The sequence below is a fragment of the Halodurantibacterium flavum genome (genome assembly GCF_042681825.1).
Lineage (GTDB): Bacteria > Pseudomonadota > Alphaproteobacteria > Rhodobacterales > Rhodobacteraceae > Halodurantibacterium > Halodurantibacterium flavum.
Map to the genome: position 1 here is coordinate 384,812 of NZ_JBHUGH010000003.1, position 105,606 is coordinate 490,417.

Below are 105,606 nucleotides of genomic sequence, written 5' to 3' on the forward strand. Positions count from 1 at the left end.
CGATCAAGCTGGCCCGGGCCGGACTGCGCGAGCCGGAAAAACCCATCGGCAACTACCTTTTCGCCGGCCCGACCGGTGTGGGCAAGACCGAGGTCGCCAAGCAGCTCGCCAATACGCTGGGCGTGGAACTCCTGCGTTTCGACATGTCGGAATATATGGAGAAACACGCGGTCAGCCGTCTGATCGGTGCGCCCCCGGGCTATGTCGGCTTTGACCAGGGCGGGATGCTGACAGACGGGATCGACCAGCACCCGCATTGCGTCCTGCTGCTGGATGAGATCGAGAAGGCACACCCGGATGTCTACAACATCCTGTTGCAGGTGATGGACCACGGCAAGCTGACCGACCATAACGGCCGGCAGGTGGATTTCCGCAACGTGATCCTGATCATGACCTCGAATGCGGGCGCGTCCGAACTTGCCAAGGCGGCGATTGGCTTTGGCCGTGATCGCCGTACGGGTGAGGACACGGCGGCGATCGAACGGACCTTCACGCCGGAGTTCCGCAACAGGCTGGATGCCGTCATCAGCTTCGGCGCCTTGCCGAAAGAGGTGATCCTGCAGGTCGTCGAAAAGTTCGTGCTGCAGCTTGAGGCGCAGTTGCTGGATCGCGGCGTGCATATCGAACTGACGCCTGAAGCCGCCGAGTGGCTGGGTGACAAGGGCTATGATGACAAGATGGGCGCCCGCCCGCTTGGCCGCGTCATTCAGGAACACATCAAGAAGCCGCTGGCCGAAGAACTTCTGTTCGGGCGCCTCGCCAAGGGCGGATTGGTGCGCGTGGGCGTCAAGGACGGTGCCATCGACCTTCAGATTGATGAGCATCGGCCCCGATTGTCAGGCAACAAGCCGCCCCTGCTGACGGCGGAATGACCAAAAAAGCCCGCGCCCCGGCGCGGGCTTTTTCTTATGGGGTGTTTTGCCGTACGCCGCCCCCGCCGGATGTGTCGGACCTCCCTGTGAGAGCCAAGCACCGCCGGCGGGCGCGGGCACGCATCCTTTGCATAGGCTGGCCGGATTTTCACGACCGCCGCCGGAAGGCCACGCCGGTCGATAGCGCCCAGCACCAACGGAGGGTCGAGGTTCTGTCTTCGCGCGGCGATGAACGGGCACCGCGAATTCGCCCTCAGACCGCGATCAAACACACGCCTGCGAGCGCGGACTCGATGCTACCGAGCAACCATTTCGGCTTTCCCGCGTGTTGGTGATGCGGGCCAGGATCGCTCCTGTCCGGGACGCCAAGGTCGCGCCCCTCCCAGCAATCACCGTTCCGTAAGCTTCAGCTCGATCCGCCGGTTCTGGGCGCGCGCCTGTGCGTTGGTGTTCGGGACCACAGGTCGGTATTCCCCAAAGCCCGTCGCGGCAAGCCGTTGCGGCGGGAAGCCGAGCGCATCCGTCATGTAGCGCACGACCGACAGTGCCCGCCCCTGACTCAGTTCCCAGTTGTCTCGGAACTCCCCGGCGCCGGAAAGCGGCAGATCATCGGTATGGCCATCGACACGGATGATCCAGTCGATCTCGGACGGGATGTCATCCGCGATCTCGGACAGGATATCGACCACCCGCGCGATCTGGTCGCGCCCCTCGGGGGCCAGATTGGCCGAGCCGAGCTCGAAAAGAACCTCGGACGAAAAGACGAACCTGTCGCCCACCACCCGGACGCCTTCGCGACCATCCAGCACGTCCCGCAGCTTGCCGAAGAAGTCGGAACGGAACCGCTCCAGTTGCCGCGCCTCTTCCTCCAGACGCAACCGCTCGGCCTCTTCCAGCTCCAGCCGGCGTCGTTGCTCTTGCGCGACCTGCGCCAAGGCGGTGTTGAGCTGCCCGCCCAAGGCCTCGATCTGCACCTGCGAGGCCTCATCCCGCGCCACCGCGTCATCCAGCACCCCCTGAAGCGAGGCGAGCTGGGCGCGTAGCGCCGTGACCTGCTGGTTCAGCGCCGCCATACGACGCTGGTTTTCCGCCGATTGCGCCTGTTCCTGCGCGAGCGTTTCGTTTGCGATCCGCAACAGCGCCGCCTGCCGCTGCGCCTCGGTCAGTTCCTGCTCCGCGCTCTCCTCGGCCTCTTGACGGGCCGCCTCGGCCGCAGCGAGCAGGGTCAGCGTCTCTTCGGCTTCGCGGCGCTGTTCTTCCAGTGCGAGCGTCATGGCGGTCAGCTCGGCCTCGGATGCAGCCAGCCTTTCGCGCAATGCCTGGGCTGCGGCAGATTCCGCCAGACGCGCCGCCTCTTCGTCGGAAAGCTGTTCCGCCAGACCATCCGCCCGCGCCTGCATCTCGGCCAGCATCGCCTCGATAGCCGCGCGCTGTGCCGCGGCCAGCCGGGCGGCCTCGGTCTCGGCGTCGAGTTCTTCCTGCGTCCGGGCCAGAAGCGCCTGCAGCGCCTCCTGCTCGCTCAGCGCGGTGTCGCGCTGGGACAGCAGCGTCGCGACCTGCGCCTCGAACGCGGTGATCTGCGCCGCACGTTCGTCCAGCGCACCGCGCAGGCGCTGCGCCTCTTGCCGTTCAAGGCCGAGCGCATTCGCCAGATCGGAGAGTTGCAGCGACAGGCTGTCAAGCTCGCTTCCCTGGGTGGCGATGGTTTCGCGCAGGACGAACTGGACGATCATGAAGATCGACAGCACGAACATCAGCACCATGAGAAGCGCGGTCATCGCATCGACAAAGCCGGGCCAGATCGCGCCCGAAAACCGCTGTCCGCCGCGTCGGACCAGCGCCATGGTCAGTTCCCTTCGGCGTCGGGCGCGAAGCGCGCCGTGGTGCGGGACAACTGGCGGACGGATTTCGTGAGGACCGAGATATCGCTGCGCAGGTCGGCAACGGTTTCCTGCCGCCCCGCCGCCATTTCCTCATAGATCCGCAGCAGTTGCACGTCGATCGACCGCAGGCGCATCCGGGCTTCGGCGTCCATGCCATCTGCGCCGCCGCCCTCGGCGATCGCGCGGATCAGGCGGTCCTGCCCCTCGGCCACCCGTTCCAGCGCCGCGACCCCGCCGCCGCCGGCCTCCATCTGACGGCTCAGCCCCTCGATGGCCGACGCGAGCATGGTGAGCTTGCCCTCCAGCTCGCTGCGGCTGGCATGGGATTCCGCATGGATGGTCTGCAGGATGTCGATCTGTTCCGCCATGTTGTCGATCACCCCGGCGAGTGCGGCCTGATCGACGCCCTCGCCCTCGGTCCCGGCAAGGCTGAGCCGGGTGATGGTGGACAGCCATTCCTCCAGTTCCCGATAGAAACGGTTCTGGCCATGCCCGGCAAAGAGTTCGAGCAGCCCGACCACAAGCGATCCCGCAAGACCCAGCAGGGACGAGGAAAAGGCCGTCCCCATCCCGCCCAACTGCGATTCAAGCCCGGTCATCAGCCGGTCGAAGACGGCGATCCCGCTATCCTCCGGCCCCGGCGAAAGCGAGCGGATCGTCTCGACCACCGCGGGCACGGTGGTCGCAAGGCCATAGAACGTGCCCAGGAGCCCGAGGAAGATAAGGAGGTTGACGATGTAGCGCGTGATGTCGCGCAATTCCTCGATGCGGGTCGCGACGCTGTCGAGGATTGACCGCGCCGAGGTCGCCGAGATCTGCCGCCTTGCCCCGCGCGAGCGCAAAAGCGCCGCCAGCGGCGCCAGCAGCGTCGGCGCCCGGGTCAGTTGATGCCCCGGACGTTCCGCCGCAAACCCCTCGATCCAGTTTACCGAGGAAATCAGCGTCAGGACCTGCCAGAAACAGGTCGCGACGCCCAGCAGGAATACGAAAAAGATGAAGCCGTTCAGCCAGACATTGGCCAGGAATACGGACGACACCTGCGGATAGGCCAGATAGGCGCCGGTGCAGGTCAGCGCCACCACGATCAGCATCATGACGATCTGTCGGACCGGCTGCGAGAAATACGGCTCGGCCTGCTTCATCATGAGTTTGTCCATCTGGACGTTCCTGCCCCTTCACTTTGCCCCGACAATAGGCGGGACGGTTCCCCCTGCCAACCGACAATCGCGACAGTCAGGTGCTGCGCTGCGGCGTCGGGGGCGAAATCTGGTCCACCCGCCGCGAAAGCAGGCGCAGTTCATCGTCCGCGATGCCAAGTTCCTCCAGATGCTCAACCGTGTTCTTCAGGTATTCGCGGTTCGGCCCCCTGCCCCCATGGGCGCGGGCGATGATGTCGGCCTGAACGCCCAGGTCGAGCCCGCCGCAATATTGCGGATGCGCCGTGTCGACGACATAGGCGACCGCATCGACGCGGCGCCCGTCACGCAAGGTGACAGGCAGAACCTCTTCCAGATAGGCCGAGGAGATCAGTTCGCGTTCGCGCAGATAGTCCATCGTCGCCTCTGCCTGCTGGGGCGCGACGCCAAAAACGACCCCGTCGCAACCGGCGCCGTGCATGGGTTCCAGCGCAAGTACAAGCCCCGGTTCATCGGGCGTGCCCCGGTGATGGATCGAGCGCATGCAAAAGCTGCGCCTGTATCCCGACAGCCGCGCCAGATGACGCTCGGCCCACAGAAAGCCGGGATTCCAGATAAGCGAGCCATAGCCGAAGACCCAGAGCATGTCCGCATACCTCGCTCATGTGACTGGTCCTTGTCCTGCTGTGGCTATAAATACAGGCCGCGCAAACAGAAAGGTCCCCGATGCGGATTCTCCCTGCCATTCTCGTGATGCTCGCCCTTCTTTGGGGGGGATACTGGTTCTTCGGCGCCTCGCGCGCGGAACGTCTGGCCGAGGACTGGTTCGCGACGGCGCCCGCGCGAGGGCTCGATGCGCAGAACGGGGGGATTGCGGTCCAGGGGTTCCCGAACCGTTTCGACCTGACGATCGACACGCCGGATATCATGGACCGTGCCACGGGCATCGGTTGGCGCGCGCCGTTCCTGCAGGTCTTTGCGCTCAGCTACCGGCCGCATCACGTCATCGTCACCTGGCCCGACCGTCAGGACCTGACGCTTGGCGCCGAAACCTATGCGATCACGAGCGACCGGATGCAGGCAAGCGCGGTGTTCGAGCCGCTGAACCAGCGCCTGAACCGCGCGACCTGGGTCGCAGAAGGGCTGCGGGCCGAAAGCGATATGCGCCTGATCGAGGTGGGTTCGGCGCAGCTTTCGACGCGGATCATGGCGGCAGAGGCGAACACGCACGAAGTCTCGCTGCAGGCGCGCGGATTGCGGCTCGCGCCGCTTCCGCCGGCGCTCTCGGGGGATGAGGGGACGCTTGTCTTCGACGGGCTGGTGCAGATGGCGGGGCCGCGCCCGGGCGAGATTTCGGTGCGCAACCTCAGCCTCCGCTGGGGCGAGGTCGAGGTGCGGGGGCAGGGCGCGATCACTGTCGGGCAGACCGGGCTGCTTTCGGGGCGGCTCGAGTTGCGCACCGACAACTGGCGCGAAATGCTCGCGCTCGCGGTCGAGGCGGGGCTGATCGACCCGGAGGTCGCGCCGACCTGGGAAAACGCGATGGGAATGCTCGCCCGCATGTCGGGTGAACCGCAGACCCTTCAGGCCCCACTTTCGTTCAACAATGGCATGATGAGCCTTGGTCCGCTGCCGCTCGGCCCCGCGCCGCGGTTCTGAGCCACGCCTCTGAGGCGAGGTCCCGACCGTCAGCGGCAATAGGGCCCGTTGCGATGGGCAGCGGTGTCGTAATGCAGATGATCCTCATGCATCCCGTCCGAACCGGGGCCGAGCGTCGTGCCGAAGATACCGCAGCCCGACCGGTGGATCTGTCGCAACATCGCGCTGTGCTGGCGGCTGCGCCAGCCTTGCAGGATGTTCACCGTATCACCGTTCGCCAGCCGGAAGCCGGAAATGTCGATCGCCTTGCCGCGCCCGTGTTCCGAGATCGCAGCGCCGCGGCGGTTATTGCGCGGCCGGCAGACATAGTGGCCCGCGACCTGCAACTGCACGACCCCGCCCCCCGTACGCCCGACGGCCGGCTTGACCCCGCGCTGAACCCAGGTGTTGAGCGCCCGCGCCGTCGTGCAATCGACGATCGCGGGCTGTGACAGACGAACGCCATCCACAGCCGTCACGCGGACGGGTTCCGGCACGCCGCAGCCGCGCACGTTGGAGGTGATGGGCGCGATCGTCTGCCCCTCGATCCCGGGGACGCCGCAAAGACCAGTGCCCTGCCGTCCGATGATCGCCTCGGGCAGGGGCTGGCTGCGCACGGCGGCGGAAACGACCTGATAGACCTCGGGCGACACCGATTGACGGGCAGCAGCGGCGGGCCTGCGCGGCGGGCGCGGGGATGCGGCAAGACCGGCAATTGCAATTGCCGCAGTCTCGGCGGCAGTCGCGCCACCCGGCGCAGCAGGCGTGGTGATCGCACCCGGGCGCGCCATGGGACGCAGCGCAATCGGCCCGGCAATGGCCACCGTCGCAGCGGCGGCCGACATGAAGGGCATGGGGCGGATGTCAGGGGCGGCTGCGGTTTCCGGCACCTCCCGCAATTGGGGGCGCGGCGATGTCTCTGGCGCCTCTGCCCCTGCTACCTGCGCAAAAGCGCCTAGCAGGATCGCCGGAACCAGAAGAAATCGCCTCATGAACCTACCTTTATCCTGCCGAAGTCTGGCGCGGCCGTATCCTGACCGGCCTCGATGATACCCCGACGTATTGCCCTTGTCCTGGTAAAATATTCATGAAGATGCGCGCCGTCCCCCGTCCGGATGGCCCTTTGCAGCGCAAAAAGTTCTTCCGTGAACCGGCCCAGGATCTCCAGCGTCGCCTCCTTGTTGGTCAGGAACACGTCGCGCCACATCGTCGGATCGGAGGCCGCGATACGGGTGAAGTCCCTGAAACCAGCGGCAGAATACTTGATGACCTCGCTGTCCGTCACGCGCCGCAGATCGTCGGCCACACCGACCATCGTATAGGCGATCAGGTGCGGCGTGTGGCTTGTGACCGCCAACACGAGATCGTGATGGGCCGCGTCCATTTCCTCGACATTGGACCCCATTTCCTCCCACAGGCGGCGCAGACGCGCGACCGCCTCGGGGGCGGTGCCCTCGACCGGAACCAGCAGGCACCAGCGGTTCTCGAAGAGGGTTGCGAAACCGGACCGGGGGCCGGAATGCTCGGTTCCGGCGAGCGGGTGGCCGGGGATGAAATGCACGCCTTCGGGGACGTGCGGGCCGACCGCCTCGATTACCGCCTGCTTGACCGAGCCCACATCGGTAAGCGTCGCGCCGGGCCGCAGATGAGGGGCGATTTCGGCGGCAACCTCGCCCATCGCGCCCACGGGCACGCATAGAACCACCAGGTCGGCACCCTGAACGGCCTCGGCCGCTGTCTCATACACCCGGTCGCAAAGGCCGATTTCAGCCGCGATGCGGCGTGTCTCGGCGCTGCGGGCGTGGCCGGTGATCTCGGCCGCGAGCCCCTTGGCCCGCATCGCATGGGACATAGAGGACGCGATCAGCCCCAGGCCGATCAGCGCCACCCGTTCATAGATCGCCGCCATCAGCGCCGCCCCTTGAACTGGCCGATGCAATGGGCGACCCGGCGGCAGGACGCCTCATCCCCCACGGTGATGCGCAGGCAATGCGGCAGCTTGTAGCTGCCGACGCGCCGGACGATGATACCGTTCGACCGCAGGAAGGCGTCGCAGGCCTCGGCCTCACCGGCATCGTGGAACCGCGCCAGCACGAAATTCGCCATCGAGATATCGCAGGGCACGCCATGTTCGGCCAGCGCCTCGGCCAGCCAGATCCGCAGACGGGCGTTCTCGGCGCGGCATTTGGCGACATAATCCTGGTCGCGCACGGCGGCCTCGGCGACTTCCAGCTGCGTGGTCGAGAGGTTGAACGGCCCCCGGATGCGGTTCAGCACGTCGATCACATGGCGCGGACCATAGCCCCAGCCAATCCGCAGCCCCCCCAGCCCGTAGATCTTGGAAAACGTCCGCGTCATGAAGACATTGGACCGGCTTCCCACGACCGAGGCCCCGCCGTCATATCCCTCCACATATTCAGCATAGGCGCCGTCCAGCACCAGAAGCGCCTGCGGCGGCAGCGCGTCGGCAAGGCGCGCAATCTCGTTCCCGCCGATCATCGTGCCGGTAGGGTTGTTCGGGTTGGCGATGAAGACGAGCCTCGTGCGTTCGCTGCAACCCGCCAGGATCGCATCGACATCGGTGACGCGTTCGGACTCGGAAACCTCGACCGGCGTGGCACCGGCCGCAAGGGCCGAGATGCGGTACATCAGGAAACCATGCTCGGTGAAGAGCACCTCATCCCCCGGCCCGGCATAGGCCTGACAGAGAAAGGTGATGATCTCGTCCGAACCTACGCCACAGATGATGCGGTCGGGGTCGAGCCCGTGAACCTCGCCGATGGCGCGGCGCAGGCTGCCGTGATCGGTGTTCGGATAGCGGTGGAGGGTATGCGCGGTCCGGCGGAACGCCTCGATCGCGCGGTCGCCGGGGCCAAAGGGGTTTTCGTTCGAAGACAGCTTTACCACATCCGCCACGCCGTCCACATGGCTCTGACCGCCTTCGTAAAGGGCAATGTCGAGGATGCCGGGCTGCGGTCGGATCATGTCGCTCATGGTGCTACTCCGATTATTCCGCGCCGGTTCTAGCCGGGAGGGGCGGTCTTTGCCAGCGACATCTTGCCGGTCCGGAACAGCAAAAGGCCCGCCTTGGGGGGCGGGCCTTTGAAAACGCGGTGACGCCGGTCAGCGCGAATAGAATTCGACGACCAGGTTCGGTTCCATCTGCACCGGATAGGGCACATCCGACAGGCCCGGGGTGCGCACGAAGGTCGCGGTCATCTTGGAATGATCGGCCTCAATGTAGTCGGGCACGTCACGCTCGGCCAGGGCCACGGCCTCAAGCACGATGGCAAGCTGGCGGGACCGGTCGCGCACGGCGATCACGTCGCCTTCCTTGACGCGATAGGACCCGATGTTCACGCGCTTGCCGTTCACCGTGACATGGCCATGGTTCACGAACTGACGCGCGGCCCAGATGGTCGGCACGAACTTGGCGCGGTAGACGACCGCATCCAGACGACGCTCCAGCAGACCGATGAGGTTCTCGCTGGTGTCGCCCTTGATCCGGCCAGCTTCGGCATAGATGCGGCGGAACTGCTTTTCGGTCAGGTCGCCATAGTAGCCCTTGAGCTTCTGCTTGGCGCGCAGCTGGGTACCGAAGTCCGACAGCTTGTTCTTGCGGCGCTGGCCGTGCTGGCCGGGGCCGTATTCACGCTTGTTCACCGGCGACTTGGGACGGCCCCAGATGTTTTCGCCCATGCGGCGGTCGATCTTGTACTTGGCAGACGTGCGTTTCGTCACGGCTGATCTCCTTCGTTCATGTGAAGGGCGTTGTCCTCTGCATCGGGCCCGGGGCCTTCTGCCGACAGGCATCCCCTTGCGGGGGCCACCAACACCAAAACCGGGAACGATTCCCCGGAACGGGCGGCTTATATACCGCCCGGCCCCGGAGTCAACGTCAGACGTCCAGTTCCTCGACGAAACGAGCGTTTTCCTGGATGTACTGGAACCGCATCTCGGGCCGCTTGCCCATCAGACGCTCGACCAGATCGCCGGTCTCGCCGGGTTCGTCGTCGTCTATGCTGACGCGGATCAGCTTGCGCGTCGACGGGTTCATGGTCGTCTCGCGCAGGTCCTTGGCGTCCATCTCGCCCAGCCCCTTGAAGCGGCTGACGTCGATCTTGCCGCGCCCGCCAAGCCCCTTGGCCAGATGGATGTTCTTTTCGACCTCATCGAGCGCATAGACCCGGTGCGCGCCCTGCGTCAGCCGGAACAGCGGCGGGCAGGCGAGATACAGGTGCCCCTTGTCGATCATCGGGCGCATGTAGGTGTAGAAGAACGTCATCAGCAGCGCCGCGATATGGGCCCCGTCGACATCGGCGTCGGTCATGATGATGACCTTTTCATAGCGCAGGTCGTCGATGTTGAACTTGGTGCCCAGCCCGACGCCCAATGCCTGGCAGAGATCGTTGATCTCGCTGTTCTGGCCCAGCTTGGAACTGGCGGCGCCCAGCACGTTCAGGATCTTGCCCCGCAACGGCAGCAGGGCCTGCGTCTTGCGTTCGCGCGCCATCTTGGCGCTGCCGCCGGCGCTGTCCCCTTCGACGATGAAAAGCTCGGTCCCCTCGCGACCCGTTGCGGAACAATCCACCAGCTTGCCGGGCAGGCGCAGCTTCTTCGTCGCTGTCTTGCGCTGCGTTTCCTTTTCGGCCCGGCGCCGCAGCCGCTCCTCGGCCCGCAGGACAAGGTAATCGAGGATCGCCCCGGCCGCCTTGGTGTTTCCCGCCAGCCAGTTGTCGAAATGGTCGCGCACCGCGCCCTCGACCAGCCGCGCGGCCTCGGTCGTGGCAAGGCGGTCCTTGGTCTGACCGACAAATTCCGGCTCGGCGATAAAGCAGGAGACGAGCGCGCATCCCCCGGCCAGCATGTCGTCCCGGGTGATCTGCGCCGCCTTGCGGTTGTTCACCAACTCGCCATAGGCCCGGATGCCCTTGAGGATCGCGGCCCAGAACCCCTGTTCATGGGTGCCGCCCTCGGGCGTAGGCACGGTGTTGCAGTAGGACTGGATGAAGCCGTCGCGGGCGGGCGTCCAGTTGATCGCCCATTCGACATAGCCGGTGACGCCGAACTTTTCCATGAAGCCGACCCGGCCGGCGAAAGGAATGTCGGCATAGGCCGCGTTGCCCTGCAACTGTTCGTTCAGATAATCCGCAAGCCCGCCGGGGAAATGGAACGTCGCCTCGCGCGGGGTTTCGCCGTCGTCGATGGCGGATTTCCAGCGGATTTCCACCCCCGAGAACAGATAGGCCTTGGACCGCACCATCTTGATCAGCCGCGCGGGCTTGAACCGGTGATGACCAAAGATCTGTTCGTCGGCGTGGAAGGTGACGCTCGTGCCGCGCCGGTTGGGGGCAGGTCCGACCTTTTGCACCGGCCCTTGCGGGATGCCGCGCGAAAACTCCTGCACGAAAAGTTCGCGGTTGCGTGCGACCTCGACCCGCAGATGATCCGACAGCGCGTTCACGACCGAGGCACCGACCCCATGCAGACCGCCCGAGGTCTGATAGGCCTTGCCCGAAAACTTGCCCCCCGCGTGAAGGATGCAGAAAATCACTTCGAGCGCGGATTTCCCCGGGAATTTCGGATGCGGGTCGATCGGCATCCCGCGGCCGTTGTCCCGGACAGTGATCGAGTAGTCGGCGTGCAGTTCCACCTCGATCCGGTTCGCATGGCCCGCGACGGCCTCATCCATCGAGTTGTCGAGGATCTCGGCCACCAGATGGTGAAGCGCGCGTTCATCGGTTCCGCCAATATACATGCCGGGACGTTTGCGGACGGGCTCCAGCCCCTCCAGCACCTCGATGGAAGAGGCGTCATAGCTCTGGTCGGCCTGCGGGCCAAGAAGGTCGTCAGCGGGCATCGGCTCTCGATTCAGGGTTCTGCTCTGCGTTCTGGTTGAGGGGGCAATAGACCACCCCCGGCGGCGCGGTTCAAGCGATGCCTGACGCCACGACGACAGAGCCTGCCTCAAGCCGCACCACCCTGTCCATACGCGCGGCAAGATCAAGGTTATGGGTCGCGATCAGCGCAGACAGCCCCGTCTCGCGCACAAGGTCCATCAGTGCGCCGAAAACCTGATCCGATGTCGCGGGGTCCAGGTTGCCCGTCGGTTCGTCCGCCAGCAAAAGACGGGGGCCATTGGCGAGCGCACGGCAAAAGGCAACGCGCTGCTGTTCGCCCCCCGAAAGCGCCGCCGGGCGATGACCGCCCCGGTGCCCGACGCCCACCCGCGCCAGAAGCGTCTGCGCACGCTCTGCCGCATCCCGGCGGGGGACGCCGTTCGCCAGTTGGGGCAGGACGATGTTTTCGAGCGCCGAGAATTCGGGCAGCAGGTGATGGAACTGATAGATGAAGCCGATATCCTGACGACGCAGCTCGGTGCGGCGCGCATCCGAAAGGCCGGCCGTTTCCTGTCCGGCGATTGCAACCTGGCCCCGATCCGCGGTGTCGAGCAACCCGGCGATATGCAAAAGCGTCGACTTGCCCGCCCCCGAAGGCGCGACAAGGGCCACAACCTCTCCGCGCGAGACAGACAGGTCGATCCCGCGCAGGACCTGCACCTCACCGGGCTGGCCCTTGTTATAGGTCTTTTCGATCCCCCGGAGGTTCAGCACCGCATCATTCATAGCGCAGGGCCTCGACCGGGTTCATGCGTGCCGCGCGCCGCGCCGGAAAGATGGTGATGACAAACGAGAGGCCAAGCGACAGGGCCACCGCCCGGAAGACGTCCCATCCGCGCAGTTCGGCCGGCAGCGCATAGATCCCCCGGATCGCCGGGTCCCAGACACCGCCGCCCATGACATAGTTCACAAAGGCGAAGATCGGGTCGATATAGATCGCGAACAGGCAGCCGAGGATCACCCCGGCCAGCGTCCCGATCATGCCCACCGACGCGCCGCAGATGAAGAAGACCCGCAGGACGGAACCCTCGGACAGGCCCATCGTGCGCAGGATGCCGATGTCGCGGCCCTTGTTCTTGACCAGCATGATGAGGCCCGAGACGATGTTCATCGCCGCGATCAGCACAAGGATCGAGAGGATGACGAACATCACGTTGTCCTCGACCTCCAATGCTCGCAGGAAGCCCCCCGCGCTGTCGCGCCACGTCCAGAAATAGGCACCCTCGCCACCGGCCCGCATCAGGTCCGGGATCATCTGGTCGACGGCCTCGGGGGTCTCGACCATGATCTCCAGCTCATCGACATAGCCTTCGCGGTTGAAATATTCCTGCGCGGGCTCAAGCGGCATGTAGATGCGGGTGCGGTCGATGTCATAGCGCCCGGCGCTGAAGATATAGACGACCTCATAGGCATTGACCCGCGGACTGGGGCCGAAGGCGGTGCGCACCCCGTCGGGCGAGATCAGCCTGACCCGGTCGCCAAGCGCGATGCCAAGCTCGCGCGCGATGCCTGCGCCGATGGCGATCCCTTCATCGAACCGCGCCAGGTCGCCCTGCGCCGTTTCAGAATTGGCGATCGCCGGGATGGTCGCAAGGTCCGCCGCCGCGATGCCCAGCACCTCGGCCCCGCCATTGCGGCCCTGCTGGGCCACCATGACCTGTCCGCGCACGATCGGCGCCACGCGCGTCACGCCCGGCACCTGCGCGACCGAGGCCGCGCGTTCCTCGTAATCCGCGATCAGGCGCGTCGTCTGATCCGTCCCGGGGATCTGCGTCGTGGCGTAAAGCGTCACATGGGCATTGGCGCCAAGGATCGTGCCGACGAATTCGGTCCGGAACCCGGACCGCACCGCAAGTGTCGCGATCAGCGCAAACACCGCGAGCGCAATGCCGATCAGGCTGATCCAGGTCATCACGCTGACGCCACCCTCGGCCCGCCGGGCGCGCAGGTAGCGCCAGGCGATCATCCATTCGAAGCCGGCAAATGGGGCAGTGCGACGGGCCATGCGCGATCAGTGCTTTTCGTAGATCTGGACCAGACGCGCGACGGCGGCCTCGGGCGTCATTTCCTGACTTTCGCCGGTGCGCCGGCAGGTCAGTTCCACCATCCCGTTCGCAAGGCCGCGCGGCCCGACCGTGATGCGCCAGGGCAGGCCGATCAGGTCCATCGTCGCGAACTTGGCGCCGGCCCGGTCGTCACGGTCGTCATAAAGCGGCTCCAACCCCTTGGAGATCAGCGTGTTGTAAAGCGCCTCGCAGGCGCCGTCGGTCGCGATATCGCCCTGTTTCAGGTTGACGATCCCCACCGGGAAGGGCGTCACGCCTTCAGGCCAGATGATGCCGCGGTCGTCGTGGCTCGCCTCGATGATGGCGCCCAGCAGGCGCGACACCCCGATCCCGTGGCTTCCCATATGAACGGGCACGCGCTCGCCCTTGTCGTTGACGACGACGGCGCCCATCGGTTCGGAATACTTGGTGCCGAAATAAAAGATCTGGCCCACCTCGATCCCGCGAGAACTTTTGCGCCGTTCCTCGGGGATCTGGTCGAAAAGCGCCGCGTCATGGGTTTCGTCGGTGCGGGCGTAAGGCGCAGTCCATTCCTGAACGATCCCTTCGCATTCCTCACGGCTGTCGTAATCCACGACACGTTCGCCCAGCTTCAGGTCGAGGATCGCGCTGTCATAGAACACCTCGGATTCGCCGGTCTCCGCCAGCACCAGGAATTCATGTGTGTTGTCCCCGCCGATCGGCCCGGAGGCCGCGCGCATCGGGATTGCCGTCAGGCCCATGCGTTCATAGGTGCGCAGATAGCTGACCATGTGCCGGTTATAGGCATGGATGGCCGCGTCCTTGTCGATGTCGAAGTTGTAGCCGTCCTTCATCAGGAACTCGCGCCCGCGCATCACGCCGAAACGGGGGCGGATTTCGTCGCGGAACTTCCACTGGATCTGATAAAGCGTCAGCGGAAGGTCCTTGTAGCTGTTCACATGGCCCCGGAAGATGTCGGTGATCATCTCTTCGTTGGTGGGTCCATAAAGCAGGTCTCGCTTGTGGCGATCCTTGATGCGCAGCATCTCTTCGCCGTAATCCTCATACCGGCCGGATTCGCGCCACAGGTCCGCCGATTGCAGCGTCGGCATCAGGACGGGGATATGGCCGGCGCGCGCCTGTTCCTCATGCACGATCTGTTCGATCCGGCGCAGCACCCGCAGGCCCAGCGGCAGCCAGGAATAGATACCCGCCGCCTGCTGGCGGATCATCCCGGCGCGCAGCATCAGGCGATGGCTGACGATCTGCGCCTCGGCGGGGTTTTCTTTCAGGACGGGCAGGAAATAGCGAGTAAGGCGCATGGCAGAGCTTTCCGCAGGGCGTTTTCGCCTTTCCACCTATTAGAAAGCATCCCTTCAGACAAGCCATGCCGGCGACACATGCGCGCGGGCTTGCGCGACGCGGGGGCATCGGCGACAACCGGGGCAGGAACAGGGGGAACCCGGATGGGGCTGCCGATCAGGACGCAACTGAAATACTGGGGCATCGCCGCGGCGGTGTTTCTGGCGCTGCTCTGGCTGATGGGCAACACGCTTTTGCCCTTCATCGTGGCAGCCGCCATCGCCTATCTCCTCGACCCGATCGCCGACCGTCTGGAACGGCTGGGTCTGTCGCGGCTGCTTGCGGTTATCGTCATCACGCTGATGGCGGTGGTGGCCCTTGTGGCTCTGCTGATCCTGCTGGTTCCGGTGCTGATCGACCAGGGCACGCAACTGATCAACACCGCGCCGGACATCTTCCGGCAGTTGCTGGAATTCCTTTCAGCGCGCTTCCCCGAATACGTGAATGAGGACAGCGTGCTGCGCGACACGCTCGCCAATGTCGGCGAGATGATCCGCGCCCGTGGCGGCGAGTTGCTGAACACGCTGATGAGCTCCGTGCGCAATGTCGTGAGCGCGCTGGTCTTCATCGTCATCGTGCCGGTCGTCAGCTTTTACCTGCTGCTCGACTGGGACAATCTGGTCGCGCGCATCGACAGCCTGCTGCCGCGCGATCATGCGCCCACGATCCGCAGGCTCGCCCTTGAGGTGGATGAGGCGCTTTCGGGTTTCGTGCGCGGGCAGTCGGCGGTGATCGGCATCCTGGCCATCTATTACTCGGTCACACTGATGTCCGTGGGCCTGCCTTTCGGGCTGGTCGTGGGCGTCGTGACAGGGGGTGTGTCGTTCATCCCCTATATCGGCGCGATCCTCGGGGGCACGATCTCGATCGGGCTCGCGCTTTTCACCTTCTGGGGGGAACCTGTCTGGATCGCGGCGGTCGTCGTGATCTTCATCATCGGCCAGATCCTCGAGGGCAACATCCTCGTCCCGAAACTGGTTGGGGGGTATGTCGGGCTGCACCCCGTCTGGCTCTTGCTTGCGCTGTCGGTCTTTGGCTCTCTCTTCGGCTTTGCGGGGATGCTGGTTGCGGTGCCGGTGGCTGCCGCGCTCGGCGTTCTGGTGCGTTTCGCCGCGCATCGCTATCGCGAAAGCGCGCTTTATCGCGGCGACAGCCCGCCGGTCATCACGCCCGACGGGCAGGTCATTGCGCCCATGGCTCATACCGGCACAACGGCCCCTCCGCCCCCTCCGCCCCCCGGGGACTGACCCATGGCGCAACTTCCCCTGAGCCTGCCAGTGCATGAGGCGCTGGGGCGCGCCGATTTTCACGTCTCGCCAGCCAACGCGCTTGCGGTCGCAACGGTGGCGGACTGGCAGAACTGGCCCCTGGGCAAGCTGATCCTTGTCGGGCCACCGGGATCGGGCAAGACGCATATGGCGAATATCTGGGCGTCGGAAACCGGGGCGATGATCTTTCAGGCCAGCGATCTGGCCAGTTCCTCGGCGGACGCGCTGGCCTTCTGGGGGCGGGTGGTGATCGAGGATGCCGACGACATCGCCACCGACCGCGAGGCCGAGGTGACGCTTTTTCACCTGCACAACATGATCGTGGCCCAGGGCGGCCGCATCCTGCTGACCGCGAAGGCCCCGCCGAACCGCTGGCCCCTGATCCTGCCCGATCTTGCAAGCCGGATGCAGGCCACCGCGACCGCGACGCTGGTGGCGCCCGACGATCAGCTTTTGTCCGCGGTGCTGCTCAAGCTCTTTTCCGACCGGCAGATCACGGTCTCGCCCGCGCTTATCGCCTATCTCGTGACGCGGATGGAACGGTCGTTCGGCGCCGCCCGCGATCTGGTGGAACGGCTGGACCGCGCGGCCCTTGCGCAGGGACGCGCCGTGACGCGCAACCTTGCCGCCGAGGTGCTGGACAGTGCGGAACCCCCCGGGGCATAACTTTCATTCAGGCTTCACAAAAAACGCCGATAAGGCCCGCATGACCCAGTCCGATTTCCTCAAGTCGCCCTTTCCCCGCGCAACCGCGCTGCCCGCGGCCGAGTTTTCCGGGCCGGGCAGGTTCTTCAACCGGGAACTTTCCTGGCTCGCCTTCAACTGGCGCGTTCTGGATGAGGCGCGCAATCCCCGCGTGCCGCTGCTGGAACGGGTGCGCTTCCTGTCGATCTCGGCGGCGAACCTTGATGAATTCTATACGGTGCGGGTGGCCGGGCTGCGCGAACTGGCACGGGCCGGCAATGCCAGCATCAGCGAGGACGGGCGGTCACCCCTCGCACAGCTCGAACTGATCAATGCCGAGGCGCGGCGGCTGATGGCGGCCCAGCAAACCGTCTGGAACAAGCTGAAGAAACTGCTGGAGGCGGAGCGCATCACGCTTGTGACCCGGTCCAAGCTGACGCGCCGCGACGAGAAATTCCTTGAGGGGCATTTCCTGAACAAGGTCTTTCCGGTGCTGTCGCCCCTGGCCATCGACCCGGCGCATCCCTTTCCCTTCATCCCGAACACCGGCTTCTGCCTTGCACTGCAACTCGAACGGCGGACCGACCAGCGGCCCCTGCAGGCGCTTTTGCCGATCCCGCAGCAGATCGACCGCTTCATCGCGCTGCCCGCCAAGCCCGGCGAGGCGCGTTTCGTTCCGCTGGAAGAACTGCTGCTGATGCATCTCGGCGTGCTCTTTCCCGGCTATATCGACAAGGGGCATTGCACCTTCCGCGTGCTGCGCGACAGCGATATCGAGGTGGAGGAAGAGGCCGAGGATCTTGTCCGCGAGTTCGAGGTCGCACTCAAGCGCCGCCGCCGGGGCGAAGTGATCCGGATGAAGATCTCGGCGGGCGCCCCCGACGCGCTGCGCGCCGTCATCATGGATGAACTGGACGTGACGCCGGATGAGGTGGTCGAACTGCGCGGCCTGATCGGTATGGCGGATGTCAAGGAACTGGTTCTCGACAGCCGGCGCGACCTGCAATGGCCGCCCTTTACCCCGCGCGTGCCCGAACGGGTGCAGGACCATGACGGGGACATGTTCGCCGCGATCCGGCAAAAGGACATGCTGCTGCATCATCCCTATGAAACCTTCGACATGGTGGTGCGCTTTCTGGAACAGGCCGCGCGCGATCCGAACGTTCTGGCGATCAAGCAGACGCTTTATCGCACCAGCCGCGACAGCCCGATCGTCGCCGCCCTGTGCGAGGCCGCCGAGGCGGGGAAATCCGTGACCGCGCTCGTCGAACTCAAAGCCCGGTTCGACGAGGCCGCGAATATCCGGCAATCGCGTCGGCTCGAACGGTCGGGCGCGCATGTTGTCTATGGGTTCATCCACCTCAAGACCCACGCCAAGATCAGCACCGTAGTGCGGCGCGAGGGCGACAACCTGGTCACCTATACCCATTATGGCACGGGCAACTATCACCCGATCACTGCCCGCATCTATACCGATCTGTCGCTTTTCACCTGCGATCCGGCACTTGGCCGCGACGCGACCAAGGTCTTCAACTTCCTTTCGGGATACGCGCAGCCGGACGGGCTGGAAAACCTCGCGATCTCGCCGATCACGCTCAAGCCCCGGCTGCTCGAACTCATCGCTGCCGAGGCCGCCTATGCCCGTGCGGGGCGTCCCGCCGCGATCTGGGCCAAGATGAACAGCCTGATCGACCCCGAGGTGATCGACGCGCTTTACGCCGCCAGCCAGGCGGGGGTGAAGATCAGCCTCGTGATCCGCGGCATCTGCGGCATCCGCCCCGGCATCGAGGGGCTGAGCGAGAATATCCGCGTCAAATCCATCGTCGGGCGGTTTCTGGAGCACAGCCGCATCGTCTGTTTCGGCAACGGCCACGGACTGCCTTCGCGCAAGGGGCGGGTGTTCATTTCATCCGCCGACTGGATGGGCCGGAACCTCAACCGGCGCGTCGAAACACTGGTCGAGATTCACAACGACACCGTCAAGGCGCAGATCGTCAGCCAGATCATGGCGGCGAACCTCGCGGATGAGGCGCAGAGCTGGATTCTGCAGCCCGACGGCCAGTTCACCCGCACGCTTCCCACCGAGGGGCAGGAACTTTTCAACTGCCACCGCTTTTTCATGGAGAACCCGTCACTTTCGGGGCGTGGAACCGCCGGGGCCAAGGACGTGCCGCGCCTGGCGCATTCCGAAGATTGACGCCCCCGCCCATGTGACGCAGGTTGCCGCCGACGAAGCAGCAGCGAAGGGAACTGGATGGACACGCTGACGCCCGCAACCGCAGCCGGTTCGACCGAGGAATGGGGACCCTTCGGCCGCCCCTTGTTCGAAGACCCTTCGGCCCGCGCGCTCAGCCGGGTGGGCGTGGTCGATGTCGGGTCGAACTCGGTCCGGATGGTGGTCTTTGACGGCGCGGCGCGCAGCCCGGCCTATTTCTACAACGAAAAGGTGATGTGCGGCCTTGGCGCGGGGCTTGCAACCAGCGGCCGGTTGAACCCGCGCGGGCGGGAACGTGCGCTTGCCGCCCTGAAACGCTTTGCCCTTCTGGCCGAGGGGATGAAGATCGCGCCCCTGACCGTCGTCGCCACCGCTGCGGTGCGTGAGGCCGAGGACGGCGCCGAGTTCCGCGAAGAGGTGCTGAAGGAAACGGGCCTCTCGCTCTGGGTGATCGACGGGGCTGAAGAGGCGCGCCTTTCCGCGCAAGGGGTCCTGCTGGGCTGGCCCGAGGCGTCAGGCCTTGTCTGCGATATCGGCGGATCGTCGATGGAGCTTGCGGTCATCGGCGACGGCAAGGTCCATGCGCGCGTGACCTCGCCGCTCGGGCCGTTCCGCCTGCAGCAGGTGGGCGGTGGCAAAAAGGGGTTGCGGCGGCATATCTCGGAGATCCTCGTCGGCCTGCGCGATCAGGTGGGCAAGGACCATGACCGCATCTATCTGGTGGGGGGGTCATGGCGGGCCATCGCGCGGCTCGACATGGTGCGGCAGAACTATCCGCTGACGGTGCTGCACGAATACCGCATGTCCCCCAAGGCGGTGCGCGACACCTGCGACTGGATCGGCGACCGCGATGTCGCGACGCTGCGCGGCGAAGGCGGCCTGTCGAGCGAGCGGGTAGAGCTTGTGCCGCTCGCCTCGGAGGTGCTGCGCGAACTGGTCAAGACCTTCCGCCCGCAGGAAATCGACATTTCCTCTTATGGTATCCGCGAGGGGCTGCTTTACGAGCAGATGCCGGAACGCCTGCGCCAACGCGACCCGCTGATCGAGGCCTGCCGCTTTGCCGAGGCGCAAAGCGCGCGGCTGCCGGGGTTCGGCAAGAAGCTTTACGCCTTCCTCCAGCCGCTGTTCAAATCGGCGTCGAAAGAGCGCAAGCGGCTGATCAAGGCGGCCTGTCTGCTGCACGATACTGCCTGGCGGGCGCATCCCGATTATCGGGCCGAGGCCTGTTTTGACAACGCGACCCGCGCGAACCTGGGCGGACTGGACCACAAGGGCCGTGTCTTTCTGGGACTGGCGCTGATGCATCGCTACAAGAACAGCCGCAACGGCAAGATGGGCGGCATGTTTCGTCTCTTGTCCGAAAAGGAAATGCAAGAGGCCGAGGTACTGGGCAAGGCATTGCGGTTCGGCGCGATGTTCGCCGTCGAGCATCCTGAAAGCGCCGGCGCACTGAAATTCTACCCCAAGAAAAAGATGCTGGAACTGATCCTGCAACCGGAAATGCAGGCCCTGTTCGGTGAGGTCGCCCAATCGCGGTTCGCGGCACTCGCGCAGGCGCTGAAGGTGGAAACGCGGGTTCGGGTCAAGAACGCGCGTCAGGATCTCGGCGAGTAGATCTGTCGCTTAGATCTCTATGCCGTCGTCCCGGTCGAGGCCCGGCGGCAGACGATCTTGCGGGGCCCGGTCCGGGGTGGGCGGGGCATCCCGCGGAGCACGGCGCCGGATCAGGATATCGCCGTTCGGCAGCACCTCGGGCCGGTGGTAAAGCGTCAGGTCGTCGATCTGACGCGCCAGATCCCGGGTCAGGTCCCGCAGCCCCGGCTCGACCTCGCGCAGGAATTCCTGCAAGAGCCGCTGCGCGCCTTCCTGAAACCGGTCGAGCCCCTCCGACCAGTCATCCTGCGCCGCCGCCGGCGCGGCGGTCGCAAGCATGAGGGAAAGGGCGATCGCATGTCTCATGCCCCTGATATGGGGCATGTGGCACGCAAGTGAAGGCATCCGCGCACGAGCCGGCGGCCCTTCGGCGGCGCGCCGCCGGCAGTATCCGCGTCAGGCGGCGCGGTTGTGGCTGATCTCTTCCCAGGCGCGGTTCACCGCCTGCAAGCGCCGTTCGGCAAGCTTCACGGCCTCGGGCGGCAGGCCACGGGCGATCATGCGGTCCGGGTGGCTTTCCTTGACCGCCTCACGCCAGGCGCGGCGGATCGAGTCCATCGGCGTGTCGAGCGAGACGCCCAGAACCTCATACGGATCGGGCAGCGCATCGGTGACATAGCGGCTGCGGATCGCGCGGAAGCACTTGTCGCTCAGCCCGAAGATCGTGGCGACATTGCGCAGGAATTCCTCTTCGTCGGGATGATAGCCGCCATCGGCCACCGCGATGTGGAACAGCCCCTCCATCAGGTCGATCAGCACCTGATTGTCATCGCGGAACATTCCGGAAATCCGTTGGGCGTAGGCTTCATAGCCCTGCGCACATTGCCGCGCGAGGTTATAGACCCGGGCGGCGTGGGCCTCATCCTCGGGGGCGATGTGAAACACCTCGCGAAAGGCGGCGACCTCGGATCTCGTGACCGTTCCGTCGGCCTTGGCCATCTTCGCGCCCAGCGCGATTACGGCGATGGTAAAGGCAACCGACCGCTCCGGTGGCTGGCGCAGGCGGTCAAAGACCTGTGCAAGGCCTTCGCCATTGGCGAGCGCCGCAAGAGCGGCGGATATGCGGGTCCAGATCGACATGAGGGTATGTTAGCGCCAAAAGCCGGCACTGTCATTGCGACATTCAGAGCTTTTTCTGCATCAGCACAAGATCGAGCCACTGTCCCCATTTATAGCCCACTTCGGGCAGGACGGCGACCTCCAAATACCCCAGGGCTGCATGAAAGGCGCGCCCCGCCGGGTTTGCCGCGCTGATACCGCCGATGAGACTGTGAACGCCGCCCGTCCGGGCGTGATCCTCCAGCCGCTGCATGATCGCGCGCCCGATTCCCCTGCCGCGCCCCTCGGGCGCCAGGATGACGGTATGTTCCATCGTGTAGCGATAACCGGGGCCGTTGCGAAATGGACCATAGCTCGCAAACCCCAGCACCGCATCGCCCGCCTGCGCGACCAGAAAGGGCAGCCCCGCCTCCTGCTTGCCCGCGATCATGCGTTCGACATCGCCGGCGGCATGGAGCTGTGTCGTAAACGTCACCAGCGTATCGCGGATCACCGGATTCCAAAGCTCTGCCACCGCTGCGCCATCGGCGGGCGTTGCCGGCCGGATCAGCATCGCTCAGCGCGCCGCCCGGATCAGCGTCAGGATCTCGCGCGCCGCCGACGGGATGTTCGTCCCCGGCCCGAAGATCGCGCTGACCCCACGGTCGTAAAGGAACTGGTAATCCTGCTGCGGAATCACCCCGCCGCAGATGACGAGGATGTCCCCGGCGCCCGCTGCCTTCAGCGCCTCGACCAGCCTGGGCGCCAGCGTCTTGTGCCCGGCCGCCTGGCTGCTGATGCCGATCACATGCACATCATTGTCGATGGCGTCCTGCGCGGCCTCTTCCGGTGTCTGGAACAGGGGGCCGACATCCACATCGAACCCGATATCGGCAAAGGCGGTCGCGATGACCTTGGCGCCCCGGTCATGCCCGTCCTGCCCCATCTTGACCACCAGCATCCGGGGGCGGCGCCCTTCCTCCTCGGCAAAGGCCTCCACATCCTGCTGGATCGCGGCAAAGCCCTCATCGCCCTGATAGGCCGCACCGTAGACACCCGCCAGCGTCCGCACCTCGGCCCGGTGACGGCCAAAGACCTTTTCCATCGCCATGCTGATTTCCCCCACGCTCGCCCGGGCCCGGGCCGCCGCGACCGCGGCCTCCAGCAGGTTGCCGCCATGGGCCGCGCGCCGTTCCAGTTCGGCCAGCGCGGCATCGCAGGCGGACTGATCGCGGCTGGCCCGGATATGCTCAAGCCGCGCGATCTGCGCCTCGCGCACCCGGGCATTGTCGATATCGAGAATCTCGATCGGCTCCTCCTTCTCCAGCCGGTACTTGTTGACGCCGACGATCACATCCTCGCCCCGGTCGATGGCCGCCTGACGCCGGGCGGCGCTTTCCTCGATCCGCAGCTTGGGCATCCCGGATGCGACAGCCTTGGTCATGCCGCCCATCGCCTCTACCTCCTGGATCAGGGCCCAGGCCTTGTCGGCCAGTTCCGCCGTCAGGCTTTCGACGTAATAGCTGCCCGCCAGCGGATCGACGACCTTGGTCACGCCCGTTTCCTCTTGCAGGATCAGCTGCGTGTTGCGGGCGATCCGGGCGGAAAACTCGGTGGGCAGGGCCATCGCCTCATCCAGCGCATTGGTGTGCAGCGATTGCGTGCCGCCCAGCACCGCCGCCAGCGCCTCATAGGCCGTGCGGACCACGTTGTTATAGGGGTCCTGCTCCTGCAACGAGACGCCCGAGGTCTGGCAATGGGTGCGCAGCATCAGGCTGCCGGGCTTTTTCGGGGCGAACTCGGACATGATCCGGTGCCAGAGCAGCCGCGCCGCCCGCAGCTTGGCCGCCTCCATGAAGATGTTCATGCCGATGGCAAAGAAGAACGACAGCCGCCCGGCAAAGGCGTCCACATCCATGCCCCGCGCAATCGCCGCCCGCACATATTCCCGCCCGTCGGCGAGCGTAAAGGCCAGTTCCTGCACCAGGTTCGCCCCGGCTTCCTGCATGTGGTAGCCCGAGATGGAGATGGAGTTGAACCTGGGCATCTCGGCGCTGGTGTATTCGATGATGTCCGCGACGATCCGCATCGAGGGTTCGGGCGGATAGACATAGGTGTTGCGGACCATGAACTCCTTCAGGATGTCGTTCTGGATCGTGCCGGACAGCAGGCTGCGGTCCACACCCTGTTCCTCGCCGGTCACGATGAAGTTCGCGAGGATCGGGATCACCGCGCCGTTCATCGTCATCGAGACGCTGACCTGATCCAGCGGGATGCCGTCAAACAGGATCTTCATGTCCTCGACACTGTCGATGGCGACGCCGGCCTTTCCCACGTCCCCCACCACGCGGGGATGATCGCTGTCATACCCCCGGTGGGTCGCAAGGTCGAAGGCCACCGAGACCCCCTGCTGCCCGGCAGCCAGCGCGCGGCGGTAAAAGGCGTTCGATTCCTCGGCGGTGGAAAAACCGGCATATTGCCGGATGGTCCAGGGGCGGCCCGCATACATCGTCGCCCGTACGCCACGGGTGAATGGCGGTTGCCCCGGAACACTGTCCAGATGGCCGAGGCCCCTTATGTCATCCGCTGTGTAAAGCGGCTTGACTGCAATACCCTCCAAGGTGTTCCAGACCAGATCCTCGGGGCTGCGGCCCCGAAGCTCGCGTGCCGCCAGGTCGCGCCAGTCGTCGTTCATGCTTGCCCTCCCGCAGTTTTGCCGCTGGCGTCGATGTGATCGCCCCGCCGGACCCCCTGCCCCTGTGCTTTCTGCGGAAAATCGCCTATATCCCCAGCCAGAGGAGAGCCCATGAAACCGGTCCTGACGCTGCTTTCGTTCCTGATCCTGTTCAGCCCGATGCCGGGCCGCACCGCGCTGGCGCAGACGCCGGACGCACCCGCGTTGCCATCGACGGATACCGGCGCGCCCGTGGCGGAAACCGGGCTCATCACGGCAGACGCCGCAGAGATCACGCTGGCCGATCTGCAATGGACACATCGCATCATCGCGGTCTTTGCGGACACGCCGAACGATCCGCAGTTCCAGCAGCAGATGCGCATGTTGCAATCGGCCGCCGCAGGGCTCGACGATCGGGACGTCCTTGTGGTGACAGATACCGACCCCGAGGGGCGCAGCGACCCGCGCCAGCGCCTCCGGCCCCGCGGGTTCTCGCTCGTGCTCGTGGACAAGGACGGGATGGTGAAGCAGCGAAAGCCCAGCCCCTGGACCGCGCGGGAAATCTTCCACGCCATCGACCGGCTGCCCCTGCGCCGCGAGGAAATGCTGCAACAGCGTCCGGGCCGGATCACCAACTGAGTCATGCAAACTCCATGATGACGTCGTCTACCTTGAGGCTGGCGCCCGGCGCGGCGTTGATCCGGGCGACAACGCCCTTGCGCGTGGCGCGCAGGATGTTTTCCATCTTCATCGCCTCGACGGTCGCAAGCGCCTGACCTTCCTGAACCTCGTCGCCCTCGGCCACGTTGATCTTCACCACCAGCCCCGGCATGGGGCAGAGCAGGAATTTCGACGTATCCGGCGGCAGCTTTTCCGGCATGAGCTGCGCCAGTTCCGCGGCCCGGGGGGTGCGGACATGGACCTTGAGCTCCGCGCCCCGCAGGCGCAGCAGAAAGCCCGACGGGATCTTGCCCACCTTCATCACCACGGCCTGACCATCGACCGACAGCCGCGCCAGTGGCTGACCCGGCGTCCAGTCGGATTCCACCCGCAGCGCGGCATCCGCGAACCGGACGGTCGCGCCATCCCGGTCGGCGGCGATCGTCACCGGAAACGCCTGCCCCTGAAGGCTGACCACCCAGTCCGTGCCCACGTGGCGTTCGTGATTGTCCATCCGTCCGGATATCCGCGCGCGCCGGATTTCCGCAACCCGGTGCATCGCGACCGCCGCCGCCGCAACCCGGCGCAAGAGGTCGTCGGGCAGGGTTACGCCCTGAAACCCCTCCGGATATTCCTCGGCGATGAAGGCGGTGGTGATGTCACCCGCCGCAAAGCGCGGATGATCCATGACCGCCGACAGGAAGGGCAGGTTATGGCCGATGCCCTCGACCTCGAACCCGTCCAGCGCCTCTCGCATCGCGGTGATCGCGGCCTTGCGGTCCGGCGCCCAGGTGCAAAGCTTGGCGATCATCGGGTCGTAATACATGCTGATCTCACCGCCTTCATAGACGCCGGTGTCGTTGCGCACGACGCGGGCTTCGGTCGCCTCCTCGATCGGCGGGCGATAGCGGGTCAGCCGCCCGATGGAGGGCAGGAAGTTGCGATAGGGGTCCTCGGCGTAGAGGCGGCTTTCAATGGCCCAGCCGTTGATCTTCAGATCCTGCTGCGCAAAGGGCAGCGGCTGCCCGGCGGCGACGCGGATCATCTGTTCCACAAGGTCGATGCCGGTGATCAGCTCGGTCACCGGATGTTCCACCTGAAGGCGGGTGTTCATCTCAAGGAAGTAAAAGTTCCGGTTGCCATCGACGATGAATTCGACCGTTCCGGCGCTGGTATAGCCCACCGCCCGGGCCAGCGCACAGGCCTGTTCGCCCATGGCGCGCCGCGTCGCCGGATCGAGAAAGGGGCTTGGCGCCTCTTCGATGACCTTCTGGTTCCGCCGCTGGATCGAACATTCGCGTTCATGCAGGTAGACGGTGTTGCCATGCTGATCGGCAAGCACCTGAATTTCGATATGCCGGGGCTGCGTCACGAACTTCTCGATGAAGATCCGGTCGTCGCCGAAACTGCTCGCCGCCTCATTGCGGGAACTGTCAAAGCCCTCGCGCGCCTCATCGTCGTTCCAGGCGATACGCATCCCCTTGCCGCCGCCGCCGGCGCTCGCCTTGATCATCACCGGATAGCCGATCTGGCCGCTGATCCGCACGGCCTCATCCGCATCCGGGATCAGGCCCATATAGCCCGGCACGGTAGAAACGCCCGCCTCGGCCGCCAGCTTCTTGGAGGTGATCTTGTCGCCCATCGCCTCGATCGCGGTAGCGGGGGGGCCGATGAAGGCCACCCCTTCCGCCTCCAGCGCCTGCGCGAACTTCATGTTCTCGGACAGGAAGCCATAGCCGGGGTGCACGGCCTCCGCCCCGGTCTGCCGGATCGCCTCCATGATCCGGTCGATCACGATATAGGACTGGTTCGCGGGCGCCGGCCCGATATGCACGGCCTCATCCGCCATCCGGACATGCAGCGCGTTCCGGTCTGCATCGGAATAAACGGCAACCGTCGCGATCCCCATCCTGCGGGCGGTCTTGATGACACGGCACGCGATCTCCCCCCGGTTCGCGATCAGGATCTTCTTGAACATGCTATCCCCCCTGGCACACGGACGCAGATGCGAAAAGGGGCGCCGTGCCTGCGCACGACGCCCCCTTGATCAGATATTCTGTCAGCCGCGGCTTAGCGGCGGCAGAGATGCGGGTTGAGCTGGCAGAACGCCACGTTGCCGCCTGCGCCGATGACCGCACCGGCCGCGACGTCACCGCCGGTCGCAGCGCCTGCGATTGCGCCTGCACCGCCACCGATAAGGGCCTGTTCGCCGACCGTGTTGCCGCAAGCCGCGACACCCATGAGAAGGGCAAAGCCCAGCGCGATAGTTTTCTTCTGCATTTCCATATGCCTCCGATAGAATATGCTTTCTGCGTGCAAACTAGATTATCACACGTCAGAGAAAACCGAAAAGTTCCTGATGCCCCGTGTTCGGCAGTTAGCTGCCGAACCGCGGAAAAAAGCGGCCTGACCTTGCCAAGGCCAGGCCCGCAGGAAGGGGAAGGGTAACAGTTCTGACGAAATGCGGCAAAGGAACCCCCTGCCGACGGTTCAAGCATGACTCCGCCCCCCCGCCGGTCAAAGCAAAATGTCGGACGCCGGCGCGATTGCGCAGAAGTCCGCCGTTTCGCGGCGGGGTTGCGCGCCATCACGCTCAATCCTCGTCCTCGTCGTCCCAGTCGTCCGACCAGTCGTCATCGCCAACCTCTTCGGTTGGCTGCTCGAAAACCTCGGGAAAGGACGCGCGTGCCCGTTTGACGTCGATGCGCAGCAGGGCGTCATAGCTTTGCGGGTCAAAGGTCGGCTCGGCGCTGATGACCTCACGCCCCAGAAGCCACGACAGGCGCCCGGCATCGAGATTGCCCCGCTCGAACGGTTCTTCGCCGAAATGATCCCAGAGGGCCGCCATGAAGGCACTGTCGGCGCGCCGGTCTACAAGCTTGCGGTCGGCATAGCGTTCGCGGGCGACAAGCCTGGTCGCGCCATCCTTGTTCGCGCGGCGGATGGTAAACTGAAAGTCCGTGCCGGGAAGGCGCCCCGGAAAGCCGCGATGTTTCAGCATGGCCGCACCTCAGGCAGGGGGCGGACATGAATGACCCGGGCAGGCACAGGCCCCCCGGGTCCCGCAGGCATGGCCTGCAAGGCTGACGCCGGGACGGGACAGGCCCGCCCCTGGGCCTGATCAGCGGTATTTGCCGGTGAAGGTCGGCTCAGCCGCGATCGGAGCCGGAGCAACCGGAGCGGGCTCGGGCTGACGGTTGCAGGCCGAAACGAAGGCAGCGACGCAAAGCGCCAGAACAACTTTGGTGGTAGCGGACATGTCAGTCTCCTGTTCCGTCCCTTTACGCGGATCGGGCTGTTGTGCCCGTTCAGCCCGCGCAGGGATATTCCTGTCACACCAGCGTGACAGCCCCGAAGTTTACCGGATGCGCGAATCCTTGGACATGGGGCGCAAGCCGCCATGTGCAGGAAGTTCGCGGGCTGTGTCAGCCTTGCATCATCTTTGCCGTCAAACGCGCCGGCACCCTTTGCAAATTGCATCGACGTCAGAATCCTTCCACTGTGCAGTGGCCTTCGTCCGGACGAAACGCCTCTATGAACTGGACCAGATCGGGGTCGATCTGACCGAATTCAGAGGGCCGGTCCGCAAGCGAAATCATGATCAGATCCGCATGGCGCCCCGTTTCGGCCAGAAGGCCCAAGGCGACCGTATCACACAGAAACTCCAGATCGGGAAGCGAGCCTTCCCATCCCTCCGCCACAAGCCCCGGCGTGACGAAACGCAACCTCAGCCAGTCGCCATCGACCTCTTCGGGGCCTTGCCAGAACGCCTCTTGCAGGGTGGCGTCGCGGCCCGAGGGCAGCGCGAGCCCGTCGGCGATGGCCGGGGCAGGCAAGAGCGACAGGAAAAGCACCGGCAGGCGCATATGCAGACCCTCAGAGCGGGATGTTGTCGTGTTTCTTCCAGGGATTCGTCAGTTTCTTTGTGCGAAGACTCGCAAAGGCCCGGCAGACGCGGCGGCGCGTCGACTGGGGCATGATGACCTCGTCGATGAACCCGCGCTCGGCGGCGACGAAGGGGTTGGCAAAGCGGTCCTCATAGTCCCGGGTACGCGCGGCGATCCGGTCGGGGTCGCCGAGTTCCGAGCGATAGAGGATTTCCACTGCGCCCTTGGCCCCCATCACCGCGATCTCGGCCGTGGGCCAGGCATAGTTGAAATCGCCGCGCAGATGTTTCGACGACATGACGTCATAGGCCCCGCCATAGGCCTTGCGCGTGATGACCGTTACCTTGGGCACGGTCGCCTCGCCATAGGCAAAGAGCAGTTTCGCCCCGTGCTTGATCACGCCGCCATATTCCTGCCCGGTACCCGGCAGAAAGCCCGGCACATCGACGAAGGTCAGGATCGGGATCTCGAACGCATCGCAGAACCGGACAAAGCGCGCGGCCTTGCGGCTGCTGTCGATGTCGAGGCATCCGGCCAGCACCATCGGCTGGTTCGCGACCACCCCCACTGTCGACCCTTCCAGCCGGATGAAGCCGGTGATGATGTTGGCCGCAAAGTCGCGCTGGATCTCAAAGAAATCCCCTTCATCCGCGACCTTCAGGATCAGTTCCTTCATGTCATAGGGCTGGTTCGGGTTTTCGGGGATCAGCGTGTCGAGGCTCGGCTCCACCCGCGTGGGGCTGTCGAAGAACGGGCGCCGGGGCGGCTTTTCCCGGTTCGAGAGCGGCAGGAAATCGATCAGGCGGCGCGTCTCGGCCAGTGCCTCCACATCGTTCTCATAGGCGCCGTCGGCGACCGATGATCTGGTTGTATGCGTCCGGGCGCCGCCCAGATCCTCGGCGCTCACGACCTCGTTCGTGACCGTCTTGACCACATCGGGGCCGGTGACGAACATGTAGGACGTGTCGCGCACCATGAAGATGAAGTCGGTCATCGCGGGGGAATAGACCGCTCCGCCCGCGCAGGGCCCCATCACAAGGCTGATCTGCGGAACGACACCGGATGCGAGCACGTTGCGCTGGAACACCTCTGCATAGCCTGCGAGGCTTGCCACGCCTTCCTGAATGCGCGCGCCGCCGGAATCGTTGATACCGATCACCGGCGCGCCGTTCTGCACCGCCATATCCATGATCTTGCAGATCTTCTCGGCATGGGTTTCCGAAAGCGAGCCGCCGAAGACCGTGAAATCCTGGCTGAACACATAGACCATGCGGCCGTTGACCGTGCCCCAGCCCGTCACCACCCCGTCGCCGGCGGGGCGTTCATCCTCCATCCCGAAATCGGTGCAGCGATGGGCGACGAACATGTCGAATTCCTCGAACGAGCCTTCGTCGAGCAAAAGTTCGATCCGCTCGCGCGCGGTCAGCTTGCCCCGGGCGTGCTGCGCGTCGATCCGGCGCTGTCCTCCGCCCTGACGTGCGCTGTCGCGGCGATGCTCCAGCTGATGCAGAATATCCTTCACGCGCGCCTCCGGTCCTTTTGGCCAAGGCTAGCGCGACAGCGCCATCGCGCAAAGCGGGAATTGGAAGATTTGCAAATTCTTTGCAGGGCGCCCCCAGCAAACTGTATAGTTGCAAAATACCCGGTGGGCCTCTGGTAGTTCGGGCGCGGCTGCCACATGTTTGGCCCGCAGCCCTTCGGCAGGTCCAAGATGTCGCACATCCCCGTCCCGATCCTCACGATCGGCCTTCTTCTGCTTTCCAACGTGTTCATGACCTTTGCGTGGTACGGACATCTGAAGTTCAAGACCGCGCCGCTTGTCACTGTCATTCTGGTCAGCTGGGGCATCGCGTTTTTCGAGTATGTGCTGCAGGTTCCCGCCAACCGGATCGGCCACGGCCATTTCAGCGCGGCGCAGCTCAAGACCATACAGGAGGTCCTGACGCTGTCGGTCTTCGCGGTGTTCTCGGTGCTCTACCTGAAAGAGCCGCTGGGCTGGAACCATGCGCTCGGCTTCGGCTTCATTGCCTTGGGCGCCTTTTTCATCTTTCACAAGTGGAGCTGAGGCCGGACGCCCCGACACCCGCCACAGCCCAAGCGAGCCCGCATGACCTCCAGACCCGTCGTCCGCTTTCTCGACCGCAGCACGCCGCCGCATATCTTCACGCTGGTTCTGTTGACCAGCCTCTCGGCATTGGCGATGAACGTCTTTCTGCCGTCGCTGAACAACATGACGCTGCATTTCGGCACCGAATACTGGGTGATGCAGCTTTCGGTCTCGCTCTATCTTGCGGTGAATGCGGTGCTGCAGATCTTCATCGGCCCCGTATCGGACAGGTTCGGGCGCAGGCCGGTTCTGATCTGGTCGATCGTGGCATTCATCCTGGCCACCATCGGGACGCTGCTTGCCACGACGGCCGTGACCTTCCTCTTTTTCCGCATGGCGCAGGCTATCGTGGTTGCGACCATGGTGCTGTCGCGCGCGGTCGTCCGCGACATGGTCCCGCAGGATGAGGCCGCCTCGATGATCGGTTACATCACGATGGGGATGGCCATCGTTCCGATGTTCGCGCCGGTCTTCGGCGGCTTGCTGGATCAGGCCTTCGGCTGGCAGGCGAGCTTTGTTCTGATGCTGGCCTTCGGGCTCCTGACGCTTTTTCTGACCTGGCGCGACCTGGGCGAGACGGCCGTTATCCGCCCGATCACGCTCGCCGACCAGTTCCGGCAATATCCGGAGCTTCTCGTGTCCCAGCGGTTCTGGGGGTACTGCCTTGCCGCCGCGCTCGCCGTCGGGGGGTTCTTTGCCTATCTGGGCGGCGCGCCCTTTGTCGGGTCTGAACTGTTCGGGCTGGGGCCCGCCGAACTCGGGCTCTACTTTGGCGCGCCGGCAGTCGGTTATGCCTTGGGCAACTTCGTCTCGGGGCGCTATTCGGTGCGGATCGGCATAAACCGCATGATCCTGACCGGAAGCGTCTCGACGGTGATCGGGATTGCCGTGCTCATGATGCTTTATTCGGCCGGGCTGGCCGGCGCGGCGGTGTTCTTCGCGCTCTTTTCCACCGTCGGTTTCGGAAACGGACTGGTCCTGCCCAATGCGACCGCCGGGATGCTGTCGGTGCGCCCGCATCTTGCAGGATCGGCAAGCGGGCTGGGGGGCGCCATGATGATCGGCGGCGGGGCGGCATTGTCCGCGCTGGCAGGCGTCGTGCTTGCAGGCGGAACATCGGCGATGCCGCTGCTCATCGTGATGCTCGTGCCATCCATTGGTGCGGTGGCGTCGATCCTTTTCGTGATGCGCCGGGCGGCGCGGCTCGGCCTCAAGTGACGCTTGACCGCTGCGCCTGCGATTTGCAAACCTCTGCCACCGGGGTTGCAAAGGGCGTATCATGGCGCAGCAGAAACTCTACGCGGGCGCCAAGCTGCGCGACATCCGCACCGGCGCGGGGCTGACGCAGCGCAGCTTTGCGGCGCGGCTGGGCGTCTCGCTCCCCTATCTCAACCAGATGGAAAACAACCACCGCCCCGTCAGCACCGGCGTCGTGCTGGCCCTTGCACGGGAATTCGGCTTCAACGTCACCGAATTCTCGACCGGTGAGCCCGAACGCATCGTGAGCGACATGCGCGAGGCGCTGGCCGATCCGCTTTTTGCCGATCACGCCCCTGCCCTTGCCGATCTGCGGCTTGTCGCCTCGAATGCGCCGGGGCTTGCGCGGGCCTTTCTGGAACTGCACAGCGCCTATCGGCAGGGTCACGAACGCCTCGCCGCCATGGATGAGGCCCAAGGCCGCGACGGCCTGCGGCCCTCTCCCTGGGAAGAGGTGCGCGACTTTTTCCACTATTGCGACAATTACATCGACGCGGTGGACCGCGCGGCCGAACGGTTTGCGGCCGATGGGGCGGACACTGTCGCCACGCTCGCCGCCTGCGGGATCAGGGTCGAACTCAGCGAAGAGCCGGGGCAGGATCTTTACCTGCGCGATGGATCGCGTCTGCTGCTCTCGGCCCGCGCCGCGCCGGCAACGCGCCGGTTCCAGCTTTTGCATCAGGTCGCGCTTGCAACACGCAATGACCTGCTTGAGGCGACGCTCGACCTTGCGCGGTTCCAGTCGGCGACCGCGCGCGCCATCGCCAAGATCGGCCTTGCCAACTATTTCGCGGGCGCCGCGCTCATGCCCTATCGTGCTTTCCTTGCCGCAGCGAGAGAGACCCGCCACGATCTGGAGCTTCTGGCGGACCGCTTCGACGCGTCGGTCGAACAGGTGGCGCACCGGCTTTCGACGCTGCAGCGGGCTGGCGAAAAGGGCGTGCCGTTCTTCTTTGTCCGCGTCGATCAGGCAGGGACGATCACCAAGCGCCATTCCGCCACACGGCTGCAATTCGCGCGCTTTGGCGGCGCCTGCCCCCTGTGGAACGTGCATCGCGCCTTTGAAACCCCGGGGCAGTTCCTGCGCCAGTTCGCCGAAACCCCGGACGGTGTGCGCTATTTCTGTCTGGCGCGAGAGGTGTCAAAGCCCGGCGGGTCCTTCAACGCCCCCGTCCGGCGCTATGCCATCGGGCTGGGCTGCGAGGTTCAGCACGCGGACGCGCTCGTCTATGCCGATGACATGAACATGCGCCGGTTCGAGCCCATCGGCATATCCTGCCGCATCTGCGAACGGCGCGACTGCCATCAGCGGTCCGTGCCGCCGCTGGAACGGCGCCTGCGGGTCAATCCCGACCGGCGGGGCCTTCTGCCCTATGAAATCGACGGCTGACCCGCCGATCAGAACCACGGTTCACAGTCGGGGCGCATAATGCAGGATCGTGGGGATCACGAGGTCTTCCTCATCCAGCAGATGCCGGTCGATAAAGCCCGCGAACGTTGTGATCCGGGCTTCCAGCCGCCCGGCCTCATCCCGGCCGCGCCCGTCGGCGATGGCCTGCAACATGCGGTTCGTGCCATCGGCAAGGTCGTGCAGATGGTGATCGAGCGCGTGATGATCGGCATCGAGCAGCTCGAACCCCTGTTCCAGTCGCCCGTCGAGGCCGGAGAGGATGGGGAAATAGTGATGATCCTCGATCTGATGATGGCCGTGCAGATCGTTCAGCAGAAAGCCCGTCGTGCGGGCGGTATCGGCCGCAAAGGCCCGCGCGTCGCGATCCCGGTCCACAAAGGCGCGGGTTTCACCGCCGATCCGGTCCAGGAGCGTGCGGAACATCATGTGCCGTTCCAGCCAGAAACGCGTCAGCCCGTCGAAATTCCTGTGGCTGGTCCAGAGATCGCGCGGATATTGTTCTGCCAGAACCCGAAGCCCGTCCGGCAGTCCCTGCCGTGTCTCGAGGTCCATCGCTGCGTCTCCTTGCTACCGCCGCGCCCTGCGCCACCCCGCGGCCTCCGCCTCGGCGGGGGAGCAGAACCAGCGTTCCCCCTGGCGGGTGTCGATCACCGTCCGGTCATAATATTCCTGCCCGGGCATGTGGTAAATGCGCCCTGAACCAGAGATGTTCCCCTTGATGTTGCAGCCGCCGCCCGACCCGGCGCCCGCAGCCGACCCCGCGCCGGCGGACTGGCGGGAAGCGGCCCGCAGGGTCTCCGGCTCCTCGAACGTGCCGCGCCAGATGCCGGCCCCCGCGATGGCGGCGCTCTTTTCATGTTCCTCATAGTCGAAGCCATAGCGGGTATAGGCGAGCGCCGCGCCCTGCAGGACCATGGCCGCCCCCAGGTCCTGCCCGCCGGCCTCGCATCGGGCGACCAGCCGGTCATAGCGGTCCCGCTCGATCCCCTGACAGGTGACGCTGCGCCCGCCGACCAGCCCGGCCATCACATCGCGCGACCAGCGGCCACAGGCCCAGCTGCCAGCAGGTGTGTCGCATTGCTGCCCGATCTCGGGCGCGTCGATGGCGAAGAGGCGGATGCGTTCCTGCCCGATGGCAAGCGTGTCGCCATCCACGACCCGCGCCGTGCCCTGAACCGTCTGCGCCGCGGCAAGGCACGGCATCAGCATGAGGATGAAGAGGGAACAAAATCTTAACATTCTCCCGATCTCGGCGCTTTTGGCGCCGCGATCAAGGAGAAATGTTAACGAAGATTAATGAAACCTTAACTGCGTCTTCAGCGCTGCGAGACCTGCCAGTTCGGGTTGATCCACGGCTCCAGATTCTCGCGCGGCAGGGGGTTCCGGCCCAGCAGGTGGTCCGAGACCTTTTCGCCCACCATGATCGAGGGCGCGTTCAGGTTCCCGTTCGTCACCTGCGGAAAGATCGAGCTGTCGGCCACGCGCAGACGGTCCACCCCGATCACGCGTGCCTCTGCGTCGACCACCGCCATCGGGTCGTCCCGCCGCCCCATCCGCACCGTGCCGCAGGGGTGATAGGCGCTTTCGACATGCTCGCGCAGATAGGCGTCGATCTCGTCATCCGTGACGACGCCCGGCCCCGGCATGATCTCATGCCTCAGGAACGGTGCAAAGGCCGGCTGGTCAAAGATCTCGCGTGTCAGACGGACACAGGCCCGGAAATCCGCCCAGTCGTCGGGATGCGACATGTAGTTGAACTGGATCCGCGGCGCATCCTCGGGGCGGCCGGACCGCAGCGTGACCGCGCCCCGGCTTTTCGACCGCATGGGGCCTACATGAGCCTGGAACCCATGTCCTTCGGCCACCGCCTTGCCGTCATAGCGGACCGCGATGGGCAGGAAATGATACTGGATGTCCGGGTATTCGACCCCGGCCCGCGACCGGATGAAGGCGCAGCTTTCGAACTGGTTCGAGGCGCCCGGCCCCCGGCCCCGCAACAGCCACTGCGCCCCCACCCAGGCCTTGCCCCAGAGGTTCCAGTAGCGGAACAGCGTGACGGGCTGGCTGGCCGCGAACTGCATGTAGATTTCCAGATGGTCCTGAAGGTTCTGCCCCACCCCCGGGCGGTCCGCGATCACCGGCACGCCATGTTCGGCCAGATGCGCCGCAGGCCCGATCCCCGACAGCATCAGCAGCTTCGGCGAGTTGATGGATGAGGCCGCCAGCACCACCTCGCGCCGCGCGCGGATCACCTCGACCCGGCCCTTGCGCATCACCTCGACCCCGACGGCCCGGCCGCCTTCGATCACCACGCGGCGGGCAAGCGCGCGGACCAGATCGCAGTTCGGGCGCCGAAGCGCGGGCCGCAGATAGGCATTGGCCGCCGACCAGCGCCGCCCGTCCCGGATCGTCGCCTCCATCGGGCCGAACCCTTCCTGCTGCTGGCCGTTATAGTCACGCGTCACCGGATAGCCGGCCTGCCGCCCTGCCGCGATGAAGGCGTCGAACAGCGGGTTGGACCGCCCGCCCCGGGTCACGTGCAGCGGCCCGTCATGGCCGCGCCAGTCAGCGTCGCCATCCTCGTGCCAGTTTTCCATCCGCTTGAAATAGGGCAGGACATCGGCATAGGCCCAGCCCTGCGCGCCCATCCCGGCCCAGGTGTCGAAGTCGCGCGCATGACCCCGCACATAGACCATTCCGTTGATCGAGGATGAGCCGCCGATCACCTTGCCGCGCGGCGTGGCGAGCACCCTTCCGCCCAGATGCGGTTCGGGTTCCGTCCGGAAACCCCAATCGTAGATCCCCATGTTCATCGGGTAGGACAGCGCCCCGGGCATCTGGATGAAGGGGCCCGCATCGCTGCCGCCATGTTCGATCACCAGAACCGAGGCCCCCGCCTCTGACAGCCGATACGCCATCGCGCAGCCGGCCGAGCCTGCGCCAACGATCACGAAATCCGCTTCCATCCCACGCTCCATCGCATCGGGCGTGCGCGGTCGGGCCCGGCGCTCGCCATTATCCAGTGAGTTGTCGCCCTGGGGTCCGCGCCCAAGGCCCCTCAGGCCAAGTCCGTCAGCCGTGGTCAGTAGGGCGCATCGACCGGCCCCATGCCGACATAGACGCTCTTGACCTGGGTGTAGCTTTCCAGCGCCGCGCGCGAGTTTTCGCGCCCCACGCCCGACAGCTTGACCCCGCCGAACGGCGCCTCGACCGGGGCGAGGTTGTAGCTGTTGATCCAGCAGCTTCCGGCCTGCAGCTGTGCTACGACGCGATGCGCCCGTGTCAGGTCACGGGTAAAGACCCCGGCCGAAAGCCCGTATTCGGTCGCATTCGCGCGGGCGATGACCTCTTCCTCATCATCAAAGGCAAGCACCGCCATGACGGGGCCAAAGATTTCCTCGCGCGCGATGGTCATGTCGTCCGTCACATCGGCGAAAACGGTGGGCGTGACGTAAAAGCCGGGGCGGTCCGGCCGCGTCCCGCCGGTCACAAGGCGCGCCCCTTCGGCCTTTCCGGCCTCGATATAGCCCATGACCTTGTCAAGCTGCGCCGCGCTGGTCAGGGGCCCCATCTGCACCGCCTCGTCCATCGGATCGCCGAGGGCGATCGCCTCGGTCCGCACCTTCAGCCGGGTCAGAAACCGGTCGAGCAGCGGGCGCTGCACGAAGACGCGCGTGCCGTTGGAACAGACCTGCCCCGAGGAATAGAAGTTCCCCAGCATCGCGCCCCCGATCGCGTCCTCGATATCTGCGTCGTCAAAGACGATCAGCGGCGACTTGCCGCCCAGTTCCATCGTGACATGGCGCATCCCCTCGGCAGCGGCGGCATAGACCTTGCGGCCCGTGGCGACCGATCCGGTCAGCGACACCTTGGCCACCCGCGCATCCGTCACAAGCCGCCCCCCGACAGCCCCCCGGCCCTGCACGACATTGAAAAGCCCCGCCGGCAGACCTGCCTCGATCAGGATTTCCGCGACCTTCAGCGCGCAAAGCGGCGTCGTCTCGGACGGTTTGAAGATCATCGCATTGCCGAAGGCCAGCGCAGGCGCGCCCTTCCAGCAGGCGATCTGGGTCGGATAGTTCCAGGCGCCAATGCCGACGCAGACGCCCAGCGGCTCTCGAATTGTATATACAAAATCCTGGCCGAGCGGGATCGTCTCGCCTGTGACGGTCGCGGCCATGCCCGCGAAATATTCCAGTGCATCGGCCCCGCTCGTGGCATCCGCCACCAGCGTTTCCTGCAAGGGCTTGCCGGTATCGAGCGTTTCCAGTTCGCTCAGCTCTCGGTTCCGGTCGCGGATGATGGCCGCGGCGCGCATCAGGACGCGGCCCCGCTCGACCGGCTTCATCCGCGCCCAGTCCGCCTGCGCCCGCGCAGCCGAGGAAAGCGCGGCCTCGATCACCGCATCCGTCGCCTCATGCAGGCGGGCGATGACCTCGCCGGTTGCCGGGTAGATCACGTCGAGCGTTTCGCCCGCCGCATCCTCCAGATAGCGGCCATCCACGAAATGGCTTGCGGTAGGTTGTGCACGCATCAGTTCGCCTTTCCTGTTTCCGCCGCCAGATAGGCCAGCACCATTTCGGCTGCCGCAGCGCCATCCGGCGTGTCCTCTGACAGGGCCTCGCGCAGATAGACCCCGTCGATCATCGCCCCGAGCCCCACCGCCACATCCGGCGCCCGCCGCCCGACCAGTGGCCGCAGGTCATGGACAAGGTTCGTGTGCAGCCGCCGCTGATAAACCCGCAGCAGGCGCTTGGCCTCGGGCACGGTCTGCGCCAGAACGTAGAAGTTGAGCCAGGCGCCAACGACCTCTCGCCGGAACTCGGCGGGGGCAAAGCTGGTGCGGATCACCGCCTCCAGCCTGGCGCGGGGGGTGTTCGCGCCCTGCAGCGCCGCCCTGACCGCCGCCCCGTAAAGCGTGAGGACATGACGCATCGCCGCGAGGAACATCTGTTCCTTGCCGCCGAAATAGTGATGCGCGAGCGCGCTCGACATGCCGGCCCGGCGCGCGATCTGCCCCACCGTCACGTCAAGCGAGCCGGCGGAACCGATCTCGGCAATGGTCGCTTTTACCAGTGCGGCCTTTCGGATAGGCTCCATCCCGAGCTTCGGCATAGGTTTTTCCAATTCTGACTTGCAATCCGGGGCTACATTGAAGTTTATTGACTCGTCAATCAAGAAAAACGAAGGGGAGATGCGATGACGATACGTTCGGCTCTGCTTGGGGCAACTGCCACGGCGGTTCTGGCCCTGCCCGCCCATGCGGCCTGTGACAGCGTGACCTTTTCCGACGTGGGCTGGACCGACATCACCGCAACGACCGCGGTGGCAAGCGTGGTTCTCGACGCGCTCGGCTATCAGACGGAAACGGTGCTGCTGTCGCTGCCCGTGACCTTCACCTCGCTGGCCAGCGGCGATGTCGACGTCTTTCTTGGCAACTGGATGCCCACGATGGAGGCCGATATCGCCCCCTACCGCGAAGCCGGGACCATTGACACGGTGCGCACCAACCTGACGGGCGCGAAATACACGCTGGCGACCAATGCGGCAGGGGCCGAGCTTGGCATCGTCAGCTTCGACACCATCGCCGAACATGCCGACGCCTTGGGCGGCCGTATCTACGGGATCGAGCCGGGCAATGACGGCAACCGGCTGATCCTCGACATGATCGAGGCGGACGCCTTTGGCCTTGGCGCCATCGACGTCGCCGAAAGTTCAGAGCAGGGGATGCTGGCGCAGGTCGATCGTGCGACGCGGCGCGGGGAACCCATCGTCTTTCTGGGCTGGGAACCGCACCCGATGAACGCCAATTTCGAGATGACCTATCTGGAAGGCGGCGATGACTGGTTCGGCCCCGATCTGGGTGGCGCCGAGGTGCGGACGCTCACGCGCGCCGGCTATGTCGAGGAATGCGCCAACACGGGCCTCTTCCTGCAGAACCTCGAATTCACGCTGGAGCTTGAGAACGAGGTCATGGCCCTTATCCTCGATGAGGGGATGGAGCCCGAGGCCGCCGCACGCCAGTGGCTTTCGGAAAATACCGACGTTCTGGCCCCCTGGCTGGACGGCGTGACCACGCTTGACGGCGGCGAAGGTCTGCCCGCTGTCGAAACGGCGCTTGCCGGCTGACGCTCCGGGCGCCTTATAAGCGCGCCATCGCCGGCCCGCGCGCCGGTAGGCGCGCCATCGCCGGCCCGTGTGCGTTGCGCGCGGGCCGAAGCGGAAGTTCGGAACGACCTTCTTCTGCCTGACACGCCCAACCTGCGAGAGGCGCATGAACTGGATCACCGAAACCAAGATACCTGTGGGCCGGACGGCGGCGGACCTGTTCGACTGGCTTCAGATCAATGGCGCATGGTTCTTCGACAACCTCGCCGCCGCGATGGAATGGCTGATCGCGACGGTCCTCTGGGTGCTGCAAACCCCGCCCCCGCTGGCCATCGTGGCGGTGTTTGTCGTGCTCACCTGGATCATCCAGCGGTCGTGGAAGCCCTGCCTGCTGGTGCTGGTCGGGTTTCTCTTCATCCTCAATCAGGGCTACTGGCGCGCCACCACCGAAAGCCTCACGCTCGTGCTGTCGGCCTGCGTGGTCTGCATGGGGCTGGGCGTGCCGATCGGCATCGCCGCCGCCCACCGGCCCCGGCTTTATGCCTGGATGCGGCCGGTGCTGGACCTGATGCAGACGCTGCCGACCTTTGTCTACCTGATCCCCGCCATCGTCTTCTTTGGCATCGGGATGGTTCCGGGCCTGATCGCCACGGTCATCTTCGTGCTGCCCGCCCCGATCAGGCTGACGCATCTTGGCATTTCCTCGACCCCCGCCGCCCTGATGGAGGCCGCGACCGCCTTTGGCGCCACGGCGCGCCAGCGGCTCTGGAAGGTGGAGCTTCCTTATGCCCTGCCGCAGATCATGGCCGGGTTGAACCAGACGATCATGCTGTCGCTGTCGATGGTCGTCATCGCGGCGCTGGTCGGCGCGAACGGGTTGGGGGTGCCGGTGGTGCGGGCGCTCAACACCGTCAACACGGCGCTTGGTTTTGAATCGGGGTTTGTGATCGTGGTGGTCGCGGTTCTTCTGGACCGGATGCTGCGGCGGGAGCGGGCGAAATGACCAACGGGACAACTGCCGTCGAGTTCGACAACGTCTCCATCGTCTTTGGCGAGCATCCGAAAAAGGCGCTGCCGCTGATGGATGAAGGGCAAAGCCGGTCGGACATCCAGAAGGCGACCGGGCAGGTTCTGGGGGTGCATGCCTGTTCGCTGCGCGTCGAAAGCGGCGAGATCCTTGTGCTGATGGGGCTGTCCGGTTCCGGCAAATCGACGCTGCTGCGGGCGGTCAATGCGCTCAACCCCGTCGTGCGCGGCGAGGTGCGGGTGAATGACGGCAACGGCATGGTCAGCGTCACAAACGCGGACAAGGCGACGCTGCGCCGGCTGCGGCTGCGCCATGTCGCCATGGTCTTTCAGCAATTCGGCCTTTTGCCCTGGCGGACGGTGCGTGAAAACGTGGGGCTGGGGCTGGAACTCGCCGGTCAGGGCGAAAAGGAACGCCGCCGCGCGGTCGAGGAACAACTTGAACTGGTGGGGCTCGCGCAATGGGCGGACCGCAAGGTCGGCGAGCTTTCGGGCGGGATGCAGCAGCGCGTGGGCCTTGCCCGGGCGTTTGCGACGCAGGCACCGATCCTCTTGATGGATGAACCCTTTTCCGCACTCGACCCCCTGATCCGCGCCCGGCTGCAGGATGAGCTTCTGGAACTGCAGGCGCGGCTGAAGCGTACGATCATCTTCGTAAGCCACGATCTGGACGAGGCGTTCAAGCTCGGCAACCGGATCGCGCTGATGGAGGGCGGGCGCATCGTCCAGTGCGGCACCGCCCGGGAAATCTATTCGGCGCCGGCGTCGGATTATGTGGCGGATTTCGTGAACCACATGAACCCGCTCGGCGTGCTGACCGCGCGCGATGCGCTGGAACCCGGCGTGGCGAATGGTGCGGCCGTCGAGGCAGAGATTCCCATACGCGAGGCCATGGCCCGGCTGGGCGACCTGCCCGCGCTGACCGTGACCGAGCGTGGCACACCGATCGGGCGCATCACGCGCGAGGGCGTGCTGGCCCGTCTGCTCCACCCCCGCAGCTAGGTTTCAACGGTCGCCGGAACGATACGACGCCGCAGCACGGCTTCACGCCAGGTGATGAAGAGAACGGCCGCCATGATGATCCCCCCACCCAGGATCACCCACCCGTCGATCGGTTCGTGAAAGACGAAGGCGCCGAGCAACGTCGCCCAGAGCAATTGCAGGAAGGTCACCGGCTGGGTCACGGTGACAGGGGCCGCGGCGAAGGCGCGTGTCATCGTGTAATGCGCCGCGGTCGCGGCCCCCGCGACAAGGAACAGCACGACCATCTGATGCGCCGTCACGGGCACCCAGACCCACCAGGCAAGCGGTGCGAGCAGCACCGTAACGCTCAGCGACAAAAGCGCGACGACCATCGCCGCGCCCATCTCCCCTGAAAGCCGTTTCGCAATGAGATAGGACGCGGCAAGCCCCGCGGCCGTCCCGAGCATGGCGATATGGCCCGGCGAGATTTCCCGGAAGCCCGGCCGCAGGATGAGGATCGCCCCGAAAAGCGCCGCCGCGACCGCGAGAAGCCTGCGCGCCGCGAGCCGTTCCCCCAGAAAGAGCGCCGCCCCCAAAGTCACATAGATCGGATTGAGGTAGTTCATCGCCGTGACCTCGGCCAGCGGGATCTGCGTCATCGCATAGAACCACAGGATCACGCCGACCGTGTGGACCGCCCCACGCACCCCTGTCAGCCATATCGCGCTGCGCGACAGGCGCATCCGCAAAAGCGCGGGCAACATCGGCAGCAGAAAGACCAGCCCAAGCGCAAAGCGCAGAAAGGCCGACTGCGCCGGAGGAACATCGGGGCCCACATATTTGACGCCCGCCGTCATCGCCACGAACAGGAAACCCGTCGCCAGCATCCAGAGGATGCCGATGACAGGATGTTCGGGCGGTTTGGCTGACGTCATGATGGGGGCGACCAGATACTATCGGCGGATCAACGGCAAGCCCGCGCCGGCAAAAAAGCCGCCCCTATGGGGACGGCCTCTCTCACACCCTTGGGCGCATGCGGGCAGGGCTGCCTGACGCCTTATGTCAAAGCTGCGCCATGACCTCTTCCGGCACCTCGAAATTGGCGGTGACGTTCTGCACGTCATCGTCGTCTTCCAGGGCGTCGATCAGCTTCATCAGCTTTTGCGCGCCTTCGAGGTCAAGCTCGGTCGTCGTCTGCGGCTTCCAGACGAGCTTGGAGGATTCGGATTCCCCGAGGCTTCCCTCCAGCGCCGAGGACACATCGGCAAGGTCGGTGTCGCCGCACCAGATCACATGCCCCTCATCCGAGCTTTCGACATCCTCGGCGCCGGCCTCGATGGCCGCCATCATCACGCTGTCGGCGTCACCCACGGATGCGGGATAGATGATCTGCCCCTTGCGGTCGAACATGAACGAGACGGACCCGGTTTCCCCAAGGTTCCCGCCATGCTTGCCAAAGGTCGAACGCACATTCGAGGCGGTCCGGTTGCGGTTGTCGGTCATCGCCTCGACGATCACCGCGACGCCGCCCGGCCCATAGCCCTCATAGCGGATTTCCTCGTAATTCTCGGCGTCGCCACCCTGCGATTTCTTGATCGCCCGCTCGATCACGTCCTTGGGGACCGAGTTCGACTTGGCTTCCTTGACGGCAAGACGCAGACGCGGGTTCTTTTCCGGGTCAGGATCGCCCATCTTTGCGGCGACGGTGATCTCTTTCGACAATTTCGAAAACAGCTTGGAGCGGATCGAATCCTGCCGCCCCTTGCGGTGCTGGATGTTCGCCCATTTGGAATGGCCCGCCATGATCTTCTCCGATCGGATACACTGGAATTGCGGGCCTCTATAATCCAAAGGCCGGTGATGCCGCAAGTCGCGGACCCTTTCCGGCCCGGCGCGCGTTAATGCGGGCAATACCCGTCAGAGAAGATTATTCTGGTGCCGGACGGGCCTTTCAGCGGGACAGGAATGACAACCGACCAGATCGTGCTTTTCAGCATATTCGCCGTGCTCCTCATCCTGTTTCTGTGGGGGCGCTACCGTTACGACATCGTGGCCTTTGGCGGGCTGCTGGTGGGGGTGGTCGCGGGCGTCATCCCCGCCGAAGACGCCTTTTCCGGCTTTGGGCATCCGGCGACGGTCATCGTCGCGCTGGTCCTGATCGCATCGGCCGGGATCACCCGGTCCGGCGGCGTCCAGCTTATCACCCGGCGGCTGGTGTCGAGCAGCCGGGGCACGGCGCGGCATATCGCGGTGCTGGGCGGCGTGGGCGCGATCATGTCGGGCTTCATGAACAACATCGCGGCGCTTGCGCTTTTGATGCCGGTCGACATGCAGACGGCGCGAAAGGCCAAGCGCGCCGTGGGCCGCACGCTGATGCCGCTGTCATTTGCGACAATCCTCGGCGGGATGCTGACGCTGATCGGCACGCCGCCCAATATCCTTGTCGCGAGTTTCCGGCAGGAATCGCTGGGCGAGCCGTTCCGGATGTTCGACTTTGCGCCGGTGGGCCTTGTGATCACGGTGGCCGGGATCGTGTTCATCGCGACGATCGGCTGGCGGCTGATCCCGATCCGGTCGTCCGACGGCCAGATGGCGAATGCGCTGATCGACGACTACGTGGCCGAACTTGTCGTGCCCGAGGAATCCGAGTTGATCGGCCGGCAGATCTACGATCTGGAACCCGACGCGGAACGCAGCGATCTCGCGATCCTGACCTTGCGGCGTGAGGACGGGTCAACCCGCTATGGCCCCGTCCGCAACGCGACGCTGGAGGCGGGGGACGTGTTGGTGGTCGAGGCGAGCCCCGAGGCCCTGAACGAATTCCGCTCGATCACCAAGCTCGACTATCCCAAGAACCGCAGCCAGACCGAGGCGAAGATCACCGGCGACGGCATGAACCTGGTCGAGGTCGTGATCCCCGCCGACAGCCGCATCGTCGGCAAGACGGCGCAGGCGCTCGGGCTGGGATGGCGGCATCACACGATCCTCATGGGCATCTCGCGCGAGGGCAGGACGATCCGCGACCGGGTGCGCCGCACGGTGATCTTTCCGGGCGATATCCTTCTGCTGCTCGTGCCCGAGGAAACGCAAGGCGATGTGGTCCAGTGGCTGGGCGGGCTGCCGCTGGCTGGCGGTACGAGCGTCACGAACGAGCGTCACGTCTGGTGGGGACTCGGGCTTTTCGCGGCGGCAATCGTCGCGGTTTCATTCTCGCTGATGACGATGCCGGTCGCGCTTGGATTTGTCATCATCGGCTATGTGTTGCAACGCATCCTGACGCTGCAGAACCTTTACAACCATGTGGACTGGCCGGTGATCGTGCTCCTGGGCTCGATGATCCCGCTTGGTCTGGCGCTTGACCAGACGGGCGGGTCGGCGCTGATCGCCTCGGGGCTCCTGGTCCTGACCCAGGGCTGGCCCGCCTGGGTGAGCCTCCTGTTGCTGATGGTGGTCACCATGTTCCTGTCGGACGTGCTGAACAACAACGCCACAACGATCCTTGCCGCGCCGGTAGGCATCCGGGTCGCCGAACAGCTGGGCGTCAGTCCGGACCCCTTTCTGATGGCGGTGGCGGTCTCGGCATCCTGCGCGTTCCTCACCCCCATCGGGCATCAGAACAACACGGTGATCCTTGGGCCGGGCCGCTATCGCTTTTCCGACTACTGGCGGATGGGCCTGCCGTTGGAGGCGATCGTCCTTGCGGTGGGCCTGCCGGCGATCCTGATCTTCTGGCCTCTCTGATCAGCGGGACGGAAGCGGCGGCGGCACGTCAAAGCGCCACGCCCTGCCGGTATTGTCGCTGACCGTCACGACGCCCATGCCCGGGAAAAAGCCGAAGAGCCGGCCGAGGGCCGAGCGTATCGCGTTCGGCTCCAGTGCCACGTCATAGCGATAGGCGGGGCTGCAGCCTTCCAGCGTCCCGCTCCAGCCATCGGCGCGACGGATGGCAAGCTCGCGCGTGCCGGTGCATCGCTGCCAGTCGGACAGACGGACCGTCAGATCGCCGTTCGGGGCAAAATCCACCTCGGTCGGGCGCGGCGTGAGAGAGGCCGCGCAGCCCGCAAGCATCAGAATGGCGGCAAGGGCAAGACGCATCGACAGTCTCCGTGGCAATCTCTGCGGCGGGCTCCGGGCCCGGTCAGTAGAACAGCGATATCACGATTGTCGCCGCAACCGCCATCACGACATTGAGCGGCAGCCCGATCCGGAGGAAATCCGAAAAGCGATAGCCGCCCGGGCCGTAGACAAGCGTGTTGGTCTGATAGCCGATGGGCGTCGCGAAACTGGCCGAGGCCCCCATCATCACGGCGATGACAAGCGGGCGCGGGTCGATCCCCAGCGAATGTGCGAGCCCGATGGCCAGCGGCGTGACCACGACGGCCACGGCATTGTTGGTCACAAGTTCCGTCAGGACCGAGGTCAGCGCATAGATCGAGAGGATCAGCACGAAGGGCGGCAACCCCCCGAGCCATGGCGCGACCGTGGTGACGATCAGCTGCACCGCCCCCGAATGATCGAGACCGGCGCCCACCCCCAGCATGCCGAAGATCAGCGCCAGAAGCCGGCCATCGATGCCGGCCAGCGCCTCATCCGCGTCAATGCAGCGGGTGACAAGCACGATGGCCACCCCGATGAAGGCGAGGATGTGGATCGGCGCGATATTCAGCGCCGACAGGACCACGATCCCCACCAGAACCGCAATCACGATGGGCGCATGGGACCGGCGGAACGCCCGCTCGGACGGCTGGCCGACCTGCACAAGGTCCATGTCGGTTGCAAGGCGCTGGATATCCCCCGGCGCCCCTTCAAGCAAAAGCGTATCGCCGACACGCACGACCAGATCGTCCAGCTGCCGGCCGATATTCTGGTTCCGACGATGCACGGCCAGCGGATAGACTCCGTAGCGACGGCGCAACCGCATGGAGCCGAGCGTCCGCCCCTCCATCCGGCAACCGGGGGTGATCAGCACCTCGACCGTCGTCGTTTCGACCGACGAAAGCTTGTCCACCAGCCGCAATTCGCGGTTCTGCTGCAGGCCCAGCACCTCGGACATGGGCGTCCGCAACACGACCCGGTCGCCCGCCGCCAGCACGACCTCGGCCAGTTCCCGCCTGAGCGAGGCATCGCCGCGCAGGACGTCCACCACCCGGGCCCCGCCACGCTTGAATATCTCCACCTCATCGAGCGAGCGTCCGATCAGGCCGCTTTCTTCGGGGATGGCGACCTCGGTAAAGAACTTCATCCGCGACCGGTCGGTCAGCATCCCGGTGAGTGAATCGCGATCCGGCAGCAGCCGCGGCCCCAGAAGCGCCAGATAGCCGACCCCAACGGCCGCCAGCGTCAGCCCCACCCAGGTGATTTCAAAGACGTGGAACGGCTCCAGCCCCTGGGCGCGCGCAACGCCGTCGACCAGCAGGTTGGTCGAGGTGCCCAGCAGCGTGATCGTTCCGCCGAAGATCGAAAGATAGGACAGCGGGATCATCAGCTTGGAAGGCGATTTCCCCAGCTGCTTTGCCAGTTGCATGAAGATCGGGATCATCACGACCACGACCGGCGTGTTGTTGACGAAGGCCGAGAGGGCCAGCACGCCAAGCGACAGCACGACCAGCGTCAGCAACGGCCGCTTTTCCACATGCACGGCCGCCAGATGCGTGACCCAGTCCAGCGTCCCTGTGCGCACCAAGCCCCCCACGATGATGAAGAGCGCGGCAATGGTCCAGGGCGCGTTGTTGGAAAAGACCTGCATCGTCGCCTCGACCGGCAGGATGCCCAGCAGCAGCATCAGCACGGCGCCGCTGATCGCCACCACCTCGACAGGATAAACCTCGCGCAGGAACATCACGAACATGCCGATGACGATCGCGATCGCCAGCAATGCCTCGGTCGTCGCGGAAAACTCGAACCCCAACATGATCTCTCCTGCCTCTCGCCGGAAACCTATGCTTCACGCCCGTTTCCGGGCAACCTTTTAACCACTTCAATCACATCGGCTTTGTGACGGCCTGCCTTGGGCTGCACAAGAAAGAGGCCGCCAAAGAGCAGGATGAGCGCGAACCAGAAGCTGTTTCCATACCGCTCGCCCAGCAGGAGCATCGACCAGACCACACCGCAGCCTGTCACCAGATAGGCAACCTGCGCGGCGTATACTGATCCTGCCCGGCACAGAAGCCAGACATAGCCCGTGTAGGCCATCAGGCTCGCCACCGCGCCGGCAAGGATCGCCACCTCGGCCAGGGTGGGGGCGGCAGGTGGCAGGATGACCTGCCCGGTCAGGATCGCCACAGGTGTGACCGCGCCAAGCGCCACGACCGAAGCCCCGAGCAGCGTCTGCATCGCATCGATGTCGCGCACGGCGAAGCCTGCGACGAACGCCCCCTCCATCGCATAGCAGAGCGGCGCCAGTGCTGCCACGACCAGAAAGATCAGCGCCCCGGCCTGGGGCAGCGCAAGCTGCGGCAGCGCCAGAACGACGATCCCTGCCGCGCCCAGCGCAAGGCCGAGGCCGCGGAGGGGGTGGAACCTCTCCAACCCCAGCACCAGTGCCACGGGCAGTGCAAAAAGCGGGACGAGCGACAGGACGACCGACAGCACCCCCGCCGGCAGATGCGCCGCCGCCGTGTAAGAGGCGCTGTGCGGCAGAACCATGCCCATAAGCCCGACCGCAAGGTAAAGCCGCAGATGCGCGGGCCCCATGGGCAGGGTCCTGCGCCGCAAAAGGCAGATGCTGCCAAGCACCAGGATGTTGACCGCGACCTGCCACTGAATGATGCCGAAGGCCGCATGACCCCCGCCCACCGCGATCTTGGTCAAAGGCGTGGTGAGCCCCCAAAGCGCCCCGATGCCCAGCAATGCGACCAGCGGGGCGAGGTGCGCCATCAGGGGCGACTCTCCTGCAGGCGGCCACCGAGACGGACCATCACGGCGCGGGTTGCGAGGCCGGTCCGGTCGTCCGTCTCGACATAGAAACCCGAAAGCGTTGCAGGGCCCGCCGCAGGCTCGAACCGTCCCTTGGACATGCCTGTGACAAAGCGGCGGATCGGTTCGAGCTTTTCCATCCCGATCACGCTGTTGTAATCCCCACACATGCCCGCGTCGCTGAGATATGCGGTGCCGCCGGGCAGGATCTGCGCGTCGCCGGTGGGCACATGGGTATGGGTCCCGACCACCACGCTGGCACGGCCATCGCACCAGTGGCCGGTGGCCATCTTTTCCGACGTCGCCTCGCAATGAATGTCGATCAGCGCCGCCTGCACCGCACCGCCCAGCGGATGCGCCTTGAGCACCGTTTCAAGCGCCGAGAACGGATCGTCGAACGGGCGCTTCATGAAGACCTGTCCAAGCGCCTGCGCAACCAGAATGCGGCGCCCGCCGGTGGCCTCGAACACCCGGGCGCCGCGACCGGGCGCGCCCTTGGCGTAGTTGAGGGGGCGGATGATGCGCGGCTCTTGCTCGGCATAGCCCAGCATGTCGCGCTGATCGAAGGCGTGATCGCCCAGCGTGATGCAATCGGCGCCTGCGTCGAGCATTTCCTTGGCATGGGCAGGGGAAAGGCCGGCGCCGGCCGTCGCGTTTTCACCGTTCACCACCACGAAATCGAGCGCCCATTCCCGGCGCAGCGCCGGAAGCTGTTCTGCCACGGCGGCACGCCCCGCCCGACCCATGACATCGCCAAGAAAGAGAATCTTCATGAGGCAAAGCCTTATCGCATCGCCCTTCAGTGGCCAACGGGTTTCAGCACGCCGGGGCTGCGGCCGTCAGCGGAACCATGTCACGCCCCGCTCGGTCACGATGCCATCGAGCGGCTGATCGACCGGCTCGACCGGAATTTCGGGCAACTCTTGCGCGCCAAAGGCGAAACCGATGGCGACGACGGGCTTTCTGGCGCGCAGGATTTCCAGCGTGCGGTCGTAAAAACCGCCGCCATAGCCAAGCCGGAAGCCGCGCGCATCAAAGGCGACCAGCGGCACGATCAGAAGATCGGGTTCAAGCCACGCGCCCTCTGCCGGCACAAGGGCACCGAAGGTGCCGCGCACCATCCGCGCGTCGGGCGTCCATTCGCGAAAACGCAGCGGCTGCCCCCGACCCACGATCACCGGAACACAGACCGGCCCTTGATGGGCGGCCATCGCAGGCAGCGGGTCGATCTCGTTCCGCATCGGCATGTAGCCGGCAAGGATCTTTCCCGTCTCTGACCCGATGGCGGCCCGCAGATGGTCGGCCGCCGCCCCCTGCCCCGCCGCATGGGCCAGATCGCGCGCCAGAAGCGCCGCCTGACGCGCGCGGCTCTTGGCCTCGGTCGGATCGGGCGCGGTGCCGGTCATAGCAGAAGAATCGTCGCAAGGCCGAGGAAGGCAAAAAAGCCCATCACATCGGTCAGGGTCGTGACAAAGGTGCCCGATGCCAGCGCCGGGTCGAACCCGAGCCGGTTGAGCGTCAGCGGCACCAGCGCCCCGCCCAGCGCCGCAACCATCTGGTTCGCGACCATGGCGAGCCCCAGCACGATGCCCAGCATCGGATCGCCAAAGATCAGCGTGCCGGCAAGACCGAGGATGATCGCAAGGCCCGTCCCGTTGAGTATCCCGGTCAACAGCTCCCGCCGCACGACCCGCCCGGCGTTGGAGCTTGTGAGGCTGCGCGTCGCGAGCGCCCGCACCGCCACGGCAAGCGACTGGGTTCCGCCGATGCCGCCGGTCGAGGCCACGATAGGCATCAGCGCGGCAAGCGCCACAAGTGCCGAGATCGTATCCTCGAACATCGAGATGACGACCGCCGAAAGCGACGCGGTAAAGAGGTTCACCACCAGCCAGGGCAGACGTTGGCGGACGGTTTCCAGAACGCCGTCGGCAAGGCTGCTTTCCTCGGACACACCCGCAAGACGCAGAATGTCCTCCTCATGTTCCTCATCCAGAACGTTCATTGCGTCGTCGATCGTGATCACACCGACAAGACGGTCGTTTTCATCCACGACCGGCGCCGAGATGAGGTGATACTGGTTGAAGAGATAGGCGACCTCGGATTCCTCTTCGGTCGCGCGGATGGTGCGGAACCCGTCTTCGGTGATGTCGTTCAACCGGACATCGCGCCGCGCCGCAAGCATCCGACCGAGCGAGACATGGCCCACGGGCCGCATCCTGGGGTCCACCAGGATGACGTGATAGAACTGGGCCGGCAGCCATTCTTCCTGCCGCAGGAAGTCGATCGTCTGCCCCACGGTCCAGTCCTGCGGCGCGACCACGGTTTCCCGCTGCATCAGCCGCCCGGCCGAATATTCCGGATAGGCCAGCGCCTGTTCGACCGCCACGCGGTCGGCATCCTCCAGCGCGTCGAGGATGATTTCCTGCTGCGGCTCCTCCAGATCCTCGAGGATGTCGACCACATCATCGGAATCGAGTTCCCGCACGGCCTCGGCCAGAACCTCACGCGGGAGAAACTCGATCACCTCCTCGCGGATGCTTTCGTCGATCTCGGACAGCGTCTCGCCGTCCATATGCCCGGACCAGAGCGTCAGCAGCCCCCGCCGCTCGGCCGGGCTGATCTGTTCCAGAAGGTCGGCGATGTCGGCGCCATGCAGCGGTTCCAGCAGTTCGGCAAGCCGATGCTGATCCTCCCGCTCGACCGCATCGAGGATGGCCTCGAGCCTCACCTGATCGAGGGTGACGTGATCGTCTTCCCGCATGGAACGGACCAAGGTTTCGTCGGACATGGCGGGCCTCCGGTCATTGGCTTGGCGTCGGCGCGACCTTACCCGACCGGGGGGACGAGCAACAGGCCGATTTACGCCAGCGGCGCGGCCCCCTAGACTGGCCCCGAGACAAAGGAGCCCGCCTTGCCCGACCTTCTTCTGGGACAGACCCTCACCTTTACCGCCGATCCTTTCGAGACCGGAGAGGCCGCCGCCCGGCATGACCCCCATGGCGCGATCCTTGTCGAGGACGGGCGCATCGCAGAGATGGGCACCGCCACGGACCTGCGTGCCCGGAACCCTGCGGCGCGTGTGCATGACTATGGGCGCGCAGTGCTTTCGGCCGGCTTCGTGGATGCGCATATCCATTTCCCCCAGACCGCGATCATCGCAAGCTGGGGCAAGCGGCTGATCGACTGGCTGAACACCTACACCTTCCCTGAAGAAATGCGCTTTGCCGATGCGGACTATGCGCGGCGCATCGCGGCCCGGACCTTTGATCTGACGCTGGCAAACGGGACGACGACGCTCTGCTCCTACGCGACGATCCATCCCGAAAGCGTGGATGCCTTTTTCACCGAGGCGCAGGCGCGGGGGCTGCGGGCGCTGGCCGGAAAGACCTGCATGGACCGCAACGCCCCCGAAGGCCTGCGCGACACGGCGCAATCCGCCTATGACGACAGCAAGCGCCTGCTGGAGCGCTGGCACGGCACGGATCGCCTGTCCTATGTGATCACACCGCGGTTTTCGCCGACCTCGACGCCGGAACAGCTGGCGGCGCTGGGTGCGCTTTGGGCGGAATATCCCGACTGCCTGATGCAGACCCATCTGAGCGAGCAACTGGACGAGATCGCCTGGGTCAGGGACCTTTTTCCGCAGGCGCGGGACTATCTCGATACCTACGAAGCCTTTGGCCTGCTGGGCGCGGGGGCGGTATTCGGCCACGCGATCCATCTTGAACCGCGCGAAAAGGACCGGCTGGCCGAGATGGGCGCGGCGGTGGTGCATTGCCCGACCTCCAACAGCTTCATCGGCTCGGGCCTTTTCGATCTGGCGGGGCTGAAGGGGCGGATGCGCGTGGGTCTTGCGACCGACACCGGGGGCGGATCCAGCTTTTCGATGCTGCGGACGATGGCGGCGGCCTATGAAATCGCCCAACTGCGCGGGCAGGCGATCCACCCGGCGCAGCTCTGGTGGCTGGCGACCGCCGGGTCTGCGCAGGCACTGCGGCTGGGGGACCGGATCGGGACGCTCGCCCCGGGGATGGAGGCGGATGTGATCGCGGTCGATCTGGCCTCGACCCCCGCCATCGCGCAGCGCGCGGAACGCGCCGAAACCCTGTGGGAGGCGCTCTTCCCGACGATCATGATGGGCGACGACCGGGCCATCCGCGCGGTCTGGGCCGGCGGGCGTGACGTTACGCCTGCGAAAGCACCGCCAGCGCCTGTTCGTGAATGATCCGGTTCGCGGCCGCGACGATGCGACCGCCGCCATGGGCGGGGCCGCCGGTCCAGTCGGTGACGATGCCGCCCGCCGCCTGAATAACCGCAATCGGCGCGTGAACGTCATAGGGCTGCAAACCCGCCTCGACCACCAGGTCGATCTGCCCCGCCGCGACAAGGGCGTAGGCATAGCAATCCATGCCATAGCGCGTCAGGCGCACCTGGCGGGACAGCGCGCGGAACGCGCGTTCCTCGGCCTCGGTCCCGACCTCGGGGAAGGTTGAGAAAAGAACCGCCTCTTGCAGCGGCCGGGGCCCACGACAGCCAAGAGGCGCCTTGCCCAGCGGCCCCGTCGCCTCGGCCCGGCCGAAACCTCCGGAGAACCGTTCCCCGATATAGGGCTGGTCGATGATGCCCATCAGCGGTCCCGTGTCATCGGCGACCGAGATCAGGACCCCCCATGTGGGCGTGCCCGACATGTATCCGCGCGTTCCGTCAATGGGGTCGAGCACCCAGGTGAGCCCGCTTGTGCCCGGCTTGTGCCCGAATTCCTCACCCAGGATCGCATCGTCGGGACGACGTTCGTCGAGGATCGCGCGCATGGCGGCCTCGGCCGCGCGGTCCGCCTGCGTGACCGGGTCAAAACGATCGCTTTCCTTGGTTTCGGCCTGCAGGGCCGGGCTGCGAAAATGGCGCAGCGTTTCCTGCCGCGCCACATCCGCAAGATCCTGCGCGATGGCCCAAAGCTCTGCGTGACTTGCGGTCATGTGCCCCCCCTGCGACGATGATCCCCGCGGTATCGCCGCGGGGCGGGTTCGTCAATCGTCGCCTTGGCTGTCGCCCGGGGGGCGGCTTAGTCAGGCGGCCTCGCTCAGGACGCGGGCAAGGTCGAACAGTCTGCGGCGCTGCGCCTCAGGGATGGCGTAATAGGACCGGACGAGTTCCAGCGCCTCTTTGTCGGCCATGATATCCGTGGTCTGCACGCCTGCGCCGTTTTCCTTTTCGAGCCCCTCGAAGAAGAACGCGATCGGAACGTTCAGCGTATTCGCGATGTCCCAGAGACGAGAGGCGCTGACCCGGTTCATGCCGGTTTCGTATTTCTGGATCTGCTGAAACTTGATGCCCACAGCGTCGGCCAGCTGCTGCTGCGTCATCCCCACCATCCAGCGCCGGTGACGAATGCGCTTGCCCACATGGGCATCTACCGGATGTTTCATTACTGTCTCCACTGTTCAACCTTGAATGGCCGGTTTCTCCTGCAAGGATACATGCAATTTCCGTGCCAAACATGCTCTGGGATGTTAATTTTTTCCTAAAATTTTCTACGGGCTGAACCGTTCATCTTGCCGTAACTTTCCAGCGGTTCCCGGGTTCCGTCGCGCTGACGACCTGAGGTTCAGTTTTCGCAATTTGCCACCCGCTATGCGTGTTTTGCATTTTGCGACACATATTGCAAAAGGAGGTGCCTTTGTCCAACCCCAGCGCCACCATGAACGCGATCCTGGTGTCGGGTCACAAGACGGTACCCGAAATCCGGACCGTCGCCCTTCCCTCGCCGGGCGCGGGGCAGGTGAGGATCCGCATCGAGGCCTGCGGCCTGAACTTTGCCGACCTCCTGATGATCGAGGGCACCTATCAGGACACGCCGGCCCCGCCCTTCATCCTGGGGATGGAGCTGTCCGGCACTGTTGAGGCGCTGGGACCGGGCGTAACCGGCCCCACGCCCGGCAGCCGCGTCGCCGTCATGGCCGGGCAAGGCGGGCTGGCGGAATATGGCTGCTTTGACGCATCCTCCTGCCTGCCGCTGCCCGATGCCATGAGCTTTGAAGAGGCTGCGGGATTCCAGATCGCCTATGGCACAAGCCACCTCGCACTCAGCCGCCGCGCGGCGCTGCAAGCGGGGGAAACGCTGCTGGTGCTCGGTGCGGCCGGGGGCGTCGGCCTCACGGCGGTCGAGATCGGCGCGATCATGGGCGCGCGGGTGATCGCGGTCGCGCGCGGGGCGGAAAAGCTGGGCGCGGCCGAACGGGCGGGGGCGCATCATCTTCTTGACAGCGACGACCCGGACCTGGTGCAGAAACTTCGCGACCTCGGTGGGGCGGATGTCGTTTATGACCCCGTAGGCGGCGAGGGCTTTGCCACCGCCCTGCGCGCGACCCGGCCCGAGGGGCGCATCCTTGTCATCGGCTTTGCCAGCGGCAGCCTGCCAAAGATCCCGGCCAATCACCTTCTGGTCAAGAACGTCTCGGTGCTGGGCTTTTACTGGGGCGGTTACATGCGGTTCAGACCGGACGCCCTGCGCGACAGCCTTGCCGAACTGCTGGACTGGTACGCCCGGGGACGCTTGCGCCCGCATCTGAGCCATGTCCTGCCGCTCGACCGGACGGTCGAGGGGCTGACCCTGCTGCGCGAGCGGAAGTCCACCGGCAAGGTCGTCATCAGGACGCGAGCTGCGCCGGTTTCGTAGCCGCGATCTGCGTCAACGGGGCCGAGAGGCGGGAGCCATAGGCCGTGCGCAAGAGCCCGGCCAGCGCGGCGACCACCTGCCCATGCGCCTCGGACACATACATGTTGATGCGCGTCGTCATCAGGTCAGGCAAGGCGCCACCATGGGGGATCGGTTCCAGATAACGGGGTTCGGCCCCCTCGACCAGCGCGTGAACGGCGAAATCCGCGCTCACGCTCGCCTCGACCGAACGGGTTGAATCGGATTCGACGGCCATGACCCAAGGGATACCGGCACGGTCGAGCGCCTGCTGAACGCTGGTCCGGAAGATGCAGTTATGCTCGAACGCCAGGGGAAGCGGGCGCTGGCGCCACGCGCTGCCGCCCGGGGCGCCGATCCAGTTGAGGCGCAACTCGGTCAAGGTCTCACCCCCCGCATCGACCGAATCCTCGGTCGTCAGGATCGCGTCGCATTCCCCCCGCGCAAAGAGCGCCTTGAGGCGCCGCGTATAGGAGGAAACGAGGTGGATGCGCATCCGGGGATATTCGGCGGCGAACCGCTGCAGCACCTGCGGGATCGACGGATAGACGATATCCGCGGGCACGCCGAGGATGATTTCACCCTCATAGGCCTGATGGGTGAGGCGCGAAAACACCTCGTCATTCAGGGACAGCATCCGCCGCGCATAGCCCAATAGCTGTTCGCCCGCCGCGGTGAGCCCTACCCCGCGGCCCGTCCGGTCCAGAAGCTGGAGGCCGAGCGAATCCTCAAGCCTCTTTATCTGCATCGACACGGCCGACTGCGTCAGATTGAGAAAACCCGCCGCGCGCGTCACGCCACCAGAATCCGCCACCGCGACGAATGAGCGCAGGGCTGTCATGTCGAGGTTACGCGCCATATCAAGCTCCGTGATGTGAAAGTCAAAAATCATTCATTTTTAGTATGAGCATGATTCTGGCATACAGATCAACGGAAATGATGCCCCACGCAACTCGGATCACCAAAAGAAAGGTTTCAACATGCAGAGCATCGCCATTCCCGCCCCTCCATCGGCCCGGAGGCGGGACTCTCTTTTCACTAAACTCTCCATCTGGCTGGAACTTCGCCGCCAGCGGGCGCAGCTTGCCGCGCTGGACGATCGCGCGCTGGCCGATATCGGTCTGACGCGCCGCGAGGTGGAGCGTGAGCTGAAGCGCCCCGCGTGGAACGTGCCTGCCCATTGGGTCCGCAAATAGCGGCGATCCTGCAGGGAGGGGGTGGGCAGGTCCGGAAGCGACCGTCATCGCGTCGATTTCAGACCGGTTTTCCTTGAAAACGAGCCGGTTATTGCCGATATTCCTGCCAAAGGGCGCCCCCGTGCTGGGGTCGCCATTTTGGGAACGAAATGGAGGCTTTGATGGCACAATTCGATACGGCCCGCGTTGGCGGCGTCCGGACGGCGCAGATCGATGAGGGTCTTCGCGCCCATATGAACAAGGTCTACGGCCTCATGTCGCTGGGGATGCTCGTCACCGGCGGCGTGGCCTATACCGTTGGCACGAACGAGGCGCTGCTGGCGCAGATCTTCGGGTCGCCGCTGCGTTGGGTGGTGATGTTCGCGCCGCTGATCGTGGTCTTTGCGTTCGGCGCCATGATCAACCGGCTGTCGGTCGCGGCGGCTCAGGCGGTCTTTTACGGCTTTGCCGCCCTGATGGGGCTGTCGATCAGCTACATCTTTGCGGTCTACACCGGCATCTCGATCGCGCAGACCTTCCTGATCACCGCGATCTCCTTCGCGGGGCTGAGCCTCTACGGCTACACGACCAAGCGCGACCTGTCGGGCATGGGCACCTTCCTGATGATGGGCCTGATCGGCCTGATCGTCGCGATGATCGTCAACATCTTCCTCGGCTCGCCCGCGCTGATGTTCGCGATCTCGGTCATCGGCGTGCTGATCTTTGCGGGTCTCACCGCCTATGACACGCAGGCGATCAAGACGGAATATATCCAGCACGCCGCCCACGCGGACCAGGACTGGCTGGGCAAGTCGGCGATCATGGGCGCGCTGCGTCTCTACCTCGACTTCCTCAACCTCTTCATGTTCCTGCTGCAATTCCTCGGCAACCGCGAGTAACCGCGTAGCCACGCAAAGACAGCTACCAAGGGCCGGCAACCGCCGGCCCTTTTTCTTTGGACCGCATTCCCGCACGCTCTCTGCCGAACCGGGGACACTCCCGCCCGTCTTCGCGGCTCACGCCGCTCATCCCGTTGGGCCGGGCGCCGCCTGCGGCGGCGAGGTCACGCAAACGAAAACGCCCCGGACTTTTCCGGGGCGTTTCATCATTCTTCAAGGTGAGGACGGTCAGAGAACCCGCTCAACCATCATCTTCTTGATTTCCGCGATCGCCTTGGCCGGGTTCAGCCCCTTGGGGCAGGTCTTGGCGCAGTTCATGATCGTGTGGCAGCGATAGAGCTTGAACGGGTCATGAAGCTGGTCCAGTCGCTCGCCCGTATATTCGTCCCGGCTGTCGATGATCCAGCGATAGGCGTGCAGCAGCGCCGCCGGGCCGAGATAGCGGTCGCCATTCCACCAGTAGCTCGGGCAAGAAGTCGAGCAGCAGGCGCACATGACGCATTCATAAAGACCGTCGAGCTTGCTCCGGTCCTCGATCGACTGCTTCCATTCCTTGGCAGGGCTGTTCGTCTTGGTCTCCAGCCAGGGCATGATGCTGGCGTGCTGGGCGTAGAAATGCGTCAGATCAGGGATCAGGTCCTTGATCACCGGCATATGCGGCAAGGGATAGATACGCACATCGCCCTTCACCTCATCCATGCCGTAGATGCAGGCGAGCGTGTTGATCCCGTCGATATTCATTGCGCAGGACCCGCAGATCCCCTCGCGGCAGGAGCGGCGGAAGGTCAGGGTCGGGTCGATCTCGTTCTTGATCTTGATCAGCGCGTCCAGAATCATCGGACCGCAGGTGTCCATGTCCACGAAATAGGTATCGACGCGCGGGTTCTCGCCGTCATCGGGGTTCCAGCGATAGATCCGGAAGGTGCGCAGGTTCGTGGCGCCTTCGGGTTTGGGCCAGGTCTTGCCCGTCCGGATCCTGGAGTTCTTGGGCAGGGTCAGTTGGACCATCGTCGCCTCCTCAGTAGACCCGCGCCTTGGGCGCTATCTTTTTCAGGTCGATGCCACCCTCGGCCTCGGTGGTCAGAGGGTCGAGCTTGACCGGACGATAGTCGAGCGTGACCTTTGGCCCCTCGACCCAGGCAAGACTGTGCTTGCGCCAGTTCACGTCATCGCGGTCGGGATAATCCTCATGCGCATGGGCGCCACGGCTTTCCTTGCGCGCCTCGGCGGCGACGATGGTCGCCAGCGCATTCGGCATCAGGTTGTCGAGTTCCAGCGTCTCCATCAGGTCGCTGTTCCAGATCAGGCTGCGGTCGGTGACGTGAATGTCGTCGATCTTGCGCGCCACCGCATCCATCTTGACGCAACCCTCGGCAAGGGTCTTGTCGGTGCGGAAGACGGCCGCGTCGGATTGCATGGTGCGCTGCATTTCGAGACGCAGTTCCGCCGTGGGAACCGTACCCTTTGCATGGCGGAACCCGTCGAACCGCGCCAGCGCCTTGTCCACACTCGCCTTGTTCGGGGTCGGGTTCGGCGCATCGGCATCGACGACCTGGCCCGCCCGGATCGCGGCCGCGCGCCCAAAGACAACAAGGTCGATCAGGCTGTTGGAGCCGAGACGGTTGGCGCCATGCACGCTTGCGCAGGCAGCCTCCCCCACGGCCATCAGGCCAGGCGCGACGGCGTCGGGGTTGTCCGCGGTGGGGTTCAGAACCTCACCCCAATAGTTGGTCGGAATACCGCCCATGTTGTAGTGAACCGTCGGCAGAACCGGGATCGGCTCTTTCGTCACGTCGACGCCGGCAAAGATGCGGGCGGATTCCGAGATGCCCGGCAGCCGCAGGTGCAGCGCCTCGGGCGGCAGGTGGTTCAGGTGCAGATGGATGTGATCCTTGTTGGGGCCGACGCCGCGCCCTTCGCGGATCTCCATCGTCATGCAGCGACTGACCACATCACGGCTCGCAAGGTCCTTGTAGGTGGGGGCGTAACGTTCCATGAACCGCTCGCCCTCGGAGTTGGTGAGGTATCCACCCTCGCCCCGCGCGCCCTCGGTGATCAGGCAGCCAGCGCCATAGATGCCGGTCGGGTGGAACTGCACGAACTCCATATCCTGAAGCGGAAGGCCAGCCCGGGCGATCATCCCGTTGCCATCGCCGGTGCAGGTATGGGCCGAGGTCGCGCTGAAATAGGCCCGGCCATAGCCGCCCGTCGCCAGAACCACCATCTTGGCGCTGAAAAGATGCAGCGTGCCATCGGCGAGGTTCCAGGCCATCACGCCCTGACAGACGCCGTCCTCGGACATGATGAGGTCGGTCGCGAAATACTCGATATAGAATTCAGCGTTGTTCTTGACGCTCTGGCCATAAAGCGTGTGCAGGATCGCATGGCCGGTGCGGTCTGCCACGGCGCAGGTGCGCTGCACGGGCGGGCCTTCGCCGAATTCGGTCGTATGCCCGCCGAACGGGCGCTGATAGATCTTGCCCTCTTCGGTGCGGCTGAACGGCACGCCGTAATGTTCAAGCTCATAGACGGCCTTGGGGGCTTCGCGCGCCAAGTATTCCATGGCGTCGGTGTCGCCCAGCCAGTCAGAGCCCTTGACGGTATCGTACATGTGCCACTGCCAGTGGTCGGGGCCCATGTTGGACAGGCTGGCGGCGATCCCGCCCTGCGCTGCGACCGTGTGGCTGCGGGTCGGGAAAACCTTGGTGACGCAGGCGGTGCGCAGGCCCTGCTCTGCCATCCCCAGTGTCGCCCGGAGGCCCGAGCCCCCTGCGCCCACCACTACGACGTCATATTGATGCGTCTCGTATTCGTAAGCTGCCATAGTCATTTCCTTCAGGCGCTGAATGCGATCTTTGCGACGGCGAACACGCCCGCCGCGCCAAGCGCCCAATTCGTCAGGGTGTTGAGAACCAGAAGCGTCGTGCGCAGCGGCTTGGACGGAACGTAATCCTCGATCACGACCTGCAGGCCCGACATCAGATGATGAAAGCCCACGATCAGGAAGGCCACCGCCACCAGCGCGTGCCACCAGTTGCCGTAAAGTGCCAGAACCGCCTCATGTCCCTGCCCCAGCGCGCGGGCGAACGGAAAGAGAAAGAGCAGCGTCAGCGGGATCAGCGCCACCGAGGTCAGGCGCTGCACCCACCAATGGCCGACGCCTTCATGTGCGGAACCGAGGCCATGAACCCGTGCGTAATCGGTCTTGTATGCCATGATCCTGCCTCAGACGATGATAAGGGTGATGATGGTGAACACGACCGAGAGCGCGACGACCGCCCAGCCGGAATTCGTGACCGCCTTCATCTCGATCCCGCGGCCAGTGTCCCAGACGAGGTGGCGGACACCGTTCAGCGCGTGAAACCACAGCGCCCAGAGCGAGCCTGTCAGCACCAGCGTCCCGATCCAGGAGGTCAGCACCCAGTCCGCCCGCGCAAAGGCCGCAGGCGAGATCGCTGCCGCCGCCAGCCACCAGACCAGCAGCACGGCCGCAAGCACAAGCCCCGCGCCGGTGATGCGGTGCATGATAGAGAGGACCGAAGTGATCTGAGGGCGGTAATAAGGCCCGATCATGAAGGGAGAGAGCGGGCGATTGCCCCGATTGACATCTGCCATTGGCATGTTCCCCTTTCGTCTGGCACGCCCGCCGGGTGGCACGGGCTCGCTTGTTCGGGGCTATCAATAGCGGTTTTCGCAGCCGAGTCACGCCCGCACATTCGCTTGCGAAACTGAAAAACGAGAAAATTTCGCTTTGCGACCACAAAAACCGCAGGATGTGATCACGGATTTTCGGCCCGTGATCACAAATTTTCGCCTCAGCGCAGAAGGTCGAACGTTACCGTACCCGAAAGATTCACGATCCCGGCCGTGGTGTTCGTGTCGTGATAGCGCAGATCGACGCCGAGATAGTCCGTGATGTCGTAGCCGACGCCGACGTTCCAGAAGTTGTTGCTGTTGGGCTGGCTGCGACCGACCTCGCCAGAGACGCTGATCCCCTGGAACGAGGTGAAGCCAAGGCCGATGCTGGCGGTCAGATCCTGTTCATCCGGATCATAGGCCAGATCGGTGCCGAGGCTGAAGCCATCCGCCATGTCGGCGCCGAGCGAGACGAGGAACTCACCCCCCGCGTCGCCGCTGCGATTGTAGAAGTAGCGCGCATAGCCAAGATCATAGCTGAGCCCGCCCATCGTTTCGCCGCGATAACCGAAGTAAAGGTCGGTTTCGAGACGATCGCGGCTATCGGCGAAATCCACGTTCGAGAACCAGAGGCCGCCATAAAAGCCGTTCGATTCAACCTCGATCCACGGCTGGAACGCCGGATCACCCTGCGTCTGGGTGATGCCGTCGGAAATGTAGTTCGAGGTCAGGGTGGCCCCGCCCGAAAAGCTGAGTTGCTGTGCCTGTGCCGAACTGCCAAAAGCACCCGCCGCAAGGGCGAGCGCGAGCATGGAGTGTTTCATTTGTCCCTCCGGGGTTTATTATGCCGTCATTAAAACACGTTGGGCGAATCAGCGGAAGGCCGTGTCGCGTAAAATTGATTCGCGCCAGGCAAAGTCGGCCTGTTTCAGCCGCGCCGCGGCAGGAGTGCCCAGTAATCAAGCTCCAGCAGCACCTCGGGCAGGTATTTCCCTGCCGCATCGCGCAGCAGGAAGGGCTCGCCCCGCGTCGCCACCAGCCGCAGGCGCAACGCCCCCACCGACGGAACCGCGGTTTCGGCCTTGTCCAGAACCTCTGACCAGGCGCGGACGGTATCGCCGGCAAAGCAGGGGTTTGCATGGCTGCCGCCGTTCAGCCCCACCACCATCTGCGCATTCGCCAGCCCATTGAAGGACAGGGTGCGCGCCAGCGACAGCACATGCCCGCCATAGATGAGCCGCCGTCCATCCTGCCGCTGGGTCACATCGAAGTGCACCCGCGCCGTGTTCTGCCACAGCCGGGTGGCGAGCATATGTTCGGCCTCTTCGACCGTGACGGCATCCCGGTGGTCGATCCTCTCGCCGGGAACATAGTCCTCCCATGCGTGGGGCTCACCCGCGCGGGCAAAGTCGTACCCTGTGAAATCGAGGCCATCGGGGACCACCAGCGCCTCGGATGGCACGACTGCGGCAAGGTCCGGCACGGTCGCCGCGGCGGCGGTTGCATCCGCATCCCGCTTGCGCACCATGACCCAGCGCACATAGCTCAGCACGGGTTCGTCGCGCTGGTTTCGCCCCTCGGTCCGGACCCAGACCACGCCGGCGGTCCGGTTGGAGGTTTCGCGCAGGCCGATGACCTGCGAGGTGGCGGTCAGCGTATCGCCGGGCCAGACCGGCCGCAGCCAGCGCCCCTCGGCATAGCCAAGGTTCGCCACCGCGTTCAGCGAGATGTCGGGGACGGTCTTGCCGAAAACCGTGTGAAAGACGATCAGGTCATCCAGCGGGGACGAGGACATTCCGCAGGCGCGGGCGAATTCATCCGAGGAAAAGACCGCGTGACGCGCCGGGTAAAGCGCGTGGTAGAGCGCCCTTTCCCCGTCCGTCAGGGTGCGCGGCACCGCATGGACGAGGGTTTCGCCCAGGCGGTAATCCTCGAAGAACCGGCCCGCGCCCGTCTTCATCAAAGCGACCCGAGCTTTACGTCCGGATGATAGTCGCCGGGCGCCTCCTTCACCACGGCCTGCGCGCAGCGCATCCGGCCGGTCGTCTGGTCAAAGGCATAGGCGGGGCTGCCGTAAAGCTCCCACCCCTTGTTCAGTGCGTCCGTCACCTTGTGGCAGAAGGCAGAGGTGTCATCCTCGGTCAACAGTCGATAGGCTTTCATTTCATCTTCCCGGAAAAGGCCAGACGCCAAGCGCGATGTGGATGCCGGCGATGGCAGCAAAGACGGCCAGCGTGATGAGGCCAAGGCGGATATCGCCGGCGACGGTTCCGCCGGCATAGGAGGCGGGGGCAGGTTCGCTGCGGTTGACGATCACGATCGACGCCACCGCCCAGAGCCCGAGGCTTCCGAACAGGATGATCGAGGCGAGATCGCCATTGACCAGCAGATGCGCGACCGACCAGACCGAAACCGCGCTGAGCATCGGATGGCGCAGCCTTGCGCGCAGCCGGCTTTTGGAATGGCCCGCGCCAAGCAGCAGAACCGCGATCAGCATCAGAAGGTTGTTGAGATGGACGGTCCATGTCGGGGGAAACCACACGTTCACATGCGCCGCCCGCAGATAGCCCACGATCATCAGGATCAGGCCGGCGAGGATGGCGAGGGCGACCGCGCCCTTGCCCGCGTTGCCCCATGCGGCCCGTTGGTCCGGAGCGATCCGTTTGAAAAAATGCGCTCCGACGAAAAGTGCAATGCCCAGGATGAGCCAGATCATGTTCGGTCACTCTCCGAATATCGCGGCGGCGCGCGAAAGGGTCTGCCGCGCCGTCACGATATGCAGATTTTCGACGATCCTGCCATCCACAACAGCGACCCCGCGACCTTCTGCCTGCGCAGCCTCCCAGGCAGCGATCTGGCGGCGCGCAAGCTCGACCTCCTCTGGCGACGGGGCAAAGACTTCGTTCGCCACGGCGATCTGGGCCGGATGGATCAGCGTCTTGCCGTCAAAGCCGAGATCGCGGCCCTGCATCGTCTCGTGGCGCAGCCCGTCTTCATCCCGGAAGGCATTGTAGACGCCGTCGATACAGAGGATGCCCGCCTCGCGCGCCGCAAGCAGGCAAAGCTGAAGGCTGGTCATCAGTGGCAGACGATCGGCGCCCGGGTGGCAGCGCAGGTCCTTGGCCAGATCGTTGGTGCCCAGCACGAATCCCGCCATCCGGCGATGCCCCGCGATGGCCCCGGCATTGCGGATGCCGGCAGGCGTCTCCATCATCGCCCAAAGGGGGATATCGGGCAGGATGTCGGCCGCCTGATCCAGAACAGCGGTATCGCCCACCTTTGGCAAAAGGACGCCATCCACGGGCACACCGGCAAGGGCGGTAAGGTCATCGCGCCCCCATTCGGTGTCGAGCCCGTTCACCCGCGCGATGCAGACCCGCCCGCCATAGCCGCCAAGCGTCAGCGCAGCGACAAGGTTCTGCCGTGCCTCGACCTTGGCCTCGGCGGCAACGGCGTCCTCAAGATCGAAGATGATGGCATCCGCAGGCAGATCCCGCGCCTTTTCCATGGCCCGTGGATTGGATGCCGGAATGTAGAGCACCGAGCGAAACGGGCGCGCATCCTCAGCCATGATTCCTCCGCGTAACTTTATTGCGCAACGATTTGCGGTTGAGAGGGATTTGGCAAGCGATCTTTTTCCGCATCGCAGCGAAGATCGTCCTGAAGGGCGTCCTGTCGTTAACCATTTATTTCCATTTACCAACGCTATTGGGCGACATGCGTGTCCTCATCCTGATGTTTCTCATGGTTCTCCCTGCGTCCGCCAGCGCCGGCTGCGGCCTGCGCGACCGGGTGCTGGCGCTGCTCGCCGGGCATTACAGCGAATATCCGGTTGCCGCGCGCGAAGTCGATGACGGGCTGTGGGAGCTTCACGGGGGCGCGCATGGCGGCTGGACGATTACCGTGACGCGTGAGGGCCGGACCTGTCTTGTCAGCAGCGGCCGGGGCTGGCGCCCTTATGTCAACGCGTCCCATATCAGCTTGGCGCCTGTCATCGACAAAAGCACATAGGTCAGCCCGAAAAAGACCCGTTCCGGCACCAGATGATGGGCGCGCACCCCCAGAACCGCGCCCAGAATGGCGAAGGGCGCCAGCATCGCGACCCCGACCGCCGTATCGCGCGTAAAGATGCCCAGAAACAGAAAGGGGATGAATTTCAGCAGATTGATTGCCCAGAACACGATCACCGTGGTTGCCTGAAAGGCGGTTTTGCCGAGTCCCTGCGCCAGCAGATAGATCGCGGCCGGTGGGCCGCCCGCATGGCTCACGAAACTGGTAAAGCCAGCCACGGCGCCCGCGGCCAGCCCGACGCCGGGGCCAAGCGGGCGTGGTCGGATCGCGATCCAGCCCGCGCGCCGCGCGACCTGCCACAGCACGAACGAGATCGCGACGACCCCGATGAGCAGCCGGAAAAAGTCGGGGTCGGCCAGATGGTAGATGAGCGCCCCCAGCGCCAGCCCGGGAAGCGAGCCGAGGATCAGGGCCCGCGCGCTCGGCCAGTGCCACTTGCCCCAGTAGGGTCGCAGCGCCGTCACATCCATCACCATGAGCAAGGGGAGCATCAGCCCCAGCGCCTCGCCGGGCGAGAGCACCAGCGCCAGAAGCGGCGTCGCCGCAAAGGCCGCGCCCGAGGCAAAGCCCGCCTTGGACACGCCCGCGAAGATCACGGCGGGAATGGCCAGCGCAAAGAAGGTCCAGTCGAACATCATCCCCTGATCGTCATCCCCCGATCATCATCCTCTGGCGCTTAACGCATGTTTGCGCCAACAGAAAGGCCCGGCCTTGCGCGATGGTCCCTTAGGGCTTACGCATCACGCGTCATCAACGAACCGGAGACCACTTCCATGGCCAGACCCAAGATCGCGCTGATCGGCGCGGGTCAGATCGGCGGGACGCTCGCCCATCTGGCCGCGATCAAGGAACTTGGCGACGTCGTGCTGTTCGACATCGCCGAAGGCACGCCGCAGGGCAAGGCGCTCGACATCGCGGAAAGCGGCCCGTCCGAGGGCTTTGACGCGGTGATGAAGGGCACGAACGACTATGCCGATATCGCGGGCGCCGATGTCTGCATCGTCACCGCAGGCGTTCCGCGCAAGCCGGGCATGAGCCGCGACGACCTTCTGGGCATCAACCTCAAGGTCATGAAGTCGGTCGGCGAAGGCATCAAGCAACACGCCCCAGATGCGTTCGTGATCTGCATCACCAACCCGCTGGATGCGATGGTCTGGGCGCTGCGCGAATTTTCGGGCCTGCCGCATGAAAAGGTCGTGGGCATGGCCGGCGTTCTGGACAGCGCGCGGTTCTGCCACTTCCTGTCGGTTGAATTCAACGTCTCGATGCGCGACGTAACGGGCTTTGTGCTCGGCGGTCATGGCGACACGATGGTGCCGCTGGTCCGCTATTCGACCGTTGGCGGCATCCCGCTGCCGGATCTCGTGTCGATGGGCTGGACCACGCAGGACAAGCTCGACGCAATCGTGCAGCGTACCCGCGACGGCGGAGCGGAAATCGTTGGCCTGCTGAAGACCGGCTCGGCCTTCTATGCGCCGGCGACGAGCGCGATCGAGATGGCCGAAAGCTATCTGAAGGATCAGAAGCGCCTTCTGCCCTGCGCGGCCTATGTGGACGGTGCTTTCGGGCTGAACGGTCTTTATGTGGGCGTTCCGACCATCATCGGCGCCAACGGGATCGAGCGGGTCGTGGACATCAAGCTCAACAAGGAAGAGCAGGCGATGTTCGACAAATCCGTCGACGCGGTGAAGGGCCTTGTCGAGGCCTGCAAGGGAATCGATCCGTCGCTTGCGTGATGCCCCAAATCCTTTGTGATCACACGCCGAAATAGTGTGATCACAAAGCCGGCTATTTTCTGCCGAAAACCCCGTCTTGCTGCGAATTCCGTTTGAAAACCTTGGCGTCTGTGTAATGAGCAACGCCAAATCGCAGCAAGATGGGACATTTTCATGAACATTCATGAATACCAGGCGAAAGCTCTGCTTCGCAGCTATGGCGTACCCGTGTCCGATGGGCGCGTCGTACTTCGGGCAGAGGAGGCGAAGACCGCCGCAGGCGAGCTCGACGGGCCGCTTTGGGTCGTCAAGTCGCAGATCCACGCCGGTGGCCGCGGCAAGGGTCATTTCAAGGAACCCGAGGCCGGTGAAAAAGGCGGTGTCCGCCTTGCCAAATCGGTCGAGGAAGCCGCCGAACTGACCCATCAGATGCTTGGCCGCACCCTGGTGACCCATCAGACCGGCCCGGTCGGCAAGCAGGTCAACCGGATCTATATCGAGGACGGCTCGGACATCGCGCGCGAACTTTACCTCGCGCTGCTCGTCGACCGTTCGACCAGCCGCATTTCGTTCGTCGTCTCGACCGAAGGCGGCATGGACATCGAGGAAGTCGCGGCCCACACGCCGGACAAGATCGTGTCGTTCAGCGTCGATCCCGCCGCGGGCATCCAGGGCTATCATGGCCGCCGCGTCGCCTTTTCGCTGGGACTTGAGGGCAAGCAGGTCAAGCAATGCGTTGATCTGATCAACCGGCTCTACAAGCTCTTCGTCGAAAAAGACGCCGAGATGCTGGAGATCAACCCGCTGATCGTCACGACCGACGGCGACCTCAAATGCCTCGATGCGAAAATGGGATTCGATTCCAACGCGCTCTACCGCCAGCCGGACATCCTGAGCCTGCGCGACGAGACCGAGGAAGACCCCAAGGAACTCGCCGCCTCCAAGTTCGACCTGAACTACATCGCGCTGGACGGTGAAATCGGCTGCATGGTGAACGGCGCGGGCCTTGCCATGGCGACGATGGACATCATCAAGCTTTACGGTGCTGAACCGGCGAACTTTCTCGACGTCGGCGGCGGCGCCACCAAGGAGAAGGTGACCGAGGCGTTCAAGATCATCACCTCGGACCCGAACGTCAAAGGCATCCTGGTCAACATCTTCGGCGGCATCATGCGCTGCGACATCATCGCCGAGGGCGTGCTGGCCGCAGTCAAGGAAGTCGGCCTGAAGGTCCCGCTGGTCGTGCGGCTTGAAGGCACGAACGTGGAACTGGGCAAGGAGATCATCCAGAATTCTGGTCTGAACGTGATCGCCGCAGACAACCTGTCGGATGCGGCCGAGAAAATCGTGAAGGCCGTCAAGGGATGAAACGGGCCCCGGTCCTTTTCGCAGCGATTGCCGGTCTTTTCCTGCCCTGGCAGGCACGGGCCGCGGACCCTGCCCTTGTGGCGCGGGCCATGGAGGTGGTGCAGATCTGCGCCACCCATATCCCGGACTTCCGCGCGGCCCGCGCGGCGGTCGAGGAAGCAGGCTTTCGCGGTGAGGGGACCGATGGGCGTTTTCACTGGTTCACTGAACGCAATCGGATTTTTGTCGGAATCACTGCGACCCAAGGGTCCCATCATGGGTGCGCCGTGTCGCTGAACCGCCTCACGGTTCAGGAAGCAAAGGCGGCCGTGCAGGCATTCCTGCCATCCGATACTACGCTCGAGATCCCTCTGGAAGGGCGCAGAGGCGAGCCTGAGGCGCTCTGGGCGGCGGTGATCGACGGCAAGCCGATGTGGATCGCAATTGAAGGCAGTGCATACACCGGGATCACACGAGGCGCGTTCATCGTCGTGTTGCCGGTCAGAGAAAGGGGCTGACATGGCCGTACTCGTAAACGAAAATACCAAGGTTATCTGCCAGGGCTTCACCGGAAGCCAGGGGACCTTCCATTCCGAACAGGCCATCGCCTATGGCACCAAAATGGTCGGGGGCGTGACGCCGGGCAAGGGCGGCTCGACCCACCTGAACCTGCCGGTCTTCAACTCGGTCCATGAGGCCAAGGCAAAGACCGACGCGGACGCAACTGTGATCTACGTGCCGCCCCCGTTCGCGGCGGACTCGATCCTGGAGGCGATCGACGCCGAGATGGAGCTGATCGTCTGCATCACCGAGGGCATTCCGGTGCTCGACATGATGAAGGTCAAGCGCGCGCTCGTGAACTCCAAATCCACGCTGATCGGCCCGAACTGCCCCGGCGTGATCACCCCGGATGCCTGCAAGATCGGCATCATGCCGGGCCATATTCACCGCCGCGGCAGCGTCGGTGTTGTCTCGCGCTCGGGCACGCTTACGTATGAGGCTGTGAAACAGACGTCTGACGTTGGCCTTGGGCAATCCACCTGCGTGGGGATTGGCGGCGACCCGATCAAGGGTACCGAACATCTTGACGTGCTCGAGTGGTTCCTTGGCGACGACGAGACGCAGGCGATCATCATGATCGGCGAAATCGGCGGCGCGGCCGAGGAAGAAGCGGCGCAGTTCCTCAAGGACGAAGCCAAGCGCGGCCGCAAGAAACCGGTTGCGGGCTTCATCGCCGGGCGCACCGCTCCTCCGGGCCGCCGGATGGGCCATGCCGGGGCGATCGTCGCCGGCGGCAAGGGCGGCGCCGAAGACAAGATCGAAGCCATGAAATCCGCAGGCATCATCGTGGCCGACAGCCCCGCCGGGCTGGGCGAGGCCGTGCTGAAAGCCATCGGCAAGTAAATCTTCACTCCGCGCCGTCACGATGGCGGCGCCGAGACCCACATTCAGGTGCGACAATGACCGACCAGTCCTCCAACGACGCCTTCCGTGCCTCCAGCTTCCTGCAGGGGCACAACGCGGATTACATCGACCAGCTCCATGCCCGCTACGCGAGCGATCCGACCTCGGTCGACGAAAGCTGGGCGGAGTTCTTCCGTGCGCTTGGCGACAGCGACGGGGACGCAAGAACGAACGCGGCAGGCCCGTCCTGGGGGCGGAACGACTGGCCGCCGCAACCCGCCGACGACCTGACCGCCGCGCTGACCGGCGAATGGCCGGCCGCCCCGGCCAAAGAGGCCAAGGGCGCCGGCGACAAGATCCGGGCAAAAGCGCAGGAAAAGGGCGTGGAGATCACCGACGCCCAGGTGCAGCGCGCCGTGCTCGATTCCATTCGCGCGCTGATGATCATCCGCGCCTACCGCATCCGCGGGCATCTGGTGGCCGATCTCGATCCGCTCGGGATGCGCGACCAGACCCCCCATCCGGAGCTTGACCCGAAATCCTACGGCTTCACCGATGCCGACATGGACCGGCCGATCTTCATCGACAATGTGCTGGGCCTTCAGGTCGCCTCGATGCGGCAGATCGTCGATGTGCTCAAGCGGACCTATTGCGGCACCTTCGCGCTGCAGTACATGCATATCTCCGACCCGGAACAATCCGCCTGGCTGAAAGAGCGGATCGAGGGCTATGGCAAGGAAATCACCTTCACCAAGCAGGGTCGCCGCGCGATCCTGAACAAGCTGGTCGAGGCCGAGGGGTTCGAGAAATTCCTCCACGTCAAATACATGGGCACCAAGCGCTTTGGCCTTGATGGCGGCGAGGCGCTGATCCCCGCGATGGAACAGATCATCAAGCGCGGCGGCGCGCTGGGTGTGAAGGACATCGTGATCGGGATGCCCCATCGCGGGCGGCTCAACATCCTCGCGAATGTGATGAGCAAGCCTTATCGCGCGATCTTCAACGAATTCCAGGGCGGCAGCTTCAAGCCCGAGGACGTGGATGGCTCGGGCGACGTGAAATACCACCTCGGCGCCTCCAGCGACCGGGAATTCGATGGCAACACCGTCCACCTGTCGCTGACCGCGAACCCGTCGCACCTTGAGGCGGTGAACCCGGTCGTTCTGGGCAAGGCCCGCGCCAAGCAGGACCAGTTGTCCGATGCGGAACGCCGCGCGGTGCTTCCGGTGCTGCTGCACGGCGATGCGGCCTTTGCCGGTCAGGGTGTCGTGGCCGAATGCTTTGGCCTCTCGGGCCTGCGGGGGCATCGGACCGGTGGCACGATCCATATCGTCGTGAACAACCAGATCGGCTTTACCACGGCGCCGCATTTCAGCCGGTCCTCGCCCTACCCGACCGACATTGCGCTCATGGTCGAGGCGCCGATCTTCCATGTGAACGGTGACGATCCGGAAGCGGTGGTTCATGCCGCCAAGGTCGCGACCGAGTTCCGTCAGCGGTTTGGCAAGGATGTCGTGATCGATATCTTCTGCTACCGCCGCTTCGGGCACAACGAGGGCGATGAACCGATGTTCACGCAGCCCGACATGTACACGCGCATCAAGCGCCACAAGACGACGCTGCAGCTCTACACCGAACGGCTGGTGGCCGATGGCCTGATCCCCGAAGGCGAGATCGAGGACATGAAGGCCGCGTTCCAGGCCCATCTGAACGAGGAGTTCGAGGCCGGCAAGGATTACAAGCCGAACAAGGCCGACTGGCTGGACGGACGCTGGGCGCATCTGACCCGCGAGGGTGAAGACCGTGGCCAGACCGCAATTTCGGCCGAGACCATGGCCGAGGTCGGCGCCGCACTGACCCGCGTGCCCGAAGGGTTCGACATCCACCGCACGGTGTCGCGCCAGCTGGAATCCAAGGCCGAGATGTTCAAGACCGGCAAGGGCTTCGACTGGGCCACGGCCGAGGCGCTTGCCTTTGGCAGTCTGGTGACCGAGGGCTATCCGGTCCGCCTTTCGGGGCAGGATTCCACCCGCGGGACGTTCAGCCAGCGCCATTCGGCCTTCATCGACCAGAAGTCCGAAGAACGCTACTACCCGCTCAACAACATCCGGGCGGGGCAGTCGCGCTATGAGGTCATCGACTCGATGCTCTCGGAATATGCGGTGCTGGGCTTTGAGTATGGCTATTCGCTGTCGGAACCCAACGCGCTGGTGATGTGGGAGGCGCAGTTCGGCGATTTTGCCAACGGCGCGCAGATCATGTTCGACCAGTTCATATCTTCGGGCGAGTCGAAGTGGCTCCGCATGTCGGGCCTTGTGATGCTGCTGCCGCACGGGTTCGAGGGTCAGGGGCCGGAACATTCTTCCGCGCGTCTGGAACGCTTCCTGCAGATGTCCGCGCAGGACAACTGGATCGTCGCGAACTGCACCACCCCGGCCAACTACTTCCACATCCTGCGCCGCCAGATCCACCGCAGCTTCCGCAAACCGCTGGTCCTGATGACGCCCAAGTCGCTTTTGCGCCACAAGCTGGCCATCTCGGCGGCCGAGGATTTCACCACCGGGTCGAGTTTCCACCGCGTCCTGTGGGACGATGCCGAAAAGGGCAACAGCGACACGCAACTGGCGGCGGATGACAAGATCAGGCGCGTCGTGATCTGCTCGGGCAAGGTGTATTATGACCTGCTCGAAGAACGCGACGCCCGCGGGATCGACGACATCTATCTGCTGCGGCTGGAACAGTTCTACCCGTTCCCGGCGCTCAGCCTGGTGAAGGAACTGGAACGGTTCAAGGGCGCCGAGGTGATCTGGTGTCAGGAAGAGCCCAAGAACCAGGGCGCCTGGACCTTCGTGGAACCGAACCTGGAATGGGTGCTGGGCCGCATCGGCGCGAAGTCCCAACGGCCCCGTTATGTCGGCCGCGCGGCCTCGGCCTCGCCCGCGACGGGTCTCGCCAGCCAGCACAAAGCACAGCAAACGGCGCTTGTGAACGAAGCGCTTACGATCGAAGGATAAAATCATGGCCACAGAAGTCCGCGTCCCCACCCTGGGCGAAAGCGTCACCGAAGCGACGGTCGCAACCTGGTTCAAGAAGCCCGGCGACCATGTCGCGGTGGATGAGATGCTGTGCGAGCTTGAAACCGACAAGGTGACGGTAGAGGTGCCTTCGCCCGTCGCCGGCAAACTGGTCGAGATCGTCGCGCAGGAAGGTGAGACAGTTGGCGTGGACGCCCTGCTCGCGCAGATCGCCGATGAGGGGAACGCCGGCCCGGAAGAGCCTGCACTGAAGAAAGGGGCCGATGCGGCCCCGGCCAGCGAGGAGGCCGCACCGGCCGACGTGATGGTCCCCACCTTGGGCGAAAGCGTGACCGAGGCGACCGTCTCGACCTGGTTCAAGAAGGTCGGCGACCCCGTCGCGCAGGACGAGATGCTGTGCGAACTGGAAACCGACAAGGTCTCGGTCGAGGTGCCGTCGCCTGCGGCAGGCATCCTTTCGGAAATCCTCGCCCCCGAAGGCACCACGGTCGAGGCTTCGGCAAAGCTCGCGGTGATTTCCGGCGCGGGTGCATCGGCCCCGGCGAAACCGTCGGAGAGCGCCGCCGCAGAACCGGCGCCGCAGAAATCCGGCAAGGATGTAGAGGACGCGCCCTCGGCGAAAAAGCTGATGGCGGAAAACAACCTGTCGCGCGATGCGGTTTCAGGCTCGGGCCGCGATGGCCGGATCATGAAGGAAGACGTGCAAAAGGCGCTCGCCGCTGCATCGGCCCCGGCTGCGGCATCCTCGGCCCCGCGCGCGCCCGTCCCGGCCGATGACGCCGCACGCGAAGAGCGGGTCAAGATGACCCGCCTGCGCCAGACCATCGCCCGCCGCCTCAAGGATGCGCAGAACACCGCCGCGATGCTGACGACCTATAACGAGGTCGACATGTCGGGCATCATGGAACTGCGCAACACCTACAAGGACCAGTTCGAAAAGAAACACGGCGTCAAGATGGGCTTCATGTCCTTCTTCGTGAAGGCCTGCTGCCACGCGCTCAAGGAAGTGCCCGAGGTCAACGCGGAAATCGACGGCACCGACATCATCTACAAGAACTACGTCCATATGGGCGTGGCCGTCGGCACGCCGACCGGTCTTGTGGTGCCGGTGGTGCGCGATGCCGATCAGATGGGCTTTGCCGCGATCGAGAAAAAGATCGGCGAACTGGGCCTGCGCGCCCGGGACGGCAAGCTGTCGATGGCCGAGATGCAGGGGGGCAGCTTTACCATCTCGAATGGCGGGGTCTATGGCTCGCTCATGTCCTCGCCGATCCTGAACCCGCCGCAATCGGGTATTCTGGGGATGCACAAGATCCAGGAACGCCCCGTGGTGGTGAACGGTCAGATCGTGATCCGTCCGATGATGTATCTGGCGCTGAGCTATGACCACCGCATCGTGGACGGCAAGGGCGCGGTGACTTTCCTTGTCCGTGTGAAAGAGGCGCTGGAAGATCCCCGTCGCCTGCTGATGGATATCTGATGGAACGGGTGCGGCACCTCTGCCGCACCCAACGCACCATTCGGAGCACACGATGACCCCTGAACTGACTGTCCTCGCCCTGGCTGCGCTGCTGCAAGCGGTTCAGATCCTGCTGTTCGGGGCGGCCGCCACGAAGGTGACCGGGCTCGGCTACAACGCCAGCCCGCGCGATACGCCACCGCCGCCGATGCCGCCCCGGGTCGGCCGGCTGCAACGCGCGCTCAACAACCATTTCGAGGCGTTGGCCTTTTTTACCATCGCGGTTGTCGTCGTCACGCTTTCGGGCCAGTCGGGCGGGCTGACCGCCGCGCTGGCCTGGATCTATCTGGCGGCGCGCGTGCTCTACATCCCCGCCTATGCGTTGGGCTGGGTGCCGTGGCGCTCTGTCATCTGGGGCGTTGGTTTCAGCGCCACGCTTATCATGATCCTCGCCGCGTTGATCTGACGCGGCCCGACGACCGGCCATAAGGAGGCCCAAATGGCAAATTACGACCTCATCGTCATCGGCGCCGGCCCTGGCGGCTATGTCTGCGCGATCCGCGCCGCACAGCTTGGCCTCAAGACCGCCGTGGTTGAGGGGCGCGACAGTCTTGGCGGCACCTGCCTCAATGTAGGCTGCATCCCCTCCAAGGCGCTGCTGCATGCGACTGAACAGCTTCATGAGGCGGAACATAACTTCGCCAAGATGGGGCTGAAGGCCAAGACGCCCACCGTCGACTGGACGCAGATGCTCGCCTACAAGGACGATGTGATCGGCCAGAACACCAAGGGCATCGAGTTCCTCTTCAAGAAGAACAAGGTCGACTGGATCAAGGGCTGGGCCTCGATCCCCGCGGCGGGTCAGGTCAAGGTCGGCGAAGAGGTTCATGGCGCCAAGGCAATCGTGATCGCGAGCGGGTCCGAACCCTCTGCCCTGCCGGGGGTCGAGATCGACGAGCAGACGGTCGTCACCTCGACCGGCGCGCTTGCCCTGCCGAACATCCCCAAATCCATGGTGGTCATCGGCGGTGGCGTGATCGGGCTCGAGCTCGGGTCCGTCTACAAACGGCTGGGCGCCGATGTCACGGTGATCGAGTATCTGGACGGCATCACCCCGGGCCTCGACGGCGAGGTGGCGAAGAACTTCGAGAAGATCCTGAAGAAACAGGGACTGAACATCCTGACCGGTGCCGCGGTTCAGTCGGTGGAGAAAAAGGGCGGCAAGGCGACCGTCCATTACAAGACCCGCAAGGACGAGAGCGACCATCAGGTCGAGGCCGAGGTCGTGCTGGTCGCGACCGGGCGCCGTCCCTTCACCCAGGGGCTTGGGCTCGACGCGCTCGGCCTGGAACTGACGCAGCGCGGGCAGATCAGGATCGACCGCCATTACGCGACCAGCATCAAGGGTATCTATGCCATCGGCGACGTGGTCGAGGGGCCGATGCTGGCCCACAAGGCCGAGGATGAAGGCATGGCCGTGGCCGAAATCCTTGCCGGTCAGGCAGGCCATGTGAACTATGGTGTCATTCCGGCCGTCGTCTACACCACGCCCGAGGTTGCGAGTGTCGGCGAAACCGAGGAAACGCTGAAATCCGCGGGCCGCGCCTACAAGGTCGGCAAGTTCAGCTTCATGGGGAACGGACGCGCCAAGGCGAACTTCGCCGCCGAGGGTTTCGTGAAGATCCTCGCCGACAAGGAGACCGACCGTATTCTGGGCGCGCATATCATCGGCCCGATGGCCGGTGACCTGATCCATGAGATCTGCGTCGCGATGGAATTCGGCGCTGCCGCCGAGGATCTCGCGCGCACCTGCCACGCCCATCCGACCTATTCCGAGGCCGTGCGCGAGGCGGCGCTTGCCTGCAACAGCGGCGCAATCCACGCCTGATCCAAGCCCAAGCCGGATCCCTGGGCCGCTCTGATCCTCAGGGCGGCCTTTCAGCTTGTCAGATGGCGCAGGCCTTGCGTGACGTCCGTGCGCAGCGCGAGACGCAGGGCGGGTTCATCCCCGACCTTGAGCGCCGCGATGATCATGCGATGATGCGGCGGCGCCTCGTTCCGCCGCAGGCGCCCGTAAAGCGCCCGCATGGTCGGGCCAAGCTGTAGCCACACCGTTTCCACCATGGCCAGCATCGCCGGCGCCTGCGCGCGCAGGTAAAGCGTGCGGTGAAATTCGAGATTGGTGCGGATATAGCCAACCGCATCCTGCTTGACGACCGCCTCGGCATTCAGGGCATTGATGGCCTGCAACCGGTCGATCAGCGCGAAATGCGCCCGCGGCAGCGCCCGGCTCCCCAATTCAGGCTCCAGCAGGGCGCGGATTGCAGCGAGCTCCTCGATCCGCTCGTTCGACAGTTCGGGCGTGGCGATCCGGCCCGAGCTTGTCATTGTCAGGGCGCCTTCGGCCACCAGCCGCCGCACGGCTTCGCGCGCGGGAGTCATGCTCGTGCCAAAGGTCTTTCCCAGCCCCCGCAGGGTCAGCGCTTGCCCCGGCGCCAGTTCGCCATGCATCACCTGCGTGCGCAGCGTACGGTAAAGCCGGTCATGGGCGAGGGCGGCGGGGTCGGATTGCCGTTTCGGGATGCTCATTCCGGATGTGTGATCCTGCCGCGCGCCAGCGTCAAGCCTGTGATCACGTCGAGGCAAAGACGTATTGATGAAGCCGGTGCCCCTCGGCCCGCAGCCAGGTCCGATGGCCCATCCAGTCGGGGCAGAGGCGTTTGACGACCGCCCAGAAGGCAGGAGAATGGTTCATCTCCACCAGATGCGCGACCTCATGGGCGGCCACGTAATCGAGGATCTCGGGCGGCGCCATGACAAGCCGCCACGAGAACATCAACCGCCCGCCATCGGAACAGGAGCCCCATCGCGACCGCGTATCCCGAAGCGCCAATGTGGTGTAGCGTTTGCCCAGGTCGGCCGCGTGCCGGTCACAGGCCTGGGCGAGCCGGTCCCGCGCAAGGGCGCGCAGAAAGCCCGCCACGCGCGGCCCCGGCGCCCCGCGCCCGGGGATCAGCAGGGCATCGCCACCGATCGTCGCAACGCGGACATCCGCAGGCGTGACGCGCAGCATCCGCCCCTCGACCGGAATGACCGATCCGGGCGACACCATCTCGCAGGTGGGCATCGCGGCAAGATGGCGCCTGATCCACCCCTCCTGCATACGCACGAAGTCGAGCGCATCACCCATCCGCGCCCGGACCGGCACGGTCAGGGTCACCCGCCCGTCGAGCCGCGAAACACGCAGGGAAAACCGCCGCGCGCGTGCGGAACGTCGTAACGCAACCGTAACCGGAGGGTTGCCGGGAAGCTCGGTGCTCTCCATATCCACCTGCATGAGAGACGGCTGGCAGGCGACCGCCATCCGCCAGGAAAATCGTGCCTGACCGGGGACGCCGAAAGGCTTTGACACCCTCTGACAACTGTGGCAGAGGGCTGCGACTCCGGCAAGACCAGTTTGGAAGGGGAACTTCATGCCCAAGGAAGAATGGGGCGTCAAGCGCCTTTGCCCCACCACGGGGAAACGCTTTTACGACCTGAACAAGACGCCCATCGTCAGCCCCTACACGGGTGAGATCGTCGATATCGAGAGCACCCGGCGCAAATTCGCCGCAGCGGCCTCGCCCGTCCGGGGCAAGGTCCAGAAGGACGATGAGGATGATGTCCTGGTCGATGATCTCGACAATGAGGAAGACCTCCTGCCCGAGGCAGAGAGTGACGATGTCGATCTCGGCGACGACCTTCTCGAAGACGATGAGGACGATACCGTTCCGCTCGACGACCTCACCGATGTCGGCGGCGACGACGAGGAAAGCTGAGACCTCGACCGCCCGTCTGTGGGCGGAAAAGAAAACGCGGGGGCAGAATTTTCCGCTTGCGCTGCCCCCCCGCCTGTCCTAAATGACCGCACACGCCCGGCACCGGGCGTCCCAAAGGTGGGGCCATAGCTCAGTTGGGAGAGCGCTTGAATGGCATTCAAGAGGTCAGGGGTTCGACTCCCCTTGGCTCCACCAATTTTAATGCTTCGTTAAATCAAGCATCCCGTCCTCCGGACTGACCAGCAGACGCTGAGCAGGCATGACGCCGCGGCTTTGCCAGCGCCCGCTTTCGCAGCCACCCTTTCCAGACTGATCGCGCAGATCCGCGCCCGGCCCATTTCTGAAAGAAGGCGCGAGGCTGAGTTTGATCGGATCTTCGGCGTGAACGTGAAAGACGCCGTCTTCACGGTTCAGACGGCCTTGCCCCTCATGGGAGAGGGTGCATCGATCATCCTCACTGGATCGAACACCGGTGTGATGGGAACACCGGCATTCAGCACCTACAGTACTCCAAGGCGGCGATCCGAAACGTTGCGCCAAGCTGGGCGCTGGATCTGAAGGGAACCGGTGTCCGGGTGAACGTCCTCTCCCCAGGGTCAAGCATACCCCGTGCTGGAAGGCATCGCAGAAGCCGCTGGCGGCAACGCGCTTTACGACGCATTGCTCTCCCACACTCCCTCGGGCCGAATTGCAGAGGCTGCCGACATCGCAGAGGTTGCTCTCTTTCTCGCCTCCGAAGACAGCAATGTGCTGACCGGTGGTGAAGACTTCGCTGACGGGGGGATGGCACAGGTTTAAGGTCCCCGCACCGCGATGACCCAACAGCTCAAAGCGTCGATGGCCGCCCGCTGTACTGGCGGCAGCTATGCGGACGGAGCAGGCGATGACATGTTGCGCAGTCGGCTGGACGCGTTAAGACGACCGCTTTCGGATCTGCCTCTATCGGAAGGCCAGGTCCCGCAGGAACAGCGCGATCTGCGGGAAGTAGATCAGCGCGACTGAAACACTCAGCAGGATGACAATGAAGGGTGGCGTCCCCCGCACCACCTCCGCATAGGGCCGCTTGAAGACGGCGATGGCGGTGAAGATATCCACGCCGAAAGGTGGCGTGGCCGACCCGATCGCCACCTGCAGCGTGATCAGCGTCCCGACAAGCACCGGGTCGAGGCCCACCGAATTCACCACCGGCGCGAAGATCGGCACCATTACCAGGATGACGACGATCGGGTCCACGAACATGCAGCCCAGAAAGAACGCGGCGGAAATCACGAACAGGACGCCCGTCGGACCCATATCCGCGATGCCGATGGCGCCCAGAACCTCCTGCGGGATCTGCGCGAAGGAGATTACCCAGGAAAACGCGGCGCCCGCAGCGACGAGGATGAACACCACCGCCGTCACCAGCCCGGTGGAGCGAGCGGTAGCGACCAGTCCGCGGATGTTGACCGAGCGGAAAATGATCATCTCGATGATGAGGGCATAGAGGACGCAGGCGGAAGCTGCCTCGGTCGGGCTGAAGACGCCGCCATAGATGCCGCCGATGATGATAGCGGGAAACCCCAGCGGCCAGAGCGCGCGTTGCAGCGCCCGCACCCGCGCCCGCCAATCTGCCCGCGGCTCCGTCGGGACATTGTGCCGAACCGCGTGAAACCATGCATAGATCGAGAAGAGCACGAGGATGAGCAGCCCCGGGCCGATCCCGGCGATGAACAGTTCGGCGATCGAGGTGTTGGATACCACGCCGTAGATGATCATCCCGATCGAGGGCGGGATCAGGAAGGCGATATCGGACGCGTTCACGATTAGCGCGAGGATGAAGCTGTCGTTATACCCGGCCTTGAGCATCCGGGGCCGCAGCGGCGACCCGATGGCCACCACCGTCGCCTGGGTGGATCCGGACACCGCGCCGAACATGGTGCAGGCGGCAGCGGTCGAGATCGCGAGGCCGCCGCGCTTGTGGCCCACCATGCTCATCACCAGATCGATCAGCCGGCCGGCGGACTGGCCGCGCGTCATGATGTCGGCGGCGAATATGAACATCGGCACCGCGATGAGGGATGCGGGCCGGATGCCTGCCATCATCTGCTGGACCATCGTCTCCATCTGGCCCAGATCGCCGAACATCCAGTAAAACCCGGTGGCCGTGGCCGCAATCAGCGGGATCATCATGGGAAATCCCAGCAGCAGCAGGACCACCATGATCGCGAAGATCGTCATGCCCATGGATCAATCCCCGTCATAGCCGTGGCGGAGCGCGGTGGAGATGAACACATCCCGCTCGATCACGTTCTTCACCGCCGTCAGGGTGTATTGCAGGCCGGTCATGAAGAACCCGACCGGCACCCAGAGGAAGGTCATCCATATCGGGATCTGCAGCGATGGCAGAACCCGCCCGCGCCCCTGCAGCGTGAGGATGTAGAGCGTCGCATACCAGGCAAGCGCGAACATGAAGAAGGCTGTGACCAGCGCGATCACGATCATCAGCACCTTGCGCGGCCGGCGCGGCAGCTTGTCGAAGATCGCCGACATGCGGATGTGACGGCCATGCCGGGCGGCATAGCTGATGCCCGCGAAGGTGATGAGGATGATCAGGATGCGATTGATCTCCTCTGAGGACTGGATGCTCCGGTTCAGCGCAAAGCGGCCGATGACATTCGCCACAACGTTCGTGGCCATCAGCAGCACCCCCGCCGCCAGCAGGAAGGACTCGATCCGGATGATCGCCGTGTCGATGATGCCCAGAATGCCGGGAAGGGTGGAGCGGTATGCGGGCCGTTCGCTGCCCGCCGGTGTTTCAGTGGCCTTGTCGTTCAAAGCGCCGTTCCCCCGGCTGGTCAGGATGCGGCGCGTCCGGGCTGGCGGGCGCGCCGTGTGGGTCAGTTGACGGAAACGGCGTCAAGATCCTGCTTCATCTGGTCAAGGATCTCCTGTCCGCGATCGCCGGTCATCTCGATGAAGGTCTGCTCCACCGAAGCGGCGGCGGCGCGGAAGGGTTCACGCTGGTCCTCGTCCAGAACGGTGATCGTAACCTCGGGCCGCGCCTCGCGGATCGCGTCGAGGGAGGCCTCGCTCAAACCGTCCTGATACTCCAGAATGTGCTCGAACGCGGCGTCCGTCGCATCCCGGATCACCTGCTGGTCTTCATCGGAAAGCCCGTCGAAGAAGTCCTGATTGGCCATCAGCGCCGTGGTGAAGTTGTTGTGGCCGATGAAGGTGATGTGGTCCGTCACCTCATACATCTTCGTGGATTCGATGAAGAAGGCCGGATTTTCCTGCCCCTGGATGATGTTCGTCTGCAGCCCGCCATAGACCTCACCCCACGGCAGGGGCGTCGGGCTGGCGCCGAAAGCGCGATAGCTTTCCACGAGCAGCGGATTGGTCATGACGCGGAACTTGACCTCGTTCAGGTCTTCGGGGCGTGTCACCGGTTCCCGCGTCGTCATGGCGACTTCGCCCTCGGGATACATCTTCAGAAGCTCCAGCCCCTGTTCTGCATAAAGCTCCGGGAACATCTCGTTGATCGCGCGGGAGGTGCGGAAGAACTCGTTCAGCTCCTCCGTATCCTGCGGCAGAAGATAGGGGACGAAGAAGACCTGCGCCTCGGGGATCAGCGCGCCGGTGAAGCCGGGCGACTGGTTGACGAACTGCAGGATGCCCGACTGGGCCTGTTCCATGATGTCGGCAGATTCGCCCAGCGTGCCATAGGGGAAAAGCTGGACCTCGTGGTCGGAATTTGCCTCGACCTCCTCCTTGAACTTCTGAGCGAAGACGCCCTGCACCTCGTCGATGGCTTCCTCGAAAGCATAGCGCCACGTGTCGGCCGCGGCACTGCCTGCGAATACGGCAAGGGCGGCCACGGTGCTGGCACCGGTCATGAGAGTTCTGATCGTCATTCGTATCTCCTTGGGTTTGTGCGAAGGCAGATGCCACGCACTTTCCTGTTGGATCCTGCAGGGGTGCCGGAATGGGCACCAAAAAGCATCCACCCCGGTCGCAGCATGAACGTGCTGGGGGCGATATGGATCCATCGGATCGGTCCACCCCCGCACAGAACGCGCAGGAGCAGCTTGCTGCGGTAGCTTTTTTGCACACATGCGCAGGGGCCGCAACCGCCCACCCCGCCGGTGATGGCGCCCCGTTGGGTTGCGGCTTGTGCAGAAGGCGCAGCGCACATCGGCGCGTTCACGGGGCATTTGTTTGCAAGAAGCATGTCGGGGCTGGTGTTGGCGGCGGTAATTTCTTCTGCACCTCAGGCTGAATTCGGAAGGCGTTCCGCCCGCCTCTCAAAGCCGGCGGGTGGGCGCGCTGGGACGCGTTTATCAGTCCTGCTGTTTGGCGCGGGGGCTTTCAGGGAACCCGCAGCCGCGCCACCGGTTGGCCATGAAACGGTGGGAGAGCGCAGAAGATGACCATGATCAAGTCACCCGAAATCCGGCGGCTCGTCTTCACGACCGCGCTGGCCGGCACCTTCGCAGTGCCCGCTTTCGCGCAGGAGACAGGCGACCTGCCGGCACTGCGGCTGGAGGCGCTTGATCTGACCAATGCCGCCCGGGAGGAGGCCGGCCTTCCTGAACTGGCCCCCAGCGACCTTCTGGATCAGGCGGCGCAGGATCACGCGGCCGACATGCTGGCGCGGGGCTACCATGATCATGTTTCCCCCGATGGCGAGACCCCTTTCGACCGCTTCATCGCGGCCGGTGGCAATACCTGGTCGGTGAGCGGCGAGAACATCGCGACCTGCGAAGGCTGCTCCGTGCCACCCGATGCTGCCCGCGTGACCGCCTTCCACGACGGATGGATGCAAAGCCCGGGTCACCGCGAGAATATCCTGTCGGAAGGATTCGACAGCTTCGGCTTCGGGATCGTCGGCGAAGGCAGCCGGGTCTATGCCGTCCAGACCTTCTCGGGCGCCGGCGCGGGTGACGGCATCACGGAAGGCTTGACGCCGGAAGCCGCGCGGGAGGCAGCGCTTGCTGAAGTCAACGAAGCGCGCGCCGCAGAAAATCTCGACCCGCTTGAACGCAGCGACGCCTTGGACACCGCCGCCGGGCGCGTTCTGGAAAACACTGCCGGGGGCCCGGACGCGCTGCCCGAGAATATCTTCGACCTCTTGCCGGAAGGCTCAACCGGCTGGACGAGGCTTGCCTTGCAAGTGGCCAGCGTCGGCGGATCGGGCGCCACCATCACGCGGGACAACATCGCGATGATCATCTCGGATTGGGCAGCAGCGGGCGAGGCGGGTCAAGGACTTGGCGGACCAGATGCGTCGCATATGGGCTTCGCTGTGGAAGCCGCAGGCGACGGACGCACTTCCGCCGCCGCAGTCTTTGCCGGGCGCCAATAGGCCCAGCGGTCGTGGGACGATCCGCGACCTAACGCGGCAGACGATAGGCCACCGCCTGATCCGACACTTCCGGCTTCAGGATGGAGTTTCCGCCGACTGCGAAGACGACATAGTCTTCGCCCTCATGCGTGAAGACGGCTGGTATCGAAACCGCGGGCGCCTCGACAAGATCGGACCAGAGTTCCTCGCCCGTGGCCGCGTCCAGCGCGCGGACCCGGGCATCCATGGATGCGCCGATGAACACGACGCCACCCGCTGTCACCACCGGTCCACCAAGGGTCGGCGAACCCCAGGATGACAATCCATAGAAGCCGTGAAACTGCGCCTTGCCGAACGGAACCTCATAGAGCAGTTCGCCGGTGGCGAGATCGATCGCCGAGAAGGTGCCGAAAGGCGGCTTCCAGCAAGGCATCCCTGCCCAGTTGCTCCAATCGGTCAGATGGATCCCATAGGGGGATCCTTCCTGCGGAGAGAAGCCCTCCTCATTGCCGCCGCCCTCCGGGGCAAGCTCGTCATATTCTTCGCGCGGGATCAGACGGATCACCTGCACGATGCGCGATGCGTTGACATAGAGGATGCCGCTTCGGGGATCCACCGCGACGCCACCCCAGTTCGTGGCACCCGCCGTGCCGGGGTAGAACAGGGTCCCTTGCTCCGACGGCGGGGTGAAGATGCCTTGATAGAGATACTCCGACCGCTCTCGCGAACATTGGCCAAGGCTGACGATGTCCGACAGGACCCAGACATCGGGCAGTTCCAGCGGATTGCCGACCGGCGCCGGGATCACGACGAAAGGCTGGGTGGGCGCGGCAACCTCGCCTTGGGCGGTGCTTTCGGGCACGGGCCGGTCTTCGATGTGAAACAGCGGCTCTCCGGTACGGCGGTCCAGCACGAAGAGAAAGCCCTGCTTGGTCGCCTGCACCAGCGCGGGAATGGTCTCGCCATTGCGCGTGATGTCGACCAGCGTCGGGGCCGAGGGTGTGTCATAATCCCAGATGTCGTGCCGGACGTGCTGGAAGCTCCACACGACTTCACCGGTGCCGATGTCCATCGCCGCCACCGACGTGGCCAGGGGCATCGGATCGGTGCGAAGCCCGCCCCAGTAGTTCGGGCTGGGCGACGACACGGGCGCATAGACGAGGCCCAGATCCGGGTCGGCGGTCATCGCAGTCCAGATGTTCGCGGTGCCGGTCCGCGGAATCATTTCAGGTGGAATGAAGCCGGTTTCCCACAGCAGCTCCCCGGTCCGCGCATCGATGGCGAGGAGGTTGCCCGGTGGCGCCACGGTATATTCCCAATCCATGCCCGCCCAGCCGAGAAGAAGCGTGTCCCCCACCACCAAGGGCGGCTGAAGCAGCGAGAAGGGGAAGACGTCGTTGACCTGGTTCCACTGGTTGACATTCAGCACGCCGCCTTCAGCGAAATCCGCGCAACGTGCGCCGGTATCGGCATCGACCGCGTGAAGCTCGGCATCCATCGTGCCCAGGAACACACGCTTTTCGCAGACGCCGGGCTGGCCGCTTTCCCAGTAGGCCACGCCCCGGTTCTTCAGCGCAGGCTGGGTCAGCGGCTCAAGCGTGGAGTCGCTGTCATAGGTCCAACGCTCCGCCCCGGTCGCGGGATCAAGCGCGATGATCCGATAGAAGGGCGTGCCCAGGTACAGCGTTCCGTTGGCATAGACGGGCGTGGCGGACCAGACGGTCTCGGGCAGTTCATCTGAGCCATCCGAGACGTCGCCGGTGCGATACTCCCAAGCCCGTTCCAGATTCGTGATCGTTTCTGGGGTGAAGGTGCTGGCATGGGAGAACTTGGTTGAAGCAAGATCACCGTGGAACGCAGTCCAGCTGTCCTGCTGCGCGGAAGCAGGGCCTATGGCGCAGACCACGATCGTTGCGGCTATGAGTCGCCTCATCAAGTGGTCCTCCTGTTGCTTCTCAGAAAGGCGAAGGCCATGGTCAGAAAAGCGGCGACCATCGCAATGGCAAGAAGCGTCTGCATCAGGAAAAACGCGGCAAGCGCGGTCAGGAACGCCGCGAGCATCGCCAGACTATTCAACGCGATGAACCAGCCCCGCGTCAGGCCGCTCATGATGAAAATGGCGATAAGCATGGTGGTGGCTACACTGCCAAGGAGGGCAAGCCCGGCCCCAAGCGTTCCATCCACCCCTGTATTGCCGAACGGGGCGGCGAGGGCGATCAATGCAAGCATCACACCCAGGGCCGAGAACAGGATCGCGAAGACATAAGCGGTGCGCATGCGCCTCAACGCGGGTAACGACAAGTTGTTCCGTGACCTCAGTCTGCAGCTGTGTTTCCCACATTCGATGCTAGCGCGTCAGCCATAGACCACGGTCGGAAGGCAGGGGGGGACGTGTTATTTCGCGTCGGGAGCCATCTTGCGTGCCGTGTAGTTCGACAACAGCGGACCGATAAGACATGTGAGGAAGATCACGGTGATGATGGCGTCGGTTGACATCCAGTCTGTCCCGCCGTCCTGCTATCGCTGCCGTCTTCCAAGATCACCCCGGGTGCATGCTTGACCTCGACTGGTGCGGCGGCCATGGACATATGCTGGTTCAATGCAGGTCCATGGTGCCCTTCACCGCTTTGAACTTGCTGCCGTCGATGGCAACGCAGTCGCCCTTCAGCACGCCGACCCGAGCTTTCCGACCGAGGGATACACGAGCCTTAGAGAGGAAGACCTGACGTAACCGTTCTGGACAACCAGAACAGGCCCGGCCTTTTGAGCAAAAGGCCGCATCGACGACGGGATTATCCTGTGTCGGCCGCTTTGATTTCAATGATTTGATATCTGGTCGGAGTGAGAGGATTCGAACCTCCGACCCCCTGCTCCCGAAGCAGGTGCGCTACCAGGCTGCGCTACACTCCGACCGATGGGCGGGGGTTACCGAAACGCCGGGGAATTTGCAAGCCTCATTCGCCACGACGACGCAGCAGAAGCGAAAGCCGCGCCTGGGTTCCCGTCTCGGGGCGCGGCTCGGTCCTGAGGACCGGCTGCTGGCTTTTGCCGCTGCCCCGATCCTCGCGGAACAGGATGTAAAGGCCGCTGGTGATGATGATGCCGGCGCCGATGAAGGTCAGGATATCGGGCGTCTCTCCGAACAACAGCGCGCCATAGAACACCGCCCAGAGCATCTGCGAATATTGCATCGGCGCCACCACGACGGCGGGCGCATTCCGGTAAGCCAGAATGGAAAACAGCATCGCCATGAAAGAAAAAATGGCGATCGCACCCATGGCCGCGAAATCCAGCAGCGGCATCGGCACATAGACAAAGGGCAAGAGCGCCCCCATGATCACGAAATTCGCGAGCATCGGAAAGAGGAGGAGCACGACGCTCCTCTCGGCCGCACCGATCTTGCGCACGACGATGCCGTTGACGGAATTGCCGACAGCCGCGACCAAGGCCGACAGATGGCCGAGCCCGAGGTCGGCCTGCCCCGGCCGCAGCACGATCAGGACCCCCGCGAGGCCTACGACGACGGCCAGGCCACGCCGCAGGCCGACCTTTTCCCCCAGCACCGGAATGGACAAGAGCGTGATCAGAAGCGGCGTCGCAAAGAGGATCGCATAGGTCTGCGCAAGCGGCAGGGTGGAAAAGGCGTGAAACGCGCTGACGGCCGTCACGACCAGCGCGAGCGTGCGCAGCAGCACCCACCAGGGGTGGCGGGGGCGCAGGTCGCCCTGCGCGCGGTCCCCGATCAGCATCATCGTGACGAAGGGAAAGCCCAGCAGAACGCTCATGAAAACGATCTGCACCGAGGAAAAACTGGCGCCGAGGTACTTTATGAGGACATCGTGCAGCGAGTAGATCGCAAAGGACAAAAGCGCGAACCCCGCCCCCCGCGCCGATATGCCCTGCATGATCCGTCCCCCGCCTGCTGCTATGCCACCTTAGCCGGTCCCGCAGCAGGCTCAACCGCTCATGACGCTGCGCCGGGTCTCAAAGCGTGGCGTCGAGCTTTGCGAGGATCGCATCCCCCATCTGGGTGGTGCTGACCGGGCTGCCGCCTTCGGCCTGCATCAGATCGGCCGTGCGCACCCCATCGGCCAGAACCGCCTGAACAGCGCCTTCAAGCCGGTCAGCCTCGGCGCCCAGATCAAAGCTGTAGCGGAGCGCCATGGCGAAGCTGAGGATGCAGGCGATCGGGTTCGCCTTGCCCTGGCCTGCGATATCGGGGGCCGATCCGTGCACGGGCTCATAAAGCGCCTTGGGCCGGCCGTTGGCCATCGGGGCGCCAAGGCTCGCCGAGGGCAGCATCCCCAGGCTGCCGGTCAGCATCGCGGCGAGATCGGACAGCAGGTCGCCGAACAGGTTGTCGGTCACGATCACGTCGAACTGCTTGGGCCAGCGGGTCAGCTGCATCGCGCCCGCATCGGCATACATGTGGCTCAGCTCCACATCCGGATATTCCTCGTCGCCGATGCGCTGCACGACCTCGCGCCACAGAACGCCGGATTCCATCACATTGGCCTTTTCCATCGAACAGACCTTGTTGCCGCGCCGGCGGGCCAGCTCAAAGGCAGACCGGGCGACGCGGGCAATCTCGGATTCGGTGTAGCGCTGGGTGTTGATGCCGACGCGCTCGTTCCCTTCCGTGAAGATCCCGCGCGGCTCGCCGAAATAGACGCCCGAGGTCAGTTCACGCACGATCATGATGTCGAGGCCCGCGACGACCTCTTTCTTCAGCGACGAAAAGTCGGCAAGCGCGTCAAAGCACTGCGCGGGGCGCAGGTTGGCGTAAAGGTCCATTTCCTTGCGCAGCCGCAGCAGGCCGCGTTCGGGCTTCACGCTGAAGTCGAGCACGTCGTATTTCGGGCCGCCCACCGCCCCCAGCAGGACGGCATCGACCGACTGGGCGCGCGCCATCGTGTCGTCATGGAGCGGCGTGCCATGCGCGTCATAGGCCGCCCCGCCCACCAGATCCTCCGACACCTCGAATGCGATACCGCGACGCGCGCCGAACCAGTCGATGATCTTGCGCACCTCGGCCATCACTTCGGGGCCGATTCCGTCGCCGGGCAGGATGAGGAGAGAGGGATTGGTCATCATAAGCGTCCTTGCAAAGGGGGTGCCTTGGCGTACCCCCTCGCCCATGGCCGGTCAAGGCGGCGCCAGGTCGGCCAGATCAAGATCCACCCAGATCAGCGCATGGACCGAGGCAACCGCCGCCAGTTCCGGAGGCAGCACATCCAGCGGCCAGACAATGCCGGCAGCCCGCGGGGGCAGGGACGGCAGCGCGTAATCGACCCGCATGGGGCCGGTGCGGTCCCATCGCACGCTGTCGGTACCGGGCAGAGGGTCGTGGAGGTCGGGCCGGTTCAGCAGATCGCGCATCGCCTGCCCCATGCCATCCCCCCGGTCCGGGTCCAGATTGGTCCCTGACAGCAGCACGAAAGGCGCCTGCGGCGGATCGAGCGGCAGCGCGCCGTCGAGGAGAGCTGACCAGAAGGCGACCTCATCATGATTGCGGCGGAGGTTGCGTTGATTTGGCCCGCCAAAGACCGGCGGCGTGGCGTAGGAGCCGAGCATCCGGACGGTACCCTGCGGCGTCTCGACTGGCACCTCCCACGCCGCGACGGAGGCGAGGGGCTGCAGGGAAAGCACCGGCTCCGGGAGGATCGGCTTGCCCTCGGCCTCGGGCAACAGGGCGCCCGGCAGATCGCGCCAGAGGAAGGACGAGAAATCCCGCCCCTCTTCCAGCGGATAGCGGGACAGGATCGCCATGCCGCCGGAGCCCGCGAACCGGCCAAAGCCAAGCGCGTCGTCAGGCGTTCCCAGCCGGCCGTTTCCGTCAAGATCGAGACCGCTGGCCCAGCCCGAATTCGGCCTTTTCGAGAACCGGTGCGGGTAGGAGAGCCCCGCCTCGTCGAGCAGAGCCGCCAGCGCATCGAGCGCGGCGCCGCCGTGATCGAAGTCGATCTTGAGCAGCAGAAGGACATCCGGCGCAGCCGACGCGATCACACCCACAGTGGCCTCGACCTGCGCATCCCGAGCGAGGATATCCTGCAACAGAAGCCCCGGCCCCTTGCGCGCCAGGGCCGCATTGTAGACCGCGACCCGCAGATCCTCGGCGCGCAGCGGCGCCGCGACCAGCAGAAACAGCCAGAGCAAAAGAAAATGCCGCATCATCCCTCCGACTAGGATGATGCGGCACTGTGGTTAAGCGCGGGTTAACGCCAAAGTCAGGCCATCAGGCCATCAGACCCAAGGACGCAGCGTTCCCGCCTTGGCCTCGAAGCCGTCGATCGCCGCGGCCTTTTCCAGCGTCAGTCCGATATCGTCGAGCCCGTTCAGCAGGCAGTGCTTCTTGAAGGCGTCGACCTCGAAGCCAAAGCTCTGGCCGTCCGAAGTGGTGACGGTCTGCGCCTCCAGATCCACGGTCACGCGGGCGTTGGCGCCCTTGCGCGCGTCCTCCATCAGCACATCGACCTGATCCTGCGGCAGCACGATCGGCAGGACGCCGTTCTTGAAGCAGTTGTTGAAGAAGATGTCCGCAAAGCTGGGCGCGATCACACAGCGGATGCCAAAATCGAGCAGCGCCCAGGGCGCATGTTCCCGCGACGACCCGCAGCCAAAGTTGTCGCCGGCCACAAGGATCTCGGCGTCGCGATAGGCGGGCTGGTTCAGGACGAAATCGGGGATCTCGTTGCCCTGCTGGTCATAGCGCATCTCGTCAAAGAGGTTCACGCCAAGGCCGGTCCGCTTGATCGTCTTCAGGAACTGCTTGGGGATGATCATGTCGGTATCGACATTGACCAGCGGCATGGGGGCGGCAACGCCGGTGAGCGTGGTGAACTTGTCCATGATCCGCTCCTTACACCGTCTCTGCCAGAACGTCGCGCACATCGGTCAGGTGACCGGTGATCGCGGCGGCTGCGGCCATCACGGGGCTCATCAGGTGGGTGCGGCCGCCACGGCCCATGCGGCCTTCGAAGTTGCGGTTCGAGGTTGCGGCGCAACGCTCACCAGGGGCCAACTGGTCGGGGTTCATGCCCAGACACATGGAACAGCCGGCAAGGCGCCATTCGAACCCGGCCTCCTTGAAGATGTCCGCCAGACCTTCTTCCTCGGCCTGCAGGCGCACGAGGCCAGAACCGGGCACGACCATGCCGCGCACGCCCGGGGCCAGCTTCTTGCCCTTCAGAACCGCGGCTGCGGCGCGCAGATCCTCGATCCGGCCGTTGGTGCAGGACCCGATGAAGACCGCGTCGACCTTGATGTCGGTCAGCTTCATCCCCGGCGTCAGGCCCATGTAGTCGATGCTGCGCCGCGCGGCCTCGACCTTGCCGCCGGCAAAGGATTCGGGCGCGGGAACCACGTCGGTGATCGGCAGCACGTCCTCGGGGCTGGTGCCCCAGGTCACGACCGGCGCGATATCCTCGCCGCGGATGGTCACGACCTTGTCGAAATGTGCGCCTTCGTCGGTGAAAAGCGTCTTCCAGTAGGCCAGCGCAGCCTCCCAGGCCGCGCCTTTCGGGGCGTGCGGGCGGCCCTTGACGTATTCAAAGGTCTTTTCGTCCGGCGCGATCAGGCCGGCGCGGGCGCCGCCCTCGATCGCCATGTTGCAGACGGTCATGCGGCCTTCCATCGACAGGTCGCGGATCGCCTCGCCGCAATATTCGATGACATAACCCGTGCCGCCGGCGGTGCCGGTCTTGCCGATCACCGACAGGGTAATGTCCTTGGCCGTGACGCCCGGGCGCAGCTTGCCCGTGATCTCGACCTTCATGTTCCTGGACTTCTTCTGGATCAGCGTCTGGGTGGCCAGCACATGTTCCACCTCGGACGTGCCGATCCCGTGCGCCAGCGCGCCAAAGGCGCCGTGCGTCGCGGTATGGCTGTCGCCGCAGACGACGGTCATGCCCGGCAGCGTCCAGCCCTGTTCCGGGCCGACGATGTGGACGATGCCCTGACGGATGTCCGACACCGGATAATAGTTGATGCCGAAGTCGCGGGCGTTCTTGTCCAGCGCATCGACCTGGATGCGGCTTTCTTCATTGTCGATGCCCTTTTCGCGGTCCCAGGTGGTGGGCACGTTGTGATCGGGCACGGCGATGGTCTTTTCCGGCGCACGGACCTTGCGGCCCGACATGCGCAGACCCTCAAAGGCCTGCGGGCTGGTGACTTCGTGCACCAGATGGCGGTCGATATACAGCAGACAGGTGCCGTCCTGGGACTGGTCGACCACATGGTCGTCCCAGATCTTGTCATAAAGCGTACGCGGAGCGGTCATGGCTCTCTCTCGGTGATATGGAGTTGGCTTGTTGTCTTTGCGCATCGGCGCGGATCGCGGCATTCAGCCGCGTGTAAGTCGTGCCAGAATCGAGAGCGACTCGCCGTAAAAGCGCCAGGGCAGGCGCGCGCGGTCATCCATGTCGAAAAAGCGTTCCATGCGCGGTGTTCTACGCCCGAATCCCCCCTGTGGCAAGCGGGCGCCCCGCCCCGCGCAGAGCACGCGCAAAGGACATGGCAGATAGCCGGCGCGCAAACATTGAGATTGAGGGCCGCCGATGCTACATTTGCAGCAGGCCCGGCGCCGGGGTCCCTTGGCGGCGCGCAACCCAGGAGGACAATGTCCTGTCATACGTTGAAAACGCGGCCAATGACCCGGCCGCACGGGTGGCGCCCATGACGGCGCCGTCGGATATGATGACGAGCGATGAGCTGCTTGGCCATATCCTTGCTTCCCTCGAAGACGACAAGGCGGAAGACGTGGTTTCGATCAGTCTGCGCGGGCGGTCGGAAATGGCCGATCACATGGTGATCTGTTCAGGCCGTTCTTCGCGTCAGGTCGCGGCGATCGCCGAAAAGCTGGTGGACCGGCTCAAGCAGGATCACGGCCGCCAGAGCCGCATCGAGGGCAGGGAAACCGGCGATTGGGTTCTGATCGATACGGGCGACGTGATCGTCCATGTCTTCCGGCCCGAGGTGCGCGAGTTCTATCAGCTCGAAAAGATGTGGATGCCGTCGCGGGCCGCGCGGGACTGACCGGACAAAAGGTCAGGGTCGCCGGATGCGCGTTCATATCTGTGCAGTGGGACGCCTGAGGGCGGGCCCCGAGCGTGATCTGGTGGACGATTACCTTTCCCGATTTGACCGCACGGGGCGCGGCCTGTTTTTGGGCCCCGCGCAGGTCCATGAGGTCGAGGACAAGAAGGGTGGCGGAATGGCCGCCGAGGCGCAGCTTCTTTCGCGCGTGCTGCCGGACGGGGCGGTTTGCTGCGTTCTGGATGAGCGTGGACGGACGCTCAGCTCTCCTGATTTTGCGGGACAACTGGCCGGTTGGCGCGATGCGGGGCGCGGCGATGTCGCGTTCCTGATCGGGGGGGCGGACGGGCTTGATCCGTCTTTGCGCGACCGCGCGGATTTCGCGCTTTCCTTCGGGCGCATGGTCTGGCCGCATATGCTGGTTCGTGTCATGCTGGCGGAACAGCTTTATCGCGCAAGCTCCATCCTCGCAGGCGCCCCCTATCACCGGACCTGAATCACCCGGGCCTGATCCGGGGCGTCGCCGCGGTCGGCCAATTCCCGCAAGCCCAGCCTTGCCCTTCGTGTTGCCCTTGCCCTTCGTCAGCCGTAGAACGAGGGGCGAAGCCAGAGCAAGAGGACCGCATGACCCCTCCGAAACCTGTCGTCCTATGCATTCTTGACGGCTGGGGGATCAGTCCATCCGCCGAAGGGAACGCGCCGCTGCTGGCGCAGACGCCGACCTTTGACGCGCTGATGGCGCGCTGCCCGCACGCGCAGCTTGTAACCCACGGGCCGGATGTCGGCCTGCCGGCGGGGCAGATGGGCAATTCCGAAGTGGGCCACACCAATATCGGCGCGGGTCGGGTCGTGGCGATGGATCTGGGGGAAATCGACCTCGCGGTCGAAAATGGCAGCTTTGCCACCAACCCCGCGCTCATGGACTTCATCGCACGGCTCAAGGCGACGGGCGGCACGGCGCATCTGATGGGGGTCGTGTCGGACGGCGGTGTCCACGGGCATGTAACCCATCTGCTTGCCGCGATCCGCGCGATCACCGGGGCCGGCGTGCCGGTTGTCGTCCACGCGATCACCGACGGGCGCGACGTGGCGCCAAGCTCGGCCCGGGACTTTGTGTCGGACCTGGCGCGGCAGATGCCCGGCGACACCGTGGTCGGCACGGTCACGGGGCGCTATTTCGCGATGGACCGCGATAATCGCTGGGACCGTGTGTCCCGCGCCTATCACGCGATGATCGACGGCCGGGGCGACGCCTCTGCACCCGATGCGCTTTCGGCGGTCGAGGCGGCCTATGGGCGTGGTGAAACCGACGAATTCATCCAGCCTACCGTGATCGGAACCTATACCGGGGCCCGGGATGGCGACGGGTTCTTTTGCCTCAACTTCCGGTCGGACCGGGCGCGCGAAATCCTCGCCGCCATCGGCGCCCCGGATTTCGAGGCGTTCGACACCGGGCCGCGCCCCGCATGGACGGCGCTTCTGGGCATGGTCGAATATTCCGAGGCGCACAACGCCTACATGTCCACGGCCTTTCCCAAACGCGATATCCAGAACACGCTGGGCGCCTGGGTCGCGCAGCATGGCCTGCGCCAGTTCCGCATCGCCGAGACCGAGAAATACCCGCATGTCACCTTCTTCCTGAACGGCGGCAAGGAAGAGCCCGAGGCGGGCGAGGACCGCTTCATGCCGCGCAGCCCCAAGGTGGCGACCTATGACCTGCAGCCCGAGATGTCTTCGGTCGAGGTGACGGACCATCTGGTCGACGCGATCGGCAAGGGCTACGACCTGATCGTGGTGAACTACGCGAACCCCGACATGGTGGGGCATACCGGTTCGCTTGCGGCGGCCATCGCGGCCTGTGAGGCCGTAGACCGCGGCCTTGCCCGTGTGGTTCCCGCGCTTGAGGCCGCGGGCGGCGCGATGCTGGTCATCGCCGACCACGGCAATTGCGAGATGATGATCGACCCGGCGACCTGCGGCCCCCATACCGCGCATACGACGAACCCCGTTCCGGCCATTCTGGTCGGCGGGCCGACCGGCAGCAGGCTGCGGGACGGGCGGCTCGCCGATGTCGCACCGACGCTGCTCCGCCTCATGAACCTGCCGCAGCCATCCGAAATGACCGGCGAAAGCCTGATCGAATGAAGCGCCTGATCGCCGCCTTCCTTGCCACGGCGCTCGGGCTGTCGGCCGCCCATGGCCAGACCGGTCAGGATGCGGCCGAAATGGCCCGGGCGGCGGCGCGGGATCTCGCCGCATCCATCGGCGCGCTGCAAGAGGCCGCGAATGACCGCGACCGCGTTGCCGCCCTGACCCGCACGATCCGCTCCTATGAGGACGGTCTGGTCGCGGTGCGCGAAGGGCTGCGGCGTCTCTCGCTGCGCGAGGCCGCAATCCGCGAGGACTGGGAGACGCAGCGCGACAGCGTGGCGCGGCTGGTCGCCGTCATGACCACGATGGAGAACAATTCGGGCCCGATGCTGCTTTTGCACCCGACGGGTCCGGTGGGGACCGCGCGGTCCGGAATAATACTGTCCGATGTCGCCCCCGCGCTGCAGGCCGAGGCCGAGACCCTGCGCCGCGATCTGGAGGAAGTCGCCGGTCTGCGCCGGCTCCAGGAAAGCCTGGCGATCACGCTGGAGGAAGGTCTGCACGCCACGCAAGAGGCCCGCACCGCCCTTGCCCAGGCCATATCGGAACGGCGGGACCTGCCGCAGAAATTCGCCGAACGCCCGGATGAACTGCGCCTGATCGTCCAGAGCATCGACACGCTCGACAGCTTTTCCGACCTTCTGTCCGACACGCAGATCGGACCGCAGGACCTGCCGCTTCCCTTCAGCGCGCGTGAGGGGGATCTGCCGCTTCCGGTCAACGGCCCCATTCTGCGCGGCTTCAACGAGCCCGACGCCGCCGGCACCAGCCGCCCCGGCATCCTCATCGCGGCGCCCGCGGGCGGGCTGGTCACGGCCCCCGCGCCGGCCACGATCCGCTACATGGGTCCCTTGCTCGACTACGGAAATGTGATGATTCTGGAGCCGGAAGGCGGATATTTCCTCGTGCTTGCCGGGATGGACGTCCTTTATGGTGAGCTTGGGCAGGTTGTCCCGGAGGGGAGTCCGCTTGGCCTCATGCCGGGCTCGGCCATCAGCGCGGCAGAGTTCGTCGCCGAAGCGCAGGCAGGCGCAGAGCCTGACGGCTCCGAGACGCTCTATGTCGAGATCAGACGATTGAACCGCCCCACGGATCCGGCGGTATGGTTCGCACAGACGGGGGAATAGGACGGGATGAGGAAATTCGTTTTGGCCGCAGCGGGTGGCGCCCTGGCGGGGGCCGTGCTCGCCACGCAGGTCGCAGGGCCGCTCGTGGCGCAGGAAGCCAGCCGCAATGCCTCGGTCTACCAGCAGCTCGACCTGTTCGGCGACATCTTCGAACGCATCCGGGCGCAATATGTCGAAGAGGTCGAACCCTCGGAACTGATCGAGGCCGCCATCAACGGGATGCTGACCTCGCTCGACCCGCATTCGAGCTTCCTTCCGCCCGAGGATTTTTCCGACATGCGCGTGCAGACCCGCGGCGAGTTCGGGGGCCTGGGCATCGAGGTCACGCAAGAGGAAGGCTTCGTCAAGGTCGTCTCGCCCATGGACGGGACGCCCGCCGATCTGGCCGGGATCGAGGCCGGGGATTTCATCACCCATGTCGACGGCGAATCGGTGCTTGGCCTGACGCTCGATCAGGCGGTCCAGATGATGCGCGGGCCCGTGGGCTCCGAAATCGTCATCACCGTGGTGCGCGAGGGCCGGTCGGAGCCGTTCGATGTCTCGATCGTCCGCGACACGATCCGCCTGACCGCCGTGCGCACAAGGCTTGAGGGCGACACGGTTGTCCTGCGCGTCACGACCTTCAACGACCAGACCTTTCCGAACCTCGAAGAAGGCCTGCGCGAGGCCGTCGAGGAGGCAGGCGGCATCGACAATGTGAACGGCTTTGTCCTCGATCTGCGCAACAATCCCGGCGGGCTTCTGACGCAGGCGATCCGGGTTTCGGACGCCTTCCTCGATCAGGGAGAGATCGTTTCGACCCGTGGCCGCAACCCCGAGGCGGGTGAGCGCTTCAACGCGACTGCCGGCGATCTGGCCAATGGCAAGCCCATCGTCGTGCTGATCAATGGCGGTTCGGCCTCGGCTTCGGAAATCGTCGCGGGCGCCTTGCAGGATCATCGCCGCGCGATCGTCATCGGCACCAAGAGCTTTGGCAAGGGATCGGTGCAAACGGTCATCCCGCTGCGGGGTGACGGGGCGATGCGGCTGACGACCTCGCGCTATTACACGCCGTCGGGCCGGTCCATCCAGGCGCTTGGCGTTGCCCCCGACATCATCGTGCAGCAGCCCGCGCGCCGCGACGCCGACGGCGAGGAGGAGGAAAACCCGCTCCACACCCGCTCCGAGGCGGAACTGCGCGGCTCGCTTCTCAATGACAGCATGAGCGATGCGGAGCGCGAGCAGATGGAGGCCGAAGAGCGCAAGGCCGAAGAGGCCGCGCGCCTGCGCGAGGAGGATTATCAGCTCGCCTATGCGATCGACATCCTCAAGGGCCTCAGCGCGCTGTCGCCCGGCGTCCGGGCCTCGGCAGACTGACGGCCGCAGACGAGCGACCTAGGGGGCGCAGCGATGCGCCCCACATCCCCCCAGGCGAGATCACGCATGACCCCGGACCAGATCGCAGCCCTTCCCTATCGTCCCTGCGTGGGCGTCATGCTGGTCAATTCCCAGGGCCAGATCTTTGCCGGGCAGCGCATCGACAGTGACGTTCCCGCCTGGCAGATGCCGCAGGGCGGGATCGACGAGGGCGAGGAGCCACAGGCCGCCGCCCTGCGCGAGTTATGGGAAGAAACCGGCGTGGACCCCGCGCTGGTGGAGGTACTGGACGAAACCCCCGGATGGATACCCTATGACCTGCCCGACGATCTGGTGGGCAAGGTCTGGGGCGGACGCTATCGCGGGCAGCGCCAGCGCTGGTTCCTGATGCGTCTGACCGGTGACGATACCGCCATCGACATCGCCACCCAACACCCCGAGTTTTCGGAATGGCGCTGGCTTGGCGCGGGGGAACTGCTGGACAGCATCGTCCCCTTCAAGCGCCAGACCTATGCGCAGGTCATCGCGCATTTCCAGCCCCATCTGGCCGAGGGCTGATCCCCAGTCCTGCCCCTAGCCCCGCCGCAGCCGCGCCAGAAGATCGGCCGAGACATAGCCGTCGGCGGTGATCCCCGCAGACACCTGATAGGCCCGGACGGCGGCAAGCGTGTTCGGCCCGATCCGGCCATCCACCCCGCCCGTGTCGAACCCCCGCGCCGTCAGAAGCCGCTGAAGCTCCTGCCGTTCGGCGCTGCTGAGCGGCCGGTCGCCCCGGGGCCACTCGGCCCGGAACGGCCCTGCGCCCCGCAGACGGTCGGCCAGATGACCGATCCCCATCGCGTAGGAATCCGACGAATTGTAGCGCTTGATGACCCGGAAATTCGCGAATGTGAGGAAGGCCGGCCCCCGCGCGCCTGCCGGCAGGAAAAGCTCGGCCGCGCCATGATCCGGCACCGCCCCGCCCGAGGCCAGCGTGACACCCATGCGGGACCATTCCGCGGCCGGCCGGGACGTCCCCGTCGTCCGGTGGTCAAAGCCCGACGGCAACTGCACCTCGACCCCCCAGGGCTGACCGCGCCGCCACCCCGCGTTTGCAAGATAGGCCGCCGCCGAGGCGAGCGCGTCGCGCGGGTCGTCCGACCAGATGTCGCGTCGCCCGTCGCCGGTGAAATCGACCGCATGTTCCAGATAGCTTGTCGGCATGAACTGGGTGTGGCCCATGGCGCCGGCCCAGCTGCCGGTCATGCCCTCGGGGCTGATGTCGCCCGCCTGCACGATCCGCAGCGCGGCGATCAGCTGTTCCTCAAAGAACGCGCCGCGCCGTCCGTCATAGGCCAGCGTCGCCAGCGCCGGGATGATGGGCGTCGTGCCCCGGAAGCTGCCATAGGAACTCTCCATCCCCCAGATCGCGACGACGATCTCTTTCTCGACGCCATAGCGGGCCTCGATCGCCTGCAGGGCCTGCGCGTGCTGCGCCAGCTTTTCCCGCCCGTTGTTGATGCGGGTGGGCGACACGGCATTGTCGAGATAATCCCAGATCGCGCGCGTGAATTCAGCCTGGTTCTGGTCGTTTCGCACGACACTCGGCATGAAGCTTGCCGAGCGGAACGCGCGGTCGAAGGTCGCCGGGGCGATCCCCTGCGACAGGGCGCGGGAGCGGAACCCCTCGACCCAGCGGTTGAACCCCGACTGGCTGCCCGGCTGCGACTGGCCGGCCGGCGCCTGCGGGCGCGCCTCGGGCCGGGCCGAACGGTCGACCGCACCGCCAAAGCCACAGCCCGGCAGCAAAAGACCAACCATACCCGCCGCGATCACTGTCCTGCGCATCTGAACACCTGCCCGTGTTGTTTTTGATTAACACCATCCTAACCCGGATTGGTGCCTCAGCGCAAACAAGGCGGCAGTCTATCCGCGCCGCCGGCGTTCAACCTTCCGTTTGGTCTTGTCAGCCTTGGCCCGGCCGGCGCCCGGCTTGCGCGGACCCCCCGTGCCTCGGCGCCCCTGCGGACCGCGCGGGATATCCTTGTCGTCCACGCTCAGCAGTTCAAGCACCAGGCCGCCCGTCACCGGCACCGCCTCGGCCAGGCGGACCGTCACGCGCTGGCCCACGCCCAGCCTCATGCCGCTCCGCTCTCCGCGCAGGGTCTGGGTCTGGGCGTCGTACTGGAAATACTCGCGCCCCAGACTGCGGACGGGGATCAGCCCATCCGCGCCAGTTTCCGTCAGCTTGACGAAAAGTCCAAAGCGCACGACGCCGGAAATGCGCCCCTCGAACTCGTTGCCGACCCGCTCGGACAGGTAGGACGCAAGATAGCGGTCGGTCGTGTCGCGTTCTGCCGCCATGCTCCGCCGCTCGGTGTCCGAGATATGCTTGGCCGTTTCGTCCAGCCGCTCGATTTCCGCCGGAGCAAGCCCGTCATCGCCCCAGCCATGCCCCGCGATCAGCGCACGATGCACGATCAGGTCCGCGTAACGCCGGATGGGCGAGGTGAAATGCGCGTAGTTCTTCAGCGCGAGGCCGAAATGCCCGAAGTTCTCGGCGTTGTAATAGGCCTGCGTCATGGACCGCAGCGCGGTGATGTTCAGAAGCTCATCGAACTCGGTGTTCTGCGCCTGTGCGAGCAGGTTGTTGATGTGGCGCGTCTGAAGCACCTGTCCCTTGGCGAGCGTAAAGCCTGATGCCTCGGCGACCTCGCGCAGGGCGGCGAGCTTTTCGGGGCTCGGTTCCTCATGCACCCGGAACAGTAGCGGGCGGCGCAGGCGGTTCAGTTCCTCGGCCGCTGCGACATTGGCGAGGATCATGAATTCCTCGATCAGGCGGTGGGCGTCCAGCCTTTCCCGAAAGGCGACGGATGTGACCTTGCCCTCGGGCGAAAGCTCGATCCGCCGTTCGGGCAGGTCCAGGTCCAGCGGCTGGCGTTTGGCGCGCGCGCGGGTCACGGCGGCATAGGCGGCGTAAAGCGGGTTGATGACCGGCTCCAGCAGTTCCACGCAACGCTCGTTCGGTTGCCCGTCCCGCGCCGCCTGCACCTCTTCGTAGCTGAGCGAGGCGCGCGATTTCATCATCGCCCGGGCAAAGCGATGGCGGATCTTGTTCCCTTCGGCGTCGATCTGCATCCGGACGGCGAGACAGGGACGCGCCACCCCTTCATGCAGCGAACAAAGATCGCCCGAAAGGCGGTCGGGCAGCATCGGCACCACACGGTCGGGGAAGTAGGTCGAGTTGCCCCGGCGCCGCGCCTCCCGGTCCAGCGCCGAACCGGGGCGGACATAATGCGCCACATCCGCGATCGCGACCCAGACGACATAACCGCCGGGATTGCCGGGGTCATCATCGGCCTGCGCCAGAACTGCGTCGTCATGGTCGCGGGCATCGGCGGGGTCGATCGTCACGATGGGCAGATCGCGCAGGTCCTCCCGGCTTCCCAGCGGGGCGGGGCGGGCCTGATCGGCCTCCGCAATCGCGTCATCCGGAAAGGCGTCGGGGATGCCATGCTGGTGAATGGCGATCAGCGATACGGCCTTCGGTGCCGACGGATCGCCCAGCCGTTCCACGATCCGCGCCTGCGGCAGGCCCATCCGCGCGCGAAGGCCGGCCTGTTCGGCCTCAACCAGTTCACCATCCTGCGCGTCGAGCGTCGCACCGGCTGCAACGCGCCATTCGGCATCCGCACCCTTGTCGATGGGAACGATCCGCCCGCCCTCGGTCGCCTTGCGGAAAATGCCCAGAATGCGGCGCGGATTCGTACCGATGCGCCGGATCAGCCGCCCTTCATAGGCATGGTCGGCGTCCCTGACCTCGGCCACACGGGCAAGGATGCGGTCGCCTTCGCCCAGGGCGATATCGCCCTCTTTCGCCTGCAACAGCACGCGGGGTGGCGTGCCATCGCCCTGCCATTCCAGCGGGATGGCAAAGAGATCGCCTGCCGCATCCGGGGCCTGCACCTGAAGGATGCTGACCGGCGGCAGTTTGTCCGCGTCACGGAAACTGCGGCGGCGGCGTTCGACGACGCCTTCCTGCTCCAGCTCCTTCAACAGACGTTTGAGATCGATCCGGGCGGCCCCCTTGATCCCGAACGCCTTGGCGATATCGCGCTTGGCGGTCAGCCCGGGGTTTTCGGCGATCCAGGTGCGGAGTTCTTCTTTGGTCGGTATGCGCATGGGCGACAGGTAGCACGCCGCCCGCCCGCCGTCATTGGGGAAAAAGCCGGACGGAGGGGCTAGCCGAAATACTGGCGCAGAATACGCCCATAGATCGCCTTGAGCTGATGCACCTGTTCCACCGGCACATGTTCATTGACCTGATGCATGGTCTTGCCCACCAGCCCGAGTTCCACGACGGGGCAATGATCCTTGACAAAGCGTGCGTCCGAGGTTCCGCCTGATGTCGAAAGAACCGGGCGCAGCCCCGTTTCCGCCTCGACCGCGTCGGCCACCAGATCCGACAGCGCGCCCGGCGGTGTCAGAAAGCTTTCGCCCGAAATCTCGGCCTGGATGTCAAAGCTGACGCCGGTTTCCCCCGTCACGCCATCCGCCATCTGCCACAGCCATTCCGTCAGCGAGGCGCCCGTATGCGTGTCGTTGAAGCGGATGTTGACGGTCGCGCGCGCCTCGGCCGGAATGACGTTGGTGGCGGGATTGCCGGTGTCCACTGTGGTGATCGCCAGCGTCGAGGGGTCGAAATGGTCCGTCCCGCTGTCCAGTTCGTGCTGCGCCAGCCGGTCGAGCAGGCGCACCATGGCCGTCAGCGGGTTCTTGGCCCGGTGCGGATAGGCAGAATGGCCCTGAACACCCCGCGCCAACAGGCGCGCGGTCATGGACCCGCGCCGCCCGATCTTCATCGCCTCGCCCATCCGGTCGGGGCAGGTGGGTTCGCCCACCAGACAGCAGGTCATCGCCTCGCCTTCGGCCCGCATCCAGTCAAGAAGCGCGACCGTTCCGTGGCGGGCCGGCCCCTCTTCATCGCCAGTGATTGCCAGAAGGATCGCGCCGTCAGGCGGGGTGTCGCCGACATGGTCGATGGCCGCCGCGACAAAAGCCGCCACGCCGGATTTCATGTCCGTCGCCCCGCGCCCGTAAAGCAGCCCGCCCCGGACTTCCCCCCCGAAAGGATCGGTTGTCCAGGCCGCCAGATCGCCGGGCGGCACCACATCGGTGTGACCGTTGAAGCCAAAGCTGCGGGGGTGCCCCTTTTGACCCCAGCGGGCGAAAAGGTTCGGCACACCGCCGCGATCGACGCGCGTGCAGGCAAAGCCCGCCTCGGACAACATCCGTTCCAGCAGCCGGAGCGCCCCGCCCTCCTCCGGGGTGACAGAGGGGCAGCGGATCAGGTCGGCAGTCAGCGCAACAGGATCGACGGGCATGGTTTCCTCATTGAAAATCGGCGGGCAGCGGCGGATGCGGCGGCCTTGGTCAGAATGAACGGGTTCAGTTGAAAAAGGGTGTCATCTGCGCCACGATGACCGAGTTTTCATCAAGCGCGCGACGCATCAGCGCCTGTTCCTCGTCGTCGATTTCCTCGCCCGCCCCAAGCCGTTCCTCAAGCGTGCCGTAACCCGTCACATCGAGCGGCGCGAGCTCCGCCTGCTTGAGGATCGCGACCGTCTCACGCACGGCCTCGGCCTCATCGACCCCGCTGGCATAGCACATGAGCGCGGCGCCCGTCGCCTTGTCGGGCAGACCGTCGCCGTCGCGCCGGCCGACCTCGACCACCAGCGTGTAGACCTGCTGCGGGCGCCTGGGCTTTTCCATCAGTCGCGCAGCAGCTCGTTGATCGAGGTCTTGGACCGGGTCTGCGCATCGACCTTCTTGACGATGACCGCACAATAGAGGTGAACGCCCCCCTTGGAGGGCATCGACCCTGCCACGACGACCGAACCGGCCGGAACCTCGCCATACATCACCTCACCGGTTTCCCGGTCGAGGATCTTGGTCGACTGCCCGATGAACACACCCATGCCCAGTACCGAGCCTTCGCGGACGATCACGCCCTCGACCACCTCGGACCGGGCGCCGATGAAGCAGTTATCCTCGATGATGGTCGGATTGGCCTGCATCGGTTCCAGCACGCCGCCGATGCCGACGCCGCCGGACAGGTGCACGTTCTTGCCGATCTGGGCGCAGGACCCCACGGTCGCCCAGGTATCGACCATCGTGCCGCTGTCCACATAGGCGCCGAGGTTGATGAAGGACGGCATGAGCACCACGCCCGGCGCCACATAGGCCGACCGCCGCACGACGCAGTTCGGCACGGCGCGGAAGCCAGCGGCCTTCCATTCGGCGCTGCCCCAGCCCTTGAACTTGCTGTCGACCTTGTCCCACCAGCCGCCGCCCTGCGGACCGCCGGATTGCTCTTCCATGTCCTTGAGGCGAAAGCCCAGCAGCACCGCCTTCTTGGCCCATTGGTTCACATGCCAGCCACCATCCGCCCGACGCTCGGCCACGCGCAGCGTCCCGGCGTCAAGCGCGTCAAGCGTCGCCTCGATCGCGTCGCGGGTTTCGCCCGTGGTTGCGGGGGTGATCGTGTCGCGCGCATCCCATGCGGCCTCGATGGCGGTTTCCAATGCGGCGTTCGACATCCGGTCCTCCGGTCACTGTTCCTTGACGTTGCGCAGGCTATAGACGACCGCCCCCGTTGGCGCAACGGCCACAGGCACTGGCACTGGCGACAGCCCCCGCAACGGCCTAGGTTCAGACCAGAATGAAAGGACCACGGATGACCAAAGACGGCATGAGCCACCCCCTGCGCGATTCCCAGCAGGACATCGAGGCCGCGGAGCATCGCGCGGACATGGCGCAGACGCGGGCGTCCGCCTACCGGCTGGCCTTTGCCGATGACGACTTTCTGACGCGACCCGAAACGCGGCCGATCCGGCTGCAGCTGGAACTGATGAAGCCCGAACTGATCATGGCGGAGCGCGAGATCATGTCGACCATCGTCCTGTTCGGCGGGGCGCGGATACCCGAACCCGCGGCGCGTGCCCGCGCCCGCACGCCGACGCTGGCCGGCCTTTCGCATTATTATGACGTGGCGCGGGAATTCGCCCGGATCATGACGCTGCGCAGTCTCGCCTCGGGCGGGAAAGAGGACGTGATCGTGACGGGCGGCGGCCCCGGCGTGATGGAGGCCGGCAATCGTGGCGCCCAGGATGCGGGCGGCGCTTCCATCGGCCTTAACGTCGTTCTTCCGCATGAACAGGAACCGAACCCCTATGTGACGCCCGAGCTTTGCTTCAACTTTCACTACTTCGCCGTGCGCAAGATGCATTTTCTGATGCGCGCGCGAGCGATCGCGGTCTTTCCCGGCGGCTTTGGCACGATGGACGAACTCTTTGAGGCGCTGACGCTGATTCAGACCCGTCGCATGGCCGCCCTGCCCTTCCTTCTCTTCGGCGAGGATTTCTGGCGACGCATCATCAACTGGGATGCCCTTGCCGAGGCGGGCACGATCTCGCAGGCGGACCTCGGCCTGTTCCGCTTTGTCGAGACCGCCGAAGACGCCGTCGCCGCAATCGACAGCTGGGTTCCGCCCGAGCCGGTCGGCGGACCAATTCCGACTTAAACAATCAGGATTGACTCATCAAAGTCTTTCTGTCAGCTATTACAACAGACCCAAGCCAGTGACAGCCCGGGACAGCGACAGGAGACAAGGATGACACGAAAGACAGGCACCACGCCTATCGTCGCCGCCGTCGCGCGGACGGCCGGGGCACGCCAGGCGGCGATCTGCCCGGTTGCCCTGATGGGGCTGCTTTTTGACGGAGCCTGGGTGGAAGCCCGGATTGAACATCTTCTCGACCGCGTCGGAGATCTCGCATGAACATGATCGTGACCCAGCCCCACCTCGCCCACGCCGTATCCAGCCTGCCGCTGCATGACGCAACGGAACTGACGGGCGGCGGAATTCAGGCCCAGATCCGCCTGAACGATCAGATCTACACCCTTCGCATCACCAAGGCCGGGAAACTGATCCTGACCAAGTGAGGCAAGCGCGGGGCATCGGGATGCGGCCCCCCGGGCCCCGTGACATACGCTCGACGCGGGAGAGGTTTTCACCCGGGAACCGGCGAAAGCTCCGTCTCCGATTTCAGCACATGCCCGCCGGCACGAGAGCCATCGCCGCCCTGACGCAGCAGATAGGCCGGTCGTCTCGCGCTGCCATTGCGCGTGATCTTGCGCCCCTTGATGGTGCGGCTCACGCGGCGGGTAAAGACCTCCACCACCTCGCCTTCCCCGCGGCCACTGCCCCAGCGCCAGCTGACGCGATCACCCTTTTGAAATTCCACCATGCTCCCCGCCCCTCCTGTCGCATGGGCAACACTCTGTGCAGGTATGGGTTCCGCGAGGCAGTGGATGCCGGAAGGTTCTGGCTCTGCGCGCGAACTTCCCGTTCTGAAATCAGCCTCGGGAACTCAATGCCCCAAAAAGCCGCCATCCGCTCAGGTTCGGACGGACATCGGACCACGGGCGAAGCATTTGGGTGGGCTTAGGGGGGCGGCTCACCTCTCAAGATAGTTGCGAAGTTGTCGATCCGAGTTCCGATGCATACAGTAACCCTAGGCTCCAGACTCATTGATTTTCAAAGCCAGAAGATGACGGTTGCGGCGAGAGCGACGGCGGAGAGGAAGGTCGTGGCGCATCTGTCATAGCGTGTGGCGATACGGCGCCAGTCCTTCAGCC

General features: G+C 65.0%; 105 protein-coding genes, 2 tRNA genes and 1 pseudogene (1 of these 108 running past the window's edge). 41 read left to right on the forward strand and 67 right to left on the reverse strand.

Annotated elements, in window-relative coordinates; genetic code table 11:
- Positions 1-872 carry the 3' portion of an ATP-dependent Clp protease ATP-binding subunit ClpA gene (gene clpA, locus ACFSGJ_RS05690; RefSeq protein WP_390260022.1) on the forward strand. It extends 1,450 nt beyond the left edge of the window, so only the last 872 of its 2,322 coding nucleotides appear in the window; its start codon lies off the left edge, out of view; the stop codon is at positions 870-872.
- Positions 873-1,261: 389 nt separating this feature from the next.
- Here clpA and ACFSGJ_RS05695 read toward each other — a convergent pair whose 3' ends face one another.
- The 3 genes from ACFSGJ_RS05695 to ACFSGJ_RS05705 form a co-directional block, all read right to left on the reverse strand.
- Complete coding sequence (locus ACFSGJ_RS05695; protein ID WP_390260023.1) at positions 1,262-2,716, reverse strand: peptidoglycan -binding protein; 1,455 nt, start codon at positions 2,714-2,716, stop codon at positions 1,262-1,264.
- A gap of 2 nt (positions 2,717-2,718) precedes the next feature.
- Positions 2,719-3,912, reverse strand: a complete 1,194-nt coding sequence (locus ACFSGJ_RS05700; protein ID WP_390260024.1) for a biopolymer transporter ExbB — start codon at positions 3,910-3,912, stop codon at positions 2,719-2,721.
- A 76-nt stretch (positions 3,913-3,988) separates the two neighbouring features.
- Entirely contained in the window at positions 3,989-4,537 is a 549-nt protein-coding gene (locus ACFSGJ_RS05705; RefSeq protein WP_390260025.1) for a gamma-glutamylcyclotransferase, read from the reverse strand.
- 80 nt (positions 4,538-4,617) lie between these two features.
- On the opposite strand from ACFSGJ_RS05705, the gene ACFSGJ_RS05710 reads away from it, so the two are divergent.
- Positions 4,618-5,550 (forward strand): DUF2125 domain-containing protein, encoded by a 933-nt coding sequence (locus tag ACFSGJ_RS05710; RefSeq protein ID WP_390260026.1) that lies wholly within the window; start codon positions 4,618-4,620, stop codon positions 5,548-5,550.
- 29 nt (positions 5,551-5,579) lie between these two features.
- Here ACFSGJ_RS05710 and ACFSGJ_RS05715 read toward each other — a convergent pair whose 3' ends face one another.
- From ACFSGJ_RS05715 to proS, 8 genes are all read right to left on the reverse strand, one after another.
- The gene (locus tag ACFSGJ_RS05715; RefSeq protein ID WP_390260027.1) at positions 5,580-6,521 is read right to left on the reverse strand and encodes an extensin-like domain-containing protein; all 942 of its coding nucleotides are present in this window, start codon (positions 6,519-6,521) and stop codon (positions 5,580-5,582) included.
- Entirely contained in the window at positions 6,518-7,438 is a 921-nt protein-coding gene (locus ACFSGJ_RS05720) for a prephenate/arogenate dehydrogenase family protein (protein WP_390260028.1), read from the reverse strand. The genes ACFSGJ_RS05715 and ACFSGJ_RS05720 overlap by 4 nt, the downstream gene beginning before the upstream one ends.
- Positions 7,438-8,523 carry a histidinol-phosphate transaminase gene (gene hisC, locus ACFSGJ_RS05725; RefSeq protein WP_390260029.1) on the reverse strand — a complete coding sequence of 362 codons (1,086 nt, stop codon included), beginning with the start codon at positions 8,521-8,523 and terminating at the stop codon, positions 7,438-7,440. Before hisC ends, ACFSGJ_RS05720 begins: the two co-directional genes overlap by 1 nt.
- Before the next feature lie 129 nt (positions 8,524-8,652).
- Positions 8,653-9,270, reverse strand: a complete 618-nt coding sequence (gene rpsD, locus ACFSGJ_RS05730; RefSeq protein WP_390260030.1) for a 30S ribosomal protein S4 — start codon at positions 9,268-9,270, stop codon at positions 8,653-8,655.
- A gap of 157 nt (positions 9,271-9,427) precedes the next feature.
- Entirely contained in the window at positions 9,428-11,389 is a 1,962-nt protein-coding gene (parE, locus tag ACFSGJ_RS05735) for a DNA topoisomerase IV subunit B (protein WP_390260031.1), read from the reverse strand.
- A gap of 70 nt (positions 11,390-11,459) precedes the next feature.
- Positions 11,460-12,155, reverse strand: a complete 696-nt coding sequence (locus ACFSGJ_RS05740; protein WP_390260032.1) for an ABC transporter ATP-binding protein — start codon at positions 12,153-12,155, stop codon at positions 11,460-11,462.
- Positions 12,148-13,434 carry a lipoprotein-releasing ABC transporter permease subunit gene (locus ACFSGJ_RS05745; RefSeq protein WP_390260033.1) on the reverse strand — a complete coding sequence of 429 codons (1,287 nt, stop codon included), beginning with the start codon at positions 13,432-13,434 and terminating at the stop codon, positions 12,148-12,150. Before ACFSGJ_RS05745 ends, ACFSGJ_RS05740 begins: the two co-directional genes overlap by 8 nt.
- 6 nt (positions 13,435-13,440) lie before the next feature.
- The gene (gene proS / locus ACFSGJ_RS05750) at positions 13,441-14,778 is read right to left on the reverse strand and encodes a proline--tRNA ligase (RefSeq protein WP_390260034.1); all 1,338 of its coding nucleotides are present in this window, start codon (positions 14,776-14,778) and stop codon (positions 13,441-13,443) included.
- Positions 14,779-14,922: 144 nt separating this feature from the next.
- On the opposite strand from proS, the gene ACFSGJ_RS05755 reads away from it, so the two are divergent.
- From ACFSGJ_RS05755 to ACFSGJ_RS05770, 4 genes are read left to right on the forward strand one after another with little or no spacing between them, the layout of a single operon-like run.
- Positions 14,923-16,065, forward strand: a complete 1,143-nt coding sequence (locus tag ACFSGJ_RS05755) for an AI-2E family transporter (protein ID WP_390260035.1) — start codon at positions 14,923-14,925, stop codon at positions 16,063-16,065.
- A 3-nt stretch (positions 16,066-16,068) separates the two neighbouring features.
- On the forward strand, positions 16,069-16,752 hold the full coding sequence (locus ACFSGJ_RS05760; RefSeq protein WP_390260036.1) for an AAA family ATPase: 684 nt from the start codon (positions 16,069-16,071) through the stop codon (positions 16,750-16,752).
- Between the two features lie 40 nt (positions 16,753-16,792).
- Positions 16,793-18,967, forward strand: a complete 2,175-nt coding sequence (locus ACFSGJ_RS05765; RefSeq protein WP_390260037.1) for an RNA degradosome polyphosphate kinase — start codon at positions 16,793-16,795, stop codon at positions 18,965-18,967.
- 57 nt (positions 18,968-19,024) lie between these two features.
- The gene (locus ACFSGJ_RS05770) at positions 19,025-20,599 is read left to right on the forward strand and encodes a Ppx/GppA family phosphatase (protein WP_390260038.1); all 1,575 of its coding nucleotides are present in this window, start codon (positions 19,025-19,027) and stop codon (positions 20,597-20,599) included.
- A 9-nt stretch (positions 20,600-20,608) separates the two neighbouring features.
- On the opposite strand, the gene ACFSGJ_RS05775 is transcribed toward ACFSGJ_RS05770, so the two are convergent.
- From ACFSGJ_RS05775 to scpA, 4 genes are all read right to left on the reverse strand, one after another.
- A complete protein-coding gene (locus ACFSGJ_RS05775; protein WP_390260039.1) occupies positions 20,609-20,944 on the reverse strand; it encodes an AAA+ family ATPase in 336 nt (111 codons plus the stop codon).
- 90 nt (positions 20,945-21,034) lie between these two features.
- Entirely contained in the window at positions 21,035-21,718 is a 684-nt protein-coding gene (locus ACFSGJ_RS05780) for a TerB family tellurite resistance protein (protein WP_390260040.1), read from the reverse strand.
- Positions 21,719-21,761: 43 nt separating this feature from the next.
- A complete protein-coding gene (locus ACFSGJ_RS05785; RefSeq protein ID WP_390260132.1) occupies positions 21,762-22,247 on the reverse strand; it encodes a GNAT family N-acetyltransferase in 486 nt (161 codons plus the stop codon).
- 6 nt (positions 22,248-22,253) lie between these two features.
- Positions 22,254-24,371, reverse strand: coding sequence for a methylmalonyl-CoA mutase (gene scpA, locus ACFSGJ_RS05790; RefSeq protein WP_390260041.1), 2,118 nt, complete (start codon positions 24,369-24,371; stop codon positions 22,254-22,256).
- Positions 24,372-24,482: 111 nt separating this feature from the next.
- Here scpA and ACFSGJ_RS05795 point away from each other — a divergent pair, with 111 nt between their 5' ends.
- Positions 24,483-24,989, forward strand: a complete 507-nt coding sequence (locus ACFSGJ_RS05795; RefSeq protein WP_390260042.1) for a DUF4174 domain-containing protein — start codon at positions 24,483-24,485, stop codon at positions 24,987-24,989.
- Position 24,990: 1 nt separating this feature from the next.
- Here ACFSGJ_RS05795 and ACFSGJ_RS05800 read toward each other — a convergent pair whose 3' ends face one another.
- The 6 genes from ACFSGJ_RS05800 to ACFSGJ_RS05825 all read right to left on the reverse strand — a co-directional run bounded on the left by ACFSGJ_RS05800 (position 24,991) and on the right by ACFSGJ_RS05825 (position 30,419).
- A complete protein-coding gene (locus ACFSGJ_RS05800) occupies positions 24,991-26,988 on the reverse strand; it encodes an acetyl-CoA carboxylase biotin carboxylase subunit (protein WP_390260043.1) in 1,998 nt (665 codons plus the stop codon).
- 92 nt (positions 26,989-27,080) lie between these two features.
- Entirely contained in the window at positions 27,081-27,290 is a 210-nt protein-coding gene (locus ACFSGJ_RS05805) for a hypothetical protein (protein WP_390260044.1), read from the reverse strand.
- A gap of 313 nt (positions 27,291-27,603) precedes the next feature.
- Positions 27,604-28,011 (reverse strand): hypothetical protein, encoded by a 408-nt coding sequence (locus ACFSGJ_RS05810; protein ID WP_390260045.1) that lies wholly within the window; start codon positions 28,009-28,011, stop codon positions 27,604-27,606.
- Between the two features lie 120 nt (positions 28,012-28,131).
- Complete coding sequence (locus tag ACFSGJ_RS05815; RefSeq protein ID WP_390260046.1) at positions 28,132-28,269, reverse strand: hypothetical protein; 138 nt, start codon at positions 28,267-28,269, stop codon at positions 28,132-28,134.
- 226 nt (positions 28,270-28,495) lie between these two features.
- Complete coding sequence (locus tag ACFSGJ_RS05820) at positions 28,496-28,876, reverse strand: DUF6497 family protein (protein WP_390260047.1); 381 nt, start codon at positions 28,874-28,876, stop codon at positions 28,496-28,498.
- Positions 28,877-28,886: 10 nt separating this feature from the next.
- Complete coding sequence (locus tag ACFSGJ_RS05825; RefSeq protein ID WP_390260048.1) at positions 28,887-30,419, reverse strand: acyl-CoA carboxylase subunit beta; 1,533 nt, start codon at positions 30,417-30,419, stop codon at positions 28,887-28,889.
- Between the two features lie 189 nt (positions 30,420-30,608).
- Between ACFSGJ_RS05825 and ACFSGJ_RS05830 the strand changes: the two genes are divergently transcribed.
- The 3 genes from ACFSGJ_RS05830 to ACFSGJ_RS05840 all read left to right on the forward strand — a co-directional run bounded on the left by ACFSGJ_RS05830 (position 30,609) and on the right by ACFSGJ_RS05840 (position 33,651).
- On the forward strand, positions 30,609-30,962 hold the full coding sequence (locus tag ACFSGJ_RS05830) for a DMT family protein (protein WP_390260049.1): 354 nt from the start codon (positions 30,609-30,611) through the stop codon (positions 30,960-30,962).
- Positions 30,963-31,004: 42 nt separating this feature from the next.
- Positions 31,005-32,222: a multidrug effflux MFS transporter gene (locus tag ACFSGJ_RS05835; protein WP_390260050.1), complete on the forward strand. Its 1,218-nt coding sequence runs from the start codon at positions 31,005-31,007 to the stop codon at positions 32,220-32,222.
- Positions 32,223-32,283: 61 nt separating this feature from the next.
- A complete protein-coding gene (locus ACFSGJ_RS05840) occupies positions 32,284-33,651 on the forward strand; it encodes a helix-turn-helix domain-containing protein (RefSeq protein WP_390260051.1) in 1,368 nt (455 codons plus the stop codon).
- A gap of 21 nt (positions 33,652-33,672) precedes the next feature.
- Here ACFSGJ_RS05840 and ACFSGJ_RS05845 read toward each other — a convergent pair whose 3' ends face one another.
- The 5 genes from ACFSGJ_RS05845 to betI all read right to left on the reverse strand — a co-directional run bounded on the left by ACFSGJ_RS05845 (position 33,673) and on the right by betI (position 38,787).
- Positions 33,673-34,224: a hemerythrin domain-containing protein gene (locus ACFSGJ_RS05845; protein WP_390260052.1), complete on the reverse strand. Its 552-nt coding sequence runs from the start codon at positions 34,222-34,224 to the stop codon at positions 33,673-33,675.
- A gap of 15 nt (positions 34,225-34,239) precedes the next feature.
- A complete protein-coding gene (locus tag ACFSGJ_RS05850; protein WP_390260053.1) occupies positions 34,240-34,911 on the reverse strand; it encodes a thermonuclease family protein in 672 nt (223 codons plus the stop codon).
- Positions 34,912-34,988: 77 nt separating this feature from the next.
- Positions 34,989-36,638 carry a choline dehydrogenase gene (gene betA / locus ACFSGJ_RS05855; RefSeq protein ID WP_390260054.1) on the reverse strand — a complete coding sequence of 550 codons (1,650 nt, stop codon included), beginning with the start codon at positions 36,636-36,638 and terminating at the stop codon, positions 34,989-34,991.
- 116 nt (positions 36,639-36,754) lie between these two features.
- Positions 36,755-38,206 carry a betaine-aldehyde dehydrogenase gene (gene betB, locus ACFSGJ_RS05860; RefSeq protein WP_390260055.1) on the reverse strand — a complete coding sequence of 484 codons (1,452 nt, stop codon included), beginning with the start codon at positions 38,204-38,206 and terminating at the stop codon, positions 36,755-36,757.
- Positions 38,206-38,787, reverse strand: coding sequence for a choline-binding transcriptional repressor BetI (gene betI, locus ACFSGJ_RS05865; RefSeq protein ID WP_390260056.1), 582 nt, complete (start codon positions 38,785-38,787; stop codon positions 38,206-38,208). The genes betB and betI overlap by 1 nt, the downstream gene beginning before the upstream one ends.
- Before the next feature lie 84 nt (positions 38,788-38,871).
- Between betI and choX the strand changes: the two genes are divergently transcribed.
- From choX to choV, 3 genes are all read left to right on the forward strand, one after another.
- Positions 38,872-39,801, forward strand: a complete 930-nt coding sequence (gene choX, locus ACFSGJ_RS05870) for a choline ABC transporter substrate-binding protein (protein WP_390260057.1) — start codon at positions 38,872-38,874, stop codon at positions 39,799-39,801.
- Positions 39,802-39,946: 145 nt separating this feature from the next.
- Positions 39,947-40,783 carry a choline ABC transporter permease subunit gene (gene choW, locus ACFSGJ_RS05875; protein ID WP_390260058.1) on the forward strand — a complete coding sequence of 279 codons (837 nt, stop codon included), beginning with the start codon at positions 39,947-39,949 and terminating at the stop codon, positions 40,781-40,783.
- The gene (choV, locus tag ACFSGJ_RS05880) at positions 40,780-41,808 is read left to right on the forward strand and encodes a choline ABC transporter ATP-binding protein (RefSeq protein WP_390260059.1); all 1,029 of its coding nucleotides are present in this window, start codon (positions 40,780-40,782) and stop codon (positions 41,806-41,808) included. Before choW ends, choV begins: the two co-directional genes overlap by 4 nt.
- On the opposite strand, the gene ACFSGJ_RS05885 is transcribed toward choV, so the two are convergent.
- Positions 41,805-42,704: a DMT family transporter gene (locus ACFSGJ_RS05885; RefSeq protein ID WP_390260060.1), complete on the reverse strand. Its 900-nt coding sequence runs from the start codon at positions 42,702-42,704 to the stop codon at positions 41,805-41,807. The two genes, choV and ACFSGJ_RS05885, sit on opposite strands and share 4 nt — an antisense overlap.
- A gap of 127 nt (positions 42,705-42,831) precedes the next feature.
- Entirely contained in the window at positions 42,832-43,572 is a 741-nt protein-coding gene (locus ACFSGJ_RS05890) for a YebC/PmpR family DNA-binding transcriptional regulator (RefSeq protein ID WP_390260061.1), read from the reverse strand.
- A gap of 162 nt (positions 43,573-43,734) precedes the next feature.
- Between ACFSGJ_RS05890 and ACFSGJ_RS05895 the strand changes: the two genes are divergently transcribed.
- Positions 43,735-45,510, forward strand: a complete 1,776-nt coding sequence (locus tag ACFSGJ_RS05895) for an SLC13 family permease (RefSeq protein WP_390260062.1) — start codon at positions 43,735-43,737, stop codon at positions 45,508-45,510.
- On the opposite strand, the gene ACFSGJ_RS05900 is transcribed toward ACFSGJ_RS05895, so the two are convergent.
- The 6 genes from ACFSGJ_RS05900 to mgtE form a co-directional block, all read right to left on the reverse strand.
- Positions 45,511-45,864 carry a hypothetical protein gene (locus ACFSGJ_RS05900; RefSeq protein WP_390260063.1) on the reverse strand — a complete coding sequence of 118 codons (354 nt, stop codon included), beginning with the start codon at positions 45,862-45,864 and terminating at the stop codon, positions 45,511-45,513.
- A gap of 43 nt (positions 45,865-45,907) precedes the next feature.
- On the reverse strand, positions 45,908-47,680 hold the full coding sequence (locus ACFSGJ_RS05905; RefSeq protein ID WP_390260064.1) for an SLC13 family permease: 1,773 nt from the start codon (positions 47,678-47,680) through the stop codon (positions 45,908-45,910).
- Between the two features lie 26 nt (positions 47,681-47,706).
- Positions 47,707-48,645, reverse strand: coding sequence for a DMT family transporter (locus tag ACFSGJ_RS05910; protein WP_390260065.1), 939 nt, complete (start codon positions 48,643-48,645; stop codon positions 47,707-47,709).
- Positions 48,645-49,457 (reverse strand): TIGR00282 family metallophosphoesterase, encoded by an 813-nt coding sequence (locus tag ACFSGJ_RS05915; protein ID WP_390260066.1) that lies wholly within the window; start codon positions 49,455-49,457, stop codon positions 48,645-48,647. Before ACFSGJ_RS05915 ends, ACFSGJ_RS05910 begins: the two co-directional genes overlap by 1 nt.
- Before the next feature lie 66 nt (positions 49,458-49,523).
- The gene (locus tag ACFSGJ_RS05920; protein WP_390260067.1) at positions 49,524-50,090 is read right to left on the reverse strand and encodes a 5-formyltetrahydrofolate cyclo-ligase; all 567 of its coding nucleotides are present in this window, start codon (positions 50,088-50,090) and stop codon (positions 49,524-49,526) included.
- Positions 50,087-51,445, reverse strand: coding sequence for a magnesium transporter (gene mgtE, locus ACFSGJ_RS05925; protein ID WP_390260133.1), 1,359 nt, complete (start codon positions 51,443-51,445; stop codon positions 50,087-50,089). Before mgtE ends, ACFSGJ_RS05920 begins: the two co-directional genes overlap by 4 nt.
- A gap of 150 nt (positions 51,446-51,595) precedes the next feature.
- On the opposite strand from mgtE, the gene guaD reads away from it, so the two are divergent.
- The gene (gene guaD, locus ACFSGJ_RS05930; RefSeq protein ID WP_390260068.1) at positions 51,596-52,909 is read left to right on the forward strand and encodes a guanine deaminase; all 1,314 of its coding nucleotides are present in this window, start codon (positions 51,596-51,598) and stop codon (positions 52,907-52,909) included.
- Here guaD and hisN read toward each other — a convergent pair.
- Both hisN and ACFSGJ_RS05940 read right to left on the reverse strand, forming a co-directional pair.
- The gene (gene hisN / locus ACFSGJ_RS05935; protein ID WP_390260069.1) at positions 52,869-53,660 is read right to left on the reverse strand and encodes a histidinol-phosphatase; all 792 of its coding nucleotides are present in this window, start codon (positions 53,658-53,660) and stop codon (positions 52,869-52,871) included. The genes guaD and hisN overlap by 41 nt on opposite strands.
- A gap of 90 nt (positions 53,661-53,750) precedes the next feature.
- On the reverse strand, positions 53,751-54,110 hold the full coding sequence (locus tag ACFSGJ_RS05940; protein ID WP_390260070.1) for a helix-turn-helix domain-containing protein: 360 nt from the start codon (positions 54,108-54,110) through the stop codon (positions 53,751-53,753).
- A 272-nt stretch (positions 54,111-54,382) separates the two neighbouring features.
- Between ACFSGJ_RS05940 and ACFSGJ_RS05945 the strand changes: the two genes are divergently transcribed.
- On the forward strand, positions 54,383-55,360 hold the full coding sequence (locus ACFSGJ_RS05945) for an NADPH:quinone oxidoreductase family protein (RefSeq protein WP_390260134.1): 978 nt from the start codon (positions 54,383-54,385) through the stop codon (positions 55,358-55,360).
- On the opposite strand, the gene ACFSGJ_RS05950 is transcribed toward ACFSGJ_RS05945, so the two are convergent.
- Complete coding sequence (locus ACFSGJ_RS05950; protein WP_390260071.1) at positions 55,332-56,237, reverse strand: LysR family transcriptional regulator; 906 nt, start codon at positions 56,235-56,237, stop codon at positions 55,332-55,334. The genes ACFSGJ_RS05945 and ACFSGJ_RS05950 overlap by 29 nt on opposite strands.
- Before the next feature lie 121 nt (positions 56,238-56,358).
- On the opposite strand from ACFSGJ_RS05950, the gene ACFSGJ_RS05955 reads away from it, so the two are divergent.
- Both ACFSGJ_RS05955 and ACFSGJ_RS05960 read left to right on the forward strand, forming a co-directional pair.
- Positions 56,359-56,574: a DUF1127 domain-containing protein gene (locus tag ACFSGJ_RS05955; protein WP_390260072.1), complete on the forward strand. Its 216-nt coding sequence runs from the start codon at positions 56,359-56,361 to the stop codon at positions 56,572-56,574.
- A 161-nt stretch (positions 56,575-56,735) separates the two neighbouring features.
- A complete protein-coding gene (locus tag ACFSGJ_RS05960) occupies positions 56,736-57,452 on the forward strand; it encodes a Bax inhibitor-1/YccA family protein (protein ID WP_390260073.1) in 717 nt (238 codons plus the stop codon).
- Positions 57,453-57,680: 228 nt separating this feature from the next.
- Here ACFSGJ_RS05960 and ACFSGJ_RS05965 read toward each other — a convergent pair whose 3' ends face one another.
- From ACFSGJ_RS05965 to ACFSGJ_RS06005, 9 genes are all read right to left on the reverse strand, one after another.
- Positions 57,681-58,460 (reverse strand): succinate dehydrogenase iron-sulfur subunit, encoded by a 780-nt coding sequence (locus tag ACFSGJ_RS05965; protein WP_390260074.1) that lies wholly within the window; start codon positions 58,458-58,460, stop codon positions 57,681-57,683.
- 10 nt (positions 58,461-58,470) lie between these two features.
- Complete coding sequence (gene sdhA / locus ACFSGJ_RS05970; protein WP_390260075.1) at positions 58,471-60,276, reverse strand: succinate dehydrogenase flavoprotein subunit; 1,806 nt, start codon at positions 60,274-60,276, stop codon at positions 58,471-58,473.
- Between the two features lie 11 nt (positions 60,277-60,287).
- Positions 60,288-60,668 (reverse strand): succinate dehydrogenase, hydrophobic membrane anchor protein, encoded by a 381-nt coding sequence (gene sdhD / locus ACFSGJ_RS05975; protein ID WP_390260076.1) that lies wholly within the window; start codon positions 60,666-60,668, stop codon positions 60,288-60,290.
- 9 nt (positions 60,669-60,677) lie between these two features.
- On the reverse strand, positions 60,678-61,067 hold the full coding sequence (gene sdhC / locus ACFSGJ_RS05980; RefSeq protein WP_390260077.1) for a succinate dehydrogenase, cytochrome b556 subunit: 390 nt from the start codon (positions 61,065-61,067) through the stop codon (positions 60,678-60,680).
- A gap of 200 nt (positions 61,068-61,267) precedes the next feature.
- A complete protein-coding gene (locus ACFSGJ_RS05985) occupies positions 61,268-61,912 on the reverse strand; it encodes a TorF family putative porin (RefSeq protein WP_390260078.1) in 645 nt (214 codons plus the stop codon).
- Between the two features lie 104 nt (positions 61,913-62,016).
- Positions 62,017-63,048: a MaoC family dehydratase gene (locus ACFSGJ_RS05990; protein ID WP_390260079.1), complete on the reverse strand. Its 1,032-nt coding sequence runs from the start codon at positions 63,046-63,048 to the stop codon at positions 62,017-62,019.
- A complete protein-coding gene (locus ACFSGJ_RS05995; RefSeq protein WP_390260080.1) occupies positions 63,048-63,251 on the reverse strand; it encodes a DUF1737 domain-containing protein in 204 nt (67 codons plus the stop codon). Before ACFSGJ_RS05995 ends, ACFSGJ_RS05990 begins: the two co-directional genes overlap by 1 nt.
- Position 63,252: 1 nt before the next feature.
- Positions 63,253-63,804: an NnrU family protein gene (locus tag ACFSGJ_RS06000; protein WP_390260081.1), complete on the reverse strand. Its 552-nt coding sequence runs from the start codon at positions 63,802-63,804 to the stop codon at positions 63,253-63,255.
- Positions 63,805-63,810: 6 nt separating this feature from the next.
- Positions 63,811-64,659: an HpcH/HpaI aldolase/citrate lyase family protein gene (locus tag ACFSGJ_RS06005; RefSeq protein WP_390260082.1), complete on the reverse strand. Its 849-nt coding sequence runs from the start codon at positions 64,657-64,659 to the stop codon at positions 63,811-63,813.
- Between the two features lie 20 nt (positions 64,660-64,679).
- Between ACFSGJ_RS06005 and ACFSGJ_RS06010 the strand changes: the two genes are divergently transcribed.
- On the forward strand, positions 64,680-65,099 hold the full coding sequence (locus ACFSGJ_RS06010; protein ID WP_390260083.1) for a hypothetical protein: 420 nt from the start codon (positions 64,680-64,682) through the stop codon (positions 65,097-65,099).
- Here the strand turns inward: ACFSGJ_RS06010 and ACFSGJ_RS06015 are convergent.
- Positions 65,045-65,797 carry a sulfite exporter TauE/SafE family protein gene (locus ACFSGJ_RS06015; RefSeq protein WP_390260084.1) on the reverse strand — a complete coding sequence of 251 codons (753 nt, stop codon included), beginning with the start codon at positions 65,795-65,797 and terminating at the stop codon, positions 65,045-65,047. The genes ACFSGJ_RS06010 and ACFSGJ_RS06015 overlap by 55 nt on opposite strands.
- Before the next feature lie 135 nt (positions 65,798-65,932).
- Here ACFSGJ_RS06015 and mdh point away from each other — a divergent pair, with 135 nt between their 5' ends.
- The 8 genes from mdh (at position 65,933) to lpdA (ending at position 76,007) form a co-directional block, all read left to right on the forward strand.
- Positions 65,933-66,895 carry a malate dehydrogenase gene (mdh, locus tag ACFSGJ_RS06020; RefSeq protein ID WP_390260085.1) on the forward strand — a complete coding sequence of 321 codons (963 nt, stop codon included), beginning with the start codon at positions 65,933-65,935 and terminating at the stop codon, positions 66,893-66,895.
- Between the two features lie 153 nt (positions 66,896-67,048).
- The gene (gene sucC / locus ACFSGJ_RS06025) at positions 67,049-68,242 is read left to right on the forward strand and encodes an ADP-forming succinate--CoA ligase subunit beta (RefSeq protein WP_390260086.1); all 1,194 of its coding nucleotides are present in this window, start codon (positions 67,049-67,051) and stop codon (positions 68,240-68,242) included.
- 89 nt (positions 68,243-68,331) lie between these two features.
- Positions 68,332-68,739: a hypothetical protein gene (locus tag ACFSGJ_RS06030; protein ID WP_390260087.1), complete on the forward strand. Its 408-nt coding sequence runs from the start codon at positions 68,332-68,334 to the stop codon at positions 68,737-68,739.
- Between the two features lies 1 nt (position 68,740).
- A complete protein-coding gene (gene sucD, locus ACFSGJ_RS06035; RefSeq protein WP_390260088.1) occupies positions 68,741-69,625 on the forward strand; it encodes a succinate--CoA ligase subunit alpha in 885 nt (294 codons plus the stop codon).
- 56 nt (positions 69,626-69,681) lie between these two features.
- Complete coding sequence (locus ACFSGJ_RS06040; protein ID WP_390260089.1) at positions 69,682-72,639, forward strand: 2-oxoglutarate dehydrogenase E1 component; 2,958 nt, start codon at positions 69,682-69,684, stop codon at positions 72,637-72,639.
- Between the two features lie 4 nt (positions 72,640-72,643).
- Positions 72,644-74,140: a 2-oxoglutarate dehydrogenase complex dihydrolipoyllysine-residue succinyltransferase gene (gene odhB / locus ACFSGJ_RS06045; protein WP_390260090.1), complete on the forward strand. Its 1,497-nt coding sequence runs from the start codon at positions 72,644-72,646 to the stop codon at positions 74,138-74,140.
- Positions 74,141-74,192: 52 nt separating this feature from the next.
- A complete protein-coding gene (locus ACFSGJ_RS06050; protein WP_390260091.1) occupies positions 74,193-74,585 on the forward strand; it encodes an MAPEG family protein in 393 nt (130 codons plus the stop codon).
- 33 nt (positions 74,586-74,618) lie between these two features.
- A complete protein-coding gene (lpdA, locus tag ACFSGJ_RS06055; RefSeq protein WP_390260092.1) occupies positions 74,619-76,007 on the forward strand; it encodes a dihydrolipoyl dehydrogenase in 1,389 nt (462 codons plus the stop codon).
- A 50-nt stretch (positions 76,008-76,057) separates the two neighbouring features.
- On the opposite strand, the gene ACFSGJ_RS06060 is transcribed toward lpdA, so the two are convergent.
- A complete protein-coding gene (locus ACFSGJ_RS06060; RefSeq protein WP_390260093.1) occupies positions 76,058-76,708 on the reverse strand; it encodes a GntR family transcriptional regulator in 651 nt (216 codons plus the stop codon).
- A gap of 43 nt (positions 76,709-76,751) precedes the next feature.
- Positions 76,752-77,444, reverse strand: coding sequence for a M48 family metallopeptidase (locus ACFSGJ_RS06065; protein ID WP_390260094.1), 693 nt, complete (start codon positions 77,442-77,444; stop codon positions 76,752-76,754).
- Positions 77,445-77,592: 148 nt separating this feature from the next.
- Here ACFSGJ_RS06065 and ACFSGJ_RS06070 point away from each other — a divergent pair, with 148 nt between their 5' ends.
- From ACFSGJ_RS06070 to ACFSGJ_RS06085, 4 genes are all read left to right on the forward strand, one after another.
- Complete coding sequence (locus ACFSGJ_RS06070) at positions 77,593-77,937, forward strand: TIGR02300 family protein (RefSeq protein WP_390260095.1); 345 nt, start codon at positions 77,593-77,595, stop codon at positions 77,935-77,937.
- A 119-nt stretch (positions 77,938-78,056) separates the two neighbouring features.
- A tRNA-Ala gene (locus ACFSGJ_RS06075) sits at positions 78,057-78,132 on the forward strand.
- A gap of 78 nt (positions 78,133-78,210) precedes the next feature.
- Positions 78,211-78,495, forward strand: coding sequence for an SDR family NAD(P)-dependent oxidoreductase (locus tag ACFSGJ_RS06080; protein WP_390260096.1), 285 nt, complete (start codon positions 78,211-78,213; stop codon positions 78,493-78,495).
- Positions 78,496-78,546: 51 nt separating this feature from the next.
- A complete protein-coding gene (locus ACFSGJ_RS06085) occupies positions 78,547-78,735 on the forward strand; it encodes an SDR family oxidoreductase (protein WP_390260097.1) in 189 nt (62 codons plus the stop codon).
- Between the two features lie 141 nt (positions 78,736-78,876).
- On the opposite strand, the gene ACFSGJ_RS06090 is transcribed toward ACFSGJ_RS06085, so the two are convergent.
- The 3 genes from ACFSGJ_RS06090 to ACFSGJ_RS06100 all read right to left on the reverse strand — a co-directional run bounded on the left by ACFSGJ_RS06090 (position 78,877) and on the right by ACFSGJ_RS06100 (position 81,830).
- Positions 78,877-80,160 (reverse strand): TRAP transporter large permease, encoded by a 1,284-nt coding sequence (locus ACFSGJ_RS06090; RefSeq protein WP_390260098.1) that lies wholly within the window; start codon positions 80,158-80,160, stop codon positions 78,877-78,879.
- A 3-nt stretch (positions 80,161-80,163) separates the two neighbouring features.
- Positions 80,164-80,751: a TRAP transporter small permease gene (locus ACFSGJ_RS06095; RefSeq protein ID WP_390260099.1), complete on the reverse strand. Its 588-nt coding sequence runs from the start codon at positions 80,749-80,751 to the stop codon at positions 80,164-80,166.
- Positions 80,752-80,813: 62 nt separating this feature from the next.
- Positions 80,814-81,830: a TRAP transporter substrate-binding protein gene (locus ACFSGJ_RS06100; RefSeq protein WP_390260100.1), complete on the reverse strand. Its 1,017-nt coding sequence runs from the start codon at positions 81,828-81,830 to the stop codon at positions 80,814-80,816.
- Between the two features lie 518 nt (positions 81,831-82,348).
- Between ACFSGJ_RS06100 and ACFSGJ_RS06105 the strand changes: the two genes are divergently transcribed.
- Positions 82,349-83,281: a CAP domain-containing protein gene (locus tag ACFSGJ_RS06105; protein ID WP_390260101.1), complete on the forward strand. Its 933-nt coding sequence runs from the start codon at positions 82,349-82,351 to the stop codon at positions 83,279-83,281.
- A gap of 28 nt (positions 83,282-83,309) precedes the next feature.
- Here the strand turns inward: ACFSGJ_RS06105 and ACFSGJ_RS06110 are convergent, their stop codons facing one another.
- From ACFSGJ_RS06110 to leuC, 8 genes are all read right to left on the reverse strand, one after another.
- On the reverse strand, positions 83,310-85,193 hold the full coding sequence (locus ACFSGJ_RS06110) for a pyrroloquinoline quinone-dependent dehydrogenase (RefSeq protein ID WP_390260102.1): 1,884 nt from the start codon (positions 85,191-85,193) through the stop codon (positions 83,310-83,312).
- Positions 85,193-85,537, reverse strand: a complete 345-nt coding sequence (locus tag ACFSGJ_RS06115; RefSeq protein ID WP_390260103.1) for a hypothetical protein — start codon at positions 85,535-85,537, stop codon at positions 85,193-85,195. Before ACFSGJ_RS06115 ends, ACFSGJ_RS06110 begins: the two co-directional genes overlap by 1 nt.
- 556 nt (positions 85,538-86,093) lie before the next feature.
- A tRNA-Pro gene (locus tag ACFSGJ_RS06120) sits at positions 86,094-86,170 on the reverse strand.
- Between the two features lie 44 nt (positions 86,171-86,214).
- Positions 86,215-87,165, reverse strand: a complete 951-nt coding sequence (locus tag ACFSGJ_RS06125) for a DMT family transporter (RefSeq protein ID WP_390260104.1) — start codon at positions 87,163-87,165, stop codon at positions 86,215-86,217.
- Positions 87,166-87,244: 79 nt separating this feature from the next.
- Entirely contained in the window at positions 87,245-88,351 is a 1,107-nt protein-coding gene (gene leuB, locus ACFSGJ_RS06130; RefSeq protein WP_390260105.1) for a 3-isopropylmalate dehydrogenase, read from the reverse strand.
- A 54-nt stretch (positions 88,352-88,405) separates the two neighbouring features.
- Positions 88,406-89,431: an endonuclease/exonuclease/phosphatase family protein gene (locus ACFSGJ_RS06135; RefSeq protein WP_390260106.1), complete on the reverse strand. Its 1,026-nt coding sequence runs from the start codon at positions 89,429-89,431 to the stop codon at positions 88,406-88,408.
- A 72-nt stretch (positions 89,432-89,503) separates the two neighbouring features.
- Positions 89,504-90,109 (reverse strand): 3-isopropylmalate dehydratase small subunit, encoded by a 606-nt coding sequence (leuD, locus tag ACFSGJ_RS06140; protein WP_390260107.1) that lies wholly within the window; start codon positions 90,107-90,109, stop codon positions 89,504-89,506.
- Positions 90,110-90,119: 10 nt separating this feature from the next.
- Complete coding sequence (gene leuC / locus ACFSGJ_RS06145; protein WP_390260108.1) at positions 90,120-91,538, reverse strand: 3-isopropylmalate dehydratase large subunit; 1,419 nt, start codon at positions 91,536-91,538, stop codon at positions 90,120-90,122.
- Positions 91,539-91,951: 413 nt separating this feature from the next.
- On the opposite strand from leuC, the gene rsfS reads away from it, so the two are divergent.
- The 6 genes from rsfS (at position 91,952) to ACFSGJ_RS06175 (ending at position 97,485) form a co-directional block, all read left to right on the forward strand.
- Positions 91,952-92,293 (forward strand): ribosome silencing factor, encoded by a 342-nt coding sequence (gene rsfS, locus ACFSGJ_RS06150; RefSeq protein WP_390260109.1) that lies wholly within the window; start codon positions 91,952-91,954, stop codon positions 92,291-92,293.
- 25 nt (positions 92,294-92,318) lie between these two features.
- Complete coding sequence (gene rlmH, locus ACFSGJ_RS06155; RefSeq protein ID WP_390260110.1) at positions 92,319-92,789, forward strand: 23S rRNA (pseudouridine(1915)-N(3))-methyltransferase RlmH; 471 nt, start codon at positions 92,319-92,321, stop codon at positions 92,787-92,789.
- 128 nt (positions 92,790-92,917) lie between these two features.
- A complete protein-coding gene (gpmI, locus tag ACFSGJ_RS06160) occupies positions 92,918-94,438 on the forward strand; it encodes a 2,3-bisphosphoglycerate-independent phosphoglycerate mutase (RefSeq protein WP_390260111.1) in 1,521 nt (506 codons plus the stop codon).
- On the forward strand, positions 94,435-95,571 hold the full coding sequence (locus ACFSGJ_RS06165; RefSeq protein WP_390260112.1) for a murein hydrolase activator EnvC family protein: 1,137 nt from the start codon (positions 94,435-94,437) through the stop codon (positions 95,569-95,571). The genes gpmI and ACFSGJ_RS06165 overlap by 4 nt, the downstream gene beginning before the upstream one ends.
- A gap of 6 nt (positions 95,572-95,577) precedes the next feature.
- Complete coding sequence (locus ACFSGJ_RS06170) at positions 95,578-96,927, forward strand: S41 family peptidase (protein WP_390260113.1); 1,350 nt, start codon at positions 95,578-95,580, stop codon at positions 96,925-96,927.
- A gap of 66 nt (positions 96,928-96,993) precedes the next feature.
- The gene (locus tag ACFSGJ_RS06175) at positions 96,994-97,485 is read left to right on the forward strand and encodes an RNA pyrophosphohydrolase (protein ID WP_390260114.1); all 492 of its coding nucleotides are present in this window, start codon (positions 96,994-96,996) and stop codon (positions 97,483-97,485) included.
- Between the two features lie 15 nt (positions 97,486-97,500).
- On the opposite strand, the gene ACFSGJ_RS06180 is transcribed toward ACFSGJ_RS06175, so the two are convergent.
- From ACFSGJ_RS06180 to dapD, 5 genes are all read right to left on the reverse strand, one after another.
- Positions 97,501-98,754, reverse strand: a complete 1,254-nt coding sequence (locus ACFSGJ_RS06180; protein ID WP_390260115.1) for a lytic murein transglycosylase — start codon at positions 98,752-98,754, stop codon at positions 97,501-97,503.
- A gap of 78 nt (positions 98,755-98,832) precedes the next feature.
- On the reverse strand, positions 98,833-101,088 hold the full coding sequence (gene rnr / locus ACFSGJ_RS06185) for a ribonuclease R (RefSeq protein ID WP_390260116.1): 2,256 nt from the start codon (positions 101,086-101,088) through the stop codon (positions 98,833-98,835).
- Positions 101,089-101,147: 59 nt separating this feature from the next.
- Positions 101,148-102,290: a succinyl-diaminopimelate desuccinylase gene (dapE, locus tag ACFSGJ_RS06190; RefSeq protein WP_390260117.1), complete on the reverse strand. Its 1,143-nt coding sequence runs from the start codon at positions 102,288-102,290 to the stop codon at positions 101,148-101,150.
- Positions 102,291-102,354: 64 nt separating this feature from the next.
- Complete coding sequence (locus ACFSGJ_RS06195; protein WP_390260118.1) at positions 102,355-102,678, reverse strand: hypothetical protein; 324 nt, start codon at positions 102,676-102,678, stop codon at positions 102,355-102,357.
- On the reverse strand, positions 102,678-103,505 hold the full coding sequence (gene dapD / locus ACFSGJ_RS06200; protein WP_390260119.1) for a 2,3,4,5-tetrahydropyridine-2,6-dicarboxylate N-succinyltransferase: 828 nt from the start codon (positions 103,503-103,505) through the stop codon (positions 102,678-102,680). The genes ACFSGJ_RS06195 and dapD overlap by 1 nt, the downstream gene beginning before the upstream one ends.
- Positions 103,506-103,642: 137 nt before the next feature.
- Here dapD and ACFSGJ_RS06205 point away from each other — a divergent pair, with 137 nt between their 5' ends.
- The 3 genes from ACFSGJ_RS06205 to hemP all read left to right on the forward strand — a co-directional run bounded on the left by ACFSGJ_RS06205 (position 103,643) and on the right by hemP (position 104,910).
- A complete protein-coding gene (locus tag ACFSGJ_RS06205) occupies positions 103,643-104,488 on the forward strand; it encodes an LOG family protein (RefSeq protein WP_390260120.1) in 846 nt (281 codons plus the stop codon).
- Positions 104,489-104,578: 90 nt separating this feature from the next.
- Entirely contained in the window at positions 104,579-104,746 is a 168-nt protein-coding gene (locus ACFSGJ_RS06210) for a hypothetical protein (RefSeq protein WP_390260121.1), read from the forward strand.
- The gene (gene hemP / locus ACFSGJ_RS06215; protein ID WP_390260122.1) at positions 104,743-104,910 is read left to right on the forward strand and encodes a hemin uptake protein HemP; all 168 of its coding nucleotides are present in this window, start codon (positions 104,743-104,745) and stop codon (positions 104,908-104,910) included. The genes ACFSGJ_RS06210 and hemP overlap by 4 nt, the downstream gene beginning before the upstream one ends.
- Positions 104,911-104,978: 68 nt before the next feature.
- On the opposite strand, the gene ACFSGJ_RS06220 is transcribed toward hemP, so the two are convergent.
- Together ACFSGJ_RS06220 and ACFSGJ_RS06225 are read right to left on the reverse strand one after the other, a co-directional pair.
- On the reverse strand, positions 104,979-105,215 hold the full coding sequence (locus tag ACFSGJ_RS06220; protein WP_390260123.1) for a hypervirulence associated TUDOR domain-containing protein: 237 nt from the start codon (positions 105,213-105,215) through the stop codon (positions 104,979-104,981).
- A gap of 290 nt (positions 105,216-105,505) precedes the next feature.
- Positions 105,506-105,606: pseudogene (locus tag ACFSGJ_RS06225) on the reverse strand (IS5/IS1182 family transposase); the annotation flags it as partial.

What these genes read in the sequence shown, in the direction of transcription:
- ACFSGJ_RS05695 (WP_390260023.1), bottom strand. Translation starts at nt 2,716, where the DNA reads ATGGCGCTGGTCCGACGCGGCGGACAGCGGTTTTCGGGCGCGATCTGG.
- ACFSGJ_RS05700 (WP_390260024.1), bottom strand. Translation starts at nt 3,912, where the DNA reads ATGGACAAACTCATGATGAAGCAGGCCGAGCCGTATTTCTCGCAGCCG.
- ACFSGJ_RS05705 (WP_390260025.1), bottom strand. Translation starts at nt 4,537, where the DNA reads ATGCTCTGGGTCTTCGGCTATGGCTCGCTTATCTGGAATCCCGGCTTT.
- ACFSGJ_RS05710 (WP_390260026.1), top strand. Translation starts at nt 4,618, where the DNA reads ATGCGGATTCTCCCTGCCATTCTCGTGATGCTCGCCCTTCTTTGGGGG.
- ACFSGJ_RS05715 (WP_390260027.1), bottom strand. Translation starts at nt 6,521, where the DNA reads ATGAGGCGATTTCTTCTGGTTCCGGCGATCCTGCTAGGCGCTTTTGCG.
- ACFSGJ_RS05720 (WP_390260028.1), bottom strand. Translation starts at nt 7,438, where the DNA reads ATGGCGGCGATCTATGAACGGGTGGCGCTGATCGGCCTGGGGCTGATC.
- hisC (WP_390260029.1), bottom strand. Translation starts at nt 8,523, where the DNA reads ATGAGCGACATGATCCGACCGCAGCCCGGCATCCTCGACATTGCCCTT.
- parE (WP_390260031.1), bottom strand. Translation starts at nt 11,389, where the DNA reads ATGCCCGCTGACGACCTTCTTGGCCCGCAGGCCGACCAGAGCTATGAC.
- ACFSGJ_RS05740 (WP_390260032.1), bottom strand. Translation starts at nt 12,155, where the DNA reads ATGAATGATGCGGTGCTGAACCTCCGGGGGATCGAAAAGACCTATAAC.
- ACFSGJ_RS05745 (WP_390260033.1), bottom strand. Translation starts at nt 13,434, where the DNA reads ATGGCCCGTCGCACTGCCCCATTTGCCGGCTTCGAATGGATGATCGCC.
- proS (WP_390260034.1), bottom strand. Translation starts at nt 14,778, where the DNA reads ATGCGCCTTACTCGCTATTTCCTGCCCGTCCTGAAAGAAAACCCCGCC.
- ACFSGJ_RS05755 (WP_390260035.1), top strand. Translation starts at nt 14,923, where the DNA reads ATGGGGCTGCCGATCAGGACGCAACTGAAATACTGGGGCATCGCCGCG.
- ACFSGJ_RS05760 (WP_390260036.1), top strand. Translation starts at nt 16,069, where the DNA reads ATGGCGCAACTTCCCCTGAGCCTGCCAGTGCATGAGGCGCTGGGGCGC.
- ACFSGJ_RS05765 (WP_390260037.1), top strand. Translation starts at nt 16,793, where the DNA reads ATGACCCAGTCCGATTTCCTCAAGTCGCCCTTTCCCCGCGCAACCGCG.
- ACFSGJ_RS05770 (WP_390260038.1), top strand. Translation starts at nt 19,025, where the DNA reads ATGGACACGCTGACGCCCGCAACCGCAGCCGGTTCGACCGAGGAATGG.
- ACFSGJ_RS05775 (WP_390260039.1), bottom strand. Translation starts at nt 20,944, where the DNA reads ATGAGACATGCGATCGCCCTTTCCCTCATGCTTGCGACCGCCGCGCCG.
- ACFSGJ_RS05780 (WP_390260040.1), bottom strand. Translation starts at nt 21,718, where the DNA reads ATGTCGATCTGGACCCGCATATCCGCCGCTCTTGCGGCGCTCGCCAAT.
- scpA (WP_390260041.1), bottom strand. Translation starts at nt 24,371, where the DNA reads ATGAACGACGACTGGCGCGACCTGGCGGCACGCGAGCTTCGGGGCCGC.
- ACFSGJ_RS05795 (WP_390260042.1), top strand. Translation starts at nt 24,483, where the DNA reads ATGAAACCGGTCCTGACGCTGCTTTCGTTCCTGATCCTGTTCAGCCCG.
- ACFSGJ_RS05800 (WP_390260043.1), bottom strand. Translation starts at nt 26,988, where the DNA reads ATGTTCAAGAAGATCCTGATCGCGAACCGGGGGGAGATCGCGTGCCGT.
- ACFSGJ_RS05805 (WP_390260044.1), bottom strand. Translation starts at nt 27,290, where the DNA reads ATGCAGAAGAAAACTATCGCGCTGGGCTTTGCCCTTCTCATGGGTGTC.
- ACFSGJ_RS05810 (WP_390260045.1), bottom strand. Translation starts at nt 28,011, where the DNA reads ATGCTGAAACATCGCGGCTTTCCGGGGCGCCTTCCCGGCACGGACTTT.
- ACFSGJ_RS05815 (WP_390260046.1), bottom strand. Translation starts at nt 28,269, where the DNA reads ATGTCCGCTACCACCAAAGTTGTTCTGGCGCTTTGCGTCGCTGCCTTC.
- ACFSGJ_RS05820 (WP_390260047.1), bottom strand. Translation starts at nt 28,876, where the DNA reads ATGCGCCTGCCGGTGCTTTTCCTGTCGCTCTTGCCTGCCCCGGCCATC.
- ACFSGJ_RS05830 (WP_390260049.1), top strand. Translation starts at nt 30,609, where the DNA reads ATGTCGCACATCCCCGTCCCGATCCTCACGATCGGCCTTCTTCTGCTT.
- ACFSGJ_RS05835 (WP_390260050.1), top strand. Translation starts at nt 31,005, where the DNA reads ATGACCTCCAGACCCGTCGTCCGCTTTCTCGACCGCAGCACGCCGCCG.
- ACFSGJ_RS05840 (WP_390260051.1), top strand. Translation starts at nt 32,284, where the DNA reads ATGGCGCAGCAGAAACTCTACGCGGGCGCCAAGCTGCGCGACATCCGC.
- ACFSGJ_RS05845 (WP_390260052.1), bottom strand. Translation starts at nt 34,224, where the DNA reads ATGGACCTCGAGACACGGCAGGGACTGCCGGACGGGCTTCGGGTTCTG.
- ACFSGJ_RS05850 (WP_390260053.1), bottom strand. Translation starts at nt 34,911, where the DNA reads ATGTTAAGATTTTGTTCCCTCTTCATCCTCATGCTGATGCCGTGCCTT.
- betA (WP_390260054.1), bottom strand. Translation starts at nt 36,638, where the DNA reads ATGGAAGCGGATTTCGTGATCGTTGGCGCAGGCTCGGCCGGCTGCGCG.
- betB (WP_390260055.1), bottom strand. Translation starts at nt 38,206, where the DNA reads ATGCGTGCACAACCTACCGCAAGCCATTTCGTGGATGGCCGCTATCTG.
- betI (WP_390260056.1), bottom strand. Translation starts at nt 38,787, where the DNA reads ATGCCGAAGCTCGGGATGGAGCCTATCCGAAAGGCCGCACTGGTAAAA.
- choX (WP_390260057.1), top strand. Translation starts at nt 38,872, where the DNA reads ATGACGATACGTTCGGCTCTGCTTGGGGCAACTGCCACGGCGGTTCTG.
- choW (WP_390260058.1), top strand. Translation starts at nt 39,947, where the DNA reads ATGAACTGGATCACCGAAACCAAGATACCTGTGGGCCGGACGGCGGCG.
- choV (WP_390260059.1), top strand. Translation starts at nt 40,780, where the DNA reads ATGACCAACGGGACAACTGCCGTCGAGTTCGACAACGTCTCCATCGTC.
- ACFSGJ_RS05885 (WP_390260060.1), bottom strand. Translation starts at nt 42,704, where the DNA reads ATGACGTCAGCCAAACCGCCCGAACATCCTGTCATCGGCATCCTCTGG.
- ACFSGJ_RS05890 (WP_390260061.1), bottom strand. Translation starts at nt 43,572, where the DNA reads ATGGCGGGCCATTCCAAATGGGCGAACATCCAGCACCGCAAGGGGCGG.
- ACFSGJ_RS05895 (WP_390260062.1), top strand. Translation starts at nt 43,735, where the DNA reads ATGACAACCGACCAGATCGTGCTTTTCAGCATATTCGCCGTGCTCCTC.
- ACFSGJ_RS05900 (WP_390260063.1), bottom strand. Translation starts at nt 45,864, where the DNA reads ATGCGTCTTGCCCTTGCCGCCATTCTGATGCTTGCGGGCTGCGCGGCC.
- ACFSGJ_RS05905 (WP_390260064.1), bottom strand. Translation starts at nt 47,680, where the DNA reads ATGTTGGGGTTCGAGTTTTCCGCGACGACCGAGGCATTGCTGGCGATC.
- ACFSGJ_RS05910 (WP_390260065.1), bottom strand. Translation starts at nt 48,645, where the DNA reads ATGGCGCACCTCGCCCCGCTGGTCGCATTGCTGGGCATCGGGGCGCTT.
- ACFSGJ_RS05915 (WP_390260066.1), bottom strand. Translation starts at nt 49,457, where the DNA reads ATGAAGATTCTCTTTCTTGGCGATGTCATGGGTCGGGCGGGGCGTGCC.
- ACFSGJ_RS05920 (WP_390260067.1), bottom strand. Translation starts at nt 50,090, where the DNA reads ATGACCGGCACCGCGCCCGATCCGACCGAGGCCAAGAGCCGCGCGCGT.
- mgtE (WP_390260133.1), bottom strand. Translation starts at nt 51,445, where the DNA reads ATGCGGGAAGACGATCACGTCACCCTCGATCAGGTGAGGCTCGAGGCC.
- hisN (WP_390260069.1), bottom strand. Translation starts at nt 53,660, where the DNA reads ATGACCGCAAGTCACGCAGAGCTTTGGGCCATCGCGCAGGATCTTGCG.
- ACFSGJ_RS05940 (WP_390260070.1), bottom strand. Translation starts at nt 54,110, where the DNA reads ATGAAACATCCGGTAGATGCCCATGTGGGCAAGCGCATTCGTCACCGG.
- ACFSGJ_RS05945 (WP_390260134.1), top strand. Translation starts at nt 54,383, where the DNA reads ATGAACGCGATCCTGGTGTCGGGTCACAAGACGGTACCCGAAATCCGG.
- ACFSGJ_RS05950 (WP_390260071.1), bottom strand. Translation starts at nt 56,237, where the DNA reads ATGGCGCGTAACCTCGACATGACAGCCCTGCGCTCATTCGTCGCGGTG.
- ACFSGJ_RS05955 (WP_390260072.1), top strand. Translation starts at nt 56,359, where the DNA reads ATGCAGAGCATCGCCATTCCCGCCCCTCCATCGGCCCGGAGGCGGGAC.
- ACFSGJ_RS05960 (WP_390260073.1), top strand. Translation starts at nt 56,736, where the DNA reads ATGGCACAATTCGATACGGCCCGCGTTGGCGGCGTCCGGACGGCGCAG.
- ACFSGJ_RS05965 (WP_390260074.1), bottom strand. Translation starts at nt 58,460, where the DNA reads ATGGTCCAACTGACCCTGCCCAAGAACTCCAGGATCCGGACGGGCAAG.
- sdhA (WP_390260075.1), bottom strand. Translation starts at nt 60,276, where the DNA reads ATGGCAGCTTACGAATACGAGACGCATCAATATGACGTCGTAGTGGTG.
- sdhD (WP_390260076.1), bottom strand. Translation starts at nt 60,668, where the DNA reads ATGGCATACAAGACCGATTACGCACGGGTTCATGGCCTCGGTTCCGCA.
- sdhC (WP_390260077.1), bottom strand. Translation starts at nt 61,067, where the DNA reads ATGGCAGATGTCAATCGGGGCAATCGCCCGCTCTCTCCCTTCATGATC.
- ACFSGJ_RS05985 (WP_390260078.1), bottom strand. Translation starts at nt 61,912, where the DNA reads ATGAAACACTCCATGCTCGCGCTCGCCCTTGCGGCGGGTGCTTTTGGC.
- ACFSGJ_RS05990 (WP_390260079.1), bottom strand. Translation starts at nt 63,048, where the DNA reads ATGAAGACGGGCGCGGGCCGGTTCTTCGAGGATTACCGCCTGGGCGAA.
- ACFSGJ_RS05995 (WP_390260080.1), bottom strand. Translation starts at nt 63,251, where the DNA reads ATGAAAGCCTATCGACTGTTGACCGAGGATGACACCTCTGCCTTCTGC.
- ACFSGJ_RS06000 (WP_390260081.1), bottom strand. Translation starts at nt 63,804, where the DNA reads ATGATCTGGCTCATCCTGGGCATTGCACTTTTCGTCGGAGCGCATTTT.
- ACFSGJ_RS06005 (WP_390260082.1), bottom strand. Translation starts at nt 64,659, where the DNA reads ATGGCTGAGGATGCGCGCCCGTTTCGCTCGGTGCTCTACATTCCGGCA.
- ACFSGJ_RS06015 (WP_390260084.1), bottom strand. Translation starts at nt 65,797, where the DNA reads ATGATGTTCGACTGGACCTTCTTTGCGCTGGCCATTCCCGCCGTGATC.
- mdh (WP_390260085.1), top strand. Translation starts at nt 65,933, where the DNA reads ATGGCCAGACCCAAGATCGCGCTGATCGGCGCGGGTCAGATCGGCGGG.
- sucC (WP_390260086.1), top strand. Translation starts at nt 67,049, where the DNA reads ATGAACATTCATGAATACCAGGCGAAAGCTCTGCTTCGCAGCTATGGC.
- ACFSGJ_RS06030 (WP_390260087.1), top strand. Translation starts at nt 68,332, where the DNA reads ATGGAGGTGGTGCAGATCTGCGCCACCCATATCCCGGACTTCCGCGCG.
- sucD (WP_390260088.1), top strand. Translation starts at nt 68,741, where the DNA reads ATGGCCGTACTCGTAAACGAAAATACCAAGGTTATCTGCCAGGGCTTC.
- ACFSGJ_RS06040 (WP_390260089.1), top strand. Translation starts at nt 69,682, where the DNA reads ATGACCGACCAGTCCTCCAACGACGCCTTCCGTGCCTCCAGCTTCCTG.
- odhB (WP_390260090.1), top strand. Translation starts at nt 72,644, where the DNA reads ATGGCCACAGAAGTCCGCGTCCCCACCCTGGGCGAAAGCGTCACCGAA.
- ACFSGJ_RS06050 (WP_390260091.1), top strand. Translation starts at nt 74,193, where the DNA reads ATGACCCCTGAACTGACTGTCCTCGCCCTGGCTGCGCTGCTGCAAGCG.
- lpdA (WP_390260092.1), top strand. Translation starts at nt 74,619, where the DNA reads ATGGCAAATTACGACCTCATCGTCATCGGCGCCGGCCCTGGCGGCTAT.
- ACFSGJ_RS06060 (WP_390260093.1), bottom strand. Translation starts at nt 76,708, where the DNA reads ATGAGCATCCCGAAACGGCAATCCGACCCCGCCGCCCTCGCCCATGAC.
- ACFSGJ_RS06065 (WP_390260094.1), bottom strand. Translation starts at nt 77,444, where the DNA reads ATGGAGAGCACCGAGCTTCCCGGCAACCCTCCGGTTACGGTTGCGTTA.
- ACFSGJ_RS06070 (WP_390260095.1), top strand. Translation starts at nt 77,593, where the DNA reads ATGCCCAAGGAAGAATGGGGCGTCAAGCGCCTTTGCCCCACCACGGGG.
- ACFSGJ_RS06090 (WP_390260098.1), bottom strand. Translation starts at nt 80,160, where the DNA reads ATGGGCATGACGATCTTCGCGATCATGGTGGTCCTGCTGCTGCTGGGA.
- ACFSGJ_RS06100 (WP_390260100.1), bottom strand. Translation starts at nt 81,830, where the DNA reads ATGACGATCAGAACTCTCATGACCGGTGCCAGCACCGTGGCCGCCCTT.
- ACFSGJ_RS06105 (WP_390260101.1), top strand. Translation starts at nt 82,349, where the DNA reads ATGATCAAGTCACCCGAAATCCGGCGGCTCGTCTTCACGACCGCGCTG.
- ACFSGJ_RS06110 (WP_390260102.1), bottom strand. Translation starts at nt 85,193, where the DNA reads ATGAGGCGACTCATAGCCGCAACGATCGTGGTCTGCGCCATAGGCCCT.
- ACFSGJ_RS06115 (WP_390260103.1), bottom strand. Translation starts at nt 85,537, where the DNA reads ATGCGCACCGCTTATGTCTTCGCGATCCTGTTCTCGGCCCTGGGTGTG.
- ACFSGJ_RS06125 (WP_390260104.1), bottom strand. Translation starts at nt 87,165, where the DNA reads ATGCAGGGCATATCGGCGCGGGGGGCGGGGTTCGCGCTTTTGTCCTTT.
- leuB (WP_390260105.1), bottom strand. Translation starts at nt 88,351, where the DNA reads ATGACCAATCCCTCTCTCCTCATCCTGCCCGGCGACGGAATCGGCCCC.
- ACFSGJ_RS06135 (WP_390260106.1), bottom strand. Translation starts at nt 89,431, where the DNA reads ATGCGGCATTTTCTTTTGCTCTGGCTGTTTCTGCTGGTCGCGGCGCCG.
- leuD (WP_390260107.1), bottom strand. Translation starts at nt 90,109, where the DNA reads ATGGACAAGTTCACCACGCTCACCGGCGTTGCCGCCCCCATGCCGCTG.
- leuC (WP_390260108.1), bottom strand. Translation starts at nt 91,538, where the DNA reads ATGACCGCTCCGCGTACGCTTTATGACAAGATCTGGGACGACCATGTG.
- rsfS (WP_390260109.1), top strand. Translation starts at nt 91,952, where the DNA reads ATGATGACGAGCGATGAGCTGCTTGGCCATATCCTTGCTTCCCTCGAA.
- rlmH (WP_390260110.1), top strand. Translation starts at nt 92,319, where the DNA reads ATGCGCGTTCATATCTGTGCAGTGGGACGCCTGAGGGCGGGCCCCGAG.
- gpmI (WP_390260111.1), top strand. Translation starts at nt 92,918, where the DNA reads ATGACCCCTCCGAAACCTGTCGTCCTATGCATTCTTGACGGCTGGGGG.
- ACFSGJ_RS06165 (WP_390260112.1), top strand. Translation starts at nt 94,435, where the DNA reads ATGAAGCGCCTGATCGCCGCCTTCCTTGCCACGGCGCTCGGGCTGTCG.
- ACFSGJ_RS06170 (WP_390260113.1), top strand. Translation starts at nt 95,578, where the DNA reads ATGAGGAAATTCGTTTTGGCCGCAGCGGGTGGCGCCCTGGCGGGGGCC.
- ACFSGJ_RS06175 (WP_390260114.1), top strand. Translation starts at nt 96,994, where the DNA reads ATGACCCCGGACCAGATCGCAGCCCTTCCCTATCGTCCCTGCGTGGGC.
- ACFSGJ_RS06180 (WP_390260115.1), bottom strand. Translation starts at nt 98,754, where the DNA reads ATGCGCAGGACAGTGATCGCGGCGGGTATGGTTGGTCTTTTGCTGCCG.
- rnr (WP_390260116.1), bottom strand. Translation starts at nt 101,088, where the DNA reads ATGCGCATACCGACCAAAGAAGAACTCCGCACCTGGATCGCCGAAAAC.
- dapE (WP_390260117.1), bottom strand. Translation starts at nt 102,290, where the DNA reads ATGCCCGTCGATCCTGTTGCGCTGACTGCCGACCTGATCCGCTGCCCC.
- ACFSGJ_RS06195 (WP_390260118.1), bottom strand. Translation starts at nt 102,678, where the DNA reads ATGGAAAAGCCCAGGCGCCCGCAGCAGGTCTACACGCTGGTGGTCGAG.
- dapD (WP_390260119.1), bottom strand. Translation starts at nt 103,505, where the DNA reads ATGTCGAACGCCGCATTGGAAACCGCCATCGAGGCCGCATGGGATGCG.
- ACFSGJ_RS06205 (WP_390260120.1), top strand. Translation starts at nt 103,643, where the DNA reads ATGACCAAAGACGGCATGAGCCACCCCCTGCGCGATTCCCAGCAGGAC.
- ACFSGJ_RS06210 (WP_390260121.1), top strand. Translation starts at nt 104,579, where the DNA reads ATGACACGAAAGACAGGCACCACGCCTATCGTCGCCGCCGTCGCGCGG.
- hemP (WP_390260122.1), top strand. Translation starts at nt 104,743, where the DNA reads ATGAACATGATCGTGACCCAGCCCCACCTCGCCCACGCCGTATCCAGC.
- ACFSGJ_RS06220 (WP_390260123.1), bottom strand. Translation starts at nt 105,215, where the DNA reads ATGGTGGAATTTCAAAAGGGTGATCGCGTCAGCTGGCGCTGGGGCAGT.